The 115343-nt window shown below is 61.7% G+C and carries 103 protein-coding genes and 5 pseudogenes (2 of these 108 running past the window's edge); 60 read left to right on the forward strand and 48 right to left on the reverse strand.

Features of this window, described 5'->3' with window-relative positions; genetic code table 11:
• A protein-coding gene (locus RX329_RS16645; protein WP_018455359.1) for a rhomboid family intramembrane serine protease crosses the window boundary here: on the forward strand, positions 1-498 show its 3' portion. Its footprint begins 279 nt before the window's first position; only the last 498 of its 777 coding nucleotides appear in the window; its start codon lies off the left edge, out of view; the stop codon is at positions 496-498.
• A 189-nt stretch (positions 499-687) separates the two neighbouring features.
• The gene (locus tag RX329_RS16650; protein ID WP_085351136.1) at positions 688-1116 is read left to right on the forward strand and encodes a CBS domain-containing protein; all 429 of its coding nucleotides are present in this window, start codon (positions 688-690) and stop codon (positions 1114-1116) included.
• Positions 1117-1132: 16 nt separating this feature from the next.
• On the opposite strand, the gene RX329_RS16655 is transcribed toward RX329_RS16650, so the two are convergent.
• Positions 1133-2173, reverse strand: coding sequence for a patatin-like phospholipase family protein (locus tag RX329_RS16655; RefSeq protein ID WP_317246145.1), 1041 nt, complete (start codon positions 2171-2173; stop codon positions 1133-1135).
• Positions 2174-2415: 242 nt separating this feature from the next.
• Here RX329_RS16655 and RX329_RS16660 point away from each other — a divergent pair, with 242 nt between their 5' ends.
• Together RX329_RS16660 and RX329_RS16665 are read left to right on the forward strand one after the other, a co-directional pair.
• Positions 2416-3489, forward strand: coding sequence for a hypothetical protein (locus RX329_RS16660; RefSeq protein WP_085351138.1), 1074 nt, complete (start codon positions 2416-2418; stop codon positions 3487-3489).
• Between the two features lie 164 nt (positions 3490-3653).
• Positions 3654-4082, forward strand: a complete 429-nt coding sequence (locus RX329_RS16665) for a hypothetical protein (protein ID WP_240543361.1) — start codon at positions 3654-3656, stop codon at positions 4080-4082.
• Positions 4083-4977: 895 nt separating this feature from the next.
• Here RX329_RS16665 and RX329_RS16670 read toward each other — a convergent pair.
• From RX329_RS16670 to thrS, 3 genes are all read right to left on the reverse strand, one after another.
• Positions 4978-6246, reverse strand: a complete 1269-nt coding sequence (locus RX329_RS16670) for a serine hydrolase domain-containing protein (protein WP_317246146.1) — start codon at positions 6244-6246, stop codon at positions 4978-4980.
• A gap of 63 nt (positions 6247-6309) precedes the next feature.
• Positions 6310-6873: a nitroreductase gene (locus RX329_RS16675; protein ID WP_166517713.1), complete on the reverse strand. Its 564-nt coding sequence runs from the start codon at positions 6871-6873 to the stop codon at positions 6310-6312.
• Positions 6874-6966: 93 nt separating this feature from the next.
• On the reverse strand, positions 6967-9048 hold the full coding sequence (gene thrS / locus RX329_RS16680; RefSeq protein WP_162496431.1) for a threonine--tRNA ligase: 2082 nt from the start codon (positions 9046-9048) through the stop codon (positions 6967-6969).
• A gap of 186 nt (positions 9049-9234) precedes the next feature.
• Here thrS and RX329_RS16685 point away from each other — a divergent pair, with 186 nt between their 5' ends.
• A complete protein-coding gene (locus RX329_RS16685) occupies positions 9235-10407 on the forward strand; it encodes an MFS transporter (RefSeq protein WP_085361740.1) in 1173 nt (390 codons plus the stop codon).
• A gap of 92 nt (positions 10408-10499) precedes the next feature.
• Complete coding sequence (locus RX329_RS16690; RefSeq protein ID WP_026232937.1) at positions 10500-10889, forward strand: hypothetical protein; 390 nt, start codon at positions 10500-10502, stop codon at positions 10887-10889.
• Between the two features lie 68 nt (positions 10890-10957).
• On the opposite strand, the gene RX329_RS16695 is transcribed toward RX329_RS16690, so the two are convergent.
• A complete protein-coding gene (locus RX329_RS16695) occupies positions 10958-12301 on the reverse strand; it encodes an alpha/beta hydrolase (RefSeq protein WP_317246147.1) in 1344 nt (447 codons plus the stop codon).
• Positions 12302-12629: 328 nt separating this feature from the next.
• On the opposite strand from RX329_RS16695, the gene RX329_RS16700 reads away from it, so the two are divergent.
• Together RX329_RS16700 and RX329_RS16705 are read left to right on the forward strand one after the other, a co-directional pair.
• Positions 12630-13997 carry an APC family permease gene (locus RX329_RS16700; RefSeq protein ID WP_317246148.1) on the forward strand — a complete coding sequence of 456 codons (1368 nt, stop codon included), beginning with the start codon at positions 12630-12632 and terminating at the stop codon, positions 13995-13997.
• Between the two features lie 2 nt (positions 13998-13999).
• The gene (locus tag RX329_RS16705; protein ID WP_317246149.1) at positions 14000-15214 is read left to right on the forward strand and encodes a hypothetical protein; all 1215 of its coding nucleotides are present in this window, start codon (positions 14000-14002) and stop codon (positions 15212-15214) included.
• Here the strand turns inward: RX329_RS16705 and RX329_RS16710 are convergent, their stop codons facing one another.
• Together RX329_RS16710 and yidD are read right to left on the reverse strand one after the other, a co-directional pair.
• On the reverse strand, positions 15215-15427 hold the full coding sequence (locus RX329_RS16710; protein WP_026232939.1) for a hypothetical protein: 213 nt from the start codon (positions 15425-15427) through the stop codon (positions 15215-15217).
• Between the two features lie 91 nt (positions 15428-15518).
• Positions 15519-15857 (reverse strand): membrane protein insertion efficiency factor YidD, encoded by a 339-nt coding sequence (yidD, locus tag RX329_RS16715; RefSeq protein ID WP_247299741.1) that lies wholly within the window; start codon positions 15855-15857, stop codon positions 15519-15521.
• 253 nt (positions 15858-16110) lie between these two features.
• Here yidD and RX329_RS16720 point away from each other — a divergent pair, with 253 nt between their 5' ends.
• A complete protein-coding gene (locus RX329_RS16720; protein ID WP_204511587.1) occupies positions 16111-17010 on the forward strand; it encodes a hypothetical protein in 900 nt (299 codons plus the stop codon).
• A 57-nt stretch (positions 17011-17067) separates the two neighbouring features.
• On the opposite strand, the pseudogene RX329_RS16725 reads toward RX329_RS16720, so the two are convergent.
• Positions 17068-17522 (reverse strand): annotated as a pseudogene (locus tag RX329_RS16725) (iron-sulfur cluster assembly scaffold protein).
• Between the two features lie 229 nt (positions 17523-17751).
• Between RX329_RS16725 and folE the strand changes: the two are divergent.
• From folE to RX329_RS16745, 4 genes are all read left to right on the forward strand, one after another.
• The gene (gene folE, locus RX329_RS16730) at positions 17752-18444 is read left to right on the forward strand and encodes a GTP cyclohydrolase I FolE (protein ID WP_007602630.1); all 693 of its coding nucleotides are present in this window, start codon (positions 17752-17754) and stop codon (positions 18442-18444) included.
• A gap of 27 nt (positions 18445-18471) precedes the next feature.
• Positions 18472-18894 carry a phosphoribosyl-AMP cyclohydrolase gene (hisI, locus tag RX329_RS16735; RefSeq protein WP_085351148.1) on the forward strand — a complete coding sequence of 141 codons (423 nt, stop codon included), beginning with the start codon at positions 18472-18474 and terminating at the stop codon, positions 18892-18894.
• Positions 18895-19025: 131 nt separating this feature from the next.
• Complete coding sequence (locus RX329_RS16740; RefSeq protein WP_247443702.1) at positions 19026-20063, forward strand: lytic transglycosylase domain-containing protein; 1038 nt, start codon at positions 19026-19028, stop codon at positions 20061-20063.
• 204 nt (positions 20064-20267) lie between these two features.
• Positions 20268-21443: a DUF2336 domain-containing protein gene (locus RX329_RS16745; protein WP_085351150.1), complete on the forward strand. Its 1176-nt coding sequence runs from the start codon at positions 20268-20270 to the stop codon at positions 21441-21443.
• A 124-nt stretch (positions 21444-21567) separates the two neighbouring features.
• Here RX329_RS16745 and RX329_RS16750 read toward each other — a convergent pair whose 3' ends face one another.
• From RX329_RS16750 to RX329_RS16760, 3 genes are all read right to left on the reverse strand, one after another.
• Positions 21568-22146, reverse strand: coding sequence for an Hpt domain-containing protein (locus RX329_RS16750; protein ID WP_018455380.1), 579 nt, complete (start codon positions 22144-22146; stop codon positions 21568-21570).
• Positions 22147-22177: 31 nt separating this feature from the next.
• A complete protein-coding gene (locus RX329_RS16755; protein WP_007611745.1) occupies positions 22178-22723 on the reverse strand; it encodes a response regulator in 546 nt (181 codons plus the stop codon).
• 87 nt (positions 22724-22810) lie between these two features.
• Positions 22811-23590: an NAD kinase gene (locus RX329_RS16760; RefSeq protein WP_085384999.1), complete on the reverse strand. Its 780-nt coding sequence runs from the start codon at positions 23588-23590 to the stop codon at positions 22811-22813.
• Positions 23591-23845: 255 nt separating this feature from the next.
• Between RX329_RS16760 and RX329_RS16765 the strand changes: the two genes are divergently transcribed.
• Complete coding sequence (locus tag RX329_RS16765) at positions 23846-25411, forward strand: S10 family serine carboxypeptidase-like protein (RefSeq protein ID WP_317246150.1); 1566 nt, start codon at positions 23846-23848, stop codon at positions 25409-25411.
• Here RX329_RS16765 and RX329_RS16770 read toward each other — a convergent pair.
• The gene (locus RX329_RS16770; protein WP_317246151.1) at positions 25398-26786 is read right to left on the reverse strand and encodes a serine hydrolase domain-containing protein; all 1389 of its coding nucleotides are present in this window, start codon (positions 26784-26786) and stop codon (positions 25398-25400) included. The two genes, RX329_RS16765 and RX329_RS16770, sit on opposite strands and share 14 nt — an antisense overlap.
• Before the next feature lie 110 nt (positions 26787-26896).
• Complete coding sequence (locus tag RX329_RS16775) at positions 26897-27439, reverse strand: tetratricopeptide repeat protein (protein ID WP_085351154.1); 543 nt, start codon at positions 27437-27439, stop codon at positions 26897-26899.
• A 242-nt stretch (positions 27440-27681) separates the two neighbouring features.
• Between RX329_RS16775 and RX329_RS16780 the strand changes: the two genes are divergently transcribed.
• The 4 genes from RX329_RS16780 to RX329_RS16795 all read left to right on the forward strand — a co-directional run bounded on the left by RX329_RS16780 (position 27682) and on the right by RX329_RS16795 (position 30330).
• Positions 27682-28056 (forward strand): His-rich protein BRANT, encoded by a 375-nt coding sequence (locus RX329_RS16780; RefSeq protein ID WP_085351155.1) that lies wholly within the window; start codon positions 27682-27684, stop codon positions 28054-28056.
• A 389-nt stretch (positions 28057-28445) separates the two neighbouring features.
• The gene (locus tag RX329_RS16785; protein ID WP_317246420.1) at positions 28446-28841 is read left to right on the forward strand and encodes a hypothetical protein; all 396 of its coding nucleotides are present in this window, start codon (positions 28446-28448) and stop codon (positions 28839-28841) included.
• A gap of 285 nt (positions 28842-29126) precedes the next feature.
• On the forward strand, positions 29127-29834 hold the full coding sequence (locus tag RX329_RS16790; protein ID WP_085384994.1) for an outer membrane protein: 708 nt from the start codon (positions 29127-29129) through the stop codon (positions 29832-29834).
• Positions 29835-30087: 253 nt separating this feature from the next.
• The gene (locus RX329_RS16795) at positions 30088-30330 is read left to right on the forward strand and encodes a hypothetical protein (protein WP_018455389.1); all 243 of its coding nucleotides are present in this window, start codon (positions 30088-30090) and stop codon (positions 30328-30330) included.
• A gap of 39 nt (positions 30331-30369) precedes the next feature.
• On the opposite strand, the gene RX329_RS16800 is transcribed toward RX329_RS16795, so the two are convergent.
• Positions 30370-30624: a hypothetical protein gene (locus RX329_RS16800; RefSeq protein ID WP_018455390.1), complete on the reverse strand. Its 255-nt coding sequence runs from the start codon at positions 30622-30624 to the stop codon at positions 30370-30372.
• A 304-nt stretch (positions 30625-30928) separates the two neighbouring features.
• Positions 30929-31303 carry a hypothetical protein gene (locus tag RX329_RS16805; protein WP_317246152.1) on the reverse strand — a complete coding sequence of 125 codons (375 nt, stop codon included), beginning with the start codon at positions 31301-31303 and terminating at the stop codon, positions 30929-30931.
• 102 nt (positions 31304-31405) lie between these two features.
• Between RX329_RS16805 and RX329_RS16810 the strand changes: the two genes are divergently transcribed.
• Positions 31406-31570, forward strand: a complete 165-nt coding sequence (locus RX329_RS16810) for a hypothetical protein (RefSeq protein WP_247299724.1) — start codon at positions 31406-31408, stop codon at positions 31568-31570.
• A gap of 2 nt (positions 31571-31572) precedes the next feature.
• Here the strand turns inward: RX329_RS16810 and RX329_RS16815 are convergent, their stop codons facing one another.
• Positions 31573-31965: a hypothetical protein gene (locus RX329_RS16815; protein ID WP_317246510.1), complete on the reverse strand. Its 393-nt coding sequence runs from the start codon at positions 31963-31965 to the stop codon at positions 31573-31575.
• 430 nt (positions 31966-32395) lie between these two features.
• Here RX329_RS16815 and RX329_RS16825 point away from each other — a divergent pair.
• The 6 genes and pseudogenes from RX329_RS16825 (at position 32396) to RX329_RS16850 (ending at position 38785) form a co-directional block, all read left to right on the forward strand.
• A pseudogene (locus RX329_RS16825) lies at positions 32396-33114 on the forward strand (class I SAM-dependent methyltransferase).
• 67 nt (positions 33115-33181) lie between these two features.
• Positions 33182-33925: a class I SAM-dependent methyltransferase gene (locus tag RX329_RS16830; protein WP_317246153.1), complete on the forward strand. Its 744-nt coding sequence runs from the start codon at positions 33182-33184 to the stop codon at positions 33923-33925.
• 73 nt (positions 33926-33998) lie between these two features.
• The gene (locus RX329_RS16835) at positions 33999-35837 is read left to right on the forward strand and encodes a PQQ-binding-like beta-propeller repeat protein (protein ID WP_317246154.1); all 1839 of its coding nucleotides are present in this window, start codon (positions 33999-34001) and stop codon (positions 35835-35837) included.
• 82 nt (positions 35838-35919) lie between these two features.
• A complete protein-coding gene (locus tag RX329_RS16840; RefSeq protein WP_317246155.1) occupies positions 35920-36189 on the forward strand; it encodes a hypothetical protein in 270 nt (89 codons plus the stop codon).
• A gap of 53 nt (positions 36190-36242) precedes the next feature.
• Entirely contained in the window at positions 36243-37751 is a 1509-nt protein-coding gene (locus tag RX329_RS16845) for a tyrosine-type recombinase/integrase (RefSeq protein WP_317246156.1), read from the forward strand.
• Positions 37752-38197: 446 nt separating this feature from the next.
• Positions 38198-38785 carry a DUF3102 domain-containing protein gene (locus tag RX329_RS16850; RefSeq protein WP_085384987.1) on the forward strand — a complete coding sequence of 196 codons (588 nt, stop codon included), beginning with the start codon at positions 38198-38200 and terminating at the stop codon, positions 38783-38785.
• A gap of 1418 nt (positions 38786-40203) precedes the next feature.
• Here the strand turns inward: RX329_RS16850 and RX329_RS16855 are convergent.
• The 8 genes and pseudogenes from RX329_RS16855 to RX329_RS16890 form a co-directional block, all read right to left on the reverse strand.
• Positions 40204-40746: a cytochrome b gene (locus RX329_RS16855; protein WP_085384986.1), complete on the reverse strand. Its 543-nt coding sequence runs from the start codon at positions 40744-40746 to the stop codon at positions 40204-40206.
• Positions 40747-42511: 1765 nt separating this feature from the next.
• A pseudogene (locus RX329_RS16860) lies at positions 42512-43095 on the reverse strand (carboxymuconolactone decarboxylase family protein).
• 131 nt (positions 43096-43226) lie between these two features.
• A complete protein-coding gene (locus tag RX329_RS16865; RefSeq protein WP_240544062.1) occupies positions 43227-43592 on the reverse strand; it encodes a cytochrome family protein in 366 nt (121 codons plus the stop codon).
• Positions 43593-43762: 170 nt separating this feature from the next.
• Complete coding sequence (locus RX329_RS16870; protein WP_085384983.1) at positions 43763-44185, reverse strand: cupin domain-containing protein; 423 nt, start codon at positions 44183-44185, stop codon at positions 43763-43765.
• Between the two features lie 186 nt (positions 44186-44371).
• Entirely contained in the window at positions 44372-45358 is a 987-nt protein-coding gene (cydB, locus tag RX329_RS16875) for a cytochrome d ubiquinol oxidase subunit II (protein WP_085384982.1), read from the reverse strand.
• A 2-nt stretch (positions 45359-45360) separates the two neighbouring features.
• Complete coding sequence (locus tag RX329_RS16880; protein WP_085384981.1) at positions 45361-46767, reverse strand: cytochrome ubiquinol oxidase subunit I; 1407 nt, start codon at positions 46765-46767, stop codon at positions 45361-45363.
• Positions 46768-46778: 11 nt separating this feature from the next.
• A complete protein-coding gene (poxB, locus tag RX329_RS16885) occupies positions 46779-48518 on the reverse strand; it encodes a ubiquinone-dependent pyruvate dehydrogenase (RefSeq protein ID WP_317246157.1) in 1740 nt (579 codons plus the stop codon).
• 424 nt (positions 48519-48942) lie between these two features.
• Positions 48943-49227 (reverse strand): hypothetical protein, encoded by a 285-nt coding sequence (locus RX329_RS16890; RefSeq protein ID WP_085384979.1) that lies wholly within the window; start codon positions 49225-49227, stop codon positions 48943-48945.
• Positions 49228-49454: 227 nt separating this feature from the next.
• Here RX329_RS16890 and RX329_RS16895 point away from each other — a divergent pair, with 227 nt between their 5' ends.
• On the forward strand, positions 49455-49682 hold the full coding sequence (locus RX329_RS16895) for a hypothetical protein (RefSeq protein WP_085384978.1): 228 nt from the start codon (positions 49455-49457) through the stop codon (positions 49680-49682).
• Positions 49683-50193: 511 nt separating this feature from the next.
• Here the strand turns inward: RX329_RS16895 and rpoH are convergent.
• The 3 genes from rpoH to RX329_RS16910 all read right to left on the reverse strand — a co-directional run bounded on the left by rpoH (position 50194) and on the right by RX329_RS16910 (position 52491).
• A complete protein-coding gene (gene rpoH / locus RX329_RS16900) occupies positions 50194-51147 on the reverse strand; it encodes an RNA polymerase sigma factor RpoH (protein ID WP_317246158.1) in 954 nt (317 codons plus the stop codon).
• 148 nt (positions 51148-51295) lie between these two features.
• Entirely contained in the window at positions 51296-51493 is a 198-nt protein-coding gene (locus RX329_RS16905) for a hypothetical protein (protein WP_143273889.1), read from the reverse strand.
• A 371-nt stretch (positions 51494-51864) separates the two neighbouring features.
• On the reverse strand, positions 51865-52491 hold the full coding sequence (locus tag RX329_RS16910) for a response regulator transcription factor (protein WP_085384976.1): 627 nt from the start codon (positions 52489-52491) through the stop codon (positions 51865-51867).
• A gap of 223 nt (positions 52492-52714) precedes the next feature.
• Here RX329_RS16910 and RX329_RS16915 point away from each other — a divergent pair.
• Positions 52715-52939 (forward strand): annotated as a pseudogene (locus RX329_RS16915) (hypothetical protein); the annotation flags it as partial.
• A gap of 503 nt (positions 52940-53442) precedes the next feature.
• Here the strand turns inward: RX329_RS16915 and RX329_RS16920 are convergent.
• Together RX329_RS16920 and RX329_RS16925 are read right to left on the reverse strand one after the other, a co-directional pair.
• Complete coding sequence (locus tag RX329_RS16920) at positions 53443-56553, reverse strand: efflux RND transporter permease subunit (RefSeq protein WP_317246421.1); 3111 nt, start codon at positions 56551-56553, stop codon at positions 53443-53445.
• Positions 56550-57719, reverse strand: coding sequence for an efflux RND transporter periplasmic adaptor subunit (locus RX329_RS16925; protein ID WP_085384974.1), 1170 nt, complete (start codon positions 57717-57719; stop codon positions 56550-56552). Before RX329_RS16925 ends, RX329_RS16920 begins: the two co-directional genes overlap by 4 nt.
• Before the next feature lie 44 nt (positions 57720-57763).
• On the opposite strand from RX329_RS16925, the gene RX329_RS16930 reads away from it, so the two are divergent.
• The gene (locus RX329_RS16930; RefSeq protein ID WP_085384973.1) at positions 57764-58357 is read left to right on the forward strand and encodes a hypothetical protein; all 594 of its coding nucleotides are present in this window, start codon (positions 57764-57766) and stop codon (positions 58355-58357) included.
• A 220-nt stretch (positions 58358-58577) separates the two neighbouring features.
• Here RX329_RS16930 and RX329_RS16935 read toward each other — a convergent pair whose 3' ends face one another.
• From RX329_RS16935 to RX329_RS16950, 4 genes are all read right to left on the reverse strand, one after another.
• The gene (locus RX329_RS16935; RefSeq protein WP_085351478.1) at positions 58578-59912 is read right to left on the reverse strand and encodes a sensor histidine kinase; all 1335 of its coding nucleotides are present in this window, start codon (positions 59910-59912) and stop codon (positions 58578-58580) included.
• A 46-nt stretch (positions 59913-59958) separates the two neighbouring features.
• Complete coding sequence (locus RX329_RS16940) at positions 59959-60636, reverse strand: response regulator transcription factor (protein ID WP_085351477.1); 678 nt, start codon at positions 60634-60636, stop codon at positions 59959-59961.
• 273 nt (positions 60637-60909) lie between these two features.
• Positions 60910-63096, reverse strand: coding sequence for a xanthine dehydrogenase family protein molybdopterin-binding subunit (locus tag RX329_RS16945; RefSeq protein WP_085384972.1), 2187 nt, complete (start codon positions 63094-63096; stop codon positions 60910-60912).
• Between the two features lie 11 nt (positions 63097-63107).
• Positions 63108-63569 carry a (2Fe-2S)-binding protein gene (locus RX329_RS16950; RefSeq protein WP_085351654.1) on the reverse strand — a complete coding sequence of 154 codons (462 nt, stop codon included), beginning with the start codon at positions 63567-63569 and terminating at the stop codon, positions 63108-63110.
• Positions 63570-63885: 316 nt separating this feature from the next.
• Here RX329_RS16950 and RX329_RS16955 point away from each other — a divergent pair, with 316 nt between their 5' ends.
• The 10 genes from RX329_RS16955 (at position 63886) to citG (ending at position 73055) form a co-directional block, all read left to right on the forward strand.
• On the forward strand, positions 63886-64347 hold the full coding sequence (locus RX329_RS16955) for a DUF305 domain-containing protein (protein WP_085384970.1): 462 nt from the start codon (positions 63886-63888) through the stop codon (positions 64345-64347).
• A gap of 115 nt (positions 64348-64462) precedes the next feature.
• Positions 64463-65533: an SDR family NAD(P)-dependent oxidoreductase gene (locus tag RX329_RS16960; protein WP_085384969.1), complete on the forward strand. Its 1071-nt coding sequence runs from the start codon at positions 64463-64465 to the stop codon at positions 65531-65533.
• Between the two features lie 350 nt (positions 65534-65883).
• Positions 65884-66825, forward strand: a complete 942-nt coding sequence (locus tag RX329_RS16965; RefSeq protein ID WP_085384968.1) for an HpcH/HpaI aldolase/citrate lyase family protein — start codon at positions 65884-65886, stop codon at positions 66823-66825.
• 76 nt (positions 66826-66901) lie between these two features.
• A complete protein-coding gene (locus tag RX329_RS16970) occupies positions 66902-67849 on the forward strand; it encodes an AEC family transporter (protein ID WP_158091698.1) in 948 nt (315 codons plus the stop codon).
• A gap of 13 nt (positions 67850-67862) precedes the next feature.
• On the forward strand, positions 67863-68918 hold the full coding sequence (gene citC, locus RX329_RS16975) for a [citrate (pro-3S)-lyase] ligase (protein WP_085384966.1): 1056 nt from the start codon (positions 67863-67865) through the stop codon (positions 68916-68918).
• Complete coding sequence (gene citD, locus RX329_RS16980) at positions 68915-69211, forward strand: citrate lyase acyl carrier protein (protein WP_085351470.1); 297 nt, start codon at positions 68915-68917, stop codon at positions 69209-69211. The genes citC and citD overlap by 4 nt, the downstream gene beginning before the upstream one ends.
• Positions 69208-70074, forward strand: a complete 867-nt coding sequence (locus tag RX329_RS16985) for an aldolase/citrate lyase family protein (RefSeq protein ID WP_085384965.1) — start codon at positions 69208-69210, stop codon at positions 70072-70074. Before citD ends, RX329_RS16985 begins: the two co-directional genes overlap by 4 nt.
• 14 nt (positions 70075-70088) lie before the next feature.
• Entirely contained in the window at positions 70089-71624 is a 1536-nt protein-coding gene (citF, locus tag RX329_RS16990) for a citrate lyase subunit alpha (protein ID WP_244561275.1), read from the forward strand.
• Positions 71625-71626: 2 nt separating this feature from the next.
• Entirely contained in the window at positions 71627-72178 is a 552-nt protein-coding gene (gene citX, locus RX329_RS16995) for a citrate lyase holo-[acyl-carrier protein] synthase (protein WP_085351467.1), read from the forward strand.
• On the forward strand, positions 72150-73055 hold the full coding sequence (gene citG, locus RX329_RS17000) for a triphosphoribosyl-dephospho-CoA synthase CitG (protein ID WP_240544060.1): 906 nt from the start codon (positions 72150-72152) through the stop codon (positions 73053-73055). Before citX ends, citG begins: the two co-directional genes overlap by 29 nt.
• A 140-nt stretch (positions 73056-73195) precedes the next feature.
• On the opposite strand, the gene RX329_RS17005 is transcribed toward citG, so the two are convergent.
• The 3 genes from RX329_RS17005 to RX329_RS17015 all read right to left on the reverse strand — a co-directional run bounded on the left by RX329_RS17005 (position 73196) and on the right by RX329_RS17015 (position 75790).
• Positions 73196-74224 (reverse strand): aldo/keto reductase, encoded by a 1029-nt coding sequence (locus tag RX329_RS17005; RefSeq protein ID WP_094183665.1) that lies wholly within the window; start codon positions 74222-74224, stop codon positions 73196-73198.
• Positions 74205-75233, reverse strand: coding sequence for an NAD(P)-dependent oxidoreductase (locus RX329_RS17010; RefSeq protein WP_158091699.1), 1029 nt, complete (start codon positions 75231-75233; stop codon positions 74205-74207). Before RX329_RS17010 ends, RX329_RS17005 begins: the two co-directional genes overlap by 20 nt.
• Before the next feature lie 197 nt (positions 75234-75430).
• Positions 75431-75790: a hypothetical protein gene (locus RX329_RS17015; RefSeq protein ID WP_317246159.1), complete on the reverse strand. Its 360-nt coding sequence runs from the start codon at positions 75788-75790 to the stop codon at positions 75431-75433.
• Positions 75791-76333: 543 nt separating this feature from the next.
• On the opposite strand from RX329_RS17015, the gene RX329_RS17020 reads away from it, so the two are divergent.
• Positions 76334-76573: a hypothetical protein gene (locus tag RX329_RS17020; RefSeq protein WP_143273888.1), complete on the forward strand. Its 240-nt coding sequence runs from the start codon at positions 76334-76336 to the stop codon at positions 76571-76573.
• A 566-nt stretch (positions 76574-77139) separates the two neighbouring features.
• Complete coding sequence (locus RX329_RS17025; RefSeq protein WP_094183666.1) at positions 77140-77448, forward strand: DUF930 domain-containing protein; 309 nt, start codon at positions 77140-77142, stop codon at positions 77446-77448.
• A 341-nt stretch (positions 77449-77789) separates the two neighbouring features.
• Here RX329_RS17025 and RX329_RS17030 read toward each other — a convergent pair whose 3' ends face one another.
• Entirely contained in the window at positions 77790-78782 is a 993-nt protein-coding gene (locus RX329_RS17030) for a recombinase family protein (RefSeq protein ID WP_198957607.1), read from the reverse strand.
• Positions 78783-79111: 329 nt separating this feature from the next.
• Between RX329_RS17030 and RX329_RS17035 the strand changes: the two genes are divergently transcribed.
• The gene (locus RX329_RS17035; RefSeq protein WP_085357472.1) at positions 79112-79375 is read left to right on the forward strand and encodes a hypothetical protein; all 264 of its coding nucleotides are present in this window, start codon (positions 79112-79114) and stop codon (positions 79373-79375) included.
• Positions 79376-79415: 40 nt separating this feature from the next.
• Here RX329_RS17035 and RX329_RS17040 read toward each other — a convergent pair whose 3' ends face one another.
• The 4 genes from RX329_RS17040 to RX329_RS17060 all read right to left on the reverse strand — a co-directional run bounded on the left by RX329_RS17040 (position 79416) and on the right by RX329_RS17060 (position 85097).
• Entirely contained in the window at positions 79416-80426 is a 1011-nt protein-coding gene (locus RX329_RS17040) for a hypothetical protein (RefSeq protein WP_085384960.1), read from the reverse strand.
• A 323-nt stretch (positions 80427-80749) separates the two neighbouring features.
• A complete protein-coding gene (locus RX329_RS17045; RefSeq protein ID WP_085384959.1) occupies positions 80750-81448 on the reverse strand; it encodes a GrlR family regulatory protein in 699 nt (232 codons plus the stop codon).
• Between the two features lie 326 nt (positions 81449-81774).
• Positions 81775-82146, reverse strand: coding sequence for an HAD hydrolase-like protein (locus RX329_RS17050; RefSeq protein WP_244561274.1), 372 nt, complete (start codon positions 82144-82146; stop codon positions 81775-81777).
• Positions 82147-84095: 1949 nt separating this feature from the next.
• Complete coding sequence (locus RX329_RS17060) at positions 84096-85097, reverse strand: helix-turn-helix transcriptional regulator (protein ID WP_085351166.1); 1002 nt, start codon at positions 85095-85097, stop codon at positions 84096-84098.
• 260 nt (positions 85098-85357) lie between these two features.
• Between RX329_RS17060 and RX329_RS17065 the strand changes: the two genes are divergently transcribed.
• The 9 genes from RX329_RS17065 (at position 85358) to RX329_RS17105 (ending at position 98336) form a co-directional block, all read left to right on the forward strand.
• The gene (locus RX329_RS17065) at positions 85358-85711 is read left to right on the forward strand and encodes a helix-turn-helix domain-containing protein (RefSeq protein ID WP_085351167.1); all 354 of its coding nucleotides are present in this window, start codon (positions 85358-85360) and stop codon (positions 85709-85711) included.
• 584 nt (positions 85712-86295) lie between these two features.
• Positions 86296-86967 (forward strand): hypothetical protein, encoded by a 672-nt coding sequence (locus tag RX329_RS17070; RefSeq protein ID WP_410706316.1) that lies wholly within the window; start codon positions 86296-86298, stop codon positions 86965-86967.
• A 131-nt stretch (positions 86968-87098) separates the two neighbouring features.
• Positions 87099-88532, forward strand: a complete 1434-nt coding sequence (locus RX329_RS17075; RefSeq protein WP_085351168.1) for a DUF1254 domain-containing protein — start codon at positions 87099-87101, stop codon at positions 88530-88532.
• A gap of 395 nt (positions 88533-88927) precedes the next feature.
• Entirely contained in the window at positions 88928-91387 is a 2460-nt protein-coding gene (locus tag RX329_RS17080) for an arylsulfatase (RefSeq protein ID WP_317246422.1), read from the forward strand.
• Positions 91388-91473: 86 nt separating this feature from the next.
• Positions 91474-93084 carry an arylsulfatase gene (locus RX329_RS17085; RefSeq protein WP_085383357.1) on the forward strand — a complete coding sequence of 537 codons (1611 nt, stop codon included), beginning with the start codon at positions 91474-91476 and terminating at the stop codon, positions 93082-93084.
• A gap of 188 nt (positions 93085-93272) precedes the next feature.
• Positions 93273-95750 carry a tetratricopeptide repeat protein gene (locus RX329_RS17090; protein WP_244561139.1) on the forward strand — a complete coding sequence of 826 codons (2478 nt, stop codon included), beginning with the start codon at positions 93273-93275 and terminating at the stop codon, positions 95748-95750.
• 476 nt (positions 95751-96226) lie between these two features.
• A complete protein-coding gene (locus tag RX329_RS17095) occupies positions 96227-96661 on the forward strand; it encodes a DUF2721 domain-containing protein (protein WP_085383363.1) in 435 nt (144 codons plus the stop codon).
• A gap of 215 nt (positions 96662-96876) precedes the next feature.
• The gene (locus RX329_RS17100; RefSeq protein ID WP_085383356.1) at positions 96877-97965 is read left to right on the forward strand and encodes a transporter; all 1089 of its coding nucleotides are present in this window, start codon (positions 96877-96879) and stop codon (positions 97963-97965) included.
• Positions 97966-98048: 83 nt separating this feature from the next.
• Entirely contained in the window at positions 98049-98336 is a 288-nt protein-coding gene (locus RX329_RS17105; protein ID WP_085383355.1) for a hypothetical protein, read from the forward strand.
• 389 nt (positions 98337-98725) lie between these two features.
• Here the strand turns inward: RX329_RS17105 and RX329_RS17110 are convergent, their stop codons facing one another.
• Together RX329_RS17110 and RX329_RS17115 are read right to left on the reverse strand one after the other, a co-directional pair.
• The gene (locus tag RX329_RS17110; protein WP_244561138.1) at positions 98726-99718 is read right to left on the reverse strand and encodes a hypothetical protein; all 993 of its coding nucleotides are present in this window, start codon (positions 99716-99718) and stop codon (positions 98726-98728) included.
• A 357-nt stretch (positions 99719-100075) separates the two neighbouring features.
• Positions 100076-100288: a hypothetical protein gene (locus tag RX329_RS17115; protein ID WP_085383354.1), complete on the reverse strand. Its 213-nt coding sequence runs from the start codon at positions 100286-100288 to the stop codon at positions 100076-100078.
• Between the two features lie 664 nt (positions 100289-100952).
• Here RX329_RS17115 and RX329_RS17120 point away from each other — a divergent pair.
• Positions 100953-101741, forward strand: coding sequence for a GGDEF domain-containing protein (locus RX329_RS17120; RefSeq protein WP_085383352.1), 789 nt, complete (start codon positions 100953-100955; stop codon positions 101739-101741).
• 327 nt (positions 101742-102068) lie between these two features.
• Here the strand turns inward: RX329_RS17120 and RX329_RS17125 are convergent, their stop codons facing one another.
• A complete protein-coding gene (locus tag RX329_RS17125) occupies positions 102069-102305 on the reverse strand; it encodes a hypothetical protein (RefSeq protein ID WP_317246160.1) in 237 nt (78 codons plus the stop codon).
• Positions 102306-102311: 6 nt separating this feature from the next.
• Positions 102312-103298: a Ku protein gene (locus tag RX329_RS17130; RefSeq protein WP_317246161.1), complete on the reverse strand. Its 987-nt coding sequence runs from the start codon at positions 103296-103298 to the stop codon at positions 102312-102314.
• 322 nt (positions 103299-103620) lie between these two features.
• Here RX329_RS17130 and RX329_RS17140 point away from each other — a divergent pair, with 322 nt between their 5' ends.
• Entirely contained in the window at positions 103621-103869 is a 249-nt protein-coding gene (locus tag RX329_RS17140; protein WP_085383351.1) for a hypothetical protein, read from the forward strand.
• A 40-nt stretch (positions 103870-103909) separates the two neighbouring features.
• Here RX329_RS17140 and RX329_RS17145 read toward each other — a convergent pair whose 3' ends face one another.
• The gene (locus tag RX329_RS17145; RefSeq protein ID WP_085383350.1) at positions 103910-104374 is read right to left on the reverse strand and encodes a hypothetical protein; all 465 of its coding nucleotides are present in this window, start codon (positions 104372-104374) and stop codon (positions 103910-103912) included.
• Between the two features lie 197 nt (positions 104375-104571).
• A complete protein-coding gene (locus RX329_RS17150; RefSeq protein WP_317246162.1) occupies positions 104572-105474 on the reverse strand; it encodes a hypothetical protein in 903 nt (300 codons plus the stop codon).
• A gap of 296 nt (positions 105475-105770) precedes the next feature.
• Between RX329_RS17150 and RX329_RS17155 the strand changes: the two genes are divergently transcribed.
• The 4 genes and pseudogenes from RX329_RS17155 to RX329_RS17170 all read left to right on the forward strand — a co-directional run.
• A complete protein-coding gene (locus RX329_RS17155) occupies positions 105771-106391 on the forward strand; it encodes a FecR domain-containing protein (protein ID WP_026234035.1) in 621 nt (206 codons plus the stop codon).
• Positions 106392-106414: 23 nt separating this feature from the next.
• Positions 106415-107212, forward strand: coding sequence for a tetratricopeptide repeat protein (locus RX329_RS17160; protein WP_244561576.1), 798 nt, complete (start codon positions 106415-106417; stop codon positions 107210-107212).
• Between the two features lie 513 nt (positions 107213-107725).
• The gene (locus RX329_RS17165; RefSeq protein WP_085383111.1) at positions 107726-109072 is read left to right on the forward strand and encodes an IS5 family transposase; all 1347 of its coding nucleotides are present in this window, start codon (positions 107726-107728) and stop codon (positions 109070-109072) included.
• 377 nt (positions 109073-109449) lie between these two features.
• Positions 109450-109551: pseudogene (locus RX329_RS17170) on the forward strand (winged helix-turn-helix domain-containing protein); the annotation flags it as partial.
• Between the two features lie 234 nt (positions 109552-109785).
• Here RX329_RS17170 and RX329_RS17175 read toward each other — a convergent pair.
• Complete coding sequence (locus tag RX329_RS17175; RefSeq protein ID WP_317246163.1) at positions 109786-110001, reverse strand: hypothetical protein; 216 nt, start codon at positions 109999-110001, stop codon at positions 109786-109788.
• 1524 nt (positions 110002-111525) lie between these two features.
• Here RX329_RS17175 and RX329_RS17180 point away from each other — a divergent pair.
• The 4 genes from RX329_RS17180 to RX329_RS17195 form a co-directional block, all read left to right on the forward strand.
• Positions 111526-111933, forward strand: a complete 408-nt coding sequence (locus RX329_RS17180; protein ID WP_244561128.1) for an alpha/beta hydrolase — start codon at positions 111526-111528, stop codon at positions 111931-111933.
• A gap of 283 nt (positions 111934-112216) precedes the next feature.
• The gene (locus RX329_RS17185; RefSeq protein WP_094183608.1) at positions 112217-113758 is read left to right on the forward strand and encodes a DUF1254 domain-containing protein; all 1542 of its coding nucleotides are present in this window, start codon (positions 112217-112219) and stop codon (positions 113756-113758) included.
• 699 nt (positions 113759-114457) lie between these two features.
• Positions 114458-114979, forward strand: a complete 522-nt coding sequence (locus RX329_RS17190) for a hypothetical protein (protein WP_244561130.1) — start codon at positions 114458-114460, stop codon at positions 114977-114979.
• A gap of 198 nt (positions 114980-115177) precedes the next feature.
• Positions 115178-115343 carry the 5' portion of a hypothetical protein gene (locus RX329_RS17195; RefSeq protein WP_317246164.1) on the forward strand. 77 nt of this gene lie beyond the right edge of the window, so the window shows 166 of its 243 coding nt (coding positions 1-166); it begins with the start codon at positions 115178-115180; its stop codon lies beyond the right edge, outside the window.

Below are 115343 nucleotides of genomic sequence, written 5' to 3' on the forward strand. Positions count from 1 at the left end.
TGGCTGTTGCCGTTCGGCAGCGCGCTGGCGCGGCGCTTTGGCGCCATCAGGTTCTTCCTGTTCCTCGCGGTGACGGCGGCGGCCGGCGCGCTCGCCCATCTCGTCACCCATGAGCACGCGGTGGCGCCGATGATCGGCGCCTCGGCCTCGGTGTCCGGCGCGATGGCGGCGGCGATCCGCTTCGCCTTCGTTCGCGGCAGCTTCCTGTCGTTCAGCCGATCGGATGCCGATACCGCCGCAAGAGTTCCGGCGCTGCCGCTGTCGCGCGCGTTGCGCGACGGGCGGGTGCTCGGTTTTCTTGCGGTGTGGTTCGGCGTCAACATCGTCTTCGGCGTCGGCGCGATTGGCGTCGACAGCGAGACCACGAGCGTCGCCTGGCAGGCGCATATCGGCGGCTTCCTTGCCGGCCTGTTGCTGTTCGCGCTGTTCGATCCGGTGCCGCGCGTGCGAAGTGATGCTGCGGATGCGTCATCACGGGACATTTCAGACCGCATTTGAAGCGGCGCTTGCGGCGCCGCCCGAATTCATCCATCATTCCCGAGAAGAATGTTCCGAAGCGACAGGCCGCTAGCGGCGATGCTTCGCAAAGCGCCTGAACGTGAAACCGGCGCTGAAACTGTTAGTTGAAGACTCGAAGAACAAGTCCGGACCGCGAACAGCGGACGGTTGCGATTCAGGGAGGCGACAATGACGGTACGTTCGATTCTCAACACCAAGGGCCACCAGATCATGAGCGTCGAGCCCGACGCCAAGCTGGCTGCCGCGGTCAAACTGCTCGCCGACAAGAAGATCGGCGCGGTGCTGGTGATGAACCAGAGCCGGCTGGAAGGCATCCTGTCGGAGCGCGACATCGTCCGGGTGATCGGCGAGCGCGGCGCCGGCGCGCTGGAGGAGCCGGTCTCGCAGGTCATGACCCGCAAGGTGGTCACCTGCAAGGAGACCGACACGGTCGCCGAGCTCATGGAGATGATGACCACCGGCAAGTTCCGCCATCTGCCCGTGGTCGACAACGGCAAGGTGGTCGGCCTGATCTCGATCGGCGACATCGTCAAGCGTCGGGTGCAGGAATACGAGGCCGAGCAGGAAGCTCTGCGCGACTACATCAAGACTGCCTGATCAGTAGACCGCCTGATCAGGCCTGCTGGTCGGCTTTGGGCGCGGCGCCCTCGGGCGCAGGCGCCAGTTCGTGGATTGCCTCCTGGATGGACTCCAGCGCACGCTCGGCTGCGCGGGTGCCCAGCGCGATGAGGTCCTCGGAGCGGTGGAAATCGAACCAGCCGAATTGGCCGATCCGCGGTGTGATCAGCATGTCGGGCGGATCGCCGGCGAGGCGCGCCCGGGTGATACGGTCCTGCATGATGTTGAAAGCGTCGACCATCACCGAGGAGAGGCCGGGCCGGGCGCTGCCGCTGCCGAAGAACTCGCGCTTCACCGTCTTCTCAGGCGAGAAGAATCTCGGGAAGCGCCGCTTTGACGCCGGCTCTTCGGTCGCGGGGATCACCGGTTCAGGCGTCGCGCCGTGCGAATAGACCGTCGTCGAATAGGTGAAGATGTCGCTGGAAAGATTTGCGGCGATGACGATTTCCGCGCCGAGCGCGCGGGCGGCCGAGACCGGCACCGGGTTCACCAATGCGCCGTCGACCAGCCAGCGATCGCCGATCAGGACCGGAGAGAAGATGCCGGGCAGCGCGTAGGAGGCGCGCATCGCGTCGACCACGCGGCCGCGCGTCAGCCAGATCTCGTGGCCGGTGCGGACCTCGGTCGCGACGGCGGCGAACTTGACCGGGAGATCCTCGATCTGGCTCTGGCCGCAGGCAGCCTCGAGCCGGGTCGCCAGCTTCTCGCCGCCGATCAGGCCAGAGCCGTTGAGGCGGATGTCGAGATAGCCGAGGATGTTGCGCATGCCTTGCAGGCTGCGGCCCCATTCTTCCAGCGTATCGAGCCGGCCGGCTGCATAGAGGCCGCCGACCACTGCGCCGATCGAGGTGCCGACCACGACGTCAGGCACGATTCCGTTGGCGAGCAGGGTCCTGATAATGCCGATATGAGCAAAGCCGCGCGCCGCGCCGCCGCCGAGGGCAAGGCCAATGACCGGCCGGCGGATGCTGCCCAAGCCGACTTTCTCGCCGACCTTATCGCTGTTCGAACCCCGACCCTTCAATATGTCCAGCACCGAAACTCTCCTACGCCGGGACCCGCCATCAGACTAGGCACCGCAATCGCGCTCCGCCAGAACCAGGCCGAAGCATGGTTTATGCCGGTTTGGGAAGCGCGCGGGGCAGGAGTATGGCGAGGGACGGGTGCCCCTGGGGTAATCACGCAGGCGTCAGCCGGGTTCCAAAGAACCGTATTGGCCGTATTTCTCGGGGATCCAGAGGCTTGAATTTGCCGCGTTTTCGGTGAAAAGCAGGTGGCATGACTCTCGGGGGTGACGGCATCATCGGATGGCGGCGCAGCACATCGCTGCTGCCGGTGTTGGTCTTTGCTGCCTGTCTCTATACTCTTGGCCAAAATGCTGCGCAGGCGCAGCTTTTCTCCGATCGTCCGCCGCCGGTGCCGCCCGCTTCGGTGCCCGATCCCGGCGGTGCCGTCAGTCTGGCGCCGCCCTCCGGCCCGGGTGCCGGACCGCCGAGCCTGCCGCCGACCCTGTTGCAGCCGACCACGCCCAGCATGCCGCCGCCCGCGGTCACGACTGTGCCATCCGCCCCGCCGCTCAATGCGGCGGTGCCCGGACAGGGCGTGCTGTCGCTGACCGCGAAATATGGCAAGGACACCCCGCCGATCACCAGCGGCCTGGTCTGGCGCGTGTTTGCCGATCGTCCCGACGAGAACGGCACCTTCAAGCTGATTCGCGAAGATCGTAATGCCACGCCAAACATCGTGTTGCCGCCCGGCAATTACGTCGTGCATGTCGCCTTTGGCCTCGTCAGCGCGGTGCGCACTGTCAGCCTGAAAGCCGAGACCGATCGCGAGTCCTTCGTGCTGCCCGCCGGGGGCTTGCGCATCGAGGGCCGCGTCGGCACCAGTCGCATTCCGCAGAACCAGATCTCGTTCGCGATCTACAAGGGGAGCCAGTTCGAATCCGGCGAACGCGCCTCCCTGGTGCCGAACGTCGCCGCCGGCGACGTCGTGCTGCTGCCGGAGGGCACCTACTACATCATCTCGAATTACGGCGACGCCAATTCGGTGGTGCGCTCGGACATCCGCGTCCAGGCCAGCAAGCTCACCGACGTCACCATCACCCACCGCGCTGCCGTCATCACGCTCAAGCTCGTCAGCGACAGGGGCGGCGAGGCGCTCGCCAACACCGCCTGGTCGGTACTGACCCCGGGCGGCGACGTCATCAAGGAATCGATCGGCGCCTTTCCCCGCGTCGTGCTCTCCGAAGGCGAATACCGCGCCATCGCCAAGAACGAGGGCAAGGTCTACGAGCGCGGCTTCAATGTCGTCAACGGCGTCGACGGCGAAGTCGAGGTCGTCGCGCGGTAGTGCTTGAGCGGTGATGCCGCATGCGGCCCGACGCTAGTCTTCGTGCCTGGTGAACACTTCTCATTCAGCGCATGGATTCCCATATCTTATTACCGCCAGTCCCGTGTGCGAAAGCAGATGCTTTCCGCTGCTCCGCTTGCTGTTGCGATTGTTGGCGTTTCGATTTGAACAGCTCTGGCAGCGCTACCAAGCAGGACCGATCAACACCGGCACCGCCGGCTTATTCCAGCGGCGCCGCGACTTCCTCACAGCAGTGCAAGATACCTATTTCCGATAATCAATTTTATTCGCTTTCCATCCTGCCGCGTTATATGTCGGACATCACTCCAACGGGGGAGGCCGGAGCAGGCTCGTGCGTCTGCGAGACCGGCAAGGAGCAGGGGACCAAGCTCGTCGGCATGTTCGAAGTGATCCTCACCAGGCGTAAGCGGTTCGGCTGGCGGTGGCAGGTGTGCGACCAATCCGGCAAGAAATTTGCCGATGGCTTCGAGCGCACTCGGCCGTCCGCCAAATATCATGGCGAGCGCGCATTGTTCTTTCTGTTGTCGCAGGCCCATCTGCGCAACCGCTTGGCGACGTCCAGCGAGGACTAGTCGGGACTGCGCGTGCAGTCCGATAAGTCCCGTAGCCCGGGTGAGCGAAGCGATCCCGGGACAGTTCGTGGTCGGAATCCCGGATGTCGCTTCGCTCATCCGGGCTACAAGACCTTGCGTTGCCCGACGGGCAAAACACCCCAATTGTCGGTCAACTCCTGACCGCAAAAATATTCCGCTTTACCGAAATTCGGAAACGGCGTATCCACGCCCTCACTCCGGCCCAAGGAAGAGGGGCGTATCGCGATCGTCACGAACGCGGGCCGGACGGCGGTGGACGTTGGTCACATCGGCGCGATCGGCTTCGCAGGGCGGGCAACCGTGAGCGAAGGCCTCGCGCACACGACCGGTGTGATCGGCGTACGGCAAAATCGTGTGGTCCTGACGCCCGGGGTCTGTGCGTCAAGCGTTGCGGTGATGTGGGTTGCCCAACCGGGCGCACGCGTCAGCCATCCGCAAGGCGACGGGGGCAATAGTGCATCGCTCCCCGGGGAGAGCGCGACATAAGCCGTAAAGCCACTGCGCAGGGAAGGCCGGATGTTTTGGCTTCACCTGTATGCTGCTGTGCAATTTTGTTCACGACAATCTCGCACAGTGGACCGCGGGTGCCAGCCGGCACCCGGTCTTCCCTGCGCCCTCTTTCATTTGAGGGTAAGGCATCGAGGCAAAGCTCGGGCGAACAAGCCGCGAGGATGCGAAGGTGCGTCTGCGATCCGGAATGCGATGAAAGTGCGACGCTTCCACCCACAGACTCCGTCATTGCGAGCGCAGCGAACCAATCCAGAGTCTTTCCGCGTGGGCAGTCCGGATTGCCGCTGCGCTCGCAATGACGAGGATGATGGGAGTATACGCCGCCGAGATCGCAAAGCTGCTCGCCGATTTCGGCGAGCGAGATTCACGGACGGCGTAACTCGGACGGATAGCAGTCGTAGATCAGCGCCTTGAAGGCCGGCGTGATGCGGCTGCGCTCGTTCTGGGTCTGCTGCATCAGCAGGTAGACCATGTCGAGCTTGGGATCGACGCCGAAATAGGTGCCGCTGCCACTGTCCCATTTCAACTCGCCGAGCGAGCCCGGCGGCGGCGGTTTGGCGTTGCCGGGATCGGTCCGCACCGCGAGGCCATAGCCATAGCCGAAGCCGTCGCCCGGAAAATAGAAGTAATCGCGTCCGACGCCCGAGCCCGGCCCGACGTGATCGGTCGTCATGGCCTTGAAGGCAGCGGGGCTCAGATAGCGCTTGCCGTCGAACTCGCCGCCATTGAGCAGCATCTGCGCGAATCGCTGGTAGTCGGTGATGGTCGAGAGCAGCCCGCCGCCGCCGGACTGCCATTCGGGGTGATCGAGGCGCTCGCGCTCGGCGGCGAGCAGGATGTTGTCGTTCGGCAGCGGCCGCGCCATCCGCGCTAGCTCGTCCTCGGTCGCCAGCGCGAACTTGGTGCTGCTCATGCCGAGCGGATCGAAGATGCGCTGCTTGAGGAATTCGTACAGCGTCTGGCCCGAGATGATCTCGATGACGCTGCCGAGGACGTCAGTGGAATGACCGTAGCGCCACAGCGTTCCCGGTTGCCGTGCCAGCGGCAGCCTTGCGATGCGTTCGGCGAATTCCCTGTTGTTGAATTGACCTTCGAAGATATTGGCGGCCTTGTAGGCCTGCTCGACCCATTTGCCGCCGATGTAGTCGTAGCTGATGCCCGAGGTGTGCCGCAGCAGATCCTCGATGTTGACGGGACGGACCGGGGCCACGAGATCCAGATGCAACGTGCCGTCGGGATTGGTGACCTCGAGGCCCACCTTGGTGTCGGCGAAGAGGGGAACATATTTCGACACGGGGTCGGTGAGCGCGAGCTTGCCCTCGTCGATCAGCATCATCGCGCCAAGGCAGGTGATCGGCTTGGTCATCGAGTGGATGGCGAAGATCGTATCGGGCGTCATCGCGAGACCGGTCCTGGTGTCGCGCACGCCAATAGTCTTCAGATAGACCGGCTTGCCGTGCTGCTGGACCAGCACCACGGCGCCGGGCAGCCGGCCATTCGTCACCTCGTTGTCGAAATACGCTGTGATGCGGTCGAGCCCGTCGGACGACGGCGCGGGGACGTCGGCGGCGCGGCTTCGCGCCATCGTGCCGGCCAGCAGCGCGGCTCCGACCAGAAATTCACGACGCTTCATCCGGGCTTCCTCCCTCGCCGGGATCAAAGCCGCAAGACGTCGAAGGCGTCAACACGCCTTCGATTAAAATCGCGTCACGATTTCAGAAAGGACCGGTCGCGGACGGTCTTCGCTCGGCCTGGTCGGCTTGCCGATATGGACGAAGCCCGCGAGCTTCTCGTCCGGCTTGAGGCCGAGGCCATCCAGCACGTCGCGATCGAACGCGAACCAGCCGGTCAGCCAGCAGGCGCCGTAGCCGAGCGCCGCCGCGGCCGTGACGATGTTCATAACGCTGGCCCCGGCCGACAATTCCTGCTCGAAGACCGGCACCTTCGGATGCGGTTTGGTGAAGCTGACGATGCCGATCACCAGCGGCGCATCCGTGAGGCGTTTGCGCTCGGTCTCGACGTCGGCCGCCGGCGCGCCGGGATTCTTCCGGGCAAACACCTTCGCGATCACCTCGCCGGCGCGCTGGCGCGCATCGCCCTCGAAGATGATGAAGCGCCAGGGCGCGAGCTTGCCATGATCAGGCACGCGCGCGCCGATGGTGAGGATCGTCTCGAGCTCGGCCGGGGAGGGGCCAGGTCCGGACATCTCGCGCGGCTTGACCGAGCGGCGGGTCTTCAGGAGTTCGATGGCGTCGGGCACTGCGGTTTCCTCTTCGGCTGGTCGTCGGGCGTGCAGTCCCCACATAGGAATGCACGCCCGCAACCGAAAGCGAGTTTAGACCGATTTCAGATGTCAGGCCGCGCTGCGCGCTCGCTTCACATCCGGCGGGGTCGCTTCGTCGACGAGGGCGGCGATGGCTTCCACCGTCGTCGTCACTTGCTGCCCGTCGCTGCCGAGCCGGCGGATCGAGACCGACTGCGTCTCCGCCTCTTTCTTGCCGACCACGAGCAGTGCCGGAATCTTGGCGAGCGAATGCTCGCGGACCTTGTAGTTGATCTTTTCGTTGCGCAGGTCGATCTCGGCTCGAAGTCCCGCACGCCGGACCTGCTCCAGCACCTGCTTGGCATACTCGTCGGCTTCCGACGTGATGGTGGTGACCACCACCTGCACCGGCGACAGCCAGAGCGGGAAGTTGCCGGCATAGTGCTCGATCAGGATGCCGATGAAGCGCTCCATCGAACCGCAGATCGCGCGGTGCACCATGACCGGCGGCTTCTTGCCGCTGTCGTGGTCGATGTAGAACGCACCGAACCGTTCCGGTAGGTTGAAGTCGACCTGCGTGGTGCCGCACTGCCAGTCGCGGCCAATGGCGTCGCGCAGCACATATTCGAACTTCGGTCCGTAGAAGGCGCCTTCGCCCGGATTGATCTCGGTCTTGATGTGATTGTTCTGCGACTGGATCTCGCGCAGCACCGTCGCCATCACGCGCTCGGCGTGATCCCACATCGCGTCGGTGCCGACGCGTTTCTCCGGCCGGGTCGACAGCTTCACAGTGAGATCGCCGGTGAAGCCGAAATCGGCATAGGTCGACAGGATCAGCTCGTTGATCTTCAGGCACTCGTCGGCGAGCTGATCCTCCATGCAGAAGATGTGCGCGTCATCCTGGGTGAAGCCGCGCACGCGCATCAATCCGTGCATCGCGCCGGACGGCTCGTAGCGGTGCACCACGCCGAACTCGGCGAGCCGCAGCGGCAGGTCGCGGTAGCTCTTCAGGCCATGCTTGAAGATCTGCACGTGGCCTGGGCAGTTCATCGGCTTCAGCGCGAACCAGCGCTTGTCTTCGGCCTCCTCGCCGGCCGACTGCGCCGCGAACATGTTCTCGCGGTACCAGCCCCAATGGCCGGAGGTCTCCCACAGCGACTTGTCGAGGATCTGCGGGGCGTTGACCTCGCTGTAGTCGCCGGCCAGGCGCCGCCGCATATAGGCGATCAGCTGCTGGAAGATGGTCCAGCCCTTGGCGTGCCAGAACACGACGCCCGGGCCTTCCTCCTGGAAATGGAAGAGGTCGAGCTCGCGCCCGAGCTTGCGATGGTCGCGCTTTTCCGCTTCCTCGATCTGCTTCAGATAAGCGTCGAGGTCCTCCTGCTTGGCGAATGCCGTGCCGTAGATGCGGGTCAGCATCGGGTTGTTGCTGTCGCCCCGCCAATAGGCGCCGGCCACCTTCATCAGCTTGAAGGCGTTGCCGACCTTACCGGTCGATGTCATGTGCGGGCCGCGGCAGAGATCGAACCAGTCGCCCTGGTAATAGATCTTGATCGGCTCGTTGCCGGGAATGGCGTCGACCAGCTCGACCTTGAACGCTTCGCCCTTGTCGCGGAACACCTGTTTGGTCTTTTCGCGATCCCAAACCTCTTTCGTGAAAGGTTTGTCGCGCGCGATGAGCTCGCGCATCTTTTTCTCGATCGCGGCAAAGTCCTCCGGCGTGAACGGCTCGTTGCGGAAGAAATCGTAATAGAAGCCGTTCTCGATCACGGGGCCGATGGTGACCTGTGTGCCCGGCCACAGCGTCTGCACGGCTTCGGCCAGCACGTGGGCGCAGTCATGGCGGATCAGCTCGAGCGCGCGCGGATCGTCCCGGTTGATCAGCTCGATCCTGGCATCGGCTTCGATGGGATCGTCGAGGTCGGAGACCACGCCGTCGAGCGCCATCGCGACCGTACGCTTGGCCAGCGACGGCGAAATGCCCTTGGCGAGTTCGAGGCCGGTGATGCTCTTGGCGTATTCGCGCCGGGCGCCGTCCGGAAAGGTGAGCGTAATTTTTTCCGGTGGGGTCACGGGTCTCAAATTGCTGAGGCTGTACTGGAAGCCGGATTCGGATTTGGGCTGCTCGGACTTGGATTGGTCCTTGGATGGGTCCTTGGGCTGGTCGGTCATGGCATGTCTCCTGAGGCTCACTCCTGCGAACGAGCGCAGGTAAGCGGGAACGAGCGATATATCAGGCGAGTCGGCCTGCGCAATCCGGCATTTCCAAGAAACCGGCGCGCAAAAGCGGAGGCGCTGCACGAACTATTCCGGGCAACGCCCTTTAACTGGTCGCAAGGCGGCTCTACATGCGTTTGCATAGAAAATGCACGCGCCGGCCGTTTCGCGCCAACCGCCCTGATGCTCGGCAATCTCGTCACCGGCTGCTCAGTACTGGCGCCGGCGGGCATGCTGCCGGAATTGGCGACGGGGCTCGACGTCAGCATCCATGCGGCTGCGCTCCTGATCACCTTCGGGGCTGTCATCCTCTGCATCGGCTCGCCGCTGACGGCCTGGCTCACCAGCCGGATCGAGCGCCGGGCGTTACTCACCACGACGCTGGCGGTGCTCGCTTTTGGCAATCTGGCCTCGGCCTTTGCGCCCGACTATGCGAGCCTCCTCGTCATCCGCCTGGTGATGCTCGCGGTCGGCGCGCTTTACACGCCGCAGGCCGCCGGTACGGCGGCGTTGATCGTGCCGGTGGAGCGTCGCGGCAGCACGATTGCCTACATCTTTCTCGGCTGGTCGCTCGCTGCCGCCGTCGGCCTGCCGCTGATCACCTTCATCGCCAGCCGCTATGGCTGGCGCGCGGCCTATGGCGGAATCGGCGCGCTCGGTTGCGTCAGCTTCCTGCTGTTGCTGATGCGGCTGCCGGGGGGCTTGAAGGGGACGCCGGTGGATCTGAAGACCTGGAGCGCGGTCGGTCGCAACAGAACGATCCGGCTTCTGCTTGCGATCACGATGTTGCAGATGTCCGGGCAGTTCGTGGTGTTCACCTTCATGGGGCCGCTGCTCAACAAGCTGACCGGCGCAGGGCCCGATGCGATCGGCCTGGTGTTCGCTCTCTATGGCGTCTGCGGCTTCCTCGGCGTTGTCATCGCGACCCGCATCGTCGACACCTCGGGACCCTATCGCACCTCGCTGCTGTTCACCTGCCTGCTGCTTGCAGGAATCACGGGCTGGGCACTCGGCGCCGGCACGCTCGCGTTGATGGCGGGTGCGGTCGCGATCTGGGGCCTCGGTTTTGCCTCGACCAATTCGATGCAGCAGGTGCGGCTGGTCTCGGCCGCACCGTCGCTGGCATCGGCGACCGTCGCACTCAACACCTCCGTCCTTTATATCGGCCAGGCGGTCGGCTCTGCCGTCGGCGGACTGCTGTTCGCCCGCGAGCTCCTGCATACGCTCGGCTTCGTCGCAGTCGGTTTCGTGGTGGTGGCGCTGATCCTGGTCGTCCTGACCCGGCCCCGGCCGGCAACAGCCGCCCCGGCCTGAACGGAAGCGTGCCTGTGTGCGCAAGGTGCTTGGCAAACCGCGCGCCGGGAGGCTAGAAGGCCGGTCATGGGGACCAAAGAGGGTTGACTGAGATGAGGATGATTCTGGCGGTTGCCGCGGTGCTCTATTCAGCTTCCGCTTTCGCGCAAGCCGACAAGCCACCAATGATCGGAGACAAGCCGTTGGTGCAGGTCAAGCCCAAAGGGACCAAGGCGGGCACCAAGGAGGCTGCGGCCAAGCCGGCTGCCGCGCCGAAGGGCAAGCCACAATCCATCGCGGCGCGGCTGCAGGCTTGCCTGGACCTCGATGACGGCACCAAGGACCGGCTCAATTGCTACGACGCCGTGATCCCGCCGACGCCAAAGCCGAAGCCGGCCAAGGCCAAGGGCTACGCCGATTGCCGTTTCTTCAAGGAAGAGGACGAGCGGCTGGCCTGCTTCAACGGCTTTGCCGAAAGCATTCCGAAGCTGCCAAAGACCTGAGGCAGATCAGGGCCTGCGACAGTTACAGGCCCACCTAGCCAAAATACCGACGGCGCAATATCGCGGGCTTACCGGCTCGACGGGGATGGATTGGTGGAGGCCACGCGCGTGAGCGCGAGTGATGGCGTCGCCGACATCTTCACGAGGACGTCCTTGAGCGGGTCCCGCGTCCACGCTCGCGTCACATAGTCACGATGCGTGATGCCGTCCCCGGTTTCGACGAACACCACGCTGCCCGGACGCAAGGGGCCGTCCATGTCTTCGGAGACGGTTATGCCTTTCTGCCGCAGCGTGCTCATCAGTTCGCGGTCGCGCCGTGCGGTGTAGCGGGTGTAGGAGCTGACGAAGAAGCCGGAGCGGTGGCTCTCGATCCATGAGGCGAACTTGTCCATCTCGCCATAGACGGCGTCGAGCAACACGACGCCGCGGACACGGTCACCGATGCCACCAACCTCGAGGCTCCAGGCCGTCGGCAGGAAGCCGCCGCTGTAGCCGACGATCACGATCGGCATGTTGGCGAAGGCGCGGGCGCTGTTGGGATCGCCGGTGAGGCGGGCGAGATGGTTCGCCGACTCGTCGATGAAGCGCTTGAGGCCGCCAGCCTGCCAGAATTTTCCTGCGCTGGAATCGGCGGCATCGACTGCCATCTGCGGTGCGAGCAGGATGGCGTTGGCGCCGGAATCAGTGATCTGTTGCGGCACCAGCTGGCGGTCGCGCACGTCGCGCTCCAGCGTCGCGCCATTGCCGTGGAAGAACACCACGATCACGCCTGGCTTCCGCACGTCGAAATGTTCGGGCACGTGCATCAGGACGCGGTTATCGTTGTAAGTCTCGTCCTGCCAGAACACGCGCCCGGAATAGCTGCGGTGGCCGCGGCGGTCGCCCTTGGAGATGTTGAGGAATGGCGCGTCGGAGGCAGGGTTGTTGCCGAAATAGGGGAAGGCTGACGATTTCATGCTGACGAGCGTCGTCAGGTCCTCGCGTGGCGGACGCTGGTAGGGGGCCTGCGGCGCGAGCGAAGCAACCTTGTAAGGCGCCTGCTCCGGCTGCGGCTGCACGGCGCGCTTGGGTGAGAAGTCCGACATCTGCCGTTGCAGAAAACCCTCGCTCGCGGATGGGAAGCGCTCCCTGAACTGGGGGGCCGGGAATCGATCCTCGAACGTGTCGTTGCTTGCGACTTGCTGGTTTGTCTTCGCAACGACCTGGACGTTGGCTTGGACGTTGCCTTGGGCATTGGCCTGCGAGTTCGCCGCGAGTGCTGCCGGATTGGGTGCCTTGCCGCATTGAACCAGCGTCAGCGACAACGGCACCAAGGCTGAGATCAGAGCGGTCCGAAGCGCACGACCGCGTGCGCCGGACGTGGTCCGGTCGGCGCGGATGTCAGCTCTCGGTTTCGGAACGGCCCCGACCATTCACCCATGACCCCAAGTCATGACCACAAGTCCATCGGCAATCATTAAGGCAATTGAGCCGATGGGCGTTTAGGCGACGTTAAGTGTCCGGAGAAACTTCCCCACATCCGGAACGCTCAAAGGGACCACGCAATCGTGTCGTGATTGTGGGGGAGGGAGACGGGATGTCCCGGTGTTTACGACGCTTTATTGCCCGTTCGTGCATTGATGGTGCTGCAGTACCGATTTGGCCCCGCCTCATTTAACCCTTGTTAACCCTGCTTGAATTGACTGGACCGAGCTGCACGATGCTTCCCACGAGGCGTGACGCCTGAGGTTGAGGACGGCGATGACGGCATCAGATGCGGGTACTGCACCCTGGACCGGCCGGCTGACCGGAAGCGGGTCGGGGGTCTCCGTTCTGGTCGCAACCGCCATCGTCGTGGCCGACATGATCGGGGTCGGCGTCTTCACCAGCCTCGGCTTCCAGGTCAAGGACATTCCCTCGGGCTTCTCGATCCTCTTGCTTTGGACGGTCGGCGGCATCGTCGCGCTGTGCGGGGTGTTCTCCTACAGCGAGCTCGGCGCGATGTTTCCGCGCTCGAGCGGCGAATACAATTTCCTCGGCCGAGCCTATCATCCCGCCTTCGGCTTTCTCGCCGGCTGGGTGTCGGCGACGGTTGGCTTTGCAGCACCCGTCGCGCTCGCCGCGATGGCCTTCGGCGAATACGCCAAATCGGTGGTCCCCGATGTGCCGCCGATCCCGCTTGCCATCGCCGTGGTGTGGCTGGTCTCGCTCGTGCAACTGACCGGGGTCAGGCATTCCTCGACGTTCCAGTTGATCTCGACCATCCTGAAGGTCGTGCTGATCGTTGCCTTCCTGGTCGCCGGCTTCATCGTCGGCGCGCCGCAGCCGATCGCCTTCACGCCGCAGGCGGGTGATCTCGTGCATATCGTCAGCGCGCCTTTCGCGATCGGGCTCGTATTCGTGATGTATTCGTTCTCGGGCTGGAATGCCGCGACCTACATCATCGGCGAGATGAACATGCCGCAGCGGGACCTGCCGCGTGCGCTGCTCGCGGGCACGCTGATCGTGCTCGTGCTGTACGTCGCGCTGAATGCGGTGTTTCTGCATTCCACGCCGGTCGGCGCGCTCGCGGGACAGCTCGACGTCGCCAGCGTTGCCGGCAGCGCGATCTTCGGCAATCTCGGCGGCCGGATCGTCGGCGCGATGATCTGTTTCGGCCTGATCTCCTCGATCAGCGCGATGATGTGGATCGGCCCGCGCGTGATGATGACGATGGGGGAGGATATTCCGGCGCTGCGCGTGTTCTCGCGGAGATCGGTGCGCGGCGCGCCGGCCTATGCCATCCTGTTTCAGCTCGCCGTCGCCAATTTGCTGCTGTTCACGCGCAGCTTCGAGGCCGTGCTCGACTTCATCCAGTTCGCGCTGCTGTTCTGCTCGTTCTTCACGGTCGCCGGCGTGATCAAGCTGCGCATCACGGATCCCGATTTGCCGCGGCCCTATCGTGCCTGGGGATACCCGTTCACGCCGCTCGTGTTCCTGCTCGTGACCGCGTTCATGATGTACTATTTATTGACTGAGCGGCCGGTGCAATCGCTATCGGGGATGCTCGTCATGGTCTCGGGCCTGTTGATTTATGCTGTTTTCCGCAGGCGGCCGGTCGCCGCTGGCACGTCACACAATCGCGAATAGACATGTTTCGACCCATGAGAATTGCGGCCGTGGCTCTCGCCTTGCTGGCTGGGGCCGTCTCGTCCGCACGTGCTGCCGAGGCAACCTTCGACGACACCGCGCGCTTCCTCGCGGGCATGCAGCCTTCGGCGGATTCGCCGCTGGTGCCGCTCACAAAGGACTCGGGTTGGCAACGCCACGCGAGATTCTTCGACAGTGCCTTCGCCCAGCTCGAGGAGCGCCAGCTCGCGAAGATCCGCAACTGGGCCGACGTCAATTTGGCGGCGACCAAGCCGACCATGTTTTATTGGTTCAGCGGCCCCGACTTCCTCTACGCCAACGCCTTCTATCCCAAGGCCAGCACTTACGTGCTTGGCGCGCTGGAGCCGGTCGGTGCAGTGGCTGACCTGACGCGATTGCCGCGCAGTTCGGTCGGCGCCGCGCTCTATAATGTCGAGCGCTCGCTCGGCTCGATCCTGAGTTTTTCCTTCTTCATCACCAAGCAAATGAAGGTCGACCTGCACACCAACCAGGTCAACGGCACCTTGCCGATCCTCTACGTCTTCCTCGTCCGCTCCGGCAAGATCATCCGCAATGTCGAGATGGTCGCACTCGACGACAGGGGCGGCGTGCATGTCGGCAACGACAATCCAGGACCGAACGCGACGCGCGGCGCCCGCATCACCTTTGCGGGCCCCGACGGCGAGGCGCGCACGCTGTATTATTTCTCGACCGATCTCTCCAATTCAGGTGCACGCGCGGCAGGATTCCTGAAGTTCTGCGAGACGCTCGGACCCGGCAACAGCCTGATCAAGAGTGCGTCCTATCTGCTGCACTCCGGCAATTTCACCGTGGCGCGCGACTGGTTGCTCGCCAACAGCGCGACCATCGTCCAGGACGATTCCGGCATTCCGCTTTCGAGCTACAATTCGCGGCAATGGCGGTTCTTCCCATTCGGCCGCTATCTCGGACCGATCGGCGAATTTCCCGGCCGCTACCAGGAACGCTACGCCGCGCTGTTCACGCGCGCCCAGCCGATCGATTTCGGCGTCGGCTACCGCTGGCGGATGCACGAGTCGAACTTGCTGCTGGCGGTGAAGGTGCCGGGAAGCGAGACGGCGCCGGGGGCGGAGACCACCTCGTCCGCCGAGCCGTCGCCGAAACCGCTGCGTCCGAAGCGGCCACGTCCGCCTGAGCCGGTCCCGCCGCCACCCGGACGCTTTTTCTGGTCCCGCTAATTACCAGTGCACGCTCTGGCTCGGCACGATGAACGCCGTTGTGCTAGGCGGCGTGGCAAGACTCGTCTCCAGATACCAGCCGGAGCCGACCACGAGCAGCAGCAGGGCGATGATGGCGAGCATGTCGAGGGTTCTGGGATCGTGGCCTCGCGAACCGCCCCGGGAATCCGGTCCAAGTCTGACGTGAAAATGAGGGCTGATTTTCCAGCGCATTGTTGTTTCCTCCCGCGGGAGCATCACAGCAACGCGAGGAGAGAGTTTCGGTTCCACTCAAGGTAGCGACACCTGAGGCGCCGCATCATGCTCAGGATGCGTTGACGCCGCGCCAGCGGCCGTAGCGCCAGGGCAAGTACCAGCGCGCGCCCTGTGGTGCGGTGAGGGGCACGTTGTCGATGCCCGAGGTGCCGAAAGGGTTGCAACGGAGCAGGCGCGCGAGCGTCATCCAGCCGCCGGCCCACAGCCCGAACCGTTCGATTGCCTCGTCGCCATAGGTGGAGCAGGTCGGCAGGTGCCGGCAATTGTAGCCAACCAGCGGCGAGAGCGTGTGGCGGTAGAGCCAGATCAGCGCGCGGGCGAATCTGCGTGGAAGCCGGAGCGCGCCCGCGACGGGATTGGAACAGTGCTCGCAGGCTGATTGCTTCATGGGCGCTTTGCTGAGATCGTGGGCGAGGTTTTGCGCGGTTCCGGTGCAGGGAACTGTAAGCTGTTGTTTGTACGTCATATTTTGCGTGCTTTTTGGGAGCAGTGCAGCAAATGCCTATGGACGAGCTGTATTCCCCCGGATACCATTTTTGTGACGTCCATGTGAGACTCATTGGAATGTCGGAACGGGGCTTGGCTGAGTCGGCTCGCCGTAAGGCTTGGGCTAAGGCTTGGGACTTGGGGAAGGGACCAGTTTGAAACTTCTGAAGGCGCTCAATCTTCGCGGCTGGTTGCTGGTAGGAATCGCCGCTTGTGGAGTCGTGCTGGCTGGCGCCGTCGCGATGCTCGGGTCGTCTGCCCGGGCCGGTGCTGCCCTCGAAGAGCGCAAGCTGCCGATGAAGTTCAATTGGGTCGCCTGCGAACCGAATTGCCGCGGTTGGGTCAGTGCAGTCGGCATCATCACCGCCGATACGCCCCGGGACTTCGAAGAGTTTTCCCGCGGGCGCCAGCTCGGCGGCGCCACCGTGGTGCTGGATTCCAGCGGCGGTTCCGTCAACGACGCGATCACGCTCGGCCGGCGCTTCCGCAATCTCGGACTTCTGACCACGGTCGGCGTTAGCGTTCAGAACCGCGGCGGGCAGTCGGCCCGTCCGGCAGTCGCGCCGGAGGCCTATTGCGAATCCATGTGCGTGTTCCTGCTGTTGGCGGGCAAGAAGCGCTACGTGCCGGAAGCGGCCCATGTCCGGGTTCACCAGATCTGGATGGGCGATCGCGCCGACGATGCCAAGGCGGCGAGCTACAGCGCGCAGGACCTGATGATCGTGGAGCGCGACATCGGCCGGCTTGCCAAATACACGTTCGACATGGGCGGTGCCGGCGATCTGCTGTCGCTCGCGCTCAGCGTCCCGCCCTGGGAAGATCTGCATCAGCTCGATGCAGGCGAGCTCAAGCTGACCAATCTCGTGACGACGGATCTCGTGGCCGACGTGCTGCCGCATGTCGACATCTCCGCGCCGGCAATGGCGGAGCTTGCACCGAAGACCCAGGCGAGGTTCGGTGCGGAACCGGAACAGCCTGCGAAGTCGACCAAGACGGCGGAAGCCCTAGTGCCCACGGGCGGCGTGGCCACGCCGGTTGCGGCGTCGCAGAAGTAGCCTCGAATCTCTGATCTATTTCCGGGTCGAGCGACGAGCCCGGATCAGCCTCCGGAATCAGCCTTGCGCCGCAGCCGGCTGCTTCGCCTCGCCTCGATCTGGCCGATGGCATCGACCACGGCATCGAAGGTCAGGAGCGTCGAGGCGTGGCGCGCCTTGTAGTCGCGGACCGGCTCGAGGAACTTGATCTCTTCCCATTTGCCTTCAGGAGGCGCGCCGTTCTCCTTCAGCATCTTGCGAACAGTTTCGCGTAACTCACGGAGTTCGCTCGCAGTCGATCCGACGATCTGACTTGCCATGATGGAGGAAGAAGCTTGTCCCAGCGCGCAGGCCTTCACGTCATGGGCGAAGTCAGTGACCTTCTCGCCCTCCATCTTGAGGTCGACCTTGACCGTCGACCCGCACAGCTTGGAATGGGCGGTGGCAGTGGCATCGGGATCCGGCAACCGCCCGAGCCGCGGAATATTCCCGGCCAGTTCGATGATCCGCTTGTTATAAATGTCGTTCAGCATGTGATGGAGTCCAGCAGGACCGGCCTTGGCGTGCGCCGTCCACAGCCTTATATAGGGTCGGAACTGGCGAAAAACAGTCCAGCGCTGCAGCAGTGGTGTGATCCAGAACCCTGCTGCCGGCGTTACGGCTTGCAGACTTTTCGCCGAAACTGTTCTCTCAGGCGTCCGGCGGTTCGCCGCCCCGTCTGCCGGTGACACTCCGGCCGCAAGGCCGTCGAACGGAGTCGACATGGACGCTACCATCAAATCCATCCGCCCCAACAAGCCCTCCGATCGGCAGCCCGAGAGCCGTCCGGCGGAGCTTGATCCTTCCGAATTCCTCGCCGCCGCCGTCCGCGCCGACCAGCCGCGCCCGGCGCGCGCCGAGGCCGAGCAGGCGGTGAAGACACTGCTCGCCTATATCGGCGAGAATACCAACCGCGAGGGACTGCTCGACACGCCGCGCCGCGTGGTCGAGGCTTTCGACGAACTCTATCAGGGCTACCACCAGTGTCCGGCCGAGGTGCTCGATCGCACCTTCGGCGAGACCGCCGGCTATGACGACTTCGTCCTTGTGCGTGACATCGAGTTCACCTCGCAATGCGAGCATCACATGATGCCGTTCTACGGCAAGGCGCACATCGCCTATACGCCGGTGGAACGCGTGGTCGGCCTGTCGAAGCTTGCGCGCCTCACCGACATCTTCGCCCGCCGCCTCCAGACCCAGGAGCACATGACCGCGCAGATCGCGGCGGCGATCGACGAGATCCTCAAGCCGCGCGGCGTTGCCGTGCTGATCGAGGCCGAGCATACCTGCATGTCGGTGCGCGGCGTCGCCAAGCATGGTGCCTCCACCTTCACCAGCCGCTTCACCGGCATGTTCCGCGACAATCCGGCGGAACAGGCTCGTTTTCTGTCCCTGGTGCGAGGCCTGCAGCGCTGACCTCGCGAATAGACCGGCGAGGGCGTTGTGTCCGCTCACTCCCATGAAACCGAGGAAGGTCTCGCCTTCCTTCCGAGATTCGATGCGGCCGGGCTCGTCACGGTCGTCGCGACCGAATTTGCCACCGGCGACGTGCTGATGGTCGCGCACATGAATGACGAGGCGCTGCGCAAGACCATCGCGACCGGCGAAGCCTGGTACTTCAGCCGCTCGCGCAATGCCTTGTGGCGAAAAGGTGAGACCTCAGGTCAGACCCAGCGCGTGCTCGAGATCCGCACCGATTGCGATCAGGATGCGGTCTGGCTGCGCGTCGAGCAGATCGGCGCTGCGTGTCACACCGGCCGCCGGTCCTGCTTCTACCGCAAGGTCGAGGCCGAAGACGGCGGCGCCAGGCTCGTCTTTGTCGATGCGGACAGGCTGTTCGATCCGGACGCGGTGTACAAGAAGTAGTCCTGCCGTCATGCGGAGGGCGGCGCTGGCGGCCCGAATTTACCCCGCATTAACCATATCTGTCCCACAGTGAGACGACAGGGCGTCGAATTGCCGGCGCGCCTCAACGCCATGCGGGCGGGCACTTCATCATGTCGGTCGACAATTCCAGTGTCTCACAGGCGGCGGTCCTTGATCCGTCGCGGGCACGCGTCGCCAGTGCGATCAAGCAGGCCTCGAACGTAGGTGGCGTCAGCTTCCAGTACATGCTGACCACCGCCAAGATGGAATCGGATTTCGATCCCACGGCGGGGGCGACTACGTCATCCGCGCACGGGCTCTACCAGTTCATCGACCAGACCTGGCTTGGCACGGTGAAGGAAGCGGGCACCCAGCTCGGCTATGGCAACTATTCGGACGCCATCACCAGGACGTCGTCGGGCACCTACACCGTCGATGATCCCGCGATGAAGCGGTCGATCATGAAGCTGCGCGACGATCCGGAGGCCGCCTCCAGCATGGCGGCTGCGCTGACGCAGTCGAACAGCTTCAAGCTCACCGGCCTGCTCGGCCGCAGGCCGTCCGACAGCGAACTCTACATGGCGCATTTCATGGGCGTCGGCGGCGCCGCGAAACTGATCGCCAATGCCGAGGACAATCCGCAAGCGGTTGGCGCGCGGTTGTTTCCTAACGCGGCGTCCGCCAATCGCTCGATCTTCTACGCCAAGGACGGCCGCGCGCGCAGCATCTCCGAGGTCTATTCCGTGCTGGATGCACGCTACGCCGGCGCGGCAAATTCGAAAACCACCCGCAGCGCGATGGCGATGTATGGCGGCACGCCGTCGACCACGCAGGTCGCGAGCGCCAACGGCGTACAGCCTGCCGCGCCGCTGATCGACAATGCCGCGTATCTCCAGACCTTTCCGAACACACGCGCGGTGATGCCGGTCAGCGCGACAGCGCCAACGACGATCGCGGACAATGCGCCAATCACGCCGGTGTTTCGCTCGATCTATCAGCCCGGCGACACCACCCAGCCGGTCTCGACGACCGTGCAGAAATTGTGGGGCAACAATGCCTCGCTCACCTCGGTCGCACCCGCGACCTCGGTCCCATCGGCAACGCCCGACCTCCGGCCGCCCCAGCCGCTTGATCTCTTCAGCGATCGCAGCGGCACGTTCTCAAGCTAATACGCACTCCCGTATCTCGGACACGTCGCAGCGTGAACGCTGCTGCGCAGGGCCAGACGTGAACCGGCCGCCTTTGTTCCCTTAACAAAACGTCAATAAAACCAGCCAGTTATGGTGAACGCTTTGTTAAGCGTCGTGGTTTATTTTGTGTTGCAGGTGACAAGCCGTCACCGCTTCGTCTTCGTTGCGTAAGCCGGAAGCACCATGATCGTTCGGCAGTTCATCAATTGGATCAGGACGGCGCCCGCCGGCGAGCGGGCCGAGGCGACGCGGGCACTGGCCCGGGCCTGGTTGATCTCAGACCTTTCCCATGACGACCGTATTGCCGCTGAAGGCGCGCTTCTGATGCTGCTCGACGATCCCTCGCCGCTGGTGCGGCAGGCGATGGCCGAGGCGTTCGCGCGCAGTACCGAAGCGCCGGCGTCGATCGTGCGGGCGCTGTCGGCGGACCAGCCGACCGTCGCGCTGCCCGTGCTCGAACATTCTCCGCTGCTGATCGACGCCGATCTCGTCGACATCGTCGCGACCGGCAACGACGAGGTGCAGTGCGCGGTCGCGCGCCGCATCGCGCTGCCGGTATCGGTCTGCGCCGCCATTGCCGAAGTCGGCTGCGCGGCGGCAGCGCTCGAGCTGATCGAAAATCCTCATGCAGAGCTTGCGCCGTTCTCCTGGGATCGCATCGTCGAGCGTCACGGCCATCTTGCCGCGATCCGCGAGGCGATGCTGGTGCTGGAGGATCTGCCGTCTGCCACGCGCGCCGCGCTGGTGGCCAAACTCTCAGAGACGCTGGCTCAATTCGTCGTGGCCCGGAACTGGCTGAGTGCCGACCGCGCCGAGCGCATCGCGACCGAGGCGCGCGACCGCTCCACCATGAACATTGCGGCGCGCTCCCGCGGCGAAGACATGGAAGGGCTTGTTCGGCACCTGCGCATCACCGGCCAGCTCACCGCGGGTCTCATTCTGCGCGCGCTGCTGTCGAGCAATCTCGACCTGTTCGATGCGGCGCTGGCTGAGCTCGCCGAGCTGCCGCTGGCGCGCGTGTCCGCGCTGCTGCACGATCGCGGCGGCAACAGCCTGCACGCGCTGCTCCGCCGCGCCGGGCTTCCCGAGGCGACGTTTGCAGCCTTCCAGGTCGCGCTCGATGCCTGCCACGAGCAGGGCTTCGTCGACAGCGACGACAATGCAGCGAGGCTGCGCCGCCGCATGGTCGAGCGCGTACTCACTCATTGCGAGACCGACCGCGGCGCGACCGAGCCGCTGATGGTCCTGCTGCGCCGCTTCGCCACCGAATCTGCGCGCGAAGAGGCAAGGCTGTTCTGCGACGAGCTGGTCGCGGAGGAGACGGTTGATCCGGTGTATGACGATCTGATTGCTGCGTAACGAGACGCTGTAGGGCGGGGCAAAGGCGCATTGCGCCGTGCCCACCGTCTCTCCGCACAATTCATGTCGATTGGTGGGCAACGCTTCGCTTTGCCCACCCTACAACACCTCGCGAACGGCGAAGCTACCCCGCCGGCGCGATGCTCGGTGCCAGGATCACCTCGAGATGCTCGGGGCGATCGCGGTTGGCGTCGGCGAGATAGTCGTCGGCGACCTTGCGCAGGCGCCGGCTGAGTTCGGCGGAGACGCTGATGCTGTCGAGCTTGGTGTTCTCGTGCACGATGGCAAGGATGGCGTTGATGTGGTGCGTGAACAGCTCGGCCGGTACCTTTTCGAGATCGGGCGCGTGTTCGATGACGCGGCACAGGCTCTCGGCTACGCCCGCCGCCGCCGGATAGCCGAAAGTCGCGGCATCGCCCTTGATGTCATGCGCGGCGCGAAACAACTCGTCGCGCCTGTCCTTGCTGAAGCCGTCGTGCCGGATGGCGACGTAGGCGGCCGACAGCCGGTTGATCTCGGTCGCCATCCAGTCCTTGAACTCGCCAGCAAGGCCCGCGAGCGCCTGTTCGGCGCGGCCGATCGGATCGTCCATGTCTTTGTCTTCGACGCGGCGCAGGACCGACCGCAGCGGGTTGGGCTGCGTGATGATTTGATGCGTGGCGAAGGCCGTGATCTCGATGTCTCTTGCGCTGTTCTTCGCCATGATATCGGCCTCGATCGTGAGAGACGTTGCGCTAGATGGAGGAGCGGGCCTTGTCGAGCAGCGAGGGCTGCTGCAGCACCTCGTGCTTTTCGCCGACGCGGCGCTCGGGGCCCATATAGGCTGAGTTGATGTTGCGGCGGCGGTCCGGGCCGAAATAGGTCTTGGTCTTGATGAAGGGGCGGGGACTGGCGACCACGTTGAGGATGCGCTGGTAGAGCCCCTTGGCCGAGATCGGCTTGGCCAGAAATTCGGTGACGCCGGCATCGCGCGCCACCGTGACGCGGCGCTTCTCGGAATGGCCGGTCAGCATGATGATCGGCGCGTAGGGATTGCCCTTGGATTCCGGCTGCCGGATCATCTGCGCCAGCTCGAGCCCATCGAAGATCGGCATCGCCCAGTCGGTGATGACGATGTCGGGCACGTAATGGCTGTACATTTCCAGCGCCGTGGCGCCGTCCTCGGCCTCGTAGACTTCACGCGCGCCAAAGGAATGCAGCAGCGTGCGCAGGATGCGGCGCATGTGCGGATTGTCGTCGCAGACGAGGAAACGCAGCTTGTTGAAATCGATGCGGAACATGGAGCCCGGGCCGAAGTGGTCAACTTTCGTTAACCATATCTCGCCGGGGGTTAATGAAGGGTTGCGATCGGCAGTCCGGCGGGCGGCTCAGGAGCCGAACTGTTCGCGCAGAATGCGCTCTTCCAGGCTGTGACCGGGGTCGAACAGCATGCGCATCGAGATGGTCTTGTCGGACAGCACCTCGACGCGGCGAACATCGCGCACCTCGTCGTGGTCGGCGACCGCCGCCACGGGGCGCTTGTCGCCCTCCAGCACCTCAATCACGACATAAGCCGTGTTCGGCAGCAGCGCGCCGCGCCAGCGTCGTGGGCGGAAGGCGCTGATCGGCGTCAGCGCCAGCAGCGCGGCGTTGATCGGCAGGATCGGTCCTTGGGCGGACAGATTGTAGGCGGTCGAGCCGGCTGGCGTTGCCACCATGATGCCGTCGGCGATCAGCTCGGACATGCGCTCGCGCTCGTCGATCAGGATCCGCAGGCGCGCGGCCTGGTAGGTCTGCCGGAACAGGGCGACCTCGTTGATGGCGTGATGCAGGTGGACGCGGTCGTTGGCGTCGGTCGCGCGCATCAGCAAGGGGTGGATTTCGGATTCCTGCGCCGCCTCGAGGCGGGCTCGAAGATCGACCGTCGAGTACTCGTTCATCAGGAAGCCGACGGTGCCGCGGTGCATGCCGTAGATCGGCTTGCCCGTATGCATGTGCTGATGCAGCGTCTGGAGCATGAGCCCGTCGCCGCCGAGTGCGACGACGATGTCGGCGTCCTTCGGGTTGCAATTGCCGAAGTCCCTGGTGAGCTGGCCGAAGGCGGCTTGCGCCTCGCTGCTGGGGCTGGCGACGAAGGCGATCCGGTCGTATCGCGCTGGCTTGGTCATGGCTTCCGGGCAGGGCCGCTGGCTCGAGAAAGTTCCGCCGGGCTCGTCTAACGATCTCGACCCCGATTGTCGAGGATGACCACCCTTCACAGCAGTCCGGCAACTGCCCATTCCGATTTGAGGATGAAACCGGGTCGATTTGTGCCCCACCGGGCTCTTCAGGCGCCGCCGGAGCCATGATCCCCCAAACCGTCGCAATTCCGCGCTAGCCTTGCGGTCCGCACCGGTGGTCGTCGCCGGGCAGGGAGAACGACCATGAATATGAATATGCCGGTGCTCCGCCGTGCGACCCTGGTGCTGGCGGTATCGGCATTCGCGCTCGCAGGATTGGCGCGCGCCGACGATCCGCCGCAGCCGCGCGCCGAGGCGGCAGCGCCAGCCGGACAGAAGGGCGGGCGCGGCGGCGCACAAAGCGCGTCGCAGAATGCATCGCCATCCGCCGAGCCGCACCGTCTTCCGTCGGATTCGACCACGAAGCAGACACTCGATCTTCCCGGCCGCAGCCTCAATTTCGCAGCGACCGCTGGTTCGATCCGCGTGTTCGACGGCAAGGGTGAGCCGGTGGCCGACATCGCCTATACATCCTATGAGCTCGACGGCGCAGACCGTGCGACGCGTCCCGTGACGTTCCTGTTCAACGGCGGGCCCGGTGCGTCGTCGGCATGGCTCCAGTTCGGCGCGGCCGGGCCGTGGCGGCTGCCGCTCGATGGCGAAGCGCTGTCGCCGTCCGCCTCGCCCGAGGTGAAGCCGAACGCGGAGACCTGGCTCGATTTCACCGATCTCGTCTTCATCGACCCCGTCAGCACCGGCTACAGCCGCTTCGTCGCGACCGGCGAAGACGCGCGCAAGTCGTTCTACTCCGTCGACGGCGACGTCAATTCGATCGCGTTGGTGATCCGCCGCTGGCTCGAGAAGCACGAGCGGCTGACCTCGCCGAAATACGTCGCCGGCGAAAGCTATGGCGGCATTCGCGGGCCGAAGGTGGTGCGCCAGTTGCAGCTCCAGCACGGCGTCGGCGTCAGGGGATTGATCCTGGTGTCGCCGCTCCTGGACTTCCGCGAATTCACCGGCACCAGCCTCCTGCAATATGTCGCGACGCTGCCGAGCTATGTGGCGGTGGCGCGCGCGGCGAAAGGCCCGGTCAAGCGCGCCGATCTCGCCGACGTCGAGGCTTACGCGCGCGGCGAATTCCTGGCCGACCTCGTCAAGGGCGAGGCGGACAAGGAGGCCACCAATCGTCTTGCCGACAAGGTCGCCGAGCTCACCGGCATCGACCAGGCGGTGAGCCGTCGGCTTGCCGGCCGCTTCGACGTCGGCGAATTCCGCCGCGAATTCGACCGCAAGAACGGCAAGGTGACGGGGCGCTACGATGGCTCGGTACGCGGCCTTGATCCCTATCCGGATTCGAGCAGCTCGCGGTTCGGTGATCCCTCCGGCGATGCGCTGCAGGCGCCGCTGACGAGTGCGGCGGTTGACCTGCTGACACACAAGCTCAACTGGCGGCCCGATGGCTCCTACGAGGTGTTGAACGGCGCCGTCGAGGGTCATTGGGATTTCGGCCGCGGCATCAATCCGCCGCAATCAGTCTCCGAGCTGCGACAGATCCTTGCCACGGATGCGAAGCTGAACGTGCTGGTCGCGCACGGCCTGTTCGATCTCGCCACCCCCTATTTCGGATCGAAGCGGGTGCTCGACCAGTTGCCGGCCTTCGCAACGCAGCGGGTCAAGTTCGTGGTCTATCCCGGCGGCCACATGTTCTATTCGCGCGACGGCTCGCGGCAGGCCCTTCGAAGCGAGGTCGAGACGCTCATTCGGGAGTAGCCCGCCGCTTGCGCGGCTTGTATCGCCGCGCGATCTCGCGGGCTACGACGGCCGCAGGCTTGATATTGGCGCCCGCGATCCAGACGTCACTGACCTTGCCGCGCTTGTCGCGGACGCGGCGGACCGGCTCGCCGTGGCTGGAGTAGCCGGCGGCCCAGGCGAGCTTGCCGGTGTCGCGGCCGGTGACCTCGATCTCGGCGGCGTCCATGAACGGGTTGTTGAACTGGGGATTGGCGACCAGCACGCGGTTGCCGACCGGCACGAGGTCGTTCGCGCCCCAGATCGTCCACCAACGGCCGGTCCAGTCGCGCACGCGGCGGTCGGGTGCACCACGGGACTGGAAGACGCGCAGGATCTGCATCGCGCCGTCCATCCAGAACGGGGCCGCGCCGTCGATGGAGTTGCTGAGGATGCTGATCGCGAGCTCGCAAGCGGGGATGGAGCAGGTCCTGGAGATGTAACCTTGAAAGCCGCCGCCATGGCCCAACCAATCCCAGCCGTCGGTTTTGCCGGCGTTGACGCCGAGGCCGTAATAGGCCTCGAAGCTTTGCGGCACGCGCCAATGGTTTCGCGTCATCTCGCGGCGGCTTGCGACCGATAGCACGCTCTTTTTCGCATTGGGCGCGAGCTGCGCGTAGAAGCGGGCGGTATCGGCGGCGGTCGCGATGAAGCCGGCGGCGGAGGCCATCGCGTGCGCGGGATTGTCGCCGGGGATCACGCATCGCTCTCCGTACGGCAGCTTGCGAGTGTGGCCGCGCGCGAACGACGCGCCCTTGGGAAGCGGCGCGTCCGGCTCGGTCTCGCGCAGGCCCGCAGGTTCGATGATCTCGCGCTTGATCCAGACCGGGTAGGGCTCCTTCGTCACGGCCTCGATGACGAGACCGATCAGCCCAAAGCCGTGATTGGAATATTTGAAGCGTGTGCCCGGCTCGATTACGGTCGGCCGCTTCAATTCCGCGAGCAGCTCGTTCGCGTCGAGATAGGGACGGCTGTCGATGAACTGGCCGGAATCGGCGCCGTCGCGCGTCAGTCCCGCGCTGTGCGAGAGCACTTGCGCAATCGTCGTTTCGGCGACGCGCGGATGCAGGCCGGCGACATGTTGGCCGATGGAATCGTCGAGCCGGAGCTTGCGCTGCTCGCGCAGCTTCATGACGCCGGCCGAGGTGAAGCTCTTCGAGTGCGAGGCGATGCGGAAGCAATGGCGCGGGGTGAGCTTCTCGCCGGTGTCGAGATTGGCGAGGCCGAACGCATGCTCGGCAACCACCTCGCCGCGATGGACGAAGGCGACCATGACGCCCGGCTGCTGGATTGTGGTGTGCTGGAATTCGATCCAGGAGCCGATGTAGTCGATCGCGGATCGCAGCCACTTGTCCATTGCGCACCGATTTACCAGGAGAGTGTTTGATGCGAGAGGCTAACCGAGAACGCAGAACGGGCACAACCCTGAGGTTGTGCCCGTTCGTCCCATTCGGAGATGCGATGTTCTTAATAGACGAGGGTCGCTCCGGTCGGCTTGTCGAGCGCGGCGGCGAGCGAGCGATATTCGGAGCTGTCGGTGCCGGCGAGCGAGGCGAGCTTGTTCAGGTGATACTGCGCCTGCTCGCGGTTGCCCTGCTCGAGCTGCCAGAGGCCATAATACTGCCAGGTGCGGACGTGGTTCGGATCGTCCTTCAGCGCGAGCTCGTAATAGACCTTCGACGACTGGTAGTCGCCGAGCTTGCGATAGGAGTAGCCGATCAGATTGGCGACGTCGGCGACGTCGTCGCGCTTGAGCGACTTCAGCTGGCCGATCGCGCCGGTGTAGTCGTGATTGTCATAGATCGTGGTGTAGGCGGTGCGATAGGCAGCAAGGAATTTCGGATCGCTGACCGAGGAGCTCTTCTTCTTGCCCTTCTTGGTCGAGGTGTCGGATTTCGGTGGCGAGGAGGGCTCATCGCTGCCGGCGGCATAGGCGCTGGTCAGCACCGGAGCCGCTGCCAACGACACGGCGACAAGTCCCGGCACAAGAAGCATTGAGAGTTTGCGCATATAAGTTCTCCGGTATGGAACGTGGCGATCCTACACGATTGCCCAAAGACCGGAACACCCATCAGGCAAAAACATTCCCGGCATCCTGGCCTAGGGCGGATGACAAACTTGTCATCCAGATGAACGGGAGCCTGCTGTGGGCTTCAGATTGGGTTCAGTGCGAGCCTCCTAGGCTCCAACCTACGATCAAAGGGTTGGCGAGAGGGCGCCCGCCTCAAGATCCTTCCAGGAGGAGACCAACCATGTTGAAGACCATTTCCGCAGCCTTGCTCGCAGCCTCCGTGATCGCAGCCCCGGCCTTCGCAGCCGAGACCACCACGACCACGCCGGTGATCAAGGCAGACCAGAGCCAGACCAAGGTGTCGACCACCGCCGCGAAACCCGATGCCGGCCTCAAGGCCAACGCCAAGGCTTCGGATGTCAAGGCTTCGGACGTCAAGGCCGATGCCAAGGTGGACACCAAGTCGAAGGCGATGAACGCCAACGCCGCCGTCACACCGGACGAGCACAAGACCGTGCGCAAGCATCGCCACCACCACAAGCATCTGTCAGCGAAGAAGTCGCTGAAGACGCAGCCGGACGTCACCAAGCCGGCGACGATGGAGAAGCGCAGCTAACGACTGAGCCTGCGCGGCGGCGTCCTAGCATTGCGCCGGCCGCCGCGTGAGGAATTCAGGCCCGGCCCGTTCGTCACGCCTTGCGCGAAAGCTCGAGGTGCTGGCGGCGGGCCGCTATGACCATGCTGAAGCCCGCGAGCAACGTCCCAGATTTGGCGGCCGCAAACAAAACCTCGAAAACAACCCCATGCACAGTAGCGGGTCGTAGATAAATCAATGGTTTAAGGGGTGGCGCATTTGCGGATTTTACGAATCCGTTTGACTCGTCGGGCAAAACACCTGTAGACATGCATCATTGCAACCTTGGGGCTGGAACGTCTCCGAGACTGATCGAGCGGAGAGCGTAAGCGGTGCGGCGACTAGCGGAACGCGCAGTGAGCTTGGCGTTGATGCTGGCACTGCCGCTGGCGCTCACGGGATGTTTCGGCAGCGATGGTGACCGTCCAACCCTGATGGAGGGGACCCAGGCCGGAGGTCCACAACCGTTCCCGGATAATTTCCGTGGCGACACGCTGGCCTTGATGCGCAGCTATCTGAACAATCCCGTCGGCGTGCGTGACGCCAGCATGGCCGAGCCGGCGCAGCGCGAGGTCGGAGGCCGCCAGTTCTACGTCAGTTGCCTGCACTTCACCCCACGCGAGACCGACGGCAGCTACAAGGCCATGAGGGAGCGCGCCGTGATCTTCGTCAACGGCCGGGCGGACCGCGTCGTCGATCGCGCCAGCGAGCTGTGCGCGGGCGCGGTTTACGTACCCTTTCCGGAACTTGAAAAGATGACGCGGTAGCGCAAAGCCCACCTTCATCGCTTGGTGATAGACAAAGCCCGCCGGAGCTGCCGGATCACATTTCGGGGAGCTTTGAACGGGGTGGTTTCGCGTTGCGACTAATCGTTACGGAAGGTTTTGTTTCCGACGGAAAAACCGTCGGCACGCGCCTGTCGGACGGAACAAAATCGCACTGTTGCCGCTCCGTCACAGTAACGAACGATCAACGTTCCGGCATCGCCTCGAAGCAACCCAATTCACGCCACGTTGTTTCCTGAGTGTCGAATTGAAAGAACGGGGATAATTATGAAGAGGATTTTGCTGGGCGCGGTTGCCCTGCTTGCGCTGGCTGCGCCGGCTGCCGCAGCCGACATGCAGGCGCGCACCTACACCAAGGCTCCGGCCTACACGCCGCCGCAGGTGATCTACAACTGGACCGGCTTCTACATCGGTGGCCATGTCGGCGGCGCCTTTGCCGGCGACAGCAGCTTCCAGTCGAGCGACGCGCGCTTCCTCGGCGGTGTTCAGGGCGGCTTCGACTACCAGTTCGCGCCCAATTGGGTCATGGGTGTCGAGGCCCAGTATTCCTGGCTGCCGACCAACAATGGCGGCGCTACGTTCCCGCTGGGCACGCAGGTGACCTCCAATACCGACCAGCTCGGCTCGGTGACCGGTCGCATCGGCTACACCTGGGGACCGGCGCTGCTTTACGCGAAGGGCGGTTATGCCTGGCGCAATGGCGGTCTTGGCGTCAATGTCGCCGGCGTCCCGCAGCCCTTCACCGCCACCGGCAACAGCAAGGACGGCTATACCGTTGGCGCTGGCCTCGAATACATGTTCGCGCCGAACTGGTCGGCCAAGGCCGAGTACCAATATTACAACTTCGGCAACACGACGATCACCTCCGGTCCGGCTGACGTCGTCGGCGTCCGCGGCCGGGAGGACGAGCATACCGTCAAGGTCGGCGTGAATTACCGCTTCGGCTGGGGCGGTCCGGCAGCCTCGCGCTACTGACGCGCCACCAGCGACCCACGACCTGACAAAGGCCGGCTCTCGCCGGCCTTTCGTTTGCCCAGCCCTCGTTCGCAAGTCCTTTGTTTGCATCGCGTCAACCATCTGGCGCGTCATTTGCAGGCAAACGTTCTGGCGGGCGCTTTCTCGCGCGCGTCATGGAGCTCGGGTAAAGCAAAAATAATTTTTGCAGCTTACGGAACTCGCGCGCCGGAACGCGTTATATGACAATTACCGGGCTGGTGGGACGACGGACATGCGTATCTTGGTGTCGGCTGTGGTGCTCTCGTGCTTCGTCAGTTTGCCGTGCGCTGCCCAAACAATCCTCAAATCCGAGCCTCTGATGCTGGCACCCTACGAGGTGGCCTTCGTCAAGGACGCCTCGTGCTCCTCCGGTAAGGTGCTGAAGGTCACCGGCGCGATCCGTGGGCTGCATCGCCGGAAGGCCTGCGTGGCTCTGGCGGGCGAGCAGGCGTCACTGGCCACCGCGACCCCCTAAGCTTTTCCTGAGCTCTGGCTTCCCAGCTTCGATTCCTCTTTAGGAATTCAGCTCAAGCTCCATCCTCGCTTGGCGATCAGCCTCGGCCTTGTTCCGGGCCGGGTCCTCGCCCTGTGCGGCCCGGCACGGCTTGATCTCGTAATCGTTGTCGAGCACCCGGCGTGGCCCGGGACGGTTGTCATCCGCAGTTACGTCCACGACGAGGCCACTTCGCTGCGCGAGCCTCCAGACGTCGGACTCGTCAGGATAGGCCTTGCTGATCTGGGCATCGTTGCAGAACAGGGCGTAGGGCATTGTTCCCGCTCCTGGAAAGCGCATTAACGAATTTGACGGGGTAGGGGTTCCGCTCGCCGGTCGATCACGCGGCCGTGATCAGGGCCGCCGGGTCCTGAGTCCTTAACGAGTCCTGAATCCCGGAAAAAAGAATCCACGGGACTCATTTGGCGGAATCAGCGGATGTTTTCGGTCATGACGACGGACCTGAAAACCTCTTGCGGGCACATGCTGCTGCCCCTCACGCTGGCCCTGTTCGGCGCCTGCGCGGCCAATCTCTGGCTAGTGTGGTCCTGGCTTTAGGCCAGCGACGGGAGATCCGGCTTTACTTGTCAGCCGGTGGACGGGAGGAGGGCTCGCGGATGGCGGCCCGCAATTTGGTCAGGGTGGCCGCGCAATATTCCTCGCGCTCCCGCTCGAACCGCTCCTGATGCTTGCGGAAATTGGCGATGCGGGCCTGTATTTCGGTGCGGACGTCGTGGCTCGCCACCCGGGGCGACGGGAGAGGTAACGGCTGCGGCGGAGCGGCCTTAAGTGGCTCGGTCCCCATGATGGTGTTGACGGGGGCGATCTGCACCGACGCGGCCACTGTCGCCGTCGGGATCTCCGGTGGATGCAAGTCATCCTTTTTGCCGGTTACCGATTGGACGAAAGCCATTGTCTGCGCGATCAGCGCGTCGCGTTCCGCGATCCACTTCATGGTGCACCCCTGTTGGCGCCATTCCAGCAAAGCTGGCCGGCCGAATCAAGAAGGTGTTGGGTGGGGGATTGCATATTTTTCCCGGCCGCCCGACAGTGGGGAATGGATGCCAAAGCAGACCATTCAGCCGAAGCCGAGGGCTTGAGGCTCGTCCGCGCGTTCCTATCGCTGCCGCCCGACAAACGGGCGGAGGTGATCGCGTTCGCTGAGGAGTTGGCCCGCGCCAAACGCCGTCCGGAGGAGGGCGCCGACGTCTCGCCGGCGTGAGCCTAGCGCTCCCGCGGATTGAGGTTGGGCTCGAACGGCGCCCCGACCACCCGAACCGGCGTCGGCGTGGCCCCGTCTATTGCTACCGTTTCAGCCCGCTGCTTTGCCGGAGCCGGCCAGGGAGCCTGTTCGAACAGCGCAACAGCCCCGGCCAAGGCGCTACAGCACAGCGTCACCGTGGCCAGCAGAAACATGTTTCGATTTTCTTCCCTGATCCGCATGGGTCGACAACGGCAGACGCCCTTGACCGGTTCCGTCTGACCATGCCCGGATCGCTCCCCAAACTGCCGGCCGGACGCGATCAGGACATGGCCAGGACAAATCTTCAAAGACAAATCTTCAAAACCACGGATCGAGGTCGCCTCACGGCAGCGCAGATCGAGGTTGAGAAGCAAGCCGCCCATCAGCGCAAGCGCGACATGGTCAACCTTGCCGACGGCTTTGAGCGCGCAGCCGGCGAGATCAAGACGGTGGGCGCGGCGTCCACCGAGCTTGAAGCGTCGTCCTCGACGCTGGCCAAGTGCTTTCCACGGCCAAGATGCTGGCGAGCGACAGCAACCGGCTGGGTGGCACAAACTCCGGCGGCACGGCGCCCCGGCAAGCAGCTGATTTATTGCGGCAGCAAGAGGGACATCGCGATCGCGAACACGAAGCCTGTTGCGACGATCGCCGCGACAGCACCCGCGGTGATCTTGGCGATCTCTCGGCTGGTATAGGGACGCATGGGATGCGCATGCTACCTCATGTTGAACTCTGATCCAATCTGTGGTCAGTAGCCCGCGCCCGAAATGCGTGCGGCCAACGTCCATTCCCGAAGGTCGATCCATGAACGAGGATATCAGCGACGGCTGGACCGCGTCCGCGGCTGCTTGGATCGTCGAGCAGGGTGAAGACGGCGACTATGGTCGCCGCTTCGTGCTGGACGCGCCGATGCGAGCGCGGATCGAAGGGCGCGGCTTCCGCAATGCGCTCGACGTTGGCTGCGGGGAGGGGCGCTTCTGTCGCATCATGCAGCGCGCCGGCATCCGCACCACTGGCATCGACCCGACCGAAGCGCTGCTCGCGCGTGCCATGAAATTGGACCCGCAGGGCGACTACCGGCTTGGCCGAGCTGAAACAATGAAGATCGAAGCGCCATTTGATCTGGTCGGCAGCTATCTCAGCCTGGTCGACATGCCCCATCTCGGTGCAGCGATCGGGAAGATCGTGGCAGCGCTGCGGCCGGGCGGTACGCTGCTGATTGCCAATCTGACCAGCTTCAACACCGCGGGTCCGCCCGACGGCTGGACGCGTGACGGCGACGGCGCCTTGCGCTTCAACATCGATCATTACATGGAGGAGCGGTCGACTTGGGTGACATGGCGCGGCATCCGAATTCTGAACTGGCATCGTCCGCTCAGCACCTACATGACGGCGCTACTCGATCAGGGGCTCCTGTTGCGCCTTTTCGTCGAGCCGCAGCCCAGCGGCGGCGACCCCGACAGGAATGCCTTTCATCGCCGGGTGCCTTACTTCCCATCATGGAGTGGCAGAAACCGGTTTGAGGATGGGATGAGATTCGGATGGAACGCATGACCACAGTGTTCACAACGTAGTCTTAAGGTCCGGACGATGATCTCCAAGCGCCCACCCGTGCTCGCCCATGAGCGGTTCACCGCCGACCGCGAGAATTTTGTCGGCCCCGGCCTCGCCGCGCGGTTCGAGCGGATCGAGCGGACTAACCTGTGGGGTGCGGCCAGTTCGGTGTCGGGCCTCGGCTCGGAGGATCCCGCGACCGTCGCGGTCCGCGAGATGCTTCCTGCACTGCTGCAACGGCTCGGCGCGCGCTCGCTGCTCGATGCGCCCTGCGGCGACGCGGGGTGGATCGGCCGCCTGAAGCTGCATCTCGACTACACCGGCATCGACATCGTGCCGTCGCTGATCGCGGCCAATCGCAAGCGCGTGGCTGGCGGTGAGTTGTCAGGCCGGTTTCTCGTTGCCGACATCACGCGCGATGCACTGCCGCGCGCCGATGTGGTGCTGTGCCGGGACTGCTTGGTGCATTTGAGTTTCGACAACATCGTCCGCGCCGTCGCGAACTTTCGCGCCAGCGGCGCACGTTTCCTGCTGGTCACGACGTTTCCCGAATGGGACGACAATCGCGATTGCGAGGACGGCGACTGGCGGGCGCTGAACATGGAGAAGGCGCCGTTCGACTGGCCGGCGCCGCGCGAGCTGATCAACGAGCGTTGCGAGGAGGGCGATGGCGGCTGGCGCGACAAGAGCCTCGGGCTGTGGCGGCTGGATGAACTGCCCGATCGTGTCCTCACTGCCCCGGGGGATATGACGGATGCGGGCGGAACGTCCGTTGCGTGAGTGATTGCCGTCGCGCTATACTTTTGGTTGCATGATGCCGTCTCGCATTGCGGTGACGATGTTGGAGCACGCCATGAGACCGAGTGTTGTCGCCGTCGCCATGCTGGTCTGGTGCTGCGCGCCTGCGCTGGCGCAGCAGGACGGCGCTGCGCTCTACGCAAGCCACTGCGCGCAATGTCACGATGGCGGTGATGGCCAGAGCCGTGTGCCAGGCCACGGCGCCATGCAGGCGATGTCGTTCGATCATGTGCTGGGAACGCTGACTTCCGGCAGCATGGCGGCGATGGCGAAGGACCGCAGCGACTCGGAACGGCGCGCGATTGCAGCCTTCGTTACCGGCAAGGCCGCGGTGGGCGACAATGCAGTCGATGCGGAGGGACGCTGCACGCAGCAGGTCAATTTCTTTCCGCAACCGCTCGATGGTCCGCGCTGGAATGGCTGGGGCGTCGACGCTGCCAACAGCCGCTTCCAGTCGGCCGAAATGGCCGGCCTCACCGCGGAAGAGGTGCCGCGCCTGCGGTTGAAATGGGCTTATGCCTTTCCCGGCGCCTCGGTGTCGTTTGCGCCGCCGACCATCGTGGGCGGTCTGCTGTTTATCGGCGGCACTGACCGCAAGGTGCACGCGCTGGACGCGCGAAGCGGCTGCACGCGGTGGACGCTGCCGACCGATGCCGCGGTGCGCGCGGCGATCAGCTTCGGGCCGCTTCCCGGCACCGATCAGTTCGCGATCTTCTTCGGTGACCTGCGCGCCAATGCCTATGCGGTGAACGCACTGACTGGCGCGCTGATCTGGAAGACGAAGGTCGAGGAGCATCCGGCAGCGCGCATCACTGGCGCGCCGACGCTGCATTCCGGCGTGCTCTATATCCCGGTCTCCTCGCTGGAGGAGGCCGCCGGTTCGCAGGCCAGTTACGAATGCTGTACCTTCCGCGGCAGCGTGGTCGCGCGCGAGGCAGTGACCGGCAAGCCGGTGTGGCAGGCCTACACGATCCCCGAGGTGCCGCATCCGACCGGCAAGAATGCGAGAGGCACGCAGCTGTTCGGCCCGTCCGGCGCGGCGGTTTGGTCGGCACCGACGATTGATCCGAAACGCAACGCCGTCTACGTCGCGACTAGCAATTCCTATTCGAATCCACCCGCCGCAACCGCCGATGCGGTCCTCGCCTTCGAGCTTGCGACCGGTAAGCTGCTCTGGAAGCAGCAGGCGACCCCGAGCGACGCCTTTATCGTCGCGTGCTTCGGCGCGGACAAGACCAATTGTCCTGAAGATCACGGGCCCGACCACGATTTTGGCCAGTCGCCGATCCTCGTGACCTTGCGTGACGGCAGGCGCGTTCTTGCCATCGCGCAGAAGTCCGGCGTCGTGCACGCGCTCGATCCTGATGATGGCGGCAAGATCCTGTGGCAGACGCGGATCGGGAAGGGCGGTGCGCTCGGCGGCAGCGAGTGGGGCTCGGCCGCCGACCAGGATCGCATCTCTGTCGCGAACTCCGACGTGCGGTTCCTGCGCGATGGTACGCGGCGGCTCGATGCCACCCAAGGCGGCGGCCTGTTCGGCCTCGACCTCGCCAGTGGGAAAATTGCGATGGAAGTATCTCCTGTCGCCTGTGGCGATCGCCTCCAATGCAGCCCTGCGCTGTCGGCTGCCGTGAGCCTGATCCCCGGCGTCGTGTTTTCCGGCGGCGTCAGCGGCTTTCTGCGCGCCTACGCGACAGCCGACGGAAAGCTGTTGTGGGAATACGACACGGCGCGAGACTATACGACGGTGAACGGCGCCCCTGGTCATGGCGGCGCGATCGACGGCCCCGGGCCGATCATCGCCGGCGGAATGCTCTACACCAATTCCGGCTACGGCCAGTGGGGCGGCGTCGCCGGCAACGCACTGCTAGCGTTCGAGGTTGCGAAGGAGTGAGGGTCCGTCCTGGATTGCTCTGCGCTCCAGCCGAGCGACAGAACCTGTCAGCCAATTGAGGAGGAAGGAGCTTCGATGATCGATGCCCAATGCAGGTGCGGCGCTTCACGGCCTCGATGTCGGCTTCCGAGAGACCTTCGGCGATCATGCGCTCGCGATCCTCCGGACGCACCACAGCGCCGTGTCCTTGGGCGTCCAGCAGCGTGTAGGTCCACAAGGCCCGCCTGTCGTCCGCCCGCGCCTTGTCGGCGTTGAAACCAGGCGCGTTCTTGGCGGCGAACGCCACCAGGTCGAGCTTGGCCACGTGCTTCTCGACGACAGCGTGGAGCATTGTCTCGATTTGAGACCGTGATAGCTGATCGGTACCACCAGCAAGCATGGCAACATCATCCAAGAACACGTCGGGTGGCTACCCAGGTAAACCTGGTGCCGACGAAATACCACGTCCTTCGGCAAATGATCGAAGGCGTGCAGGCCGCGCCGACCGCCATGAACATGGACGTGGCCCAAGGCACTTACTTTCGCGGCATCAGGCTTGCGCTGGCCCAGTCCGAGCGCCGTTATGGCGGGATGAGGATCGAAGACGAAGGGCTGGTGGAGCGCCTGTTGCTCGCGAGAAACGATCCCCCGAAGCCGACTTTGCCGGCAGCCAGCCCTATCGTTGTTCGCACCGACGATGCACCGAGGCACGAAGCGCCGCCGGTCCCGCAATTCATTCCCATGGCTGATTTCCTGCAGTTCGCGGAGCGCGTGGCCCAGCAAAATGCCGCCGACAATCACTGGGATGAGAAAACGCAGCGGCAGGCCAGGAGCATCGCCGGTCTGTTCGTCAAATTCATGGTCCAGGATCAGCGCATCCAGGATCTGGGCCTGCTGCGCCAGGAGCACGTCGGCAAGTTCGTCGATTTCCTTCGTTTTGATATATACAAGCACTACGGCAAATCGGTGCGCGACGAGAGCCTGACGATCGAGCAACTTCGCGAAAAAGGGCGTTCTGTCGAGAAGGCCAAGCGCGGTATCGGCGGCGAAACCCTTAATCGGCATCTAACCTTCCTTGGTCAGATCCGCGACCACGCTATCGCGCGTGGCTCCAAGAGTCTGGAAGGCATCGACCTCACGAAACTGCGCGCGAAAAGCCGCGGTAAGAACAAGCGTGCCCGCGACGAGAGGACGAAGCTGCCCATCGATCGCGCCAGGGCGATCTTCCTGACGGCGCCGTTCAGCAACTGTGCCAGCTGGGACGAACTCGGGAAATGGGGCGAGGAGGGCGGCTCCCAGGTCTTCCACTGTGCGCTCTATTTCGTTCCGATCCTCATCTACTATACGGGCGCGAGGCGCGAGGAGCTTTGCGGTGCGATGGTGGACGATATCATCTTCGATCGCGAAGGCTGCAGGCCGTACATCCACATTGCGGCCAACGAGCAGCGGCGCATCAAGAACGCTCAGTCGAAACGCAATATTCCGATCCATCCGGAACTGATCCGATTGGGCTTCCTCGACTACGTCGGGAAGATCAAGGCGCTCGGATACAAGCTGCTCTTCCCGGACCTGTACTCTCCCAGCAGCCGTTCGCCGCTGGGCAACCGTTTCTACAAGCTGTTCAAGCCGATCCTCACGGCTGCCAAGATCACCGAAGAGGGGCTGGGTGCCCATGCCGTGCGTCATCTGTTCGGCGCGCAGCTGAAAAAGAAGCTGTTGACGAAGGAGGATCGCGCGGATCTCCTCGGGCACGGCGGCGACAGCGAAACCAGTGAACGCTATTGCGAGCCGCACGAGCTCGACACGTTGTTCGAGTTCATCATGAAGCTCGAGGTGATTACAAGCCATATCGAGTCGCGTGACATCAACCTTATTCCATGGGTTGAGAAGAAAGAAGTGGCGCCTTTTTCGCAGCCGTCTCGTGCAAAACGTTAGGATGGAAGCGTTGGCCTCGTTACCTGATTGGCCGCCGTGGCCCCGATACGTCATAATATTTGGCGATGCTCATCTTTGGATTTGTTGCGTTACTCTCGCACGCATCACTGAGGGCGCTGGGCGCTGAGATGTCGAGCAAATGCGAAACCGTTTCGTATTTGTCAGACGAGCAGAGGGGTCCGAAGGGATGTACCAAGGGTACATCGTATGTGAAGCTAAGCCGAATTAGCTGCCTCTCCACACAAATTAGCACCCCAGTCAGCGTTTTCTAGTTGCGATCCTGCGCTTGTCTTCCGCAAGATAAGGGGGAGGTCTAGCCTCGAATGCCAACCGCGTCCTTGGCCTTTCCGTTGAGCGTTGTACCACGGTGGCGTCGTTTCTGAGTCATGCTTCCGTTCGCGCATTTGCGATGATCTCGCAGTGCGCAGCTCATCTGTGAGGTCATTATGGCTTTCGATTACTCGGACATCCCTCCCAACGAAACACAGCAATTGCGGCTCATAGCGCAACGCGTCAAGAAGCTTCTGCCCACCATCATTCCGGCCATCATCCAGGTGGGTACGCATTTGGAAGAGGCCAAGTCGATGATCCCACACGGGCGCTTTGGCGCCTACTGCCTAGAGGAGATGGGTATCTCCGATAAATCAGCGCAGAACTATATGAACCTGGCTAAACTTGCACGCAGCCAAGATCCCGCCGAATTGGCGAAGTTAGCTGCGGGTGCAGCATACGAATTGGCCGCAAAGAGCACTCCCGAGACGGTGGTTTCTGAGGTTCTGTCCGACGTGCGTGCTGGACGTTCAGTTTCTGAGGGCGAGGTGAAAGAGCGTATTGCCAAAGCTAGGGGCCGTTTGCATGCGCGCCAGATCGATCAGATCGCTGAGTTGCTGATTGAAGCACTCGATCCTGACCGCGTCCGCGAAATCGAATCTTTTCTTCGCCTGGCGCACTCAGTGGCAATTTCGGCCCTTGCTGGCAGGCTGAGGGAAGCCCTGAACGTTAACGTCGCGCCTCCTTCCCGCGGCCTGAACTAGACTAGCGGCGCCGAAAGTACCCTAGCGGTTGCGGCGATGCTGATCTGCATTTAACGAAAGCAAGCCGATGCCCAGAACTCTGGAATCATAATCCTGGGGTCGGGGGTTCGAGTCCCTCTCCCGCTACCAATAAAACACGCACTTTTGGCTGCCCGCGTCTGGTCGCGCATCTTTCGTACCACGCTTCGTACCACATTTGGATCAGCCTTGTCGCGGAACCCGTTATGGGAGCTGCCAAGGCTTTGCTATTTTTGGTCAGTGCAGATCGGGTGTAATTGCGGATGACGCAGCTCGCGCCTGAAGCTACCCCTCCCACTTTGCGCAAAGGGGGCCAGTCGCTGGTTCTAAGCGGTACGGATGGCAAAGTAGCGGCAGGAGGCCTCGTCGCGGCTCTTGAAGCCGGACTATCGGGGGTTCGAATCCCTCGCTCTCCGCCATAATAAAACAGCTTCGAGAAAGTCCCGTAAAATCAGGCCTTACTGCACTCCAGAGGTCTCTGGTGTAGCCCAGGGTGTAGCGCCAAGGTGGCCCCAATTTGCCATGGCCGACGGCGAAAGACAACTTCGTCAAGCCCGACGCGCAAACCAAGCTGCTGATGTCGAGGCGGAAAACCAGCGGCGTACCCCCGTCCACGATGGTCAAAAGAGGATCGACGACGTGATCACGGAGGCAGAAGCAAAGACAATCGCGCGATGCGTCGGGAAACCGACGTTGAGTCCGCGGCCTCGATCGTTGCGCCGCTCTATTGGGCCCAGCGCGAAGATGCGACACGGTTCCGCTCGAAACGGCACGGCCTTCTTTCTGCGCACGCCCGAGGCTCTATTCGGGGTGACCGCGGCGCACGTCGTCGAGGGCCCGGTGGATGGCGCGAATCGTGCGCGCGACACGGAAGCGCGCCGTTGCGGCTCGGCGCCAAGAACGGGACGTGGGTCGAGCCGCCGTGGGACGCCCGCTGCGTCGACATCGATATCGACATCGCGACGTTCATGATCTCGCCGCGCGAGTTCGAGGCGCGCACCGCCCCCTATGTCGTCGAGTCTCATAGTCGGTGCGCTACCCCGGAGAATCGTCGCTGTGGTATTTGGCCGTGTCATGAGTCGATACCCACCATGGCAGGAGGTCGCCTGGAGCGCTGCGACAACGAGCTTGGCTGTCATTCGCGCAGTGGACGTGACTATCGACTTGTTATTAATCAGTGCTGCATCTCTCGCGCCCGGCCCTGGACGTTGTGGATCATCGGGATATCGCCGGATGCATCGATCTCTAGAGCGCGACAACATCCCAGTCGGGCCGCAGCGCTTGTCCCAATCTCGCTCTCAATATGTACTGGAGCGTCATAAGCGCCATCCTGCTTTAGAATTTGCGGCCTAGGCGTCCCAAAGCTGCCTCAAGGTCAGTCTCGGCCTGCACGAGAGCACTCAGGGCTTCATGCGGGAAAGGAGCCGATCTCGGAAGCCATACTGGTGTACTAGTGCGGCAGCTGCATGCAATGCGGCGATCACAACGGTCGTATTGGCTCCAATTCCATGCCAACCCTGGATGGCACGCAGAGTCGTCGGATAGTGCGCACCGAACTGCGGGACCGACCACGTCCCGAAGAGGGTGGCGCCCCTATAAGATGCATCGAGTGTTCCCAATAGCAACACCATGGCGAGGAGGAGGTAAAGGCTGCCGTGCGTGAGTTTGGCTGTGAGATGTTGTACTCCGCCACTGACTGACGGCAGAGTGCGACCGAATTGCATCCGCCAGACAACTCTTGTGGGCAGCACAACGAGGAGGATAGCTCCGACCACAATATGCACAGACCACATCGCCGCACGATCTGGTCTTGGAAACCAATCGGCAGTTTGCCCAATAACCCACAGTATCACAACGAATGCGACCGTGATCCAATGCAGCCAGATGGTGATCGGGTCATAACGCGCGACGTCATCAAGCAGGTGTTCTTCTCTTGACGTCATTGGCCTTACCTCGTCATACGCCAGTGTTTGCTCGGCAATCCGCTACGGCCGCGATCAGAACGTACGCAGATTGATGAAGCCCATCGACTAAAATCGCCGTTCAAACACTAAATCGGAATCTAGAAAACTTAGCCGCTGGTGTGCTGCATCGTGGAGAGCTGCATAGCCTTTCGGTAAGAATGCCATTGGCAGGGTATAGCGGCCTTCCATCTAACTAATGACCGCAGTGGCTTTGCGGATGGGATCGGCTCCATTCTGGCTGTCGAATGCAGCTGATGCCGGTCGCCCACATTATCACGCGCATTGGTGGCGATCACGGTCACCCTGACTCTGATCTTGCTCTTGCGAATCATCTAGGACAGGCGATGCGTGGCAGCATTCTGTCCGACGTTGGAGGAGATAGCAGCATTTGAGCAGGTGAGATGTGCTCAGGAGCCGAAGCGTCTGGACGCGCGATTACGCAAGCCACAAGGCAGGCAGCGTCGCCTGTACGATGCGGCAAACGGGGTGCGGCGCTTTGCAACAGCCGCACCGGCTTTGATGCTTTGCCTTGCCTTGCGGCGAGCGTTAGCGATGCCGAGGCCGCACATAAATGTTGCCTCCGGCGAACACGGGAGCTGCACCGCCGGCTCGGTCCAGGCCCATCCTGCCTGCAGGCGTCAATCCCCCGCCATTCAGCACATCCCGGTTGGGATACATCGATGCGAAGGCGGCGGGCTCCTGATCCGCGAAGGACCAAGCTGCAAATGAAGATGGCATTGTCGCCGTCGAGATCAGCGTCGCGGCGATCAGAGTGTTGAAAGCAGTCATATTCGTTCTCCGTTCTCTCACTCGTGCGGAGAGTTCGCAGCTTGCGCTGACGGCTGCTCTGTCGGGGGCGTTTCCACGGGAGTTTATTCTGCGCTACCGATGTAGGTAGGCCCGGCAATAATTCGGTGCTATCGCGGATCACTCTTCCGAGACGGTGAAATCGAGTGGGGGCTGCTGCGATCGCCGCGCGCGGATGCGGGAAACCGCATGCACAGTCGTGATTCCACTCACGCGATTGTGCCGGGTCGGAGCGCAACGTTTCCTTAGATAGAAGACCAGGTCACGGGAGCACGTGGGGCGTGAATCGTGATGCACTTCCGTCGGGGCCTGCGGTCCTGCGATGAAAGCTCCGCTGCGCGCCACGAACAGCCATCCCCTAACGAAATGCTGCAGCGGATCGATCAGTCGCGGCTGTCGCAAGATCCGCGCACACGGTTTGAAGAGCTTGCACGAATTGGAGGAAGTTCGATGCGTTGCGGCTTGGCCCTGGCTGTGCTGATGGGCCTGTTCACTTCTGCAAGTGCTACGACCGTCCACTACTCGCGAGCGCCTCATCGTTCGATTGTGTGCCATGGCAAAGGCGAGATCTTGTTCGGGCCGTCCGGTCGGGCATACGCCGAACGCGCGGGAACGTTGCGAAGGGGCCAACTGTCTGCAAACCTTCGTTCGACGGGCGGGTAACATGTCTTGCCTCAGTCCAGCCGTAGTCACTCGCCCCACTATGGCTCGGGCGTAAGAGCACCGGGTAGATTGATTCGGGCAGGCGCGCGTTGAGGGCGCAGTGTGAAACGGGCCCACCCACGAGGTAGGCGGCCAGCGTCACGACGAGAAGGGAAGTGCTCGTGTGCGGAATTTGATGTAGAGGCATGGCCGGTTTGCCGACCGCACGGGCGCTGTTCAAGCGACCGCCATGGACTGCCAGGATCGCGGTTGCGACAACAGCGGCTGGATTGCCCTAAATTGCCGGCGCCCACCGTTTGTGGTCCGGCACCGGGACGTCAAAGCCGTTTAAGGTGACCGAAACAAGGCAGTACAGGCCAACGAGGTAGATGAGTTCTGCGGCACCCTCCTCGCCGAAAACCCTCACGGCTCGCCGGTGGATGATCTCTGGAAGGACGGCGCCAGAGACCAAGGCGGAAGCAACCTCATGCGACCGCTTCCTCATCCGTGAGATTTCCTGGGCATTGCCCGGCCGCGATTGCCGCGATCTTGTCTTCTGATAGACCGGCCGCTTCCGCGATAGAGACATGGGCGTAAAGCTCGTACGCCGAACAAAAATGCGCTCCGGTGACAAGGATTGCAACTTCACGCACCAAACCTGGCAGCGTCGGCGAGAAGGACAGAACTTTGACAAGCTCCCAAATTGGTCCGCCGAACTTTGAGAAGCGCAGCCACGGATTCCACGGGCCAATCAAAATGCCCTGACCATTAATGGCTTCAAATCCCTTGAATTTCGTTTCGATCCCGCTCCGCATGTCGCGATAGAGCATCTTTTGTTCGGGAGTTGAGTTCAGAGGTTGAGAGAAGAGCCAGACGCATGCGAAGTTCCTTTCTTGGCAGCAGGATAGGGTGATCGCGACGGTCGCGCTCACAATGGCTGAGGCCGGCGGTGTAACAGGTGCCGCTCTATTGGAGCGGCTAAGCACGTCTGTTGGTAAGCAGTGAAACTTTCAATTGAGCGGGACACCGCTGACATTTTGATCCGACGGAGATGTCCTGCTCGGCACGCGGATTGCGACGACGCCGTGGTTAAGGGCCTGATGGCACGAATTGCATGCGTCGGTCAGGCCGGCGTAGGTCTTGGCGAATGCCGTGCCATCCTTGGCTTGGATCGCACCGTTGAGCTCCCTGAACGGCTGTTCCATGACGGAGGCAATCATCTGCGGAAGAGATGTCTGCTGGTCGGTTGGATGGGACCGCCCGAGCCGATCGAATGCGCCACGGAGCGCCCGAAGTTCGTAGGCCGCAAAATCCCAGTTTCCCTCCTGCTCGGCTCGCCAAAGTCGTTCGTGCCGCGGCTGGATCGTCTCGATCATCAGATCGCTGATGCTCGGCAAATATCGGATAGCGGCCGGCGAGGGCGCTTCAGGCCCGGCGGAGACGCTACGCGAGCTCACAAGAACGGTCGCCAAGAAGGCGGCCAGGGCAATTGCGACAATGGCAGCCAAGATCGGGCGGCGCCGGATGTGTGCTGCTCCTGGCTCGATCATGAGCGCACCGGAAGTGTGGGCCAGGCCTCGTCAGGGAGGTTAATAACAATGGGCATCGCGGTGCTGCGCACGACGATCCATCGAAACGGTTCCTGCTTCGAAGGATTGATCTCCATGTGCAGCAGGAGGGCGGGCACATGAATGAAATCGCCGGCCATCGCCTTCGCGACAGTTTCGCCTCTCTCGCCCCAGCGGATCTCGCAGATGCCCGAAAGGACGTAGGCAATCGTCTCTTGCTCTCCGTGATGATGAACACCGGTTTGTGATCCCGGTCCCACTTCAAACAGTCCACCCCAGATTGCCGAAGCGATATTGAGCTCCGGTGCGATCGCGGCGTGACGCTCGCATCCCGGCGTCTGCGCCGTTCCCCGATCGAATTGGGCGGGGCTGACGATGTTGATTGTCGCAGAAGTACTCATGGCGTCCCGACGTGATTTTGATGCTCACTTGGTGAGTTAGGTCGCCTCGATTAGAGAACCATTATATTCCAGTTTAATGATCCGGCTGGTAGTGGCATACGCAGCTGAGGTGCCAAGCTGATCAACTCCCCAGTGCCGGTCACCGCCGAAGCCGCGCCGAGCTCTTCGAGCATGCCAACTCTCGCTTTAGTAATGCTCAGCTGTCGAACCGATCTTGCCGCGAAATACGAAGTAGTTGATCGCCGTGTAGAGCAGCATCAGCGGGAAGACGAACAGGCCGGCGCCCCAGAACATGAAGGCGAGGCTCGCGTGAGGCGCCGCGGCCTCATCGATGGTGATGGCGAACGGGATCATGTAGGGCCAGAACGAGATCGCGAGCGTGCCGAACGCGGCCACGAAGATGAGTGCCACCATCGGAAACGGTAGTGCATCCTGACGAAGTCGGACGCTTGTAGCGAGCATGATGGCGGCCAGTGCGCCGGCTATCGGGAAGACAAACAGGGCAGGTCGGTCGAGCCAGCGCATCATTACCGGAAGGTCCTCCGCCAAGGCGTAGCCAAATACGATGGCCAGGAAGGCGAACAGGGCCACCGACAAATAGGGAATGAAACGATAAGACGCCTCGCGAACGTCGGCCTCACACTTCCGTACCAGCCAGCAAGCGCCCAGCAGTGCGTACCCAAGACAGAGCCCAACGCCGCACAACACCGAAAACGGACTTAGCCAGCCGGAGGCTCCACCGACATAGCGCGCGCCGACCATCGGAAGACCCTCAACCAGTGCGCCCACCATCAGGCCCTGCATGAATGCCGCGGCCAAGGAGCCACCCGCGAATGCAGCGTCCCAGATCCACCGCATCCGTGCTGCCTTACCACGAAACTCGAACGCGACGCCGCGCAGGATCAGTCCGGCCAGCATCAGCAAGACCGGCAAATAGAACGCCGAAATCAGTGTCGCATACGCAAGCGGGAACGCTCCCCACAACACGACGCCGGCGCTCACCAGCCAAGTCTCGTTGCCGTCCCAGATCGGCGCGACCGCGTTCACCATCGCGCGCCGTGGCGCCTCACCAGGGGTGATGCCGAACAGAATGCCGACGCCGAGATCAAAGCCGTCCAGCAATACGTAAAGCAGGATGCTGATCGCCAATACCGCGACCCAGAACATCACCATCGCTATTCTCCTGCGGTGAGCGGAAGGGCGGGATTGCCTTGAAGGTCGGCCGTCGACATCGGGCGATTGGGAATGCCCGAGGTCGCCATCCCGAGGCTGCCTGCGGGGCCTGTCCGCAGCAGGCGGTAGATGTAGTAAATGCCGAACACGAAGATGAAGGTATAAAGAGCGCAGTACACCAGGAGCGAAATCGCGGCCGTACGAGTCGTCAAAAAGGGTGTCATTGCATCAGCGGTGCGGAGCAGCCCGTAGATGGTCCAGGGCTGTCGTCCGACCTCCGCTGTGAACCAGCCGGTCAGCGTCGCGATGAAAGGCAGAGGAAAGCTCAGAAAGATCGACCAGAGCAGGAGCGGATTGCGGTGAATCCGGCGCATCCAGCACCGGTAGGAGCCGAGCCAGCCTAGCGCCAACATCAAGAGGCCGCAGCCTACCATGATGCGGAACGCGAAGAAGGGAATGAGTACCGGTGGCCGGTCCTGAGGCCGAAAGCTGGTCAGGCCGACTTCCCTGGCATCAAAGCTCATGCTGCCGATCACGCTGCCGAGAATCGGAATCTTGATTTCGTACCGATTGGTCTGCGAGGCCGCGTCAGGCACAGCGAACAGAACCTCGCCCGCGGGCTGCTCGTCGTGCCAACGGCCCTCGATCGCCGCGAACTTCGCCGGCTGGTCGTCATGCGCGTAATCGCCGACGAGATGGCCAAACAGCAGTTGAATGGGAAGCAGCACGGCAGCTAGACACAGGCCCATCCGAAGCATGATACGGGCTTCCGGGGTGTAGATCCGTCTCAGCACGTACCACGCTCCCGTGGCAGCCACGCAGAACGCGCCGGTGAGATAGGCGGCGAGCAACATGTGCGGGAAACGTACCCAAACCACTGGGCTGAAAATGATCTTGAACCAATCGACCGGAATAAAGACGCCGTTTTGCATGGCGTAGCCCACCGGCACCTGCATCCAGCTGTTGTTGACCATGATCCAGAAGGCTGAGAGCGTCGTGCCCAGGGCCACCATGGCAGTGCAGAACAGATAAAACCACGGCGGAACGCGCGACCGGCCGAACAGTAGAATTCCAAAGAAGCTCGCTCCTAGTGCGAAGGCGGTAAAACTCTCGTAGGAGAGTAGCGGCCCCTGAATCGGCCCCGAGATCCGGGAGAGCTCGCTCCAGTTGGTGCCAAACTGAAACGCCATCACAATTCCGGAGACCACGCCGAGACCGAAGGCAACGCCAAAGATCTTGAGCCAGAACTCAAAGAGCGCGCGGTAGGCGGGACGTCCGGTCGCGATGTGCAATGCCTCGAGAATCGTGAGCCACGCTGCAAGACCGATCGTGAACGATGGAAAGATAATGTGGAAGGAGATGGTGAAAGCGAACTGAAGGCGCGACAGAAGCAGCGCTGTGAGTCCCATTGCTGCCTCTCTCAGCGCCAAAGATTGGACCGGGCGAGGTCCACGACCTCGTCGCTGCGTCCGCTGATCACGGCCTTGATCATGTAAAGGGTAAAGCCCTTCGCCATCTCCAGCGTGATCGACGGCGGCATCGCGAGCTCGGTTCGGTTCACAACCGCATCGATGAGAACTGGCCCGTCGTGCGCGAGCGCCGCAGCGATTCCATCATGGACCTCGGCGGGGTCTTCGAGGCGAATGCCGCGAATCCCGACGGCTTCGGCCATCGCTGCGAAGTTCGGATTCTTGAGCTCGGTTCCATAGTCAAGAATTCCTGTCGACTTCTGCTCGAGCTCGATGAAGCCCAATGCACTGTTGTTGAGCACGACGACCTTCACCGGAAGGCGCTGCTGGGCGAGGGTAAGGAAATCTCCCATCAACATCGTGAAGCCGCCGTCGCCAGAGAGCGAGATCACTTGCCGGCCCGGACACGCCGCTTGCGCACCGAGCGCTTGCGCCATCGCGTTGGCCATGGAACCGTGCCAGAATGATCCGAGTAGCCGGCGCTTGCCGTTCATCTCGAGATAGCGGGCGGCCCACACTGTCGGCAGACCGACATCGCAGGTGAATACCGCATCTTCAGCTGCCTGGTCGCTGATCGCTTTCGCGACTTGCTGAGGGTGGATCAATCCGCCGCCCGGCCTGCCGACGGCAAGCTCGTCAAGCCCTTTGCGCGCCTTGGCGTAGTGTCGCTGGGCTTGCACGAGATGCGCAGCGTCGGTCTTTTGCGTGAGCAATGGCAGCAACGCCGCAAGCGTCTCGCTCACGCCGCCAACGACTCCGACATCGACCGAGGCCCGGCGGCCGATATTCTCGGGCTGCAAATCCACCTGCGCAATGCGCGCACCACCCGCCTCCGGATAGAACTGCCTGTAAGGAAAATCGGTCCCCAGCATCAACAGGACATCGCAATCGCGCATAGCGTAATAGCCGGAAGAAAAGCCGATCAGCCCTGTCATTCCAACGTCATAGGGATTACTCCATTCAACATGCTCCTTGCCGCGCAAGGCGTGCACCATTGGTGCTTGGAGCAGTTCACCGAGGGCGAGCAGCTCGTCATGGGCGCCCGCGCATCCTGAGCCGCACAAGATCGTCACGCGGCTTGCGTCGTTGAGCAATTTCGCCAGCCGATCGAGATCGGCGGGAGCGGGTGTGACGACCGGAACAGGTGGTAGCAACATTGCGCGCTTCGGCGGTGGCGCCACTGCAGCGACCTGCAAGGCGACGTCCCCCGGAATGACGAGGACTGACGCGCCGCGCTTCCCGACCGCCTCCCGGATCGCGGTCTCCAAGGCGCGCGGCATCTGGTGGGATCCGGAGACGAGCTCGCAGTAGTGGCTGCATTCCCGAAACAGCTCTTGCGGGTGCGTCTCCTGAAAGTACCCGCTGCCGATTTCCGGTGAGGGAATGTGTGCAGCGATCGCAAGAACGGGCACGCGCGAACGGTGGCAATCGAATAGTCCATTGATGAGGTGAAGATTGCCGGGTCCGCAGCTGCCCGCGCACACAGCGATTTCGCCCGTCAGATGCGCGTCGGCCCCGGCGGCAAAGGCCGCCACTTCCTCGTGCCTGACGTGAATCCAATCGATCTTTCCATGGCGGCGAATAGCGTCGGTGAGGCCGTTGAGGCTATCGCCGACCACGCCATAGATGCGTTTGATTCCCGCAGCCGCGAGGGTTTCCACGAACTGGTCGGCGACTGTTTTGGTCGGCATTAACGCCTCCTCTGGAAAAGTGAGGACGAGCCTGGAGGGCAGCCACCGCTGCTCGCAGAATCGCAAGTTCTGTCCAAGAAGGTAGCGATGCTGGCGCGCGGAGTTATTAAATTGGCTTTTAGGCGGACTAAATTCGAGTTTACAAGCTGTGCGGCGGCTTCACTTGGCTAGGCCACCACGGCCCACAGGTTTGCGACTGAGGCGTCGAGAGATTGCGCCGTTGTCCCCTGAGGCTTTAGACGCAGCGCGAAAGGCGTGGCGACGAGCTATGGCGCTATCCTGTGCAATGCGCGTTCGCAGCTGGCCACATTTTGCAAGCCGACGCGCAGAACGTCGGCTGTGCAATGCTATCAGTGCTCGTTAAGCCTCTGCTCGCAGCATCGAGTCAGTTGGTTCGGAAAAACCAGTCGGAGCTTCGCCGCAGTCAACAGCCCCGACAGATGGAATTAATCATCTTATCGACCTTCGCCTCTTCACGGTCGATGGTGGGATTGGTCCCCAGCAAAGGGCCATTCATGCGATGGCCGTTGCTCACGGCGTCCGACGACAGCGCTGTACCCGACGAGTTGGTCCCGGGTGTAGCTGCGCTGGAGCCGAAGACGCCGCCTGTCCTGAGCGTCTGATGCAAGCCCATTCCCCCACGGGCGAATGTCGGGTTGGTTATAAGACCGAGAAAGGGGGCGAGTAGGAGAACACAGATCTTCTTCATGACGAAAGTCCTTTCATACAGAGAAGTAGGAAAGGCGCCGCAAGCGCAGAGTAACGATTCGTTGTGTGTAGATTGACGGTCAACCGGGAGCTTGCTTCGCTTGGGCAGTAACTCACAGCGCGTTGAACGTCCGTGAGCGAATATTGCATTTCGAATCCCGGCATCGACTCCGACCTGTGTGGGTGAAAGCCAAATGGTTTGGCTTCACCCTTCATAGGAGTAGTTCGATGACCAAAATCAAGCTGTTGTCGGCCGGACTGATCGCGACCGCGATGCTTGCGACGCCCGCCATGGCTCGCGAGCACTACGTAGCCCAGCGGCATGTGGCGGCGGCTGCCTCCACGGCCGAGCATGACGTTGATGGGCGTGTGTGCGTTCCGGCCCCCCGCGTGGGCGCATTTGCGACGGCGCCGTGGACGGGCGACAATGTCCCTTGCGAGCCTCAGCCGTTTTGAGTCGATAAGCCGCGCGTGCCAACGTTGGCTTCCAAGCAGCATTGGGCTGATCCATCATTCGGTCAGCCCAATGCCGTCCGACACTGCTCTCCCGACGAGAAATAGGACTGGCAGGAGCATTCCAGATCGGTCGTTCGATCGGTTGCGACACGTTGGAGCAGACTTGCGGCCCGTGAGGCTGCGGGACCTTCGGCACAGGATCGAATCACCCGCACCCGATCGCTCAAGCCTCTCTCGACTCCGGGCGACTGCGCGGATCCGGACAACCGCGTGGAAACGTCATCATGATCCCTTCGTGGATCTCCGGGACGCGGTCATATTCCCGTCTCCAGAATGACAACCAGAACGCCCGAGACAGCGTGGGTACCGGAGAAATGAAGCGTCAGGCGATCGCCCCGCTCTGCAGCGTGCGATTACGAACGTCGCATTATCGGCCTCACTCGTGTTGCGTACAAAGCGCTCCGGCGAGCTTTACGGTCCCGCTCGCCCGCTGCCGTTGTCGAAGGAAGCTCTATGCCGCTTCCATCTGTTTATCGCGCTCCTCCGGGGCGGAATTCGATGCCGACCTGTCCGGTCTGAGGTTCCTCCTGGCAGCCCGCTTGACCTTTTCAAAGGCGCAGGTTTCGATTTGCCGGACGCGCTCGCTAGAGATCGACAGTTCGCACGCCAGGACCTCGAGCGTGGCAGGGCGGTCGTTTAGCCGGCGCGCCTCAAACACGCGTCGTTCGCGTGACGTAAGAGTATCCACTGCGGCGCGCAGCGCGCGTGCTTGCTGCTCAGATTCGTCGTGTTCGGCCAGGAGCGCCTCCGCCGTCGGCGATGGGTCGACCAGCCTCGACTGCCAGTCCACCGTCTCGCTATCTTCGCTAACCAGCCTGTTCAGCGACAGGTCGCCATTCAGGCGGCTGTCCATCTCCAGAACGTCGCGAGGCGAAACCTCCAGCCGCTTAGCGATGGCATTGGCCACCTCCGGTGTGAGGCTGGACGTCTCGCTGGCAAACTTCCTCATTTCGCGCCTGAGACTGAAGAACAGCTTCTTCTGGGCAGCCGTCGTTCCGATCTTGACCAGTGACCAAGATCGAAGAATGTAATCGTGGATCGTAGCTTTGATCCACCACAGCGCGTAGGTCGAGAAACGTGAGCCGCGACCCGCCTCGTAACGTGTTGCGGCCATCACCAGACCGAGATTGGCTTCTGAGATGATGTCAGCGAGCGGGAGGCCATATCCGCGATAGCGCTTCGCCACGCTCGCGGCGAGCCGAAGATGGCTGGTCACGAGGGCATCGGCAGCTGTTTGATCGCCCAACTCTTGCCAGCGGCGCGCAAGCTGCTGCTCTTGCTCCTGTTCAAGCATCTCGAAACGGCGGATGGCGCCAGCGTACCGTCCAAACGGGGATGACTCCGTCCAATTGATCGCCGTGGTTTCCAAACTGGTCTGCGCGACGACTACGTTGCAATCCTGCATGATGCAGCTCCGATGATTGAGCCCAGCATCTATGGATTAAGGAACAAGCTGCCGATGCGCTATTAAAAGGCAGTTCCGGTGTTTAAATTCCCTGTTAGCGCAGGGGCGTGACTGAGGGCGCGCTCGGCGCAGGTTAGTGGCGGGAATCTCAAGCGGCGGTGGAGCTTGACGCAACTTCCTGCGCCAGCGCGGGCCGGCCGCCGAACGTTTGCTGCAGGCGATCAAGATAGAGGTAGACCAAAGGAGTGGTGAACAGCGTCAGAAGGTGCGCCAGCGTTTGCCGTTCACGGCGAGATAGCGTGCGGTCCACCCGGCTGGCAGGCCGACATCGCAGGTAAAGTCGCATTCTCGGCCGCCTGTCACTGGCGGCCTCGGCGATCTGCTGGGGATTGATCGACCACGTCTTGTGATTCTATGGTCGACGATGGGCGCTGATGATTCTCTTCCCGATGATGTGACCACGCTGCAGGCGATGCTGCGGCTGCCGACGCAGTGGTTGACCGAGCGGAAGAGCGCGAGGATGGCGGGTTGGTTAGCGGTGCCGCTGTGGAGATTGCACATGCACTTCGCGGACTTAACGCTTTTTAAGGTCTCAGCTGCTGCCGGTTTGATGGACACCGAGATTAGGTGTTTCATGAAGCCGGAGGTGGGCCATGGCGCATGGCCCTCGCGCCAATGCCCGGCGTGTTTCTGACTATCCGGCGCTGGTCTCATTTTTCAAGGGGTCGGACACGCTTGGGCTAGAACGCCGAGCCGTTCGGCAATGACGACAAGTTGAGCCAAGGACTGGATGTTCATTTTTTCCATAATCGCGTGCCGATGCGCCTTGATTGTGCGCTCGGTGCTGCCCAGTTCGCGCGCGGCATGCTTGTTTGTTTTACCCCGCACGATGATCTCGAACACCTGCCGCTGGCGCGGGGTAAGGGTTGATAGCCGCGCCCGAAGCGCTTCCACTTCGCCGTTTAGCGCGCGGATGGTCTTGTGCCGCGCTATCGCGCTTTGGACTGCTGTCACTAGCTCCTCCGCCCTTACAGGCTTGGTGAAGAAGTCGTCTGCTCCGGCCTTCACTGCCTTCACGGTGATACTCGTGTCCGGGTAGCCGGTCAGAAAGATAATGGGCAGGGTCGAGCCGAGTTCGGTTAAGCGTCTCTGCAGTTCAAGCCCGCTCAGGCCCGGCATCCGGACATCCAGAAGGATACAACCTTTGCTTTCGTATGGCCGCTGATCCAGCAATTGCTGGGCTGATGCATAAGTGATGACCCGGTACCCGGCCGCTTCCAATAGTTGCTTGATGCTTGTCCGAAGCGACGCGTTGTCATCCACGACATAAACGATGCCGGGCAATTGGCTCTCCTAGGAAGAAAGTGCTTGTTCTTGCTATTGATCTTTTTAGCGCTTTCTCCACCAAGCATCATTGCCGGTCAGTCGCTCTTGAGGGGAATTAACGATGGCTCCTTCCTAAGCGCAATTAAATTCGCAGCTGAGGATCACTCTCTTTTAAGGTGTCACTATCCTGCTGCAAGTGCTTCGCAAGTGCGCATCTAATGCCCGAAAGGGCCGATCCCTAGCCATGCCGGTGATCTTGACCACCGAGGAGGAGCGCGACGTAGGGATGCGCGCGCCGTGGGATGAGGCGAAGTTGCAACGGCCGTGGGAGCTTGTCGCTCAGCCGCCTTGCTTTCGAAGACTCGCCGCTCCCGTTTTGTCAGCGCATCCAATGCCGCGCGAAGTGCGCCAGAGTTCCGGCCGCTTCGTCGTCCCCGGCCAGGATCATCTCGGCGGTGTGCGATAGGTGCGCCAGCATTGGCTGCCAATCCGTGTTTCGTCCTCCCGGTTGACGGCCCTCTTCAGCGACAAGTCGCCACTCAGTCGGCAATGCATCTCAATCACCTCGCGAGCGTGACGTCGATCAATTCAGGTACTACTTCAGCTTTCACCGGCTGTCTCGGTCGCTAGGTTGCTTATTCGTGCCCTAATGCGGAAGAACATCATCTTATTGCGCCGTCGTTCCGATCTTGGCCGGGGACCAGGATCGAAGAATGCAGTCGTGGATCGTAGCCTTTCCAAGCCGGTTTGCTCGACGACTACGTTGCAGTCCTGCATGATGCAGCTCCGATGATTGAGACCAGCATCTATGGATTGAACGAGCTACCGGTGCGCTATTAAAGGGCAGTTCCGGTGTTTGAATTCCCTGTTAGTTGAATCGGAAGTGTTCGATCAGCTAGAACCAAAGGCCGCGCTCCTTCAAGCGCGACCAAGTGCGCGATCGGCGCGCGCAGGTTCATCGCGGGAATCTCAAGGTGCGGTGGAGCTTGACGCAGCCTCCTGCGCCGGCACGGGCCGGCCGCGAAACGTTTGCTGCAGGCGATCAAGATAGAGGTAGACCACAGGCGTCGTGAACAACGTCAGCAGCTGGGACAGTATCAGCCCACCGACGATCGTATACCCGAGCGGCTGTCGTATCTCGGATCCGGTGCCGGTGCCGAGCATTAGCGGCACTCCGCCCAAAAGCGCTGCCATCGTCGTCATCAAAATAGGTCTGAAGCGGAGCACGCAGGCCTGGTAGATCGATTGCTCGGATGTCAACCCTTCATTGCGCTCCACCTCAAGGGCGAAGTCGACCAGCATGATGCCGTTCTTCTTGACGATGCCAATCAGCAGAATGATCCCAATGATCGCGATCACGCTAAGATCCATATGCACGACGATGAGGAGAAGCAACGCGCCGATGCCGGCTGAGGGCAGGGTGGAGAGGATAGTGATGGGATGAATAAAGCTTTCGTACAGCACGCCGAGGATGATGTAGATGACGATCAGCGCCGCGAGGACCAGCACTAGCTCGCCGGAAAGTGCCGCCTGGAATGCGTTCGCGTTGCCTTGGAACGTGGTGGCGAGCGAGAGCGGCTTGCCGCTCGTGCGCTCGAACTGCTGGATCGCGGCAACCGCGGTCCCGAGCGCCGCCCCAGGTTTCAGGTTAAACGAAATCGTGGTCGAGGGGAACATCCCCTGATGGTTAATGACGATCGGCGCGGCGGTGACGGTGCTTTTGGTGAGCGTGCTCAGCGGGACTTGTTGTCCGTTGGAGGAGTTGAGATAGATCTGCTGCAGCACAGTTGAGCTGGTTTGGAAGCGCGGAAGGACTTCCAATATCACGTGATACTGGTTGAGCGACGTGAAGATGGTGGAGACGATGCGCTGGCCAAAGGCGTCGTCGAGCGTATTGTCGATGGCCGAAGGGAGAATCCCGAAGCTTGAAGCGACCTCCCGGTTAACGGCAACATCAAGACGTGGCCCGGCGTTCTCCTGATCGGTCGTCACGTCGGCAATCTCTGGAATGCTCTTCAGCTTGTCCAGGAAGATGGCCGACCAGTGATTGAGCTCGTTCTGGTCGGAATCGGTCAAGGTATATTGAAACTGGGTTTTGGCCAGGCGCGCACCGACCGTGATGTCCTGAGCGGCTTGCATGTAAAGCGTGATGCCCTCCACTGAGGCGAGCCTGGTTCGGAGCCGGTTGATCACTCCGTCTGCACTGGCGTCGCGCTGCTCGCGCGGCTTGAGCGTAATGAAGACGCGTCCCTGATTTACCGTGGCCACCCCGCCACCAGCGCCGATCGCGGAGCCCACGGACAGGACCGCGGGATCCTCGACCACCTTAGCGATAACGGCGTGCATGCGCTGGCTCATTGCGGGGTAGGAGATATCTTGTGCGGCTTCGGCGACGCCGACGATCAGGCCGGTGTCCTGCTGCGGAAAGAAGCCTTTTGGAATGACGACGTACAGATAGCCGGTTACGGCGATGGCCAGGAACATCGTCATCAGTGTGACGAAGCGGTGGCGTAGCGCCAGCTTCAGTCCATGTTCATAGAGCGCAAGCAGCCCGTCAAAGGCGCGTTCGGACTGCCGGTAGAGCCATCCATGATTGCCCGTGTCATGCTTGAGCAGGCGTGAGCACATCATAGGGGTCAGCGTCAGCGAGATCACGAGCGAGAGGATCAGCGACACGCTTACCGTGATCGCGAATTCCTGGAACAGCTTTCCAACGTAGCCGCCCATCAGGAACAGCGGGATAAAGACTGCGATCAGCGACAGCGTGATCGATATGATCGTGAAACCGATTTCGCGCGAACCTCTCAGGGCCGCCTCCATCGGACTCAATCCGGCTTCAAGATGGCGAACGATGTTCTCGATCACCACGACCGCATCGTCCACCACAAAGCCGATCGCGATCGACAGTGCCATCAGCGAGAGATTATCCAGGCTGTATCCTAGCGCATAGAGGGCGGCGAAGGTGCCGATCAGCGATAGCGGTACGGTGATGGCGGGTATTACGGTGGCCCAGAAATTGCGCAGGAAGACGAAAATGACCATCACCACAAGTGCGACCGTCAAGAGCAGCGTGAACTGCACGTCGGAAACGGAGGCGCGGATCGTCTGAGTCCGGTCGGACAGAATATCGAGCTTGATGCCCGGCGGCAGCGCGGCCTGTAGCTGAGGCAGCTGGGACTTGATCAGGTCGACGGTCTGGATGACGTTGGCGCCGGGCTGGCGTTGAATGGCCAGGATGATCGCGGGTTGTTTGTTGACGAAAGCGCCGATCTGGTTGTTCTCGGATGCTTCGATGACGTTGCCGATGTCGCTGACGTGCACCGGTGCGCCATTCCGGTACGCGACGATCAGGTTCTTGTAGGCGTCGGGCTTGAGCAGCTGATCGTTGGTGCCCAGCGTGAAGGTCTGGTGCGGACTGTTCAGCGTGCCCTTAGGCTGATCAACATTGGCCTGCATCAGTACGTTGCGGACGTCTTCCAGGCCGATGCCGCGATTGGCAAGTGCCTGGGGATCGACCTGGACGCGGATCGCCGGCTTTTGCTGCCCGCCAATACCTATCAGGCCGACGCCCCCGATCTGCGAGAGTTTCGGCACCAGGATGTTTTCGGTAAAGGCGTCCACCGTCGTGAGCGGCAACGTGTTAGACGTCAAGCCGAGCACCAGGATCGGCGTGTCCGCAGGGTTTACCTTGCGGATGGTTGGAGGGTAGGGAATTCCTGTCGGCAAATATGGCGTCGCCGCGTTGATCGCGGCGAGAACGTCGGTCGCCGCACTGTCGATATCGCGGCTGAGGTCAAATTGCACGGTGAGCTGGGTATAGCCGAGTGCGTTCGCAGATGTCAGCTGGGTCAACCCGGGAATCTGCGAAAATTGCTGCTCGAGCGGCGTCGCGACGGAAGATGCCATGGTCTGCGGATCGGCTCCGGGCAACTTGGCCGTTACCGAAATGGTCGGGAAGTTGACGTTCGGCAGGGAGGCGACGGGAAGCAATCGGTAGGTGACCAGTCCGCCGAGCAACAGCCCAGCCATCAGCAGCACCGTGGCGATCGGCCGGTGGATGAACGTCGCGGATATGTTCATGGGATTTCCTGCTCGACGGAGTTCTGGAGATCTGCTTCCTGCGCTGCGCTGCCCTGGAGCTCCTGCACGCGGGTACCAGGCTGCAGCCTGTATTGCCCGTCCACCACAATCTTCTCGTTGGCCTGAAGCCCTGAATCGATCAGCGCGCTGCCATCGCTGATCTCGGCGACCCTCACTGGCCGCGTCGTCACGGTTTCGTCTGCGCCGATCATCCAGACGAAGGGCCCGTGTGGTCCCTGCTGAATGGCTGAGGCGGCAATGGTCAACCCGTTGTGGCGGGTTTCGAGAAAGAGCCGCGCATTGATGAGTTCGCCCGGCCAAAGCATCCGTTTCGCATTAGGAAAGCTCGCCCGTAGCTTGATCGTGCCGGTGGTCTGGACGATCTGGTTGTCCAGCAGATCGAGCTTGCCCTCGTCTAGCTGGGTCTTGTCATCCTGACTGTAGGCGAGCACCTTCAATGGTCCCTTGGCCATCTCCCGATTGATCTCCACAAAGTCGGTCTGGGGAAGCGAGAACAGCAATGAGATTGGCTGGATCTGGGTCACATCCACTAGGCCAGCTGTATCGGTCGGATGGATGATGTTGCCGATATCGACCTGGCGAAGGCCGGTCACGCCGTCGATTGGAGATGTCAGCTGCGTATAGCTCAAGTTCGTCTTCGCTTGCTCGATGACGCCCTCATCGGACTTCACCATCGCCTGAAGCTGGGCCAATTGGGCCTTCGTGGTATCGACGAGCTGCGTGCTTGCCCAACCGTTCTTGGCCAGCGGCACGTACCGGTTCAGATTGGCCTGTGCATTGTTGACTTGCGCCTGATCGCGATCGCGATTGGCGATCGCCTGATCGAGCTGCGCTTGATAAGGGCGCGGGTCGATCTCGGCGAGGAGATCGCCTTTTTTGACGGTCTGTCCCTGCGTGAAGGCGATCTTGATGAGCTGGCCGGTGATCTGGCTGCGCACGATGACGTTGTTATAGGCAATCACCGTGCCTACGCCACGCCGGTAGATCGGCACGTCGTGACGAACCACCGTTCCCGCCACGACCGGCACCGAGTCCGGCGCAACGCTTACCATGTTTGGTTTGGGCGGGCGGATTTGCCGAGCGGCCAATGCAGCTCCTCCGGCAACGACCACGCCAGCGAGAATAATGAGCCATAGTTTGCGCATGCAACGCTCCCCGAAGCAATCAGCAGCCTGATGAAGATGAAAAGGTGTTCGTGCCGGTAGCACCGGTCACCGTGGAGGCGATGGAGGCGGACGTGCATGACGTCGCGGTCGACATGTTAGTGCCGTACGCAACGCCCGAAGTGTTAGGTAGAGGTACCGTTGTCATCGGGCTTTCGCCGCTGGTATCGGCCTCCGTTGCACCCAGCGGGATCGTGCTGCCAACCACGCCCGCCGTCGAAGCCGCAGGCTGGGTTGAAGAGGCTGTGCTGCTTGATGTCGTGGCGCAGCTTGAATTCGGTGTCATGCCGCCGCCGTCGAAGGTCGATGACGAGGATGAAGCGCTGCTCGTTGCACCCGTAGAAGATGTCAGCGACGTGCCCATTGCGCCCGTCGAGCCAGTCGCATTGCAGGACGCGCCGACTGTCGGACCTAGACCGCCGGAATCGATTTCGGTTGCCCCAAGCGGGACGCCGGCGCCAGTAAAGCTGCTGCTCGTTCCGTTGGAGCCCAGTGTGCCCATCGGGGAAGTCGCACCCATTGCCGAGGGGCCGGTGGTCGTTTGCGCGTCGCTGGCTGCGCTGGCGCAAAGCAGCGCAAGCGCTGCCACGAACAATCGTCGCCGCATCGGCATCTCCTGATCATCGATTTGCAAAGCGCCGTCTGAACCAACGAAAGTTCCGTTGAACCGATAGGAGCGGTTCGACGCGTCGGCTTCCAGGCGCCTTAGGTACGAGTAGAAGTACGCGGCCGGCGGATTGGGGCCACTAAATTCTCTGCGGCAAAGTTAAACTTGAATTTAGGGCCGGCTATCGCCAAGCGCCTGGGCAGATCTGCTCGTACAGACGCGTCGCGATGCTCTCAGCTGACTTGCGGTGGAACGCGCTCGAAGACGATCTCCGCAACGCAACCCCGTCCGGTTGGCGCTGGCGACAGCCCGAACTGAACTCCGTGCAATTTTGCGATCGCAACCACCAGGCTCAGACCCAATCCAAGCCCAGGCTCTCCGCGGCTTTTGTCAGATCGATAGAAGCGTCTGGTGACGAGGTCACGCTCGCTCGGTGCGATTCCGCGCCCGGTGTCGCTGACGTGCACGATGCTCTTTTCTCCGATGCAGCAGAGCTTGAGCTCGATATGCCCGCATTCCGGCGTGAATTTCACGGCATTGTCGACGAGATTTGCAATGGCCTCGAACAGCAGGTCGCGATCGCCCTGAACCACCATCTTCTCTTTGGCTTCTACGACTAGCGTTACGCCTTTATCTTTGGCCATAGGCTCGTAGAGCTCTCCAACGTCGCGTACCAACTCCGCCAGGTCGACCTCCCGGAACCCCTCCAAACGCCGACTATGCTCGATTTCGGTGATGCGGAGCAGGGCAGTGACCATCGTTAATGATTGGTCGAGCCCGCCGATGGCGCGATCGACAGCCTCCTTCAGCTCGTCAAGAGTCTTCGCTTTGTGCCGTCCGCTCTCCAGGGTCATCCGCACATTCGTGAGCGGCGTTCGCAGGTCGTGAGCGATGTCGTCGCCCACTCCGGCAACACTACGCAGAAGCTCCTCCATTTCATCCAGCATTGCATTGATAAGCCGCGCCAGCTCGGTGAAGGGAGCCCCACCTTCTTCCGGCAAGCGTTCGCGCAATTCGCCCGCCACGATGCGTTGGATCTGCCGGTTGTATTGGTCGAGCCGTTGTTGCGTCCTGATGCTCAGGAATGCTCCAAACAGCGAACCAAGGCACAGCGCCGGAATAAGCCCCCATGCGACTGCTCGCTCTATCGTGCTGCCGATTTCAGACAGCTCGTCGGTGTTCCGGCCGATGAGGAGGATCGCTCCATCATCAAGCTTGCGTGCGACAACGCGCGCCAACTGTTGCTCGCGGCCGGCGGCGTCGATCCGCACCACTGAAAGCTGCTGTGGTGGGGTGTCTGGCTGTAGGTTGCGCGGCAGACTTTCAATGTTTCCGATCACACGGTTTCCATGTGCGTCGAAGAGGCCGCCGAGCTTCACCCGCCGCGGATCCCCGTCGAGGTGTTGCTGGAGGGCTTGGTGCCGCTGCTGTGGAGGAAGGCTGGAGAACGTATTTGCGCGATCGATAATCAGTCGATCGACACTCGCGGTCACGTATCTGGAAGTCGGCCAGTAGATGAAGGCTATGATCAGGAAGACGCAGATCGCGAACGCGCCGATTGCGACCATGGTCCCGCGAAGAATGGTCGATCGGAAGGCTCTCGTTCGAATAATCTTAGGAAGGGGCACGCAACATAAATCCTTCCCCTCGGATATTGAGGATCATCGGCGGCTGGCCGGCCGGATCGACCTTGCGGCGGAGCCGGCCCATATGCACGTCGACGAGATTGCTCTGCGGGACGAACTTGTAGTTCCAGACTTCTTCAAACAGCATCGCTCGGGTGAGCAGTTGGTCGACCCGGCGCATCATGTATTCGAGCAGCCGGAACTCGCGCGGCAAAAGATCAAGCGGGCGACCCCCGCGCGCAGCGGTACGCTCCAGCAGATCGACTTCAAGTGGTCCGACCCGCAGCACGGTGTCGCGGCTTTCACCAGGCCTTCGCAGCAGGGCCTCAATCCTCGCAATCAGCTCCAGGATCGCAAATGGTTTGGTCAGATAGTCGTCACCGCCGGCCCGCAACCCACGAATTCTGTCATCCACCGCTCCGAGGGCGCTCAAGACCAGAACGGGGGTGCGCACCTGCTCCTGCCTGGCAACCTCGATGATGGTCAAGCCGTCGATTCCGGGAAGCAGACGGTCGACGATCATGACATCGGCCCCGCCTGCGCGCGCTTTGTCGAGTCCCTCAATGCCCGTCGCCGCCCGGTCGACCTCATATCCACGGCCGGCGAGTTCAGCCGCGATCTGCTGGGCGGTCTCGTCGTGATCCTCGATCAGCAGCACCTTCGGCATTGCGACTTCCTTGGCACCACGGCCGCTCGCATGGCAGGAGCCTGCCCAATCGCCACAGACAAGGCTGACCGTCTGTTGCGAAATTGTACAATAACCACATAGCCCTAGCACGAAGCCGAGCTTCATTAAATCCAGTTTAGTTTTGTAAATTCGACTTTACGGCGCGCGCCTGCATGGACGAGGCCGCTCGTGTGTCGCAGGATGGTTTCAGGTCGGACTCGCCACTCTGGTGAGGGCAGACGTTGGCGAACTCACAAGCGCGCAATGACCTGTTCAGCTGGCGCGAAGTACCGCCAACACTTTTCGCGGCGTGAACGGCACCGAGCGCAGGCGTACGCCAGTAGCTTCGAACACGGCCCCGGCGATGGCCGAAGGGACGACGGCGCAGGTAGGCTCTCCGCCGCCCCAGGGGACCTCTTGCGGGCGATCGATCAGATCGATCACGATCTCTGGGATCTCAGGGAAGGTTAGAATGGGATAGCTGGCCCAATCAAGGCTGGTGACCATGGAGCGATCGAAGGTCACTTCCTCCTTTAGGATTCGGCTCACTGTCTGGACAACGCAGCCCTCGATCTGGTTGCGCAGCCCGTCAGGGTTGATGATCTGGCCGCAATCATGCGCCACGTAGAAGCGCTTCACCGCGAGGGCGCCAGTCTTGCGGTTGATTTCCACATCTGCGACGGCGCCGACATAGGTGCGCACCAGCTCGTATTTCACATAGGCAAGCCCGCGTCCCGTGACGACCTCGGCATTGCGATCCGGTTCTCGCCGCTCACGCCATTTGCTGAGCTTAGCCAGTCGCTCCAGCAGTTCCTTGCCGCGCGCGTCCTCGAGATGTTGAAGCCGAATGTCAAGCGGATCCGCGCCAATGCTCGCCGCGATCTCGTCAAGGAAGGATTCGTTGGCGAAGGTATTTTGCAGGCGTCCTGGCGAGCGGATCCAGGCAGGTCGCAGGGGTGTTGACTGCAACCGGTGAGCGGTCGTCGTGACGTTTGGAATGTCATACGGAATGGAGAGATCATTGAGCACGCCGCCAGGGCTGAGCTTGCCGAGACTGTTGAGCCCGGCAAGCTCAGCGCCGGTGAGCGGCACAAAGGTCGCCGATCCGTCAGGCACGAACAGCTCGGATTCCCACGCCGCCAGATTTCCCTGCGGATCGACCCCGGCTCGCATGTCGAGTAGCGTCGGCGGTCCCTTGGGATCCCAGCCGTGCTCGTCGGCGCGCATCCATTGCACCCTGACCGGCGTGCCGGCCGCACGCGCCAGCAGCGCCGCGTCGGCCGCGGCGTCCTCGTGCCCATTGCGGCCATAGCAGCCCGCGCCCTCGACATAGACGCAGCGAACGTCCGCGTCGGATAATGCCAGCATCGCAGCCAGTTGCTTGCGCAAATCGTGTGTCGCCTGCGAGGCGGTCCAGCAGGTGAGCTTGCCATCGGTAAAGGTCGCCACGGCACAGGACGGGCCGATCGAGCCGTGGGTGTGGATCGCGAAATCATAGGTCGACCGAAGCTTGCGTGGCGCGGCACCAAGGACCGCGCGCGAGCTGCCGAGGCGGCTGGTGACATCGTCATGCACGACGGGCGTATTGCGTACGTGCTCCCAGATCTTGCTCTGGTCCGGGAGGTCACTCCAGCTTGACCAGGTCACCTTCAGCTGTTCGGCGGCCTTGATTGCGCTCCATTCGCTTTTGGCGAGGACGCCAAGAAAGTTGCTGATGCGGACGATCTTCACAATTCCAGGTATGTCGGCGATTGAAGACTCGTCATAGGAGACGAGCGTCGCACCGAACCCCGATGGACGCACCACTCGGCCGTGCAGCATGCCGGGCACTGTGAAATCCTGCATGAAAGTGAAGCGGCCATCCACCTTGTCGGGAATATCCAGGCGGCGCACCGGCTTGCCGACGACGGTGTAATCGCCAGGCGCCTTCTGCGGCGCGTCCTTTTCGATGTCGAGAGCAAGGGCAGTCGGTTCAACGAGACTCCCAATCGGAAGCCCTTCGCCGCCTGCGGCAGTGACCACGCCGTTTCGGATCAAAAGCGTGGAAATGTCGCGATCCATCTGCGCGGCAGCGCGGCGCAGAAGGGCTCGACGCGCCGTGGCCGCAGCCCGGCGCAGCTGCATGCCCCCGTTCTGAATCGAAAAGCTTCCGCTGGTCGTGCCCTGGTCCGGCGTGAGCGCGGTGTCGCCTTCGATGATCGTGACCTGATTCATGGGGACGTCAAGCTCGTCCGCGACGATCTGGGTTAATGCGGTCCGCACCCCGGTGCCGAGATCGACCTTTCCGGAATAGACCGTCACTGTTCCATCGTGTGCGACAGCAAGGAAGCCGTCGACCCGAGCAGGCGACAGGGTTTTTTCGGCGGCGGGCGTGGCGGCGCGTGCCATCGGCAGACTGAAGGTCACAATGAGCGCGCCGCCTGCCTGCAACAGCTTGCGCCGATTGATCATCTCGTTCATGGGGCGTCTCCTTACGAGCTTGCCGCAGCGCGCATGACCGCGCGCAGAATCCGCAGATGCGTTCCGCAACGGCAAAGATTGCTCGCCAGTTCTGTCTTGATGTCTTGCTCGCTCGGCTTCGGATTGCGCGCCAAAAGGTCCGCCGATTGCATGATCATTCCGTTGATGCAGTAGCCGCACTGGACTGCCTGCTCTTCGATGAAGGCGCTTTGCAGCGGATGGGGATTGCTGGTCGTGCCGAGCCCTTCGAGCGTCACGACGCGGCCGGAGACTGCGGATAGCGGTGTAACGCAGGACCGAACTGCCCTTCCGTCGATGTGGACGGTGCAGGCGCCGCATTGGCCGAGGCCGCAGCCGAAGCGCGGTCCATGCAAACCAAGCTCATTTCTCAGCACGTAAAGCAGGGGTGTATCAGGATCGTCGACCGTTACTGAAGCGGCCTTACCGTTCACGTTCAAAGAAGTCGTTGCCATCGTATAATTCCTGCCTTGCGCTCCGCTCGCCAAGCTCTTGCCAGGTTGGGCGATGACGCCGTGATGAAAGAGCCACATCGAGCGGGTTAGTGACAGGAGCGAAGTAGGGAGGTGGCGCGCTCGCACCAAGCAAGAAATCTTGAGTATCAATTTGAGTTGAGCGCTCGGTAGCTCTGCGTCCGACTGGAGCCCCGCTCATTAAGCCTAAATCCAAATTTAATTGAGTGCGCCATCTGGTGCGCCGACTTCGAGAAATCGACCGCCTGGCATTTCGTCAATCCGGCTGGGCAACGGCTCATCCCTTACGGAGGTCAACATGGCTTTTTCCTCGCGCACAATCGTGCTGTCCACGATGCTGCTAACGGCTGCAGCTTCACCGTCGTGGGCACAGAATTCAACGAGCGCGAACCCTGGTACAGGCAGCGCCGGTCGCAGCGAGCAGCAATTCATGGTCGACAATGATCTGGCGATGAGTGACATGACGAGAGCGATGCTCGTCAAACCAACCGGTGACGTGGATCATGACTTTGCTGCCATGATGATTCCTCACCATCAAGGCGCGATTGATATGGCGCGCGCCGAGCTGAAATACGGTCACAACGAAGACCTTCGGCGGCTGGCGCAGAACATCATCGCGCAACAGCAGCACGAGATATCAATCATGCGCCGCGCCACCGGGGAAGCTTCGCAGGCAAGCGACAAGCCGTTGCCGCCATCGAGGCCAAAGCCCGATGCTGCGAATCGTCCAACCGCAATGAACGCGATGCACATGAAGTGAATTCGAGCAAATCCCGCTGTGGAGCAAAGGCGAGCAGCCTGCACAACGCGCCACTGAAGGGGATCGCCGGATCGGTAACCAAGAGAAATGACGGCTAAGCTAAAGGAGCTTTGCGATGAGCGAGAATACTCGCGATGAATTCCAACCTAACGGCAATGGTGTTCGACGGCGCGCGGTGCTGGTCGGCGCGGGGCTGGCAGCAACCGGGTTGGCGCTATCAGGCGGCGTTGCAGCAGCCGAGCCAGTAAAGCATGCATCGGTAGCCGAGCCGGTCAGCGGGCCCTATCCGAAACCTCCTGCCGGAAGAACCGCCGGGCCGATCCTGCCAGGGCGCGGCTCGGCGCTGGTCGGCAAGATCGCGGTGGTGACCGGTGCGGCCCGCGGAATTGGCCGTGCGATTGCCGTCGAATTCGCTGCCAACGGTGCTGATATCGTTGCCCTCGACATTGCAGGACCGGTCAGCCCGACTGCCGATGCAATTCCGGCCACGGAGGCTGAACTCGCCGGGACAGTATCGGAGATCGAGAAATATGGCCGGCGCGCCACCGCAGTCAAAGCGGACATTCGTGACATGAAGGCTTTGCGAGCAGTTGCCGAGAAAGTGGAGCGTGAACACGGAAAGATCGACATCGTTGTCGCCAATGCCGCCATTCAGGGGTGGAAACCGCTGATGGAAATGGACGACATGGACTGGCGCGACCAGATCGAGAATAATCTCAATGGGACTGCGAATACCGTTCGCGCCTTTGGACCCAAGCTGGTCGCCCGCAATCAGGGTCGCATCATTCTGCTCTCTTCGATGCAAGGCAGAATGGGCACGATGGATGGGGCAAGCTATTCCGCGTCAAAATGGGGCATCTTGGGGCTGATGAAATCGGCGGCCCTGGAGCTCGGTCGGCACAACGTCACCGTCAATGCAATCTTGCCGGGACTGGTCGGCACGCCTTTGACCTACAATGAGCAGCGGTTCCGGGCGGCAATTGCACAATCTAACCGCCAACCCCCGGCGCACCCGACCGCGCAGGAAACCTGGGACGCTCGTGCTCCGACTGTGCCGCTTCAGGTGGGATGGCTGCAGCCCGAAGACATCTCGCCGGTAGCGGTCTTCCTGGCATCCGACGCCGCTGCGCTGGTAACCGGCAGCGAATTTGCAGTTACCGGTGGAGACGCGGCCAAGGTCAGCTGATCGACACGCGCGAATACGCGTGCTGCTCGTGTGGTCGGGCGGCACGTGCCGAAGCGCTCCACAGTCTTCTGCACATCACCCGAATCTGTAGCGCGGTCGCGGTGGCGCGAAACAACTGCCAACGTGCACGTGCACATCAGCGCGTTTTCATTCGCCACCGAAAGCGAGGAAGCGCATCGAGCGCAGCGAATGCCGATTCGACGCGTCCCAAGCTATGACGGAAAGTTTAGTCACCTTAAGGTCTATTTAATGGTGCCGCCACGCGGTCTGCTTACCTCCGTTGCATCAATGATCGAGTGAAGTCTCCCCGCGGGAGAGTTGCTCATCCTGGCGACGAAAGGCCGACGATAATGGCGAAGATCGATGAAGTGAAGTCCGGCTCCCGCATCGAAATACAGTCGGAGAATGGCGCCTACCGGCCGACTGTTTCGCTCCGCAGCCGCCTTCGTGCATGCCGAAGTTTCCTGCTCACGCCAGGCTCCAGGCCCGAGCGTTTTGCCGGCACCCGGGCGTTCGGCGGCGATGCTATCATCATCGATCTCGAGTCGACCGTGGCTCCTGACGACAAGCGCCACGCGCAAGACGCGGGGCTGGCCTTCTTTCGTGAACCGGCCGCAGCCGATTTTATGCGCATCCTTCGCGTCAACAGTCCGCGCTCTGTGATCGGGCTCCGTGACCTGCTGGCCCTGCTCGACGCCGGCAGCCAGCCCGATGCGGTCATACTTCCCAAGTGTCAATCGGCGGACGAAATCCGTGTCGTGTCCGATATCCTGGATGGCTCCACGATCGGCATCATCCCCATGGTCGAGCTCGCCCGGGCGGTGTTCGTCGCCGAGCTTATGGCCGATGCCCATGAGCGTGTTTGCGGCCTGTTCCTGGGTGGCGGCGATCTCGCCGCCGACCTCGGCGTGGAAGGCACATGGGAAAACCTGCTGTATGCGCGATCCAGGTTCGTGGCGGCGGCGGCCAGCACCGGCATTGCCGCCATCGACGTGCCCTACTTCAAAGCTGACGAGGCCGGGCTCAGACAGGAAGCGATGGCGAGCCGCAAACTCGGCATGACAGGAAAGGCAGCACTTCACGCCGAGCAACTCGCCGTCATTAACACCGTCTTCACGCCCTCGCCGGACGCCGTGAGCCACGCACGTTCTGTCGTCGCTGCCTGCAATACCGCCGGCCGTAGCGCGCCGGTTCTAGCCGGCCATGTCTTGGAGCCGGCAATGTTACGCGAAGCCGAGCGCGTCCTGGCGATCGCGAGGAAGTCGCATGGCGTCTTGCAGAAACCTCACTGAGATTGTTCGCGAGATCACGCCGAGAATACGCCGCGCAAGACGAATTCGATTTCAATCCGACTGGCGACATGAACCCATGCTCAACACCATCTCAACGACTCTCGTGCCGGTCGCGTTCGTCATTTATCTCGGCTATCGCGCTGGAAGCCATAACGCCTTTGCGCGCACCGACCGAGCCCTGTTGACCCGGCTGGTTCTCACTTGGCTTTTGCCCCCATTGCTGCTTGCCGGAATTCTGCAGGCGCCGCGCACGGATCTGACCAACTACAGAATACCGCTGCTCTTCGTGGTGGGGCTTATGGTCCCATATCTCACGGTGCTACTCGGCTGCCGTTTCGTGCTGCGCTACGACCTGCGAACCTCCACGCTGAGGGCGAGCCTGCTCGCCTTCCCAGACATGGTGTTCATGGGAATTCCGATCCTCGGACAGTTGTTTGGACCCTCGAGCCTGTATCCTATTCTCATTGCCAATCTTGTCCCGTCCCTCCTCATTCTTCCCCTTACGACTGTGTTGCTCGAGGTTGGCTCGGAAAGGCAACAACGCGCCGGACCGCGAGCGTTCTTCAAAACGGTCGCCAAGGCATTACGCGAACCACGGGTCTGGGTGCCATTCATCGGCATTGTCCTCGTGCTTCTCGATCTGCGTATACCCGAATTCGTCATCAGCTCGCTGAATCTCGTCGGCAGCGCGACCACCGGGATTTCCCTGTTCGTCGCCGGTCTCATCATTGCCGAGGAAAGGGTTGAGCTGACGAGGGCGGTGGCCGTCGACGTTCTTATCAAGAATCTGGTGCATCCCGCCGCGATGCTGGCCGCCGTATTGGCCTTCGGAGTGAATGGCGTGCTCGCGCGGGAGGCTATCCTCCTGGCGGCGCTTCCTTCCGCCGTTATCACGACCATGTTTGCGGAAGAGCACGGTATTCTAGAGTCCGAGTCCTCCACCACAATCCTCGCGACGCGAGTGCTCGCCTTCGCCACTATCCCGATCATGATTGCGGCAACGCATCATTTGGCGGACGTGTGAAAACAGGTGCGTCATGATTGTAGTTGATGAGTTCGCCACGATCCGTCCGGATGACGCTTCCGACGAAATGGTCAAAGTCAGAAGCTTACTGGCTGCCAATCATCTCGGGCTGGATAGCCAGGTCGAGGCATTCGTTGTGTGCCGCCGTGACGGAAGGATCGTCGCGTGCGCCGGCCTAGATCACAACGTCATCAAGTGCGTCGCCGTGGCAGATGAGTTTCGCGGTGAGTCGCTCAGCCTGCGCCTCGGCAGCGAGGCGGTCAAACTGGCGGCCGAGTGCGGCCAGTTTCATCTGTTCTTGTACTCGCCCCCGCATAACCGGCCGTTTTTTCGCGGTTGGGGTTTCTATCCGTTGGTTGAGGTTCCCCAACTCGTGGTTCTGATGGAGAACAGCCCGATCGCGATCCATGCCTACTGCGACAGGCTGCGTCAACAGCGGCGGCCGGGACGCAAGATCGGCGGCATTGTCCTGAATGCGAATCCTTTTACGCTCGGCCACCAATACTTGGTGGAGCGGGCCGCTCGCGTTTGCGATTGGCTCCATGTATTCGTGGTCAGGGAAGACGCGTCGTTGTTCTCGTACGCCGATCGCTTTCGGCTCGTGGAGGCAGGCGTAAAGCATCTCGAAAGAGTCAGCCTGCATCCAGGCTCCGAGTACATCATTTCGCGCGCGACATTTCCTGGCTATTTTCTGAAAGACCGGGCGCTTGTCGATCATAGCTGGGCCGCAATCGATCTGCTGCTGTTTCGCGAATACATCGCGCCGGCGCTGGGCATCAGCCATCGCTACGTGGGTACAGAGCCGTTTGACACCGTTACCGAGACATACAACGCCGACATGAAGCATTGGCTGCAGTATGCAGCCTCCTCGGCCGCTTCAGTCACGGTGATCGAAATACCCCGGGCCTCCGTCCGCGATGTCCCCATTTCCGCATCCCAGGTCAGGCGATTGTTGGCGCGGGGGGAGTTCCCCGCCATGCAGGACCTGGTCCCCGCACCGACTTTGCAATTTCTTGAGCGGACATTTTCCGCATCCCGCAACGTCACTAAGGAGACCGAAAGACAATGAAAATCGTCAAGGAAGCTATTTCCGGCACTCTGGAATCCGGCGACGTGCTGGTCAGGGTTGCTCCAAGCGAAAACGGCACGCGCGATATCGTGCTCAGGAGCGAGGTAATCAAGCAATTCGGCAAGCAGATCAGGCTTGTCGTCGCCGACACGCTTGACAAACTTTCCGTCAGCGCTGGCTCTATCGTCATCGAGGACAAGGGCGCACTTGACTGCGTGATCCGGGCGCGTGTCCAGGCGGCGGCGTTGCGCGGCTGCAGCGTGGAAGAGCTGGACTGGCGGAGGCTCGCATGAAGCTGCGCCGCAGTATGCTCTTCGTCCCCGGTGACAACGCCGCAATGCTGAGCACATCCTTTGTCTACAGGCCGGATTCGATCATGTTCGACTTGGAGGACGCCGTGTCGCCACGCGAGAAGGACTCGGCGCGGCTTTTGGTGTTTCAGGCGCTGCAGCATCCAGCTTATCGCGACATCGAGACTGTCGTGCGGGTCAATTCGCTCGAGACCGGGTTCGGACTGAAGGATCTGGAGGTCGCCGTTAGGGGCGGGGCCGACGTGGTGCGTCTCCCCAAGACGGAGAATGCTCAGGCGATTGGTGAACTCGAAGCGCACGTGGTGCGGATTGAGCAGGCGTGCGGCCGCGCGGTCGGCGATACCAAGATCATGGCCGCAATCGAGTCGGCGAGCGGTGTAGTCAATGCTGTGTCGATCGCGACGGCATCGCCTCGCATGATCGCAATCGCACTGGCGGGCTTCGATTACCTCGTCGACATGCACACCAAGCGCAGCAACGGGTGGCAGCCTGAGTTGTTCTACGCCCGAGCCGCGGTGCTCCATGCCGCCCGCGCTGCGCGGATCGATGCCTTCGATGTGGTCTACGGCAACGTCAGCGATGACGATGGCTTCCTCCGCGAGGTCAGGATCGCGAAGCGGCTCGGGTTCAACGGCAAGTCGCTGATCCACCCTAAGCAGGTCGAGCTTCTGCACAAGGCCTATGCGCCGACTACAGACGAAGTGAGCCGTGCGAAACGCGTCATCGCGGCGGCGGACGAGGCCCACCGAAAAGGGCTTGGGGTCGTTTCGCTGGACGGCAAGATGATCGATCCGCCCGTCATCGAAGAGGCCGAGATGACCTTGCAGCTTGCCGATGCATCCTGAAGGAAACCACGATCATGAAAGACGATGCTATGACGACCGCCATCGCGTGCCTGGCAGCGCAGGAGTCCGCGTTACCCAAGCTGCAGCCGTTCACGAGCGCGAACGCCCAGACGCCGTTTCTCGCAACCAAGGAGACGAAGTGGCACCGAAAGATCTGCGGATCGCTCGAGGAGGCGATCCAGCGGTCAGGACTGCAGGATGGGATGACCATTTCGTTTCACCATGCGTTCCGCGAAGGCGACAAGGTGGTCAACACGGTTATCGATACGCTCGCCCGGCTCGGCTTCAAGAACCTGACGCTCGCCTCGAGTTCGCTCCTGAACTGCCACGATCCGCTGGTGGAGCACATTAAGACCGGAGTCATCACGCAGATCTATACCTCCGGCATGCGCGGCAAACTGGCCGAAGCCGTCTCGAACGGGTTGATGAGGAATCCCGTTCAGATCCATTCGCATGGTGGCAGGGTTCACCTCCTGCAAACCGGGGAGCTGAAGATTGACGTCGCATTCCTCGGCGTCGCCTGCTGTGACGAGTTCGGCAACGCCAATGGATCGCATGGCAAGCTGAGTTGCGGGTCACTCGGCTATGCCAAGGTCGACGCCGACTACGCGCGGCAGGTCCTTTTGCTCACTGAAGAGCTGGTCGACTTTCCGAACCGCCCGGTCAGCATCTCGCAGGATCGCGTCGACCTGATCGTCAAGCTCGATCAGGTCGGGGACCCCTCGCTGATCAGCGTCGGTGCTGCCCGGGTCACAAACAATCCGCGGGAGCTGCTGATCGCGCGTCGGGCAACGGATGTCATCGAGCATTCCGGGTATTTCATTGACGGTTTTTCGCTGCAGACCGGCTCCGGGGCGGCATCGACGGCCGCCACCCGTTTTCTCGAAGAGCGCATGAATTGCAAAGCCATCAAGGCGAGCTTCGCGCTCGGCGGCATCACGGGAGGCATTGCCGATCTTCACAAGAAGGGCCTGATCAAGGCTGTCGTCGACGTGCAGTCGTTCGATAAGGATGCGGCGGAATCGCTTCGTACGTCCAGCGCGCATCTTGAGATCTCTGCCAATGAATACGCCAATCCGACCTCCAAGGCGGCCTATGTGGATCGCGTCAATGTGGTGATCCTGAGCGCGTTGGAGATCGATGTCGACTTCAATGTCAACGTGATCACCGGCTCCGATGGCGTCATGCGCGGCGCTTCCGGCGGACATTGCGACGTCGCTGCTGCCGCGGATTTGACCATCGTGGTGGCGCCTCTGGTGCGTAGCCGCATTCCAACGGTGGTCCGCCGTGTGACGACACGGCTCACACCCGGCGAGTCGATCGATGTCTTGGTCACGGATCATGGGATTGCGGTGAACCCGACGCGTCCGGAAGTCGAGAAGCGGCTACGGGATGCTCGCCTGCCGATCATGACGATCGATGAGTTGCGCGAGAAGGCTGTCGCACTGACCGGCGAGCCGGAGCCGCTTGAATTCACTGAGCGCATTGTCGGCATCGTCCGTTACCGGGACGGCAGCGTGATCGATGTGGTTCGGCAGGTGAAAGGCTGACCATGCGCGCGCAGGTCCGGACGGTCAACGCGGCCGAGGTTGGTCTCGAGGAGATGCTGGCGGCCAGAGAGCAGCGGGCAACTCGCCAGGCCGCCGCCCTGGCGCGGTTTGGCAAGCCACTGGTATCCATGACCATGGTGATGCCAGGGCCGGTCAAGGACGGCCCCTTGCCGCGGCGAGTGCTCGACCTCGCCGTTCAGGAGATGGAGGCGGCGTGTCGCGCGAGGGGCTGGCGCATCTTGTCCCGAAAGGCCTTGTGGCAAAAGACCGGCCCCGAGGCGCTCTCCGTCATCGATGCGGACGCGCTGTCCCTAAAATTGGCGATGATCGAGCTGGAAGACCATCACCCGCTGGGCCGGCTCTGGGATCTCGACGTGATCGCGCCCGGACAAGCGCAGCTGTCGCGTCAAAGTTTGGGGGAGTCGCCGCGCCGGTGCCTGGCATGCGGCCGGCCGGCCCGCGTGTGCGGCCGCTCGCGCCGGCATCCGCTCGGGCAGCTCCTAACCACGATAGGTAGGATCGTTCATGAATATGATCTCCGCGCAGTCACTTAGTGCACCCTCCTATTCGGGCCGGCGCGGACGTGAGGCGTGCATCGGCGATGCCATTGCCGAATATGCCGATCAGGCGCTGCTCACGGAGCTTATGCTCACGCCAAAGCCCGGTTTGGTTGATCGCCGCAATTCCGGTGCTCACCGTGACATGAATATCGACACATTCCTGGCCAGCGCACGGGCCATTGCTCCCTGGTGGTCGCGGTTCGTGGCGATAGGTTATTCGAGCGCGCATGTCAGCGCGGGCGCCGCGTTGCCTCTGGTGCGTCCCACGGGCGTGCTGTGCGAGCAAGCGATGTTTCGGGCAACGAGCGGAGTCAACACGCATAAGGGGGCGATCTTTTCGCTCGGCCTGCTCTGCTTTTCGGCCGGCCGTCTCCAAGCCCGCGGTACAGAAGTGACCAGAGAGCGCTTGTGCGGCGAGGTTGCGTATATCTGCGTCGGTTTGGTCGATCGAGAGCTCAACCGCACCGCTCCGACGCTGACGGCAGGCGAGCGTGTCTTCCGACGTTTTGGATTCGCAGGCGCCAGGGGTGAAGCGGCCTCCGGCTTTGACACGGTGCGCACGGCCGCACTGCCGGTCTATGACCGCGTGCGGGAGGACGGTGTCGACGAAGGCACCGCGCTTTTGCATGTGCTGCTGCACCTGCTCGCGGTCAACAATGACACCAATCTTATATCACGCGGAGGTCTCGCCGGCCTTGACTATGTCCAGGCTTACGCCAGACGGCTTCTGCGAGACGAAGGCGTTCTAGCGCCCGGCGGGGTGGAGAAGATGGCGCTATTTGATGATGCACTGATCGCGCGTCACCTCAGCCCGGGCGGGACCGCAGATCTGCTGGCTCTGACCTGGTTCCTGGCTCAATTCCCGAAATGAAGTAAATTATTGCGCGAGGCGCCAGCGCTCTCGCTCTCCACGGCCGCTCTCGACTGCGTGGGCCATATGAACGAGGCGGTTCCGTTGACGTGCAGCTAGGCGAGGGGCGTTGGATCGAGCGCGACGTCCCCCTTTGTCGGTTAGGCCGCCCTATTGCGGGCCGGCGGTGACATGAATTCGGGCCCGACTGGATCGCGGACGGTGGCTTCGAGGATGCGATTGATCTCCGCTTTCGCCGCGGCATCGATACGCCATCCGCTTATCTGGTTAATCGGTTGCAACTGGTCTGGATGGCGGGCGTCCCATAGCGAGCTCGTAATTCCCTCGTCAAGCATCCAGCGGATCGCCAGGTGGATGACACGCTTGCCGAACCGTTTTTGGGCGAGCTCGTCAAGTCGTCCGACAGCGGCAAGATATTGTGCAAAACGAGGCTGCCCGAATTTTGGATCGCTGCCGCGAAGGTCATCGCCAGTAAACGCTACCTCAGCGCGCATCCGGCCGGACAGGAGGCCACGGCACAGCGCGCCATAACCGAAGGTCGCAATGTTGTTATCGCGACAGTAGGGCAAGATTTCTGCCTCGATGCCGCGCTCGAAGAGATTGTAAGGGGGCTGCACGACATGCAGTGGCGCAACCCGACGGAAGCGCTCCATCTGCATCACGGAAAAGTTGCTGACGCCGATTGCGCGAATCTTGCCCTGCCGCAGCAAACTGTCCATCGCCTCGGCAGTCTCTTCGATCTCCACAAGGGGATCCGGCCAGTGCACCTGGTACACGTCGATATAATCCGTCCGAAGCCGTCGCAAGGAGTCGGCGACCTCCTTCAGGATGCGTGCTCGGGAGGCGTTGCGGAACACGCGTCCCTGGCTCCACTCAAGACCAACCTTGGTTGCAATGACCACGCGTGCGCGCAGATCGCCTTCTGCGAGCGCCTGGCCAACGAGCTCCTCGGAGTGCCCAAATCCGTAGGCGGGAGCGGTGTCGATCACGTTGATGCCGCGTCTGATGGCGGTCCGGATCGTCGCGATCGATTCGGTCTCGTCGGTCCCGCCCCACATCCAACCCCCGATCGCCCACGTGCCAAGTGCTACGCGCGACACGTAGATGTTGGTGCCAGGAATGTTGACGTGTTCAATTTGCAGCTCACCTTTATCGGGTCGATCGAGCATGAAGCGCCTCCTGTTGTGTTGGGCTTCCGAGCTTTGTCGTTGCAGGAGGTTTCCCGGCCACGACGCTCAGTCCGGCCTCCTCTGCGGCCAGCAGGCCAAGCGCAGACCAATCCAGCTCCGAGTATCCGCGCGCTATTCCGGTGATGAAGCGGTCGCGAACGACGCTGAGAGTCGGCATCGGCACGCCTGCCTGCTCCGCTTCCTGGAGCACCAGCCGCATATCCTTGAGCGCGAGTGGGAAAACGAGGCCGCCGGTGCGGTATTGTTGTCCTGCGATCTTGCTGCCATAAACTTGAAGGAAGCGGCTTCCGAACATTGTGCCGGTCATAATGGCCAGCAGTTCCTCGGCATCGAGCCCGCGTTTGCGGGCGAGCGCACAAATCTCTCCCAAGATTTCCAGATTGGCCGCGATCATGGCGTTGCCGGCCAGCTTGATCAAGTTGGCCGTGGCCGGAGTGCTGCCTACCGTAAACGTATGCTGGCCGACCAGATCGAAGATCGGCTGACAGCGCGCGAGCTCCGGCGGCGTGCCGGCCGCAATGACAAACAGTTGACGAGCCTTCGCGGCATCAGGATTCCCGAACACGGGGGCTGCAACATAGCTCTGTCCATTCCGTGCATGTTCGCTTGCCAGTTGGGACGCTGTTGTCGGGCTGATCGTGCTCATCGAGAGATGGATTGCGCGCGGCATCAAGCCCATGAGCAGGCCGGCAAATCCAAGATCCTTCTGACCGAACGCGATCTGTTCAACGGCTGCATCGTCGGGCAGCATGCTAATTACCAGCTCGCACTCGAACAGGTCGCTAAAGTTTGTCGTCGGCCCAAGGCCGAGCGCGGCGAGGAGGCGTTTTTGCTCTGAGCGTCGGACAAAGGCGACCACTTCTTGACCGGCAGCGGCGAGATTTGCTGCCATCGCTGTCCCCATTCGTCCGAGACCGATAAAACCGATCCGGCCTGCGTGCGGCGCGCGTCGTCCGCCGGTCCCCGAATTCGCCTCTGTATTGGCCATCGACCGCTCTTTCCTAATGTTTGTTCGTGGACCGGATCGCCACGCCGTCGAGTGCATTCAGGGCCGACGTCGCGAATACCGAGTGTAGTGCCGGAGGCAAATCCGATTAAAAACGAGTTCAGGCGATCGAAGGCCGTTTGATCCTGCCGAGAGTAAGCGCGGCGCCCTGATCTTTGCTCTGCATCGCGTTCTCGCCGTCAGCCGCAGTATGGTGGCCAGAGATTGCGCGGACGACCATAGTAGAGATCGTAGCAGTCAAGTCCGTTGTCGAAGTTGGCACCGTACCTCGGCCAGACGCCGCCGAAACGGTGCACGTAATCATGGTGTAAACCCGAACCATAGGCACCAACATGATTGCCCAAGCCGATGCGGCCGCCGCCAAAGCCACCCATGTGGGTGCCACCGATTGCACCCACACGGACACCTCCACCGAAGCCGCCCATATGACCACCTCCAAAGCCGCCCATGTGGCCGCCACCACCACGTGCCTCTGCCGTCGCCGTAAGCAGGCTTGCCGCAAGTGCCGTCGTAGCCAGCATTGTCAACAGTCGTTTCATCACGTCGTTTCCTTGAATGGGCAAAGCACCAGATTTTCAGCGTTTCGAGATCAGATCGAATGTTTTCTCTCCGAAATCACCGCCGGTATCGGCTTCTCTGTCAGCAAGTGCGAACCGCGGCAGGCAGTTCAAAGGAACATCTTCTCACGCCGCTTCAAAACGACGAGAGGATCTCGATAGAACGAGGGATCACCGGACTCGTTAGCTTTCGGCTTTCTTAGCGCCGCACGCCTGCATGAGCGTCTGCCGATTTCACCGTGGCGCATCCGACGCAATGTCGATCGGCCGACGCACAGCCGGTCTACGCAAGCAACCGACTGACGAATCAGCGGCATGTCGAGAAGCGCTCGACGCCGCGCGTGGGCTCAACGATCCGACAAGCCGTTTTGTCCTTCCGCCGATTGAGGGGGGTGGTCGTCGCGGGCGGCTCACAACGCGTTGAATGGCCGCGAGCAAGTGTGCGTTTAGAACCCAGATATCTGCTCGCATCTCGTCTGAAGCGGCTCAAGCTCGTGGGCCGCTTGCATCCAGAGGAGAAGTTCGATGGCCAAAATCAAGATAATCGTGGGTGCATTGATCGCTACGGCGATGCTCGCAACCCCCGGCGCGGCTCGCGAGAGCAACATTGCTAAGCGGCACGTCACGCGTGAAGCCAATCCAAGCGCTTTCAATGCCTTCCCATCTATCGACAACCGGGCCGGCATTCCAACGTACCACGTCGACGCACCTGAGAGAGCCCCCGGGGGCGTTTGCGACTTCGGCGATAACCCGATGATATGCTGATAATGGCGTACTGCGGCATGGGGACGACTCTCAAGGTCGGTTAGGAGGTCACCGTTACAACCGGACGCTCGTTCAAAGGCGGACGAGTTGGTGAGAGGCGCCATCCAGCCAAACACGCATCGGATGCGTGCGCGGAAGAAGTGACATGACAATGTTGGCCAATGATGCAGCGGTCGAGATTGTCGCTCCTGGGCCGCGCACTGGTTGCCGCCAACACGCAATCGGCATTTCATCAAGTACAATCAGTCAAAGGTGACGAGGCTCGTCAAGCTCAGTTGAATTTTCTGATTGCGGTGGCAAGCGAAGCTCTCGTCAAAGCAATCGGTTTATAGGCAGAAACGTCGACGGTCCCACTCGAAAAGGGCAGTTGCTGCAGCATAGTCGAAAGCCTGCCCAGATCGCAGGAACGTATCAGCTATGGCCACAAGATGGGCACATTTCTCCCTTCTCCAGTTCCCTACTTGGAGCCAGTCACTGTGAAATCATTCCTTCTTTTGTCTGTCGGCCTCGCCGCGACGACCTTGGTCTCCTCACCAGCGGTTGGGCGAACCATTTCCGATGAGCAAATGATGAAGCTGGATCTCGGGGCCCGCGTCGAACAACGCTGCAACAGGCGCGCGATGGGTCTTGTTGGACGCGAGCACCTCGGCTTTCACCCGGACGAACTCGTTGCCTACGCTTACGGCGATTCTCGAAGCTCAGGCGCCGTCGTTGATGCGTCAGGAGCGGCGGTCCGGAGCGGCAACGTCTGGTATCACCTCGCCTATTCGTGCCAGACCTCAGCCGATGGCCTCAAGATCGAACGGTTCAAATACTCGCTCGGCGGTGCCATCCCAAAAGGCGATTGGGCCGAACATTACCTCGTTGCACCTTGAGCCTACGTTGTGAAACGCTGATCTCCAGACGCCCGTAGGAATGCGAGCTGCTTGGACGCGTGATGTCATCCGAGAGGGCAAGAAGCGCCACGAGCACGGAGAATGTATCAACCACACTGGCGCTTACGCAGCCTATCTGCTTGAAGGCAACTTCAGATACTGAAGCTCGGCTCGGCACGCGTTGCTGAATTCTCGCAGGGGATCCAGGGCACCCTTCTCCATCCCAGCTCTGATCTCGGCCAAATCCCTGTTCGGCTCGAGATAAGTTTCGACAATACTGCGGATGACGCTTTCGCCGCTCGCAATCACCGCTGCCGATGACAGGAAGCGCATCTTTCCAATTATCGCGAAAACACCCACGAAATCGCTGGGTTGAGGGCTGTTATGGTCCAATGCGTGGGCGAGGAGACGCAGGCGCAACAGCATCTCTTCTTCCGGAACCTCCACGCGGCGCTCGGCCAGTAGCTTCTGGGCGCGAGCGAAGATGCCTTGGTCCACGATCGGCTCGATCGCCGCAGCGCCCCGGACCCAAGCGTCATCCGGATTTTTGACCAGCTTCTGCCCCAAGCGTCTTGAGGTGCGATTGTAGACGGCTTGCCGATGTAGTTCTCGTTCCCGAGAATGGTGGGTATCATGCCGTCGGTCCAGGGCCGACCGTTGTGATTGGCGATGCCCGCATCGTTCAGTTGGCGACTGATGTCGCTGTAGGATTTCCGGCAGTTGACGAACTGATCGAAGATTTCCCGGATCACGGCGGCCTCTTCGGCTGAGCCGTGCTGGAGCCGAACGCGATCCGACTGCAGAGCCTTGAATTGTCCCTTTTCGAGAACGGCCTTCGGATGCTCGCTTTCGTCGACCATCAAGCGTCGCAGGCCGTACCCGACGGGAGCGCCAACACGGTATCCAAGGCTCGCGACCCGGCAGTGTCCGGCGTGCACCTTGACGGAGAGCTCCCGGACCCACTCGGCGGCCATGCCGCGCTTCAGGCTTTTCGCGATCCCGGAAACAAAGGTGCCGTCGTTCTTGAAGATCTCCGCGCAGTATTCGACTTGGACGCCGCTCCGCTTGCACAGGAATTCGTAGTAGGCACTCTCGTCGACATCCTGGAACCGGCCCCAGCGACTGACGTCGTAAACCAAGATATGGTCGAAGTCGGCTCGACCCGACTGAACATCTTCGATCAGCTCGATGAGACCAGGACGCCCCTTGATCCGAAGCCCGCTGCGGCCCTCGTCGCGATAGGTACGCACAATCGTGAGCGCGTTCGTCTCGGCATAGGCGGCGATGGCCGCCATCTGGTTCGCGATCGAGTAGCGCTGGAGCTCCCTCGACATTCGAACGTACTGCGCAGCACGGCCTGCCCGGGATCGCCTCGCCAAGCTTGTCCCTTTGGGAACAACGAGCCAATTACCCATGCACCCCTCCTGCCACTTCGGAGGTACCTGCGAGTGCAATTACACCTTCCACGGTCGGGATAGCAATGCCGAGCAGCCTGCAGGGCACCGGGGCGCGCCTCATGCCGGCACCGGAAGTTGGCATTGTGCACAGGGCCGCGGAACACGGAGACAAACCTCAGCCCTGCCGATTGCGAATCCCTGCTGCGTGCTAACCGCCCGGAACGAGAAGGCAGGCGAAAGGATTCGTCCGGCGGGAGTTGATCTGAATGCTGATGACGAAGGAAAGACGGCCGGCGATCAGAACACTGCGCGGATGGGCGCTCGGCGTGCTGCAGGAGGCGGGCGCCGTTCACGAATGCGAGGAGCATGGCTGGGCAAAGGAGCGGGCCGACCCTCACGCCCGGGAGCGCGCGTTGGACATCGCGAGGCAGGAGCCTCCAGACGGCTTGTCTCCAGACCAGGCTGTCGCCGAGGTCCGCGGAGTGCTGGATTCGGTCGGCGATACCTGCCCTGAATGCCCGCCCGACTGAAGCGCACCAACAACCCACGGCCCGACGCCGCTGTCGATGATCAAGGGATCAGGGGCGCCGCCGTGGTGCCAAGATGCTCAGCAGCAGCGCGTACCCGGCCAGCGTGCTTTCGCCGCTGCTCCGCGAACTCCGCTGCGTCAACCGACGAACGCACCTTGTAGCCAGCCGCCGTCAAGCGGGCGCACACCCGCGGAACTGCCGCAGCACTGGTGTCGTCAGATTCTGCCTCAAGGCCGATCAGTCCATTCAGATCGTCGATGAGGCGCAATCCTTCGCTTCGGAGCAGGATCGCCGGCGCTCGGCTCTCGCGGTCCTCGATCAGCAGTTCGAACATCAGTGCGAGGTCCATCATGGCTCCGAGCGTTGCAGGCCAGCCCGAGCCCACGCCGACGGATCGGAAGTAGATCAGCGATGGATGGGAAGCATGGCTCTGCAGGACGGTGGCGCACCAATCCCGTCCCCTGTAAAGCACGCGCCTGATCTCCTCCGGAGAGTTGAGGTCAGCATAACGCTCCAGCAGTCCGAGAGCCGAGGGCGGCTGACCCGCAGCCGTCGTAAGTTTAAGTATTCCGGCATCGCGGCGGGAAATGCCTTCTTGCACCTGGAGCAGGTATGTGACGGCCATCGTCAGGACCGAAAGGCCCGAAAGGCCGGCTAAGACGAGGGCCCAGCGGGCCGGACCGTGGGCCTCGATGCCGCTCAGTCCCACCGTACACAACGCGCTTCCGACGATGAACAGTGCCTCCTGGAAATCGGCTGGCGGCGCGAACCAATCGCCCAGCGCATGCGCGATCAGGCCGAAGCCCAGCCACAGAAGCACCATCCAGATCAGGAAGGAGCCCATGAGGATCGCCGGCGCAAAGCTGGTGGAGACCCCGCTCTTGCCGCGGCGGGCCCACTTCCAAATCGGGAGCATGATGGCGAGCAGCCGTCGCGCCACGCGGAGCGCGCCTCGGCTCTCACCGGGCACCACCACCGTATCGAATACATCGCGAAGGGCGAGGACGACCAGGACAATTCCTGCGATGATCTCGACCGTCTGTATAATCATGGAGCGCCGCCAAGCGAGATGTGCTCGAACTCGTCACAATTGGGCGCGTGGAGGATCAGCAATCCCGCCCAACAGGCCAGAACCGAGGTCAAGACCGATCCTGCGGAGATCGTTCTCCGGCTGTCCGCTCGTCGGTCCAAATGCATCGGCGCATTTTCAATTAACCAGCACCAACCCCACGGTGCCGCGGCCGTTCCTATGCGCAGCTGCTCGGAGCCACCCTGTGCTTGGCCAAAGCAATCCGTACTCAAGCTCTGCTGGGTTGCTGACTTTGTTGATCTCAGGCTGCAGTGGCCTCACCCGAGCATCAACTGAAGTCTCGATCAGATCCTGTGCAGGAGCTTCATCTCGGCCGCCAGCCGGAAACTTCGTTTTCCGGCGAGCGCCGTCGCCTCCCAAATCGCGCCGTTGGCCTCGCAGCTGCCCGAAAAGCCAATGCCCACTTCGTACCCGCCGAAGATCGCGTCGCGAGCCGCCGTGTGTTCCTGGTTGACGATTTCACCGCGCCAGCGGTTATCTGCAGAGGAGTAAGAGCCGAGATAGTAGAAGAAGGCGTCTCCGCCCAGCATGCGGCCGTCCTCCAGCAGCATCACACCGGTCAGTCCGCCGTCAATCCCATCGAGCGCGCGGATGCGCAGCCCGTAAAGGCCATTTGGGATGCCGCCGTTGCCGACCTTTCCTGGCGGCGGCAATGACTCCTCATCCAAGCTGGTCATCACGGAATGCATCACTTGATCAGGGAGCCGGACCGGAGAGGCGTCGAAGTGATAGGAATCGCCAACCGCACGGCCGCGCAGGATCAGCTCGTCATCGTCCGCACCATAGAGCTGCCGCACCTCGGGATTCATGGCATGGCGCCGTCCGGCTACGCGACCGACGATCACGCCATCGATCTCTTCGTAGCTTCCTACGTGCGCGAAAGCCGAGTTTCCCCCCAGCATGCGGCCACCGCGCACATGCATGACGCTACGGTTCAGCACGGGGCCAGCGCGATACTCGCATTTGTACAACCCGTCGAACAACACCCTGTCCCCGCTGCGCCTACGTATTTGTAGCCGGTCCGAGGGTAGGCGAAAAGGCACAGCAAGAGCAAGCCGCCGCCTTAAGGCTCGCCTTGATCATGACCCTCGCACATGGGATTCATCTGGCGAGGAGCGAATCCCCGAAGCAGGCAAGCAGGGCGGCCGGGCCGGGATATATCTGGACGCATCCAGCCTGCCTCAGCGAACTCTCGGTGAAGCCGCCGCACAGCACGCCGACGATCGCGATCTGCGCTTTCCTCGCCGCTTCGGCATCGTAGGGGTGTCACCGATCGCCACCGCATCGTGGCCCTCAACCTCAAGCTTGTTCAGTACCGCTTCGAAGATGTCGGGACCGGCTTCCATTCCTGGACGTCGTCCGACGAGGTCGTCACGTCGACCAGGTCGCCGATGCCCGCGATCTCGAGATACTTGGAAAGCTCATCCTTCTTGGCGGAGGAAGCGACGGCGATCCGGACGCCGGCATCCTTCACGCGCCGCAACAGGTCGGGGACTGCCGAGAATGGGCGAACCATCGGCAGATACTGGGACTTGAAGCGGTTGCTGCGCCATTCCTCCATCTCGTTGCCGTGGTCCCGCTGCGCTTCTTCGGACAGGAAGTGCGGAATGAGCTTATCGCCGCCCTTGCCAATCTGGCCTCTCGCCTGCTCGAAGCTGACATCGTGGCCGAATTTCACCATCGCTTAGCAATCGCGAGATATGACCAGCTGACGAATGTGCTCGCGGCTTCCCGCGCATGCCACATCAAGTGTACGCCTTGGAAAGATTGGGGAGCTCGGGGCGGAAAAGTTCATCGGCGGCAGCTATGTCTAACGCCTCGGATTGCTCGCGGGGTAGACATCGGCCAACGGACCGCAACTCCTCCGTATGATTGCGGCACGACAGCGCTTCACGTTCTGCCAAACAGTATTGAACTATGACCACAATCCTGCTTTTCATTGATTTTATTGAGGTTTTCGGTCCGGCGATCTGTTTTTGTGTGGCACTCTTGCGTGGCGCCGTAGCACTGAAATTAGCTTAGAGCAGCCGCGATTGCATCACCTTTATTCACGTCGAATGTGACATGAGCAGTCTCGGCGCGAAGGTCGATCTCAGGACACCTGATGGCCCTCCCGCTGCATCGAACCCGCGCGGCTGCCTAGGGAAGTTAGTGGCTTCCATCGACTATCAGATCGGCAGGCCAAACTGCGGCTCTGCCAAGCCCTCCCCTTGCAGCGAGGAGAGTGAGACGTCCAACAGCCGGACCAGCCTGGGAAGCGGCATCGCGTTTTGAAGCAGTGCGATGGACAGCGCTCGAGGTCGTCTCTGCTCGAGACCACCACGGAGACAGACCGCTGCGGGTGATGATCCCGAAGTCCTTGAACTTTATCTTCAGCGTGTCCGTCCGGCCCGGTGCGCCCTTGTCCTCGCAGTGGGGCTTAGACTGATCCCGGATACGCAATCAGCGGGCCCGTACTCGCCGAACAGGCCGAAAGGCTTGCCACGGAAGCCTCCGCAGGATCATATTCGCAGTTCTCCTGAGTTAGCCAGCGCGTCGAATCCCTTCAGCTAAATTCTCTGCACGGCTCCTGCGTCTCGAACCCGATGCCGCGCTCCATTCCCGCCTGTCCGGGTTGCAAGAAGCCGAAAGTTGCAATTGCAACGCGCCCTCGACGTCGCGCTGCTTCAAATGCGAATCCGCCGGCTGATTCCGCTCTGTGCCTCCGGCATCGCACCCTCTCCCCCGGCGTTCCTGGAGAGTGCTGCTTTCAGCATATTCTCAATTCTCATTTTCGATTTCTTCGAGGGGCTCACTGCTGGCACTCTTGATTCCCGGCCGAGTTCGTGGAGCGGCTCGCCCAAGTTTTGCGACCCGACCCCTAACCGGTAAAGCGCCATGCCGCAATGACAACCGAGATCAACGATCCGAGCCGCAGCGATGCGTAATAAACTTTGTCATCGTACTTGTCGAAAAAGCTCTGCTGATTGCCATTGTACTAGAGTGGCCGCCGTCGCCCGATCCGGCCGCCACCGTAACGAAAACCGGCTTTGCGAAATAGCGATACGTATAGCAACCCACGCCAATGATGACCGCACTCACGATCCGGATGATCGTTATCCTCAGTCACCGAGGCCACTGATTGACTGCGAGGCTCGTCATCGCATTCCAACTATCATCGAGCCATCCAGCCGATTGCTTGGGTGCGCCTCGGCGGCGTTGTACTCCGCCGGGTGCATTCGAGCAGCGCTATCGAGCCCATTGGCCGAGCTGAAGGCACGTCAAGAGACTGACGTAGCTAGGCGTGCCGCCGACACTTTCGTTGGCCGTGCAGCTTGCTCGGCTTGGCGTCGGGAATTTTGACCATTGGCTTGCAAGCGTCTGACGAGCCTGCTGTTCGTCGCTGATGCAGCTCTTTGTCGACTCTCGGACGGTTAGCCCTGCCGTGGCAGCAATGTCTAGCTTGCAGTTACGAGCGATATCGAACCTTGGCACCTGGTCGGCCACCGCAACAACCAATTGCGAACTCACGACGATCATTGAAATCGAAATAGGCATTGTCGCCTCCAATCTTGATGTTTTCACAGTAAAACGAGAAGAACTCACTGAGAGCTTGAGACGGCGATCGACACTCCTGCGCAAGTTACATCGCTAGGCTTTCCCGGCATTTTCCCGAAACTCGCGTGGCGTCACGCCGGCCATGCGGCGGAAGGCTCGGGCAAAGTGAGCTGGGTCCGTGTAACCGGCGGCAAAGGCTACATCGATGATCCTGGCGTCCGTCTTCCGCAGCAGCTCGGCGCCTTTCTCGAACCGGACCTGATCGAGCAAGCGCGAATATGTCAGGCCCGCGCGTGCAAGTTCGCGCTGTAGGCTTCTCACGCTTGTCCCGGTGATTTCCGCCATTTCTGCGATGCCGGGAACGCGCTCATCGAGGTAGGACGGAAGCATCAGCTTGAGCGCCGTCACGATATCGGTGCTGATCGGCTCAAATTCGCGCTGCGATGAGCCTGAATTCGCGGCGTTCGCCGGGTGAGGGGTGCGCAGCAGCGAAATGGGCACATCGATCCAAGAGGCTTTCTGACCGGAAAGAAAGCGGGTGTAAGGCCACCGGGCTTGAGTCTCCACGCCCGGCATGTAACGGGCTCCAAAGGAGATAGTCGCGGGCGTCCAGTGCGGCCCTGCGAATTGGCGAACACAGTAGACCGCCATGACGTTCTGGACCCATTGCGAGTGCTCGAGATGCAGCACTCCGTCCGTTCCGGAGTTCGTGCTGCAAACCCTCAAATGGTCATTATGACGTTCCAGCCAGTAACGGACGAAGGTGTCTTCGAACTGGACAAGCCGGCACCATTGCTTCAACGCAGCGAGCAATGTCGGCGCTTGGCGAATTGACGCTTGGAGCTGTTCGCTGAGATGGCCAAACTGCAGTCGTTGCACGGCACGAAACCCAAAATCCGCGAGGCCGTGTGATGCCTGTGCTGCGGTTACGAACTGGAGCGCAGGGATGAGCGGGAAATAGTCATTAGGCTTCTGCTCCGGATGAATAGGCAGGCCGAACCTGGCCAGCATCCGTTCAGTCGGGGCGCCGGTATCGTTCAAGACATCAACGAAAGGTGCAAGCAGGGCGCAGCGCGCCAGTACGATGGCCTTCATGGTCGTGCTGCCGGGACGTTCACGGTTTCCCGCTGTCCCGGCCCTCCCAAGGTGATGCAGCCGCGCGCCGGCTTCGTGATGCTACTTTAGAATGAGCGTAAGATCAACTTTCTCGCGCTGCACCGCGGCATACAGTCCAGTGCAACGTCATAGTGAGGGCCGACGAAGTCGACGTTTGGCGCGCGATGGCCATACGGCACGACGCTTTTCCCGTACACATTCATGAATCCGCCGGCAGAGCCGAGGCGCAGCGCCACGTCATGAAACGAGTCTGGACGCCGTCCCGATACGCCGTTCGGGGGGCCATCGCCGCTTCGCTGCGCGAAAGCGGTTCGACGCTGCCGCACACGGCGCGCCGGCTCGGCATCAGCACTCGCTCGCTTCAGCGCCGCCTCGCCGAAATGGGCACGAACTACGCTGAACTCGTGGCGGAAGTCCGGCTCGACACCGCGTGCCATCTGCTGGTGGAATCCGACGAACGCATCGCCGATATCGCTGCGCGTTTGGGTTTTGCAGGTGCCAGCAGCTTCAGCCGCAGTTTCGTGCGCTGGATGAAGATTCAGCCGGTTGCCTATCGACGCCAGCAGTCGGCCCAGCGGAGCGGCACGGAATAGCGTCCTACTGCCAAGCCGGCTGGCAAGCGCCTCTCTCGAAGTGATTAGCTGAGTCGCGTGATTGGCGCGAAATGGCAAGACGCCACTGCGTCGACGGATCATTGTGTAGGCGCCGATGACGAGTTTGATCCTCGTCAATGAACTAACGCGGGAGCGCGTAATGCGATCGGAAGGCAGCGAGAACGCCAGGCAGTTTCAAAGTTCGGTGCATGTCAATCGTCCGTCATCTACGCAGCAGATACTGCACGAGGCAAGCATGATGCGGCATTTGGAAGCGCCGCACGTCGGTCGGATGTGCTAAAATTTTCGTTAGAGTGTCTTCAAAGCGGTGCGACTAGAACAAAACCTTGGTCGGAGTTCGAGTTTTGTGCTAACAAGATACTCGTGGAGGTAGCCGAAGCATCACCCCTTCGAAGTCAACCTTTTGACTGCAAGCCTACACCTATAATTCCAGCGCCTGTTTTTTGATTCTGCGGACGCCATGCGGCGTTAACTGCAGCCGACGTCGCACGTCCTTTTTCATGCGCCCGATCTCTCGCTAGTCGAACCTTTCAATAAATCGTTCCGTGTCAGGGATAAATGTCATGCGTACCAGCAGATTGAGCCAGATCTTCGCAATGCTTGTCGTGACCACGCCGTTGTTCGGTGCCGAAGCGGCGCTCGCACAGCAGGCGGCCGCGCCACCTTCGATGAAGACAATCGGCGCGCCATCCACCGCAGCCAAACCGGAGATCGTGCCGTCGCTGTTCGTGCTCAATTCACGCGGCGCGACGTTGCAAGGCGACACACTCGTCTTAACCGGCGTCTCGCCCAGCTCGATCATCTTTGCCGACCGTCCGGTGCGCTCCGCCGGCCACCAGCCCACCGTCGATGTGATCGCGGAATGGGGATCGGGCGACGACAGCTTTGCCAAGAATCCGCCGAACGCCACCGTGTCCGCCCTCGGCAAGGATGGCTTGGTGAAGGATGCCGTCGTGGTGCTGAAGACACCGAAGCTCGAGGGCGACAAACTCACTTTCAATGTTCAGATCCTTGAGGGCGATCTTGCAAGCGCCGACGGCGGCGCTGCCGTCTTCATCGACATCATTGGGCGGCCGTTTACGCCGATGTCGTTTGCCGGCGTTGCACGTCGCTCCGCGTTTCGCGGCGCGATGTATGCCGGCGCTGTAGGAGCGGCCGCGTATGGCGCCACTTACGCCCCGTATGCCTACGCTCGCCCGGCCTGCGGCTACTATCCCTATCCGCCTTGCTACTGAGAGGTCCGCGAAAGCTCGAAATACTCTGCGACATGAGTGGGCATTTGCAGGTTCGTCGCTGTAGGGCTTGATCAACCATGAAGCTGCAGTGGATTCTCAGAACTCGATCGAACAACAAAGGAATATCGCGAATGTTGACGAAGCGAGATCTACTTCGCTCCGCCGCGGCGATTGCAGCTGGCGCCGCGATTGCCAGGCCAAGTCTCCTGATGGCGCAGAACTACCCTGGCATCATCGAGGCCAAGGACATCGCCGAAGAAGGCTTCATCTACGGCTTACCGCTCGTGATGTTTTATGCGGTCATGCAAGAATTTGCCGTGGACAAGAACTCCGGACAGTTCAAGGCACCGTTCAACGAAATCAACAACCAGCACCACGTCTCTACCCCGGAGGATACCGCCGTCATCACGCCGAACAGCGACACCCCTTACTCGTTGCTCTGGCTGGATTTACGTGCTGAACCAATGGTTATCTCGGTGCCGATGATCGCAAAAGACCGCTACTACGCGGTCCAGCTTATCGACGGCAACACCTACAATTTTGGCTACATCGGCACCCGCGCCACGGGGACCGAGCCGGGCGACTACCTGGTGGTTGGCTCCGACTGGAAGGGAGAAACGCCTAGCGGCATCAAGAAGGTCTTCGGATCGACAACGCCGTTCCCGCTCGCGCTTATACGCACTCAGCTCTTCGACCCGGGTGACATGCCGAACGTCGAGAAAATTCAGTCCGGCTACAAAGCACAGCCGCTTTCTGGCTTCCTTAAGCGTCCAGCCCCGCCCGCCGCGCCGACGATCGAATTCCTTCCTGCCACCACTGCGGGGATCAAGGATAACTTCTTCCAATATCTTGACGCGGCCCTGCAGTTCGTCCCTGAGACGCCGAGGGACCAAGCAATTCGCGCGAAACTTGCGAAGATTGGCATCGGTCCCGGGAAGACCTTCGCATTCAAGAAACTCTCGCTCGAACATAAAGCCGAAATCCTGGTCGGTATGAAGCAGGGTGACGACAAGGTCGACAAATGGCTGGCTGGTGGAAATAAAAACATCAACGGCTGGAACGTCGGTTCGTTCTTCGGCGATGAGGCGTTCTACAACGGCGATTGGGTGATGCGGGCCGGGTCTGCCAAAGGGGGTCTCTTGGGCAATGATGCCGTCGAAGCGATGTACCCCTATACCCGAACGGACGTGACCGGTGAGCCGCTCGATGGCAGCAAGCACAAGTACACCATCACCTTTGCACCCGGCGAGTTGCCGCCGGTGAACGCGTTTTGGTCCGTGACGATGTACGACGGCAAGAGCCAGCTCCTGGTCAAGAATCCGATCAAGCGCTACCTCATCAACTCTCCAATGTTACCGGCGATGAAGAAGGACGCAGACGGCTCGGTGACGCTGTACATCCAAAAGGACAGTCCCGGTGCGGACAAGGAAGCAAATTGGCTGCCGGCGCCGGATGACAAAATCTATCTCGTGATGCGCCTGTATTGGCCGAAGCCCACGCCGCCTTCGATCTTGCCACCGGGCAAAGGGACATGGCAGCCGCCCGGTATCAAGCAGGTCGCGTGAGGATCCGCGGAATGGGAGGAGTGATGTCAAGCGGCGAAAGTTGCGGGCGCCGAGGGCGGGGCTGCTCTCTTCATCGACATCGTCGGGTGGCCGTTACGCCGATGTCGTTCGCCCGGTTGCACGTCGTTCTGCGTTCTGCGGCGCGATGTATGCCGGCGCCGTGGGCGTCGCCGCATCTGGCTGCATCCTATTACCCGTACGGGCGACGGCGTGCGGCGACTATCCTTATCCGCCTTGAAACGTCGCAACACTGCGAAAGAACGCACTGATCTAAACCTTCGAACACGCAGGGAGACTTGCAAATGCTGGCGAAACGCGAACTGTTTTGGTCCGTCGCACTGGCTGCAGTTACTGCCGGAGCGCGGCGGGCTCTGAGCACACGATCAATCGTATCCATGATCTCGGCGCTCGCCGTGGCGGCCATCCTGGGTGCGCCAGCCATGGCCCAACAAGTCACCGGCACGCCGGGTTCGGCTGGCGCGACGAGCACCATCGACGGCAGGTATCTCCCGAACCCGCCGCCGCCCTTCCGGGGCGAGATCAATCCCAACGCCGTAGACTCGAAGCCTTATTGGCCAGCGATTACCGTGCCGCCCAAGGGCGCGCCGAACGTCTTGTTGATCATGACCGACGACGTCGGCTTTTCCGCGCCGTCCACTTTCGGCGGCGTGATCCCGACTCCGGCCCTGGACCGCATCGCCCAAACGGGTCTGCGCTACACGGCCTTCCACACCACGGCGCTCTGCTCGCCGACGCGGGCCGCGCTCCTTACCGGCCGCAATCATCACTCGGTGTCCACGGGTGTCGTCGTCGACCAGGCGACGGGCTACCCCGGCTACAACAGCGTCATCCCGCGCGACGCGGTCGCCATCGGCGAGATTCTGCGGCAGAACGGCTACGACACCTCGTGGTACGGCAAGGATCACAACATACCGCAGTGGGAGGGAAGCCAGGCCGGCCCCTTCCACAACTGGCCAACCGGGGCCATCAAAGGCTTCGACTACTATTATGGTTTCGCCGGCGACGACACCAGCCAGTGGCAGCCGAACAACCTGTTCCGCAACACCACACCGATCCAGCCCTTCCTTGGCAATCCCGGCTGGAATCTGATCACCGCCATGGCTGACGAGGCGATCGGGCGCATCAAGATGCTGAATGAGGTTCAGCCCGACCGGCCCTTCATGATCTACTACGCGCCCGGCGGCACGCACTCGCCGCACCATCCCACAAAAGAGTGGGTGGACAAGATCAGCAACATGAAGCTGTTCGACGAGGGCTGGAACAAGCTGCGTGAAACCATCTTCGCCAACCAGAAGAAGCTCGGCGTGATTCCGCAGAGCGCCCAGCTCACCGCCTGGCCGAAAGACCTTCCACAATGGGACACGCTTTCGCCCGAGGCGAAGAAGCTCTACATCCGGCAGGCCGACGTCTATGCGGCGTATCTCGCCTATACGGACAACGAGATCGGCCGCGTGATTCAGGCGATTGCGGACGCCGGCAAGCTTGACAATACGCTCGTCATCTACATCAGCGGCGACAACGGCTCTAGCCCCGAAGGCACCGTGCACGGCCTGTTCAACGAATTCGCCGTCGCGAATGCCGTGAACCCGACGGTCGAAATGAATATGAAGTTCTACGACGCCTGGGGCTCGGACCAGACCTACCCACACTACGCGGTGGGCTGGGCATGGGCCTGGGACACGCCGTATCAGTGGACCAAGGAGGTGGCCTCTCATTTCGGCGGCACCCGCAACGGCATGGCGATAGCCTGGCCCGCGCGGATCAAGGACGCCGGCGGCATCCGCAACCAGTTCCACCATGTGATCGACGTCGTACCGACGATCCTCGAAGCGGCCGGCCTCCCCCAGCCGGTAAACGTCAACGGAATCGCGCAGAAGCCGATTGAAGGCGTGAGCATGGCCTACACCTGGGACAAGGCGGACGCGAACGCGGCGGGCCAGCGGACGACGCAGTATTTCGAAATGTTTGGTTCGCGTGCGATCTATCACGATGGATGGATCGCCTCGGCACCTCCCGTCCACGCGCCCTGGGTCTTCACCCTCGACAAGCCGCCCGCGGATGTCATGAACGGCTTCCCGTGGGAACTCTACAACATCAGCGAGGACTGGACACAGTCCAACAACCTCGCCGCCAAGATGCCGGAGAAGCTCCGGGCCATGCAGCAACTGTTCGCGATGGAAGCGGCGAAGTACCAGGTCTTCCCGCTCGCGGACACACGCCTCGAGAGGTTTATCTCGCCGAAGCCGAGCTATACGCCAGGGCGGACTCTGTTCACCTATTCGGGCGAAGTGAGCAATGTGCCGTTCCCGGAGACCGGCTCTGCGCCGAGCCTGCTGAATCGGTCGTACACCATCACGGTCGAGGTCGAGATTCCAGAAGGCGGCGCCGAGGGTATGTTGATGACCGACGGCGGCCGTTTCGCCGGCTACGGCTTCTACCTGTTGAAGGGTCGACCCGTGTTCACCTGGAATCTGGTCGGCCTGGAGCGCGTCAAGTGGCAGGCCAAGGAGGCACTGGCGCCGGGCAAGCACACGCTGCAGTTCGACTGGAAAGTTGACAGCCCCGGCCTGGGCAAGGGCGGCACCGCGACTCTGAAAGTGGACGGCATGGTCGCGGACAGCCATCCAATGCCGCGCAGTCTGCCAATCACGCTCATGTGGGATGAGACCTTCAACGTCGGCCTCGATACCGGCACGTCGGTCGATGACCAGGACTATCAGGTGCCATTCAAGTTTACCGGCAGGATCAACAAGCTGACAGTCAAACTGGGACCGTCCGAGATAACGGTCGCAGAGAAGGAGAAGATCGAGAAAACAAGGCGGGACAAGCAATAGGGTTCGTCGGCGAAGCTGGCGGGCAGCCCATCGCAGGGCTGCCCGTCATCAATCGTAACCGGTACGAGTGAATGAAGGGGAATGCCATGAAGCGAATCCTGCCGATTCTGTTGACCTTCGCCGTCATTGCGCTGTCGACGGTCACAGCCCACGCCCAGTCAGGCAAGCCAAATATTCTCGTCATCATGACCGACGATCTGGGCACCTGGAATGTGGGTGCCTATCACCGCGGCATGATGGGCGGCACGACGCCCAATATCGACCGCATCGCCAAGCAAGGTGCGCTTTTCACCGACTACTACGCGCAACAATCGTGCACGGCAGGCCGCGCTGCTTTCATCACTGGCCAGACGCCGTTCCGCACGGGCCTCCTGAAGGTCGGCCTGCCGGCCTCCAAGCAGGGTCTTCAGGACAAGGATCCGACGATCGCCGACCTACTGAAGCCCCTGGGCTATGCGACCGGGCAGATCGGGAAAAACCATCTCGGCGATCGCAACGAATTCCTGCCGACGGTGCACGGCTTCGACGAATTCTACGGGATCCTTTACCATCTGAACGCGATGGAGGAGCCATATGAGAACGACTATCCCAAGGACCCATCGTTCCGAGCGAAATTCGGGCCGCGCAACATCGTGGAGAGCAAGGCGACGGACAACGACGATCCCACCATCGATCCGCGCTGGGGCCCGGCCGGGAAGCAGACCATCGTGGACGGCGGACCGCTGCCGCCGCATCCCGGGATGGACCCCGCGGCCAAGGTCAGCATGGAAACCGTGGAGCCCGAGCTGGTGCGCCGCTCGACCGATTTCATGGACCGCTCTGTGAAAAGCGGCAAGCCGTTCTTCCTGTGGCACAACAGCACGCGCATGCACGTGTGGACGCATCTTGCGGACAAATGGAACGGAAAAAGCGGTTATGGCCTTTTCGCTGACGGCATGATGGAGCTCGACTGGGAGGTCGGCGAACTCCTCAAGAAGCTCGACGAGCTGAATATCGCGGACAACACCATCGTGATCTTCACCAGCGATAACGGAGCGGAGATATTCACCTGGCCCGACGGTGGCAACCATCCATTCAGAGGCGAGAAAGGCACGACCTTCGAGGGCGGATTTCGCGTGCCGATGCTCGTGCGATGGCCCGGGGTCATTAAGCCGGACACGATAGTCAACGAGATCATGGCGCACGAAGACTGGATGCCGACTCTTCTCGCCGCCGCCGGTGCTCCGGACGCGAAGGAGAAACTGCTGAAGGGACTGAAGGCGGGTGATAAGACCTTCAAGAATCACCTCGATGGATACAATTTCCTGCCGTACTTCAAGGGGGATGTCGCGACAGCGCCAAGGCGCGAGGTCTTCTATTTTACCGACAGCGGCGAACTCAACGCCCTGCGCTATAACGATTGGAAGGTCAGCTTCAAGACGGTCGAAGGCAATCTCTTCAACGGCCATGAGGCAAGTACGAACGCGCCTCTCGTCACTAATCTGCGACAGGATCCGTGGGAGCGCTACCAGTCGCAGTCGATGGCGTACGGCAAGTGGTGGGGGGAGAAGATGTGGACCTTCCTCCCCGCGACCATCATCGTCGGCCAATTCCTGGAGTCGTTCAAGGAATACCCGCCGAGCGCGCCTCCCTCGAACTTTGGCGTGGACAAGGCACTGGCGGCACTGGAGCAAGGATCGCGGGGCGCTGGGAAATAACACAGGAGTAATCAGCTATCCTGGCGATGACGGGGTCGTCTGCACCCCAACCTCTCTCGTCTGAGGCATCATCGGAACCACGCGCGCGGGCGTCCGGGAGGCTCGCGCGCAGGCAAGCGATCGTTCGGAAAACGATGGTTATGAGAGTTCGCCCCCCAGCCACATACCAGCCGTATAGCGGGTAACGAATGGTGGCGCGCAAAAAGATCAAAGCCGGTCAAAACCGCAGGCTTTCAAAGCGCCGGTCCGGATCGAGCCCGGCCGAGATCTCGACGGAGATCCAAAGCGACGGTGCCCGCCGCTGGTGGAGGTCGGCGATGGGAGCAGCGCTGGCGACGGTTGCCGTGCTCGCCGGCGGGCTGGCCTTGCTGCCAATGACCGAGCGCGGATTCGTCCTCCCCAACGCTCTTCGCAGCAGCGGCGCGCCCGCTGCCTTGGACTTTGTCGGCAGCGAATCCTGCGCAGGGTGCCACCAGGCCGAAAACGCATTGTGGAAAGAATCCCAGCACAAGCATGCCATGCAGCATGCCACTCTCGCTTCCGTGCTCGGCAATTTCGATGATGCCAGTTTCGACTATTTCGGCGTCCATTCGCGCTTCTTCAAGAAGGATAGCAAACTCTTCGTCGAGACCGACGGTCCCGACGGCAAGCTCACGACCTTCGAAGTCAAGTACACCTTCGGCATTGATCCGCTCCAGCAATATCTGATCGAATTCCCGGATGGCCGCGTACAGGCGCTTTCAATCGCCTGGGACAGCCGACCGAAGGGCCAGGGCGGTCAACGCTGGTTTCATCTCTATCCTGATGAGGAGATCAAGCACGACGATGTACTGCACTGGACCAAGCTCAATCAAAACTGGAATTTCATGTGCGCGGAGTGTCATTCAACCGGCGTGCGGAAGAACTACGACGCGGCAACCGATCGCTTTGCTACCACCTGGAGGGAAATCAGCGTCGGCTGCGAGGCATGCCACGGCAAAGGCTCCCGCCACGTCAATTGGGCCCGCAGCCAGCGGAGCTGGTTTGGCAAAGATGATGATCCACTCAAAGGGTTGGCTGTTTTCTTGAACGAGCGCGACGGCGTCACTTGGAACTCCGATCCGAAGACCGGCAATCCGCAGCGCAGCGTCGCTCCTGCGATCACACGCAGGGAAGTTGAGACTTGCGGGCTTTGCCATGCACGACGCGGCGCGTTTTCTGAGGACTGGGTGCCCGGACACCCCTTGTCCGACACACATACCATCACCCCCCTTGCTCCCGGCCTGTATCATGCGGACGGGCAGATGCACGACGAGGTCTACAATTACGGTCCGTTCAAGCAGAGCAAGATGTTCGCGGCCGGCGTCACCTGCAGCGATTGCCACGAACCTCACGCCGCCAGGCTCCGCACCCCAGGGGACGGCGTGTGCGTGCAATGCCATGCCTCCGACAAGTATGAAGTTGCCTCACACAATCGCCACGAAGGCGTGACGCCGGCGGTCACCTGCGCGTCGTGCCATATGCCTGTCAGCACCTACATGGGAGTCGACAAACGGCACGATCACAGCCTTCGAATTCCGAGGCCTGATCTTTCCGCAAAGCTTGGCACCCCCAATGCCTGCAACACTTGTCACGCCGACAAATCCGCACAATGGGCGGCCGACGCGATCGAGCGCTGGCACGGGCCGTTGCGAAAAGGTTTCCAGAACTACGCCGAGGCATTCCAGGCTTCCTGGACCGACCGAACCGACGCGGCCCTGCTGCTGGCTGCGGTAGCGGGCGAGCCGACAGCGCCGGCAATCGCGCGTGCAAGCGCTCTTGGCGAACTTCGTTCGCGGGTCTCGCCCACGAACATCGAGCTCGCCCGGAAGGGTTTGGTTGATCCCGATCCAATGGTGCGGGTCGGGGCGCTTGACATGCTTGAAGGCGTGCCAGGCGAGCGCATCTGGCCCCTTGTCTCGCCTCTCCTCACTGATCCGAGCGGCGGCGTTCGTATTCGAGCGGTGTCGGTGTTGGCCGCCGTGCCTCCTGCCGACCGGCCCGCCTCTGACCGCGCCGCATTTGCACAGGCCGAGGCCGAGTTCGTTGCGGCGCAGCGCCTCAACGCGGACCGGCCCGAAGCCCGCTCGGCCCTCGGAAGCTTCTATGCGCGGCGCAGGCTCACAGCGGATGCAGAGAGCGAATACAAAGCAGCCCTGCGGCTCAGTCCCCAATATGCGCCTGCCGCGATCAACCTGGCGGACCTGTATCGGCAGCTTGGCCGGGATGGCGACGGAGAGGGCATCCTCAGAACAGCCATCTCCTCTTCACGCCAGGACGCCGGGTTACGCCATGCGCTCGGCCTCACTCTTATTCGGCAGAAGCGGCGGGACGACGCCCTCGACGAATTCCGCACAGCGACCGAGCTTGAACCTGACCAGTCGCACTACGCCTATGTCTACGCCGTGGCGCTGCATTCGTCAGGCCGCGTCGATGAATCGATTGAGGTTCTGAAGAAGAACCTGGCCCGGCATCCCGACGATCGCGACATTCTGCTTGCACTTGCGACCTTCAGCCGCGATGCCGGCAACGTCGCGGAAGCGCTCGACTACGCCGAACGGCTGTCGCGGATCACGTCGAACGATCGAGGCGCAGCCGCTCTTGTGGACGCCCTTCGCCGTCAACTCAACAAACCCAGCGCACAATAAGTGCCGGTGGCCTTGAACACCAATTGGATGAGGAAAGCAGCCATGGCGACCAGCCTATTCTCGAGGTATATAGGATACGCAAGCGCCGAGATGGGAATGAGCTAGGGTTTGGCGGGTGCGAGCCGCGCCGCAGCTTCCTGCTCTGGATGAAGATACGCCGCGGAGCGGCAGGGAACACCGTTCTCCTCCCTCCGATCACCTCGGAAAGATTGGCGCGAAATGGCAAGACGACGCTGCGTGGAGGGATCATTCTGTACGCAATGATGCGGAGTGGGTTTGATCCTCACTGAACGCACGCGAGCGCGTGATCGTATCTGCAAGTAGCTTTACGAGCCGGAGCGTCAATCGCGCGTCATTTCTGCGGATGATGATTGCACAGGGGAGACCACCATGCGGGCCGCGGCTGGAAGCTCATCGAACAAGCCGATTTTTCTTTTTGTGGCCTCCGGCACGGTCGCAGAGGTCCGCGCCTGTCCATGCTGACGGATACCCCAACCGTCACCCAACTCTCGCAGGTTATTTCGCAGGCAGCGGCGCCCGCGTTTCTGCTCGGCGCGCTTGCCGCGTTCATCGCCGTGCTGATATCCCGTTTAAACAGAATCATCGATCGAACGATTTTCCTGAACGGGATCCCGGACAACGATGCGGCAAGGAGCCGGCTCAAGGCCGATCTTCCGCGTCTGGTTCGACGTGCAACCATGCTGAATCGGGCAGTCTTCTGGGCGGTTGTCGGGAGTATCTTGATCAGCATCCTCATTGTCGTTGCGTTCGTGACGGCGTTCTTTCATCTTCGACATGAGCACGGGGTTGCCGTCCTCTTCATTGTTTCCCTCGGTGCTTTCACGACGTCGCTCGTTGACTTCGCCCGGGAGGTGAGGATTGCACTCAGTGAGTATGATCACCATGGGTGAGCCGATGCATTCACGTAGCTGCCGGGTCGCCGCCGCGTGCTGGCCGCGGATGATGGCTGAACCGAAGCTTGCTGTGTTGCTACCAAGGCGAATTCAGGCCACTGGTGCCCCTTTGCCACAGCGACTTCAGGTAGTATGTGCTCAACCCCTGTCGCCTTGGCAATCCAGGGCAAGGTGGACGTAGACTTCATCTCTTTTTCATTTGGGGCAGACAAATGACACGGGACACATTCGAACGAGAATCTTGCAAAGGAAAATTCCGGCCTTGGCTCATCCGCTCAGGTCTCAGCGCTGCCGTGGCGCTGCTTGGCTGCATGTCAGAGGCGGCCTACGCGGACGAAGACGGCGTTTCGTACTGGCTGCCCGGTCGGTTCAGCAGCCTTGCTGCAGTGCCGGGGGTGCCGGGTTGGTCCATGGCTGAGGTGTACTATCACACCACGGTATCAGCGTTCGGCGCCACAGCGGCGGCCAGGGAAGTTCGGGTCGGCAGATTTCCTGCGACAGTCAACGTCAACCTGGACCTGCACCTCAATGCGCAGGCCGATCTGCTGCTGCTCAATCCCACCTACACCTTCGCGACGCCGGTGCTGGGCGGACAACTGGCCCTTGGCATAATCGGCGTGTTCGGCCGGTCGAGCGCCGACCTGAGCGGCACGCTGACTACAGCAATTGGACCGTTCGGGACAACTCGGACGGGAAGCATCGGCGACTCCATCACGTCGGTCGGCGATCTCTATCCCCAGGCGACCCTGAAGTGGAATGCAGGCGTGCACAATTTCATGACCTATGTTACCGGAGACATTCCGGTCGGCGCCTATTCGCCAACCCGCCTCGCCAACCTCGGTATCGGCCATGGTGCAATCGATGGCGGCGGCGGTTACACCTATTTCAATCCGCAGACCGGCCACGAATTTTCAGCCGTCGCCGGACTTACCTACAACTTCAAGAACCCCGACACCCAATACCAGAACGGCATCGACTTTCACGTCGACTGGGGTGCCTCGCAGTTTCTCTCCAAGCAGGTCTTTGTTGGCCTCGTGGGCTACGCCTATCAGCAGATCACCGATGACTTCGGGCAACATCCGGTGCTCGGTGGTTTCCGCTCACGAGTTCTCGGCGTAGGTCCGCAGGTCGGATACTTGTTTCCCGTTGGAGATATGCAAGGCTATCTCAACCTAAAGGCATATGGCGAATTCGCCGCAGAAAACCGGCCCGCAGGATGGAACACGTGGCTCACGTTTTCGATCTCGCCGATGGCGCCCGCCAGCACTGTCGCGCCGACCCGGCGAATGGTGACCAAATAGAACTCAGGCGCCCCGTGTTATAGCAACGGGCTGGCCGGCTTGGCGTGAACGCAAATGGTGTCGACGGCGAGGAGATGACATCCATGTATAAGTTGCTTGCGTCAATATTGCTGGCTGCTTCAGCCGCTCTTTTCAGCCCATTCGTGCGGGCCCAACCGACGGCGACGCTGGTTGCAGCTGAAACGCCGCAGGAGATACTGGCAGCGCAGATCCGGATGCAGGGGTTTGCATGCGACAAGCCGCTTGGTGCGGTGAGAGATAAAAAGCGCTCCAGGCCGGACCACGCCGTCTGGATCCTGAAGTGCCGCAACGCGACGTATCGGATCGGGCGCGCCCCCGACATGGCTGCGAAGGTCGAACCTCTCCGATGATCGACCGGAATTCCTGAGACCGCCCGCGCTTCAAGTAACGTAATTGATCGGCCAGACTGGCCCGCATCATCGGCAATGTCGCTGCGCCAGCATAGATCCACGGCCGTCCTGCGCCAAGTGCCACATGCCGGCCCGGACATACATGGTCGTCGATCGATGCCACGATCACAGCTTTCGCGTGCCGAGGCCCGAGTTTTTTCCGGCCAACGGAACGCCAAATGCATGCAATGACTGCCATCGCGATAAGCCGGCACAATGGGCCGCCGCTGCCATCGACGGCTGGTTCAGTTCTCGCTCTCACGGGGGAGGCTTCGACGTCAAGGAACCAAGCCCAAAGACGATCGCGGGCAGCCTTCGGAGCAGGTCGCCCTCGTTTGCTCCAACGATCTCTAGTGCCTGATCGCGTAAAGCGGCGTTCGGATCGTCAGCTGGTAGGCTGGCTTGGGCGCCCAGGCAATTTCGGCGGTCACGCCGAACAGTCGGTTATCGTTGTCATCCATCCGGTCGAGATCGAACCTCACGATCGGCTGAGTAAAGGATTGGAAGGGTGTCACGTTCACAAGCTGTGCCCCGCCGAACGATTGGACGCCGACACGGCCGGTGAACTTCCAGTTGTTGTCCCATTGATGATAACCGCCGACATAGCCGATGACGTTCGGGTGGACTCGCGCGCGCGGCGAATCGACTTCAATCCGAGTGTACTGGACGCCAGCAAGGAATCCTTTGGTCTCGTCGTTATTCAGCGCGTAATCGAACTCCAAGATGTTGTTAAAGGAGGTAGTCGCAAGGGGCGTGTCCGGCACCGATCTTGTGTAAGTCGACTGCAGCGTCACCGTCGGGATCCATCCGCCATTTTGTTCATAGACGTCTGCCTGAACTCCCACATTCCAGCTGCTGACGGCGAACGTTGACCAGTCGGAGGTGGCGCTTTGTGTAGCGCTGGCGGTGACGCCGCTATACAAGGAGACCCGGTCGCTGACATCGACCGTCAAGGGAACATCTACCGCAATGCTCTGGCTCGTCGGTGACGACAGGAGAGGGAGGCTTTGAAGCGTTGGGGAGTTCGTGGGCCTTGAGAGCGTCTGCAGTGTAGCGAGTGCGCTGGACAACGACGGACTGCTGAAGCCGATCGACAGCGTGTTCGCTGGAATCTTCGCATAGTTCGTCCGCAGGTCCAGGTAGATATTCGGCAGCACTGCCGTATTTGCCGCCCCGTCGTCAACCTCGCCGTTGTCGCTGCCCTTGTCCTTGCTCAGGGCAACGCTGGACAGACAAAGTGACGCAACCCCGGCGAGCGTTAGGCCGCAGACGGAGCGAACGAGCTTGACTCCCCGGCCCAACTGCACGGTACGGACAATTTGCTTGAACCAGCGCGCTTGCAACGGAATAGCCCCAATCCGGCTCGAGTTCTCAACACGCTTACTAGAGAAGGAAGCTCTCCAAGCTCGCGTGCTTCCTGGAAGGCGATAGACCAATCACCCTGCTACCATTCGAGCGCCGGTCAGGCAGTACCCGTAGAGGCGCACATTCTGGACAAATCGAGGCCGGACGCGACTAGGGACATGCTTCGTTTCTTCTTAGATCATTCGCTTGCTGGTTAGGCGAGCTTTGCGGCCGAGACCGGGGGCCTGATTCGCCGGTCGCCAGATCTCCGGTTTGACCGAAGGGTACAGCCGGCCGGTGGGAGTGCCTGAGCTCATCACAAACGGCCTTTGATGTGGCTGCTGGCGCCAGTGCTCTCAGGCCTCGCTCGGTCCGGAGAAGATCGATGGCGATGGCGTCGTGCGCGGCACCGGGAGCGGCCGCTCGGTTGCTCCGGACCGGGACGCCGGGTTGCTCTTCGCCTCGTACCGCTTGGCGAGATCCAGCAACCGACGGCAGGTGAACGGATCGGCCTTCTGGGCGATGGCCCGAACCCGCTGGGCGAGACCCTGGTAGAATTCCTGCTCCATGACGCACCTCGCAACATCACTGCTCTCAGTTGAGTAGCCTACGGTCGCCAAGTCAAGACGAGCCGGTGCACCCGCACAACTTTGCGCGACGGATTTGAGATGGCAGTGGCGGCGGATATCGAGTGCCCAGCGCGGGGAAATCAGATGGCAGTGTTCTATCCTTTCCGGAGGGCTTGCCCGGCGTGCGGCAGGCCATTGAAGGCTGCTTCCGATGAAACCGTGGAGGGGAGGCTGCGGTACGCCTGCACCAATTGTGACGGCGACCCGCTGCCCGACCCGATCGCCCGCAAGTGGGCCGACGGCCCGCTCGCGCCACCGGAGCAATAGATTGCCGCTGGCGCGCCCGCCTCTGCCTTTGAAGTAGCAGGATGGCCGCAGGCGGGAGCTGCCCCAAACGCGCGTCCTGCTTGCCTTCTCTCTGAACGCGGTAAAGTGCGGGTCCTCGCCCGCCGGCGAAAGCTGACCGGTGCGCGAGGTGAAGAAGGCCGCCCTGTAGCAGGGCTGAGATCGAGGACTACGGGCCCCGGCGCTTTTGATGGTCGACTATCGCGATTTGAGCTTTCCTCTTTAGGTCGGCGTTAACGGCGTCTCGGGAGCGCAGCGTGCCTTAACCTGCCGTGAAGATCAGGGCGCAGATGTTGGTCGCTTTACGGGCGGCAGAGCCATGGCCAACGATATCATTACGCTCCGGGACGCGCTGCGCCACACCGCGGGTCGCTCCGCCGTGAGCGTGGGCCTGACCGTCGTCTTGACGTTGTCCCTGTGCCTCCTGCAGTTCGGACCCGATCCGGATGCGGTGGTGCGCGTCAGCTTCGTAACCAAATCGTCGCTCCTGATCAGCACGATAATTTCGGGGCTACTGACAGCAGCCCTGAGCTTCCGCTCCGCGCTGACGATGCGCGAGCTGGCGCTGACGCGCGCCGAACTGCAGCGGATTTCGGGCACCGACCAGTTGACCGGGCTGCTCAACCGAAGGGGCTTCGATCAGGCTGCCGAAGCGGCCTTGACGAAGGCACGCGGTGGGAACCTGCCAACCACCGTGCTGATGTGCGACATCGACCGCTTCAAGGCGATCAACGACCAGTTCGGTCATGACTTCGGAGACAAGGTGCTCATCTCGATCGCGGAGGTGTTGCGCTCCTTCGCCGAGCGAAGGCAAATGCTGGTGGCAAGGCATGGCGGCGAGGAATTTGCCGTTCTGATGACCGGGGTATCCAAGGAACGCGCTGCCCAATACGCCGAAGAGCTGCGGCAGGCCTGTGCCGCCGAAGCAGTCCTGCGGGAAGGCGCCTCGACCAACGTGACGATCAGCATCGGGCTCGCCGAATCCCACGCCGGAATGGATCTGGCCAAGGTCATGCGCTTGGCCGATCAGGCGCTCTATGCGGCCAAACACCGAGGTCGCAATCGCGTGGTCCGGGCGGACGTCCTAGCGGACTCGATCGCGGCGTAGCCCGAGGGGCGTGCCGGACCGATGGCGGCCTCGTTCAGCAGCATCAGCCGTTAAATTCGTCGACGTCCCCAGCCTGTAGCTCAGCGGAAGTAGGCGCTCTCCGGGCCGCGAAGACCGAGGTCCAGGAGGCGTGGGTCAGCGCTATCGGAAGCGTGCCAGGAGAGGGCGTGGAGATCGACCGAATCCAAGAGCGTCCCGTCTACGTCGAAAATTGCAGCTTTGGTCAATTCAGGATCCTCCCGAGCGTGAGCGATCGATCTTCGCGTACCATTCGGCGTAGGTTGTGTTTTTGGCCATGTGCTGGTTGAGATCGGGTGCGTCGTCTTCCTACCGGACGGGGCCTCTCTCACCGAGCTCGCGTTGTGCCTTGTCCACTGCCTTATGCACGGCGGCCTCCGCCTCGGGGTCTGCGTTCCGCTTGGCCTCGCGGACCGCCCTTCGGGCCTTCATCAGATGGCCGACGAGACCGGTCCGCTCCGCTTCACCGAGGCCAGGGTCGGCCATGCGCCACAACCTGCCACGGACGACGAAGTAGCGACCGTCGGGCGTCACCGGATGCTTCACGTTACATCAGGCCGACTTGCGCCGCGCCCCTGATGCCGGCTTCTTCGCCGCCGCTTCCTTAGCTGGTTTCTTACCGGCGATCGGCATCAGCATCTCCTTCTGAGCCGCCGCAGCTTTCTTCGTCTTCTTGGCAGGCTTTTTCGGAGCCTCGGTCTTGGCTGCTGCGCCGCCGACGCTCTTGCGTAGCGCGTCCATCAAATCGACGACGTTCTCGCCTTTCGGCCGATCCTTCGGCGTGATCGCCTTGCCGGCGCGCTTCTGGTTGATGAGCTCGATCAGCGCGGACTCGTAGTAGTCTTCGAACTTCTCCGGCTCGAAGCTGCCCCCTTTCTGGTTCACGATGTGCTTGGCGAGATCGAGCATGTCCTTCGTGACCTTCACATCCTGAATCTCGTCGAAATACTCCTGCTCGCTGCGCACTTCGTACGGATAGCGGAGCAGCGTGCCGACAAGACCCTTGTCCATCGGCTCCAGCGCGATGATGTGTTCGCGGTTGGTCAGCACGACCCGGCCGATGGCGACCGTGTCCATTTCGCGAATGGTCTCGCGGATCACGGCGAAGGCGTCGTGCCCCACCTTGCCGTCCGGACGGATGTAGTAGGGCCTAATCAGATAGCGCGGATCGATGTCGCTGCGAGCGACGAACTCGTCGATCTCGATGGTCCGGGTCGACTCCAGCGCGATCTCCTCGAGCTCCTCCTTGGAGACCTCGATGTACTGGCCCTTCTCAAGTTCGTGGCCTTCGATGTCCTCGTTGGGCACCTCGTCGCCGGTGTCAGCGTCCACCTTCAGGTACTTGATGCGATGGCCGGTCTGCCGGTTGAGCTGGTTGAAGGAGATCTTCTCGCTCTCCGACGTCGCCGGGTAGAGCGCTACGGGACAGGTGACCAACGAAAGACGCAAAAAGCCTTTCCAGTTCGCGCGGGGGCCATGGTACGCAACGCTCCAGGTACGGGGACTTGGACTCAAGACGGGGCAGCGCGGTTCCGACATTGCCCACACGTGTCCACCGCAAAATTGATGTCACGTCCGGTCAGGCGCGCGGCAGACATGGCGAGCAGCCTGACTATTCCGAACAAAATGAGAACATGCACCGGTGACCCAACCCATGGCATCCGGGCCGGCCAGCTTCGACTTGGAGGACGCCGCCGACGAGGCGATTGCGGCTTGTGGGGGCGACGCCCGGGAAGCTCTCAAGGCGCTCATCGTCGCGAATGGCTTCCTGGAGGCGCAGGTCGAAGAGCTGCGGGCTCTACCGGCTATTCGCGCGGCCGGTTCGACATACCGCGCGACCGAAAGGATTGGTACGACTGACATGCCCGCGGTGACCTACTATGTGGCTCTGCCGTTCCTCCCTTCGGATGACGGTGTCGCTGCCGGCAAGGCCGTCGAATGCTTCAATCCCAAGGCCGCCGTGATGAAAGCCGAGGCGCTTTTACGAAAGCCCGGCATTGTCGGCGCCGTGGCCTTCAGCCGCAGTGGGGATCCGGCTACAGGCGAATTCGGAGATGCAACCGTGATCCGCAAGTTCGGCGACGTGCCGGAAGACCTGAGCACCTTGTGAAGGGACGCGCGGAGATGTGCTGCGGAGCCCCGCAAGGCAACTACCTTCCGCTGAGCGAAAGGCTCATACGAGTGACGGTGTTGTCCCAGGCGCGCTCCTCTTCTGCGGGATAGTTGATCAGGACACAATGGATCAGCCGCCCTGAGAAGTTGCAGCGGTTGTACCAAACCTTGTCACCCTTGTAGCTCGATACTGCAAAGAACCGTGGTGTCACCCGCTTGTACTGAATGCGTGAAGGCGGATGCTTTTTCGCGAGAAAGGCTGCGGGGGAATCGTTCTCGACGTTAGACGCGGCCTGGATTGTGAGGTCGGCGCGCCCGTCGGCCGTTCGGAACCGTTGCCCGTAGCCGTCGGGTCGACCAGCTTCTTCCGTGAAGATCGAAGATGGAAAATCCATTGAGGTACCGGTCTGGGGAATGGTGTACTTGGTCCATCGCACCGGCTGCGCCGAGGCCGTCGCTGTCGAGACGACAAATGCCAATGCGAGAGCGCTCGTCGATTTCATCGCACTTCCCTCCGACTATCACGGAGCAAAAAGCCGGAAAGTCAATTACGTTCCAGACTCCTGATGCGGTGGATTGAAGCGCGCGAGCTACTCGCCTTCCTCGTGGGGACCATTCGGATCGAGCGGGCCACCGGCGGGCGAGAACCCACCTCGAAAGGCGACGGTAATCGCGCGTTCGGTTCTTTGGCCGCGTTGTGTCAGGCAGCGCGCAGCGGGGACGTCGGACGACGGAGCCGGCCGACCTCCTCCGCCAGGCACCTCGGACACCTGAACTGGATTTCGCGTTGCGCGGAAGCGGACTTTTGGATGTTCGCCGCCATAGGCCAGGCGCCGCATTGGGGACATTCCTCCAGCAGGGTCTCCGATTCTATCATCGCACCGCTCCTACCGCCCGCGATGCCAAAGGTTGGGGTCGTGCCGGAGCCGAAGCTCGTGGCCGAGAAGCTGCCGCTGCTCGCCGAGAACTCATCGAACGCGACTGTGTCGATCTCGACGGGGCCCGACCCGAGCGTCAGTGTCGGTGGCGAATGGATCAACGGCCCATCCGGCACGAAGCTGGCCGGCACCACCAGCCCGGGAAGGGCATGTTGTGGATTGGGCCCGTCCGGCGCCTGGAAATCGATCGGCTGCAGCGTCTGATCGACCGCTTCGCCCGGAGGCGTGCCGGATCCGGACGGCCCATGGTCCTTCGAGTAGTTGTCGAGCACGTCCTGCTGCCGGCTCTGCAGGTCCTCCATCCGCGAAGCGTTGTTGGCGACCTGCGCGAAGCTGACGGACGATCCGGTCTTGCTGAGGATGACCGTCTGCCCGGGATCGTCCACGATGATGTGGCGCGGCACCGCCTCCTTCGTGATGAGTTCGAAGGTGCCATGCTCGAAGCCCTTGTAGGTGATGGAGGCATCGTCGAACAACGCGAGATCGGGATCGGCGGCCCACGCTTCTTTCAGCGCCGTCAGGATCAACGGGACGAAAGACAGCGCTCCGGCCCATCCGAGTCTCGCGACAACCACCGACTCTACAGCGCGCCCGCCGCGGACGGACGACGGACTGCGTTGGTTCTGCGCCGGCCAAAGACCGGTGAAGACACGTGCGAGCGACATCTTGAACGCCTCGCATGCTGCCCGCTTCCGCCGAAGCGGCCGGACCCATAGATCGCGTGTGAGTCCACCCGCCGAGGTGTCCGGTTCTGCGCATCAGACTACGCTTTGTCGTCCCGAGACCCCTTCACGAAATGTTGACTGAGTGCGCGCAAATGCGCTCTTTTGTTGGCGCTGAGCGGTCGGGACCATCGTCCGTTGCGACTAAAGAGTGGCGGTCGCAACATGCGGTATGGTGCGCCGGGCGCGCTCTGGCATCATTCCGCCGAAGCGGGCTCTTCACGGACGGGAGCGGACGCATGCACGGACTAAGGACGGTCGCAGGACTTCTCTGCCTTTTGCTCGTTGCAGTGGCGTATCCGCCTGCGCCGCTTCGGGCGCAGGACGTCAAGCCAATCGGCAAGGTCGTGACCGTCGCTGGCAAGGCAGTGATCGAGCATATCGATGCCGCGGTTGTGCAGGCGAGACTGTCCGAGAACGGGGCCAGCGCGAAGGTCGGCGATCCAGTCTATCGGGGCGACGTCGTCAGGACGGGCGCCGACGGGCGCCTCGGTATCAATTTCGCCGATGGCAGCTCCTTCAGCCTGTCGAGTAACGCCAGCATGGAAATGAGCGAGTTCGTCTACGATCCGGACGGCAAGGACAATTCAACCCTGATCAGCCTGACCAGAGGCACCTTCACCTTCGTCGCCGGCAGCGTCGCCAAGACCGGGAGCATGAAGGTGGACACGCCGGTGGCGACGTTGGGGATCCGGGGCACCACGCCCCACATCGAGATTTCGGACGACGGCACGGTCAAGTTCGCCACCCTGATCGAGGAGGGCAAGGATGCCGTCATGAAGCGGAAGGCCGGTCCGACCGTTGCGCCTCCCCGGCAGCGGAGGGCCGACCGCGCTCTCGGCATCTGCCGGGGATGCTGAAGGTCTTCGGGACGGCGCCAGTTATGATCCTGCTGCTGGCCGCCCCCGCGTCGGCGCAGAAGCCGGAAGGTCAATTCCGGAACGTCGAGCTCTGCAACGCCGCCTCGTCCCCCGACCGGAGGATCGAGGCCTGCTCTGCCTTCATCGCAGCCGGCCGTGGCGGGCCACAGGCCCTGGCCATGGCCCACAACAACCGCGGCATCGCCTACGCGGCGAAGGTCGACTACGACCGCGCTGTCGCCGACTTCGAGGCGGCCATAGGCATCGATCCGACCTTCGCCAAACCCGTCAACAACCGCGGCGCGGCGAGACTGAGGACGGGCGACTACGACGCCGCGATGGAGGATTTCGACCGAGCCATCGCCCTCCAGCCGGCATACCCCGGCGCCTTCGTCAACCGCGCCGAGGGCTGGCTGAAGAAGGGCGATCTCGTACGCGCCGAAAGCGACTACACCGCCGCGACTCGTCTGAACGCCGACATGGAAGTGGCTTGGAGCGGCCTTTGCTGGATCCGGGCGAGCACGGGCGACCCGCAAGGCGCGGTGGAAGCCTGCGACAAGGCGATCGGGTCGGGCGCGCATACGGCTGCGACCTACGATTCCCGCGCGCTCGCCCACCTCAGGGCCGGACGGACCGATGCGGCCATCGCCGACTACGACGCCGCGCTGCGCATCGACCCCACGCTCGCCACCGCGCTGTACGGTCGCGGCCGGGCAAAGATCCGCCGCGGCGAGACGGCTTCGGGAGAAGCCGATGTCGCGGCCGCGAAAGCTGTCCGGGGCGACATCGGCGAGGAATTCGCGCGCTACGGCGTACCGTAGTCCGTCCTCAACGCGTGCCCGTCGGAGAAGGCCATCTCTCCCCTACCGAGAGAACCTGAGCTGCAGTAGTCGAGCAAGTTTTTTTATAGATTCTTTCCCTCCAGCGAGCGATACCCGAAAAATGCTAAACGGTTCTGCTTCCTACAAAACTGATAAGCAGACGTACGAAACAGAGCCAGATGGCGAACTCATCAGCTTTCGAGTCAAAACGGGGTCAGTTGATCGACTGATATCCCATCCTCCAAACTCTGGGGCGCTAAGCCCTCGCGAAGACGTTCATTTTTCGCCAGCCGTGGACGGCTCTAGAAATAAGCTACGGTAAGGAACTACGGTAGCTCGGCTAAATGGTCGTCCGTGAACAAGGTTCTAAGCGATTGATCAGGAGTCTTTTTTTCGGATTCGAGGCGGTTTGAGATTGCAGGGAATGGGAGGTTGAGGCCGCCCAACCCTGCAATTTCGTTTGTGGTTCCCTTTCCCTGCGGATCATGATTCTGTGGTGCACCGGAGGGGCCGATGCGACCGAAGAAGCACAGGACGACGGGATCGAACGATCTGTTCCGGGCGCGGCTGGACCAGATCATCAACATGAAGCACGAGCTGGTTCAGCTCGCCGGCAAGATCGATTGGGACTGGATCGACGGCGAGGTCGCGCCGCTCTACAGCGAGAATGGCCGGCCCGGAATCGAGACCCGGTTCATGATCGGCCTGCTGTTGCTCAAGCACACTTACGGGCTGTCCGATGAGGGCGTTTGCGAGCGCTGGGTTCACGACCCGTATTTCCAGTTCTTCACCGGCGAAGAGTTCTTTCAGCACGCCTTCCCGCACGAGCGCTCGGACCTGAGCCATTGGCGCAAGCGGCTCGGCGACAAGCTGGAGTCGTTGCTGGCCGAGAGCCTGCGGGTGGCGCACGAGGCCGGTGCGTTACGCGGCCAGGACCTCAAGCGCGTCACGGTCGATACCACGGTGCAGCCGAAGGCCATCACCTTTCCGACCGATGCCAAGCTGCTTCATGCGGCTATCAAGGGGCTCAACCGCCTGGCGAGAAGGCACGCCGTCAGGCTGCGGCAGTCCTATGTTCGCATTGCCAAGGCCGCTGCGATGATGGCGGGCCGCTACGCCCATGCCAAACAGTTCGGGCGGCATCAGCGGCAGTTGCGTATCCTGCGCAGCCGGCTCGGCCGGATCATCCGCGACATCCGTCGCAAGATCGAGCGCCAGCCAGCCCTCGAGGAGGCATTTGCCCTTCCGCTTGGCCGAGCCAGCCAGATCCGCTCCCAGCAGCAGCGCCAGCGCGGCTGGAAGCTATATTCCTTCCATGCCCCGGAGGTGGAATGCATCGGCAAAGGCAAGGCCGCCGCGCCTTACGAGTTCGGCGTGAAGGCCTCCATCGTCACCAACAACCGCCGGGCGCCCGGTGGCCTGTTCGTACTGCACGCCAGGTCGCTGCCCGATAATCCCTACGACGGTCATACCCTGCGGGACGTCATCGACCGCACCGAGGCGCTCACCGGATGTCCGATCGAGCGGGCCTATGTCGACAAGGGATATCGCGGCCACGACACGCAAAATCCCCGTCGCGTCTTCATTTCGGGCCAGAAGCGCGGCGTGTTCGGCGCCATCAAGCGCGAGCTCCGGCGCCGCTCCGCCATCGAGCCCATCATCGGACATCTGAAGGCCGAAGGTCACCTTGGCCGCTGCTATCTCAAAGGCCGCGCCGGCGACGCCGCCAACGTCGTGCTCTCAGCAGTGGGCCACAACTTCCGCCGTATCCTCGCCTGGCTCAGAGAACTCTTGTGCCTCTTCCTGGTCCGACTATGGCGCGTGCTGGCCGGTCCAGCCCCGCTCAATTCGGCTTCTTAACGGACGACTAAATGGCGATACGTGATGCCGCTATGGACATCCGCCTGCAAGGATTTGAACTTCTTTGTCCTGCTGGGCTCTTCCGACTTCGACGGGCATAGTGTCCTTTGGCACGCCTCGTGCCGCTCAACTGCGAATACTTTCTGCACACGCCGGTTTCGATTGGTAGCTTCTAAAATCTTCCTTGCAGTCGCTCTTAGTCGTGTTCGTGCTCGGAAGGTCGATCCCCCGCGGATTTAAGAGAGCTGCGAGCCTGCACGCAGGATGCAAGTTAGATTAAGATTTCAGAGCTCGCTGGGCGTCACCGATCTCGCAATTTCGCCGACGTGAACGGGCGCGGGAGCAGTTGGATCATCGCGGCCAACCGGGCTCAGGCCATGGTCCGCCAGCTCCGGCAGAAGATCGAGGCTGATCCGGAACGGCCACAATTTGTGCTCACCGAAACTGGCATTGGATACCGGTTGCGGGCGGCCGAATGATGCTGTTCGCGTTGGCAAGAGTCCGCGCCTGGCCGATTGTGTTGCAAAAGTCGAAAGTTGCAGGGCTCAAGATTTTTGCGAAAACACCAAGCCGCGAGCGATCGTCGATTCGTCTGACCTCAATCGCGTTGTTGGGATCAGGTGCGAACCTCTGGGCGGCACGGGGGTCGGATTAGTGCTGGCCTCCTATGATGGTTGTGCGGCCCTGCCGCCGGCTTACAGCTCAACTGCGGACTAGCCGTCTTGGCAGGGAATACCGAAGTTGTCACAAGCGAGAGCGAATGACTCTTTTGATTTTGTATCCTCGAAGCAGAAGCGAGTGCCGACCTCCGCCTGATCAATCCACCAATCGACGTTACTGCCTTTCGCGATGCGGGAGGCTTCGCCGCGTAACAGGTCCAGTTGTCTTCCCGCAGCACGAACGATCAGGCAATTTTTGTCTTTGGACATAATACTTTCTCCAATAGGTCGCGCTAAGCGCCGCGCACACGAAGGCCGCAGCGGGAGGTTAAGTCGCTGCGGCCCGCGCATGGTCAAATGAAGCCGGGTTAAAAGACCTGGTGAAATATGGAGCCAGCCCCGGGTGAGAGACCATCACTGTTGCCACTTGTTCCCGCTTTCAACTATGTGAATCGGAAGTTAATTGAGTGGCGCGGCGCGGGTTGCTGGCGATTCCGACCTTAGTGCCTTGGTTGAAAACATAGTAGCCTGATTTGCCGGAACGGGAACCGTCATTGTACGTTGAGGCGCAGTTTCATCGCTTGGAGTGGGACCATGGCGCCGCGCCGCAGGATCACGCAAACCTCGGCGCTGGAAATTCGACTTACCGAGGAAGCGAGGTGTTTTCGTGAGGAACCAACAGCTTCCACTTGGGGCGGAGCGCGAAGCCGTTCTTCGTAAGGCACGCCAAGCCGAAACCGGCTCACACACGACCGAGTGGCTGGCATCATCCGGCCTACAACCACCTAGGTAGCCCCGCTCAAAAATATGACCGCGAGTAGCTAGTTAAATTTAGGAACACTCGACCGCGGTTAACTCGTTGGCTACCTCGGGGAGTTGACGATCCGTAAATGATCCGCCTTGGTACCAAGTCCCCCGCTTATCCCAAGTCAATTTGGAAATTGCCAGCATTGCGATGGCCGATTGCTGCGGGTCTCCCTTGATAAACGCTCCGGCAAAAGTGCCCGCATATTCAAGTGCCAGAAGCTCACGCGGCACGATTGAGGCACCGACGGCCGCCAAAGCTATGTCAGCTTGCTGACATGTCTCCAAATGGTCGTGGGCCCGTAAGACCTGATGTATTTCGCGCTAAGCTTAGCGCTGGTTGCCGACATGCAGTGGCTGCCTATCAACTGCATCAGGCGAAATGATCTAGTTCGCTCAGCGCAATTCGCACCTCGCGGGCAAAATCAAACAAGCGACACAGCGAACGAGCCGAGGGCAGCCATGAAAAGGATAGCCACGCCGTGCTCGTGGTCTATCGGAAGGAAAGCGCTTGCAAACGCGACCATCACAAGGGCGGTGACGGTGATACTGCCATTACTGTCCAGAAGATAGCTCGGTTCAGCATCGCTGCTCGACGCATCAGTCGCGGAAGAACCACCTTCAGCCGGGATCTAACCGTGTCTTCTGCGGCGATCCCGTTCAGAAGGATCGTTCGATCGATGACCCTGTTCAGGCGGGAATCAGGACTGCAATGAAGGCAGCCAGCGCTCCCAGAAGAAACGCGGGCGCTGCCGATTGGGAGATGACGTGCGATAGCTGGCTGATCGTCGGTGTATCTGGGGAGATTGCACTCAGTCAGTTGTCTGCGAAGGACCATCCCACCGCTATGAAACCCGCTTTATGCCAGGCGACTGCCACGTTCCCTCACCGAAGCCATCAGAGATTTACAAAGAGAATGCCGACAACTGCGCCATGCTCGCGGAAGGAGAGCCCTCCAGGGATAGCCCGGCTTACAAGCGGTACCGTCGCATGGAAATGCGCGCGGCTTCCGCAGCCAGCGCGACGCCGAAGAGAGCGGTATTGGTCAACGGGGCGTCAGTTGGCGCGCGCATGATTTCATCCAGCGTATCGGCGCCCCGCGCGGCAGCCGGACCAAAAAGGAGGTTTGTGTCCCAGGATGACGCCGCGCTCAACGTGTCGAGGTCGCTTCGTGACGGCACCATTCGACTCGGCGGCATTGATCCTGACCAGGAGCCATACCGGACCGACTTTGCACGGGAGAAGCTCGAGGTCTTCGATCTGACCCGTCTTCGCGGAAGAGCTCACTCGCGGGCGTTCGACGAGGTGACATCGGTCATGAGCATGATCCAGGAGCGGCTTGTCGGCGAAGAGCAGATCGCGGATCGCAGATCGCCAGCGGGGATCTCAAGACGGTAGACTCTTGGCATTCCGGTTCAGGCGATTTGCTCGGCATCGGAAGTTAGCGAGTCGGCGATCTCGGGGCGGGCGATAGGGGGAATGGACCCTAGTAGGTCTTGCGGCAAATCGATGTGGTATGATCCCCTCGGCAGGTTCTATCGGCCAGAAGGATGCGCTCAACCGAAAACCGCCAGGCGCGAGAGGCGAGCGACAAGCGTCATCGAATGACAAGGCAATGGAGAGACCCGTCATGCGCGATAGCCAATCGAAGTCGGGAGACGACACGCTGATGCTTTCAGGAATGAACCGCCGCGCGCTGCTCCTAAGTGGCAGTTCCTTGATAACCGCAACTTCCCTGTCAGCGGCAGGTCTTGCGACCACGGTACGAGCCCAACAACAGATCGCGCCGCCGAAGCTGCAGATGACCACCGACATTCCGGCGGATATCACTACGCCGGATAGCGTGGATACTCGCCTCGGCACCCTCAAGTTCTTCGACGGCATCCCAGACAAGGAGACGACGCAAAAGGTCTATGACAACCTGGACTTCCAGCGCGGCGTAGATGTGTTTCTCAACACGATGCCCGGTGCTTCGCTCTACGCCATGCGCGAAGGCCTGAAGAGCATCGGGGTCAACAATCAGACCGTCGCGCTCTTCGAGACTTTGATGGACTCGAAGTCCTTGTTCCTGACGCCGAATACCGAGACTGTTTATCTGATCGGCTGGCTCGACCTGAAGGACGGCCCGATGGTCGTTGAGACGCCGCCGAATACACTCGGCTTTCTCAATGATTTTTGGTTCAGATACATCATTGATATGGGCAACGCCGGTCCCGACAAGGGGAAGGGCGGCAAGTTCCTCGTCTTGCCGCCAGGTTACAAGGAAAATATTCCGGAAGGTTACTTCGTCGCAAAATCGACCACCTACGGTGTGTGGCTGGGCTCACGCGGCTTCCTGATCGACGGAAGCCCAAAGCCTGCGGTCGAGAACTTCAAGAAGCACCTCCGCATCTATCCCTTGGCACAAGTCGAGAATCGACCCGAGACCAGGTTCATCAATGCCTCTGGCATGGCTTTCAACACAATTCACGCGAACAATTTCGAGTTTTACGAAGAGGTGAACCATATCGTGCAAGAGGAGCCGATCGAGGCACAGGACAAGGAGTTGCTCGGCCAGCTTGCTTCGATCGGCATCGTTAAGGGCAGGCCGTTCGCGCCAGATGGGCGAATGAAGAAAATCCTCACCGAGGCTGCCGCCGTCGCTAACGCCACGGCGCGGGCCATCTCATTCAATGGACGTGACCGCAACTTTTTCTTCTATCCGAGCAAGAACTGGTACAGCCCCGGTGCGGAAGGAAGCTATCTTTGGGAGCGCGACGGCGTACGCAGCCTCGACGGCAGAATCGGTATGTTCTACGTAGCCACGGGTGTAACCCCGGCAATGTTCGAGAAAATGGTCGGTGTCGGTTCGCAGTACGCCATTGCTTCGCTGGACGCTGATAAACACCCATTCGACGGTGCGAAAACGTACAAACTGCATCTGCCGCCCAACGTGCCAGCGAAGACTTTCTGGTCCGTGGTGCTCTACGACACTCAGACCCGATCTGAATTGCAGACCGACCAGCGCTTGCCCAGCAATGGAAGCCAGAACCCAGCCATGAAGAAAAACGCTGACAATTCCTACGATATCTATTTCAGCCCAAAAGCCCCGGCGGGTCAGGAAGGCAACTGGATACAGACAGTCCCCGGCAAAAGTTTCTTTCTCATAATGCGCCTTTACGGCCCACTCGAACCCTGGTTCGACAAAACGTGGCAACCCGATGATGTCGTGCCGGTAAAGTGAGGCCTCAACTCGGCACCGAAAAGCTCTAACAACGCTCGGCTACGCGACCTTGCTCGCGGTAGGGGTCCAACGGACCGAGCGCCTTATCCAACGCGGCGGGCAGTCCGCCCTTGCCGTCGAACTAGAGCCGCTCCAGCGCTGCTCGTGCGGTATCTTGCGACATCAACGCGGGATAGGGACATATGCCAGATAGAGTAAGCGAGACGCTTCATGAAGCGACTGCTACTGCAGCTCGGAGTAGTTCCTCTTCTGGTGGCGCTCCTGCCAAGTGGCGCTAACGCCGCGTGCTGAGTTGTAGCGTTGCGCTCTCGATCGACTGATCGTCGGCTCGTACGAGAACATGCAAAGCCCGCTTCGGACCCGACATGGCGGAGCGCCGTGAACTTCCTCAGGAATCATAACCCGCGTGGGCCACAGCTTTGGGCCTCACGACGCGGCGCGATGGCATGTGCCTTGTTCGCGCCTGCTCGGGGCTTCCGCACCCAGCGGATTCCTGCAACTATATCGGAGCGAGCGGAGACGCGTCGGTGAGCTATCTGGGCCGTGACAAACTCCTGGTTGTCGGATCGCAAAAGACGTATCGCTGCAGCCGGTATCTTTTCAGGGGCAAGTTGAAAGCTGGCTCGAGCTGTTCGCTTGGCCCGGCGGTCGGTCCAAAGCACCCAGTACGGCATCATGAGTAGATCCGAAAAACGACCCGTGGACGGCATCTCCGCTGTTGTACCGCCTCAAGCCGTGGCCGCTCTTCCAGTGAGATCGGCGCGCTCAGGTGTGCTCGCCTACCTCCTCTTAATGGCGGTCCAACTGTTCGGATCGGATTTCATCGTATGGAAGGGCTTGCCGGCCTTCAGAGAGCTGGTGCTTGCGCCGGGTCAGCAACCGACCAATACGCCGTACGATGAGGATCTGATCTTGCCCATTCTCCTGCTGATGCAGGCAGCGTACTGGTATCGCCTATTGAGGGTGGCCATTCCGTTCAAAAGCCGCCGGCCGGTCCTGAGCCACCTGTTCCTCTTCCTGGGTCGGCTCAACTTCATCTTCGGGAGCACTCTGTTCTCGATCGTGCTGTTTCGTCACCTTCCCGAACTCGGCTCGGACACAGATCTGGTGCTGATGGCCCGACGCGGCGTCCTGATGGTGATTTCGCTGTTCGCGCTGTTCTGCTTCACGCTCGAACTCGAGCGCCTGGGCGACGCGCTCGGCGGGAAGCGACAAGAGTAGCCGATTGCGGCAGGAGCTACATCCGCAAGGGCGGCCGGTCTCGCAACTGCTCGCCAGAACGGATGAGCAGCTGCTGCACGGCGCCACGTCCGGCCGCCGAATCCATGGCGTGGTGACGCTCGCCCTGAGTGCCTGGGCCAATCGTTGCCCGGAACATCTCAGGTCGCCGGACGTTCCTGATTCCCCCGCGTAAATCAAATGTTTGAGGCAGCCCCTGTGCGCATACTTGTCGTCGAGGACGACGAACTGATTCGGGAATTCGTCGTCGAGGCGTTGCGCGAGGAAGGATTCGAGGTTGTCGAGGCGGAGAACGGCGAACAGGGCGAGCAGCGGCGTGCGTTGTGCGAGGAAGGCGAACGGACAA

This window comes from Bradyrhizobium sp. BWC-3-1, from assembly GCF_032917965.1.
In the GTDB taxonomy this organism is placed as follows: Bacteria; Pseudomonadota; Alphaproteobacteria; order Rhizobiales; family Xanthobacteraceae; genus Bradyrhizobium; species Bradyrhizobium canariense_D.

Bases quoted from the DNA above. Each gene is read 5' to 3' on its own strand.
- RX329_RS16650 (WP_085351136.1), top strand. From the start codon at position 688: ATGACGGTACGTTCGATTCTCAACACCAAGGGCCACCAGATCATGAGC.
- RX329_RS16660 (WP_085351138.1), top strand. From the start codon at position 2,416: ATGACTCTCGGGGGTGACGGCATCATCGGATGGCGGCGCAGCACATCG.
- RX329_RS16670 (WP_317246146.1), bottom strand. From the start codon at position 6,246: ATGAAGCGTCGTGAATTTCTGGTCGGAGCCGCGCTGCTGGCCGGCACG.
- thrS (WP_162496431.1), bottom strand. From the start codon at position 9,048: ATGACCGACCAGCCCAAGGACCCATCCAAGGACCAATCCAAGTCCGAG.
- RX329_RS16690 (WP_026232937.1), top strand. From the start codon at position 10,500: ATGAGGATGATTCTGGCGGTTGCCGCGGTGCTCTATTCAGCTTCCGCT.
- RX329_RS16695 (WP_317246147.1), bottom strand. From the start codon at position 12,301: ATGGTCGGGGCCGTTCCGAAACCGAGAGCTGACATCCGCGCCGACCGG.
- RX329_RS16700 (WP_317246148.1), top strand. From the start codon at position 12,630: ATGACGGCATCAGATGCGGGTACTGCACCCTGGACCGGCCGGCTGACC.
- RX329_RS16705 (WP_317246149.1), top strand. From the start codon at position 14,000: ATGTTTCGACCCATGAGAATTGCGGCCGTGGCTCTCGCCTTGCTGGCT.
- RX329_RS16710 (WP_026232939.1), bottom strand. From the start codon at position 15,427: ATGCGCTGGAAAATCAGCCCTCATTTTCACGTCAGACTTGGACCGGAT.
- yidD (WP_247299741.1), bottom strand. From the start codon at position 15,857: ATGAAGCAATCAGCCTGCGAGCACTGTTCCAATCCCGTCGCGGGCGCG.
- folE (WP_007602630.1), top strand. From the start codon at position 17,752: ATGGACGCTACCATCAAATCCATCCGCCCCAACAAGCCCTCCGATCGG.
- RX329_RS16740 (WP_247443702.1), top strand. From the start codon at position 19,026: ATGTCGGTCGACAATTCCAGTGTCTCACAGGCGGCGGTCCTTGATCCG.
- RX329_RS16745 (WP_085351150.1), top strand. From the start codon at position 20,268: ATGATCGTTCGGCAGTTCATCAATTGGATCAGGACGGCGCCCGCCGGC.
- RX329_RS16750 (WP_018455380.1), bottom strand. From the start codon at position 22,146: ATGGCGAAGAACAGCGCAAGAGACATCGAGATCACGGCCTTCGCCACG.
- RX329_RS16755 (WP_007611745.1), bottom strand. From the start codon at position 22,723: ATGTTCCGCATCGATTTCAACAAGCTGCGTTTCCTCGTCTGCGACGAC.
- RX329_RS16760 (WP_085384999.1), bottom strand. From the start codon at position 23,590: ATGACCAAGCCAGCGCGATACGACCGGATCGCCTTCGTCGCCAGCCCC.
- RX329_RS16765 (WP_317246150.1), top strand. From the start codon at position 23,846: ATGAATATGAATATGCCGGTGCTCCGCCGTGCGACCCTGGTGCTGGCG.
- RX329_RS16770 (WP_317246151.1), bottom strand. From the start codon at position 26,786: ATGGACAAGTGGCTGCGATCCGCGATCGACTACATCGGCTCCTGGATC.
- RX329_RS16775 (WP_085351154.1), bottom strand. From the start codon at position 27,439: ATGCGCAAACTCTCAATGCTTCTTGTGCCGGGACTTGTCGCCGTGTCG.
- RX329_RS16780 (WP_085351155.1), top strand. From the start codon at position 27,682: ATGTTGAAGACCATTTCCGCAGCCTTGCTCGCAGCCTCCGTGATCGCA.
- RX329_RS16785 (WP_317246420.1), top strand. From the start codon at position 28,446: ATGCTGGCACTGCCGCTGGCGCTCACGGGATGTTTCGGCAGCGATGGT.
- RX329_RS16790 (WP_085384994.1), top strand. From the start codon at position 29,127: ATGAAGAGGATTTTGCTGGGCGCGGTTGCCCTGCTTGCGCTGGCTGCG.
- RX329_RS16795 (WP_018455389.1), top strand. From the start codon at position 30,088: ATGCGTATCTTGGTGTCGGCTGTGGTGCTCTCGTGCTTCGTCAGTTTG.
- RX329_RS16800 (WP_018455390.1), bottom strand. From the start codon at position 30,624: ATGCCCTACGCCCTGTTCTGCAACGATGCCCAGATCAGCAAGGCCTAT.
- RX329_RS16805 (WP_317246152.1), bottom strand. From the start codon at position 31,303: ATGAAGTGGATCGCGGAACGCGACGCGCTGATCGCGCAGACAATGGCT.
- RX329_RS16810 (WP_247299724.1), top strand. From the start codon at position 31,406: ATGGATGCCAAAGCAGACCATTCAGCCGAAGCCGAGGGCTTGAGGCTC.
- RX329_RS16830 (WP_317246153.1), top strand. From the start codon at position 33,182: ATGATCTCCAAGCGCCCACCCGTGCTCGCCCATGAGCGGTTCACCGCC.
- RX329_RS16835 (WP_317246154.1), top strand. From the start codon at position 33,999: ATGAGACCGAGTGTTGTCGCCGTCGCCATGCTGGTCTGGTGCTGCGCG.
- RX329_RS16840 (WP_317246155.1), top strand. From the start codon at position 35,920: ATGCCCAATGCAGGTGCGGCGCTTCACGGCCTCGATGTCGGCTTCCGA.
- RX329_RS16850 (WP_085384987.1), top strand. From the start codon at position 38,198: ATGGCTTTCGATTACTCGGACATCCCTCCCAACGAAACACAGCAATTG.
- RX329_RS16855 (WP_085384986.1), bottom strand. From the start codon at position 40,746: ATGACGTCAAGAGAAGAACACCTGCTTGATGACGTCGCGCGTTATGAC.
- RX329_RS16865 (WP_240544062.1), bottom strand. From the start codon at position 43,592: ATGATCGAGACGATCCAGCCGCGGCACGAACGACTTTGGCGAGCCGAG.
- RX329_RS16870 (WP_085384983.1), bottom strand. From the start codon at position 44,185: ATGAGTACTTCTGCGACAATCAACATCGTCAGCCCCGCCCAATTCGAT.
- cydB (WP_085384982.1), bottom strand. From the start codon at position 45,358: ATGGTGATGTTCTGGGTCGCGGTATTGGCGATCAGCATCCTGCTTTAC.
- RX329_RS16880 (WP_085384981.1), bottom strand. From the start codon at position 46,767: ATGGGACTCACAGCGCTGCTTCTGTCGCGCCTTCAGTTCGCTTTCACC.
- poxB (WP_317246157.1), bottom strand. From the start codon at position 48,518: ATGCCGACCAAAACAGTCGCCGACCAGTTCGTGGAAACCCTCGCGGCT.
- RX329_RS16890 (WP_085384979.1), bottom strand. From the start codon at position 49,227: ATGAAGAAGATCTGTGTTCTCCTACTCGCCCCCTTTCTCGGTCTTATA.
- RX329_RS16895 (WP_085384978.1), top strand. From the start codon at position 49,455: ATGACCAAAATCAAGCTGTTGTCGGCCGGACTGATCGCGACCGCGATG.
- rpoH (WP_317246158.1), bottom strand. From the start codon at position 51,147: ATGCAGGATTGCAACGTAGTCGTCGCGCAGACCAGTTTGGAAACCACG.
- RX329_RS16905 (WP_143273889.1), bottom strand. From the start codon at position 51,493: ATGCGACTTTACCTGCGATGTCGGCCTGCCAGCCGGGTGGACCGCACG.
- RX329_RS16920 (WP_317246421.1), bottom strand. From the start codon at position 56,553: ATGAACATATCCGCGACGTTCATCCACCGGCCGATCGCCACGGTGCTG.
- RX329_RS16925 (WP_085384974.1), bottom strand. From the start codon at position 57,719: ATGCGCAAACTATGGCTCATTATTCTCGCTGGCGTGGTCGTTGCCGGA.
- RX329_RS16935 (WP_085351478.1), bottom strand. From the start codon at position 59,912: ATGGTCGCAATCGGCGCGTTCGCGATCTGCGTCTTCCTGATCATAGCC.
- RX329_RS16940 (WP_085351477.1), bottom strand. From the start codon at position 60,636: ATGCCGAAGGTGCTGCTGATCGAGGATCACGACGAGACCGCCCAGCAG.
- RX329_RS16945 (WP_085384972.1), bottom strand. From the start codon at position 63,096: ATGAACGAGATGATCAATCGGCGCAAGCTGTTGCAGGCAGGCGGCGCG.
- RX329_RS16950 (WP_085351654.1), bottom strand. From the start codon at position 63,569: ATGGCAACGACTTCTTTGAACGTGAACGGTAAGGCCGCTTCAGTAACG.
- RX329_RS16955 (WP_085384970.1), top strand. From the start codon at position 63,886: ATGGCTTTTTCCTCGCGCACAATCGTGCTGTCCACGATGCTGCTAACG.
- RX329_RS16960 (WP_085384969.1), top strand. From the start codon at position 64,463: ATGAGCGAGAATACTCGCGATGAATTCCAACCTAACGGCAATGGTGTT.
- RX329_RS16965 (WP_085384968.1), top strand. From the start codon at position 65,884: ATGGCGAAGATCGATGAAGTGAAGTCCGGCTCCCGCATCGAAATACAG.
- RX329_RS16970 (WP_158091698.1), top strand. From the start codon at position 66,902: ATGCTCAACACCATCTCAACGACTCTCGTGCCGGTCGCGTTCGTCATT.
- citC (WP_085384966.1), top strand. From the start codon at position 67,863: ATGATTGTAGTTGATGAGTTCGCCACGATCCGTCCGGATGACGCTTCC.
- citD (WP_085351470.1), top strand. From the start codon at position 68,915: ATGAAAATCGTCAAGGAAGCTATTTCCGGCACTCTGGAATCCGGCGAC.
- RX329_RS16985 (WP_085384965.1), top strand. From the start codon at position 69,208: ATGAAGCTGCGCCGCAGTATGCTCTTCGTCCCCGGTGACAACGCCGCA.
- citF (WP_244561275.1), top strand. From the start codon at position 70,089: ATGAAAGACGATGCTATGACGACCGCCATCGCGTGCCTGGCAGCGCAG.
- citX (WP_085351467.1), top strand. From the start codon at position 71,627: ATGCGCGCGCAGGTCCGGACGGTCAACGCGGCCGAGGTTGGTCTCGAG.
- citG (WP_240544060.1), top strand. From the start codon at position 72,150: ATGAATATGATCTCCGCGCAGTCACTTAGTGCACCCTCCTATTCGGGC.
- RX329_RS17005 (WP_094183665.1), bottom strand. From the start codon at position 74,224: ATGCTCGATCGACCCGATAAAGGTGAGCTGCAAATTGAACACGTCAAC.
- RX329_RS17010 (WP_158091699.1), bottom strand. From the start codon at position 75,233: ATGGCCAATACAGAGGCGAATTCGGGGACCGGCGGACGACGCGCGCCG.
- RX329_RS17015 (WP_317246159.1), bottom strand. From the start codon at position 75,790: ATGAAACGACTGTTGACAATGCTGGCTACGACGGCACTTGCGGCAAGC.
- RX329_RS17020 (WP_143273888.1), top strand. From the start codon at position 76,334: ATGGCCAAAATCAAGATAATCGTGGGTGCATTGATCGCTACGGCGATG.
- RX329_RS17025 (WP_094183666.1), top strand. From the start codon at position 77,140: ATGATGAAGCTGGATCTCGGGGCCCGCGTCGAACAACGCTGCAACAGG.
- RX329_RS17030 (WP_198957607.1), bottom strand. From the start codon at position 78,782: ATGTCGAGGGAGCTCCAGCGCTACTCGATCGCGAACCAGATGGCGGCC.
- RX329_RS17035 (WP_085357472.1), top strand. From the start codon at position 79,112: ATGCTGATGACGAAGGAAAGACGGCCGGCGATCAGAACACTGCGCGGA.
- RX329_RS17040 (WP_085384960.1), bottom strand. From the start codon at position 80,426: ATGATTATACAGACGGTCGAGATCATCGCAGGAATTGTCCTGGTCGTC.
- RX329_RS17050 (WP_244561274.1), bottom strand. From the start codon at position 82,146: ATGGTGAAATTCGGCCACGATGTCAGCTTCGAGCAGGCGAGAGGCCAG.
- RX329_RS17060 (WP_085351166.1), bottom strand. From the start codon at position 85,097: ATGAAGGCCATCGTACTGGCGCGCTGCGCCCTGCTTGCACCTTTCGTT.
- RX329_RS17065 (WP_085351167.1), top strand. From the start codon at position 85,358: ATGAAACGAGTCTGGACGCCGTCCCGATACGCCGTTCGGGGGGCCATC.
- RX329_RS17070 (WP_410706316.1), top strand. From the start codon at position 86,296: ATGCGTACCAGCAGATTGAGCCAGATCTTCGCAATGCTTGTCGTGACC.
- RX329_RS17075 (WP_085351168.1), top strand. From the start codon at position 87,099: ATGTTGACGAAGCGAGATCTACTTCGCTCCGCCGCGGCGATTGCAGCT.
- RX329_RS17080 (WP_317246422.1), top strand. From the start codon at position 88,928: ATGATCTCGGCGCTCGCCGTGGCGGCCATCCTGGGTGCGCCAGCCATG.
- RX329_RS17085 (WP_085383357.1), top strand. From the start codon at position 91,474: ATGAAGCGAATCCTGCCGATTCTGTTGACCTTCGCCGTCATTGCGCTG.
- RX329_RS17090 (WP_244561139.1), top strand. From the start codon at position 93,273: ATGGTGGCGCGCAAAAAGATCAAAGCCGGTCAAAACCGCAGGCTTTCA.
- RX329_RS17095 (WP_085383363.1), top strand. From the start codon at position 96,227: ATGCTGACGGATACCCCAACCGTCACCCAACTCTCGCAGGTTATTTCG.
- RX329_RS17100 (WP_085383356.1), top strand. From the start codon at position 96,877: ATGACACGGGACACATTCGAACGAGAATCTTGCAAAGGAAAATTCCGG.
- RX329_RS17105 (WP_085383355.1), top strand. From the start codon at position 98,049: ATGTATAAGTTGCTTGCGTCAATATTGCTGGCTGCTTCAGCCGCTCTT.
- RX329_RS17115 (WP_085383354.1), bottom strand. From the start codon at position 100,288: ATGGAGCAGGAATTCTACCAGGGTCTCGCCCAGCGGGTTCGGGCCATC.
- RX329_RS17120 (WP_085383352.1), top strand. From the start codon at position 100,953: ATGGCCAACGATATCATTACGCTCCGGGACGCGCTGCGCCACACCGCG.
- RX329_RS17130 (WP_317246161.1), bottom strand. From the start codon at position 103,298: ATGTCGGAACCGCGCTGCCCCGTCTTGAGTCCAAGTCCCCGTACCTGG.
- RX329_RS17140 (WP_085383351.1), top strand. From the start codon at position 103,621: ATGCCCGCGGTGACCTACTATGTGGCTCTGCCGTTCCTCCCTTCGGAT.
- RX329_RS17145 (WP_085383350.1), bottom strand. From the start codon at position 104,374: ATGAAATCGACGAGCGCTCTCGCATTGGCATTTGTCGTCTCGACAGCG.
- RX329_RS17150 (WP_317246162.1), bottom strand. From the start codon at position 105,474: ATGTCGCTCGCACGTGTCTTCACCGGTCTTTGGCCGGCGCAGAACCAA.
- RX329_RS17155 (WP_026234035.1), top strand. From the start codon at position 105,771: ATGCACGGACTAAGGACGGTCGCAGGACTTCTCTGCCTTTTGCTCGTT.
- RX329_RS17160 (WP_244561576.1), top strand. From the start codon at position 106,415: ATGATCCTGCTGCTGGCCGCCCCCGCGTCGGCGCAGAAGCCGGAAGGT.
- RX329_RS17165 (WP_085383111.1), top strand. From the start codon at position 107,726: ATGCGACCGAAGAAGCACAGGACGACGGGATCGAACGATCTGTTCCGG.
- RX329_RS17175 (WP_317246163.1), bottom strand. From the start codon at position 110,001: ATGTCCAAAGACAAAAATTGCCTGATCGTTCGTGCTGCGGGAAGACAA.
- RX329_RS17180 (WP_244561128.1), top strand. From the start codon at position 111,526: ATGGAAATGCGCGCGGCTTCCGCAGCCAGCGCGACGCCGAAGAGAGCG.
- RX329_RS17185 (WP_094183608.1), top strand. From the start codon at position 112,217: ATGAACCGCCGCGCGCTGCTCCTAAGTGGCAGTTCCTTGATAACCGCA.